This is a genomic window from Pseudonocardia sp. (assembly GCF_029263155.1).
Taxonomy (GTDB): domain Bacteria; phylum Actinomycetota; class Actinomycetes; order Mycobacteriales; family Pseudonocardiaceae; genus Pseudonocardia.
Map to the genome: position 1 here is coordinate 56,288 of NZ_JAJCYB010000044.1, position 111,833 is coordinate 168,120.

114 protein-coding genes, 1 pseudogene and 1 riboswitch (2 of these 116 running past the window's edge) are annotated in these 111,833 nt (G+C 74.6%); of the genes and pseudogenes, 41 read left to right on the forward strand and 74 right to left on the reverse strand.

The genetic code is table 11. The annotated features are described in order from the left end of the window. From Q1K26_RS07990 to Q1K26_RS08000, 3 genes are all read left to right on the forward strand, one after another. A protein-coding gene (locus tag Q1K26_RS07990; RefSeq protein WP_300008930.1) for a metalloregulator ArsR/SmtB family transcription factor crosses the window boundary here: on the forward strand, positions 1-140 show its 3' portion. The gene continues 286 nt to the left of window position 1, outside the view; the window shows 140 of its 426 coding nt (coding positions 287-426); its start codon lies beyond the left edge, outside the window; it ends in the stop codon at positions 138-140. Then, positions 140-568, forward strand: coding sequence for a transcriptional repressor (locus Q1K26_RS07995; RefSeq protein WP_300008931.1), 429 nt, complete (start codon positions 140-142; stop codon positions 566-568). The genes Q1K26_RS07990 and Q1K26_RS07995 overlap by 1 nt, the downstream gene beginning before the upstream one ends. A gap of 110 nt (positions 569-678) precedes the next feature. Continuing rightward, positions 679-1,326, forward strand: a complete 648-nt coding sequence (locus Q1K26_RS08000; protein WP_300008932.1) for a hypothetical protein — start codon at positions 679-681, stop codon at positions 1,324-1,326. A 19-nt stretch (positions 1,327-1,345) separates the two neighbouring features. Here Q1K26_RS08000 and Q1K26_RS08005 read toward each other — a convergent pair whose 3' ends face one another. Further along, positions 1,346-1,726: a hypothetical protein gene (locus Q1K26_RS08005; protein WP_300008933.1), complete on the reverse strand. Its 381-nt coding sequence runs from the start codon at positions 1,724-1,726 to the stop codon at positions 1,346-1,348. Then, positions 1,723-2,502, reverse strand: a complete 780-nt coding sequence (locus tag Q1K26_RS08010) for an isoprenyl transferase (protein WP_300008934.1) — start codon at positions 2,500-2,502, stop codon at positions 1,723-1,725. The genes Q1K26_RS08005 and Q1K26_RS08010 overlap by 4 nt, the downstream gene beginning before the upstream one ends. 32 nt (positions 2,503-2,534) lie before the next feature. On the opposite strand from Q1K26_RS08010, the gene Q1K26_RS08015 reads away from it, so the two are divergent. Both Q1K26_RS08015 and Q1K26_RS08020 read left to right on the forward strand, forming a co-directional pair. After that, positions 2,535-3,149 carry a methyltransferase gene (locus tag Q1K26_RS08015; RefSeq protein ID WP_300008935.1) on the forward strand — a complete coding sequence of 205 codons (615 nt, stop codon included), beginning with the start codon at positions 2,535-2,537 and terminating at the stop codon, positions 3,147-3,149. Continuing rightward, positions 3,116-3,664 carry a TrmH family RNA methyltransferase gene (locus tag Q1K26_RS08020; protein ID WP_300008936.1) on the forward strand — a complete coding sequence of 183 codons (549 nt, stop codon included), beginning with the start codon at positions 3,116-3,118 and terminating at the stop codon, positions 3,662-3,664. Before Q1K26_RS08015 ends, Q1K26_RS08020 begins: the two co-directional genes overlap by 34 nt. On the opposite strand, the gene recO is transcribed toward Q1K26_RS08020, so the two are convergent. Next, positions 3,619-4,419 carry a DNA repair protein RecO gene (recO, locus tag Q1K26_RS08025; RefSeq protein WP_300008937.1) on the reverse strand — a complete coding sequence of 267 codons (801 nt, stop codon included), beginning with the start codon at positions 4,417-4,419 and terminating at the stop codon, positions 3,619-3,621. The two genes, Q1K26_RS08020 and recO, sit on opposite strands and share 46 nt — an antisense overlap. Positions 4,420-4,438: 19 nt before the next feature. On the opposite strand from recO, the gene Q1K26_RS08030 reads away from it, so the two are divergent. Then, positions 4,439-5,155 (forward strand): DUF2470 domain-containing protein, encoded by a 717-nt coding sequence (locus Q1K26_RS08030; RefSeq protein ID WP_300008938.1) that lies wholly within the window; start codon positions 4,439-4,441, stop codon positions 5,153-5,155. Positions 5,156-5,159: 4 nt separating this feature from the next. Here Q1K26_RS08030 and era read toward each other — a convergent pair whose 3' ends face one another. From era to ybeY, 4 genes are read right to left on the reverse strand one after another with little or no spacing between them, the layout of a single operon-like run. After that, positions 5,160-6,086, reverse strand: a complete 927-nt coding sequence (gene era / locus Q1K26_RS08035) for a GTPase Era (RefSeq protein ID WP_300008939.1) — start codon at positions 6,084-6,086, stop codon at positions 5,160-5,162. Then, entirely contained in the window at positions 6,083-7,315 is a 1,233-nt protein-coding gene (gene lhgO, locus Q1K26_RS08040) for an L-2-hydroxyglutarate oxidase (RefSeq protein WP_300008940.1), read from the reverse strand. The genes era and lhgO overlap by 4 nt, the downstream gene beginning before the upstream one ends. Before the next feature lie 24 nt (positions 7,316-7,339). Beyond that, a complete protein-coding gene (locus Q1K26_RS08045; RefSeq protein ID WP_300008941.1) occupies positions 7,340-8,692 on the reverse strand; it encodes a hemolysin family protein in 1,353 nt (450 codons plus the stop codon). Between the two features lie 13 nt (positions 8,693-8,705). Continuing rightward, a complete protein-coding gene (gene ybeY / locus Q1K26_RS08050) occupies positions 8,706-9,242 on the reverse strand; it encodes an rRNA maturation RNase YbeY (protein ID WP_300008942.1) in 537 nt (178 codons plus the stop codon). Positions 9,243-9,283: 41 nt separating this feature from the next. Between ybeY and Q1K26_RS08055 the strand changes: the two genes are divergently transcribed. Beyond that, positions 9,284-10,537, forward strand: a complete 1,254-nt coding sequence (locus Q1K26_RS08055) for a D-arabinono-1,4-lactone oxidase (protein ID WP_300008943.1) — start codon at positions 9,284-9,286, stop codon at positions 10,535-10,537. Positions 10,538-10,540: 3 nt separating this feature from the next. Here Q1K26_RS08055 and Q1K26_RS08060 read toward each other — a convergent pair whose 3' ends face one another. After that, positions 10,541-12,103 carry an alpha/beta hydrolase gene (locus tag Q1K26_RS08060; protein WP_300008944.1) on the reverse strand — a complete coding sequence of 521 codons (1,563 nt, stop codon included), beginning with the start codon at positions 12,101-12,103 and terminating at the stop codon, positions 10,541-10,543. A 69-nt stretch (positions 12,104-12,172) separates the two neighbouring features. Further along, complete coding sequence (locus Q1K26_RS08065; protein WP_300008945.1) at positions 12,173-13,186, reverse strand: PhoH family protein; 1,014 nt, start codon at positions 13,184-13,186, stop codon at positions 12,173-12,175. 227 nt (positions 13,187-13,413) lie between these two features. Between Q1K26_RS08065 and Q1K26_RS08070 the strand changes: the two genes are divergently transcribed. Together Q1K26_RS08070 and Q1K26_RS08075 are read left to right on the forward strand one after the other, a co-directional pair. Next, complete coding sequence (locus tag Q1K26_RS08070) at positions 13,414-17,247, forward strand: Pls/PosA family non-ribosomal peptide synthetase (protein WP_300008946.1); 3,834 nt, start codon at positions 13,414-13,416, stop codon at positions 17,245-17,247. A gap of 13 nt (positions 17,248-17,260) precedes the next feature. Continuing rightward, positions 17,261-18,535 (forward strand): M1 family metallopeptidase, encoded by a 1,275-nt coding sequence (locus Q1K26_RS08075; protein WP_300008947.1) that lies wholly within the window; start codon positions 17,261-17,263, stop codon positions 18,533-18,535. Between the two features lies 1 nt (position 18,536). Here Q1K26_RS08075 and Q1K26_RS08080 read toward each other — a convergent pair whose 3' ends face one another. Continuing rightward, positions 18,537-19,793, reverse strand: coding sequence for an HNH endonuclease signature motif containing protein (locus tag Q1K26_RS08080; RefSeq protein WP_300008948.1), 1,257 nt, complete (start codon positions 19,791-19,793; stop codon positions 18,537-18,539). Positions 19,794-19,886: 93 nt separating this feature from the next. Here Q1K26_RS08080 and Q1K26_RS08085 point away from each other — a divergent pair, with 93 nt between their 5' ends. Then, positions 19,887-22,862 carry a glycoside hydrolase family 38 C-terminal domain-containing protein gene (locus tag Q1K26_RS08085; protein ID WP_300008949.1) on the forward strand — a complete coding sequence of 992 codons (2,976 nt, stop codon included), beginning with the start codon at positions 19,887-19,889 and terminating at the stop codon, positions 22,860-22,862. Here Q1K26_RS08085 and Q1K26_RS08090 read toward each other — a convergent pair. The 5 genes from Q1K26_RS08090 to hrcA form a co-directional block, all read right to left on the reverse strand. Beyond that, positions 22,855-23,388: an isochorismatase family protein gene (locus tag Q1K26_RS08090; RefSeq protein ID WP_300008950.1), complete on the reverse strand. Its 534-nt coding sequence runs from the start codon at positions 23,386-23,388 to the stop codon at positions 22,855-22,857. The two genes, Q1K26_RS08085 and Q1K26_RS08090, sit on opposite strands and share 8 nt — an antisense overlap. Positions 23,389-23,420: 32 nt before the next feature. Next, entirely contained in the window at positions 23,421-24,164 is a 744-nt protein-coding gene (locus tag Q1K26_RS08095; RefSeq protein ID WP_300008951.1) for an alpha/beta fold hydrolase, read from the reverse strand. 279 nt (positions 24,165-24,443) lie between these two features. Further along, complete coding sequence (locus tag Q1K26_RS08100; protein WP_300008952.1) at positions 24,444-25,199, reverse strand: 16S rRNA (uracil(1498)-N(3))-methyltransferase; 756 nt, start codon at positions 25,197-25,199, stop codon at positions 24,444-24,446. A gap of 28 nt (positions 25,200-25,227) precedes the next feature. Beyond that, positions 25,228-26,382 (reverse strand): molecular chaperone DnaJ, encoded by a 1,155-nt coding sequence (gene dnaJ / locus Q1K26_RS08105; RefSeq protein WP_300008953.1) that lies wholly within the window; start codon positions 26,380-26,382, stop codon positions 25,228-25,230. A 58-nt stretch (positions 26,383-26,440) separates the two neighbouring features. After that, a complete protein-coding gene (gene hrcA / locus Q1K26_RS08110) occupies positions 26,441-27,460 on the reverse strand; it encodes a heat-inducible transcriptional repressor HrcA (RefSeq protein WP_300008954.1) in 1,020 nt (339 codons plus the stop codon). 50 nt (positions 27,461-27,510) lie between these two features. Here hrcA and Q1K26_RS08115 point away from each other — a divergent pair, with 50 nt between their 5' ends. Further along, positions 27,511-28,086, forward strand: coding sequence for a hypothetical protein (locus Q1K26_RS08115; RefSeq protein ID WP_300008955.1), 576 nt, complete (start codon positions 27,511-27,513; stop codon positions 28,084-28,086). A 4-nt stretch (positions 28,087-28,090) separates the two neighbouring features. On the opposite strand, the gene Q1K26_RS08120 is transcribed toward Q1K26_RS08115, so the two are convergent. Next, complete coding sequence (locus tag Q1K26_RS08120) at positions 28,091-28,741, reverse strand: TetR/AcrR family transcriptional regulator (protein WP_300008956.1); 651 nt, start codon at positions 28,739-28,741, stop codon at positions 28,091-28,093. Between the two features lie 59 nt (positions 28,742-28,800). On the opposite strand from Q1K26_RS08120, the gene Q1K26_RS08125 reads away from it, so the two are divergent. Then, complete coding sequence (locus Q1K26_RS08125) at positions 28,801-29,106, forward strand: hypothetical protein (RefSeq protein ID WP_300008957.1); 306 nt, start codon at positions 28,801-28,803, stop codon at positions 29,104-29,106. A 16-nt stretch (positions 29,107-29,122) separates the two neighbouring features. Here the strand turns inward: Q1K26_RS08125 and hemW are convergent, their stop codons facing one another. The 3 genes from hemW to Q1K26_RS08140 all read right to left on the reverse strand — a co-directional run bounded on the left by hemW (position 29,123) and on the right by Q1K26_RS08140 (position 31,988). Continuing rightward, the gene (hemW, locus tag Q1K26_RS08130; protein ID WP_300008958.1) at positions 29,123-30,265 is read right to left on the reverse strand and encodes a radical SAM family heme chaperone HemW; all 1,143 of its coding nucleotides are present in this window, start codon (positions 30,263-30,265) and stop codon (positions 29,123-29,125) included. Between the two features lie 22 nt (positions 30,266-30,287). After that, complete coding sequence (locus Q1K26_RS08135; RefSeq protein WP_300008959.1) at positions 30,288-30,950, reverse strand: hypothetical protein; 663 nt, start codon at positions 30,948-30,950, stop codon at positions 30,288-30,290. Positions 30,951-31,037: 87 nt separating this feature from the next. Then, positions 31,038-31,988 carry a helix-turn-helix domain-containing protein gene (locus tag Q1K26_RS08140; RefSeq protein ID WP_300008960.1) on the reverse strand — a complete coding sequence of 317 codons (951 nt, stop codon included), beginning with the start codon at positions 31,986-31,988 and terminating at the stop codon, positions 31,038-31,040. 144 nt (positions 31,989-32,132) lie between these two features. Between Q1K26_RS08140 and Q1K26_RS08145 the strand changes: the two genes are divergently transcribed. The 11 genes from Q1K26_RS08145 (at position 32,133) to Q1K26_RS08190 (ending at position 46,166) form a co-directional block, all read left to right on the forward strand. After that, on the forward strand, positions 32,133-34,262 hold the full coding sequence (locus Q1K26_RS08145; protein WP_300008961.1) for a molybdopterin-dependent oxidoreductase: 2,130 nt from the start codon (positions 32,133-32,135) through the stop codon (positions 34,260-34,262). Continuing rightward, positions 34,262-35,506, forward strand: coding sequence for a molybdopterin-binding protein (locus tag Q1K26_RS08150; protein WP_300008962.1), 1,245 nt, complete (start codon positions 34,262-34,264; stop codon positions 35,504-35,506). Before Q1K26_RS08145 ends, Q1K26_RS08150 begins: the two co-directional genes overlap by 1 nt. 67 nt (positions 35,507-35,573) lie before the next feature. Further along, positions 35,574-35,663 (forward strand): putative leader peptide, encoded by a 90-nt coding sequence (locus tag Q1K26_RS28705; RefSeq protein ID WP_363320439.1) that lies wholly within the window; start codon positions 35,574-35,576, stop codon positions 35,661-35,663. Positions 35,664-35,770: 107 nt separating this feature from the next. Continuing rightward, entirely contained in the window at positions 35,771-37,450 is a 1,680-nt protein-coding gene (locus Q1K26_RS08155; RefSeq protein ID WP_300008963.1) for a nitrite/sulfite reductase, read from the forward strand. Between the two features lie 70 nt (positions 37,451-37,520). Then, positions 37,521-37,667: an Insertion element protein gene (locus tag Q1K26_RS08160; RefSeq protein ID WP_300008964.1), complete on the forward strand. Its 147-nt coding sequence runs from the start codon at positions 37,521-37,523 to the stop codon at positions 37,665-37,667. Then, positions 37,664-38,359 carry a phosphoadenylyl-sulfate reductase gene (locus Q1K26_RS08165; RefSeq protein ID WP_300008965.1) on the forward strand — a complete coding sequence of 232 codons (696 nt, stop codon included), beginning with the start codon at positions 37,664-37,666 and terminating at the stop codon, positions 38,357-38,359. Before Q1K26_RS08160 ends, Q1K26_RS08165 begins: the two co-directional genes overlap by 4 nt. Beyond that, positions 38,356-39,258, forward strand: coding sequence for a sulfate adenylyltransferase subunit CysD (gene cysD, locus Q1K26_RS08170; RefSeq protein ID WP_300008966.1), 903 nt, complete (start codon positions 38,356-38,358; stop codon positions 39,256-39,258). The genes Q1K26_RS08165 and cysD overlap by 4 nt, the downstream gene beginning before the upstream one ends. Continuing rightward, entirely contained in the window at positions 39,258-40,520 is a 1,263-nt protein-coding gene (locus Q1K26_RS08175) for a GTP-binding protein (protein WP_300008967.1), read from the forward strand. The genes cysD and Q1K26_RS08175 overlap by 1 nt, the downstream gene beginning before the upstream one ends. A gap of 20 nt (positions 40,521-40,540) precedes the next feature. Beyond that, positions 40,541-41,347 (forward strand): sirohydrochlorin chelatase, encoded by an 807-nt coding sequence (locus Q1K26_RS08180; protein WP_363320445.1) that lies wholly within the window; start codon positions 40,541-40,543, stop codon positions 41,345-41,347. A 290-nt stretch (positions 41,348-41,637) separates the two neighbouring features. Continuing rightward, entirely contained in the window at positions 41,638-42,540 is a 903-nt protein-coding gene (locus Q1K26_RS08185; RefSeq protein WP_300008968.1) for a sulfite exporter TauE/SafE family protein, read from the forward strand. A 311-nt stretch (positions 42,541-42,851) separates the two neighbouring features. Further along, the gene (locus Q1K26_RS08190; RefSeq protein ID WP_300008969.1) at positions 42,852-46,166 is read left to right on the forward strand and encodes an AAA family ATPase; all 3,315 of its coding nucleotides are present in this window, start codon (positions 42,852-42,854) and stop codon (positions 46,164-46,166) included. Between the two features lie 55 nt (positions 46,167-46,221). On the opposite strand, the gene Q1K26_RS08195 is transcribed toward Q1K26_RS08190, so the two are convergent. Then, entirely contained in the window at positions 46,222-48,330 is a 2,109-nt protein-coding gene (locus tag Q1K26_RS08195; RefSeq protein WP_300008970.1) for an alpha/beta hydrolase, read from the reverse strand. A 141-nt stretch (positions 48,331-48,471) separates the two neighbouring features. Between Q1K26_RS08195 and Q1K26_RS08200 the strand changes: the two genes are divergently transcribed. Next, a complete protein-coding gene (locus Q1K26_RS08200) occupies positions 48,472-49,212 on the forward strand; it encodes an alpha/beta hydrolase (RefSeq protein ID WP_300008971.1) in 741 nt (246 codons plus the stop codon). 61 nt (positions 49,213-49,273) lie between these two features. On the opposite strand, the gene Q1K26_RS08205 is transcribed toward Q1K26_RS08200, so the two are convergent. The 7 genes from Q1K26_RS08205 to Q1K26_RS08230 all read right to left on the reverse strand — a co-directional run bounded on the left by Q1K26_RS08205 (position 49,274) and on the right by Q1K26_RS08230 (position 54,496). Then, complete coding sequence (locus Q1K26_RS08205) at positions 49,274-50,077, reverse strand: class I SAM-dependent methyltransferase (protein ID WP_300008972.1); 804 nt, start codon at positions 50,075-50,077, stop codon at positions 49,274-49,276. Between the two features lie 48 nt (positions 50,078-50,125). Further along, on the reverse strand, positions 50,126-50,788 hold the full coding sequence (locus tag Q1K26_RS08210; protein WP_300008973.1) for a hypothetical protein: 663 nt from the start codon (positions 50,786-50,788) through the stop codon (positions 50,126-50,128). A gap of 45 nt (positions 50,789-50,833) precedes the next feature. Next, entirely contained in the window at positions 50,834-51,085 is a 252-nt protein-coding gene (locus tag Q1K26_RS08215; protein ID WP_300008974.1) for a hypothetical protein, read from the reverse strand. A 108-nt stretch (positions 51,086-51,193) separates the two neighbouring features. Then, positions 51,194-51,352 carry an FAD-dependent monooxygenase gene (locus Q1K26_RS28710; RefSeq protein ID WP_363320441.1) on the reverse strand — a complete coding sequence of 53 codons (159 nt, stop codon included), beginning with the start codon at positions 51,350-51,352 and terminating at the stop codon, positions 51,194-51,196. A 1-nt stretch (position 51,353) separates the two neighbouring features. Next, on the reverse strand, positions 51,354-51,500 hold the full coding sequence (locus Q1K26_RS08220) for a hypothetical protein (RefSeq protein WP_300008975.1): 147 nt from the start codon (positions 51,498-51,500) through the stop codon (positions 51,354-51,356). 252 nt (positions 51,501-51,752) lie between these two features. Continuing rightward, positions 51,753-53,612, reverse strand: coding sequence for an FAD/NAD(P)-binding protein (locus Q1K26_RS08225; RefSeq protein WP_300008976.1), 1,860 nt, complete (start codon positions 53,610-53,612; stop codon positions 51,753-51,755). Between the two features lie 152 nt (positions 53,613-53,764). Beyond that, positions 53,765-54,496 (reverse strand): N-formylglutamate amidohydrolase, encoded by a 732-nt coding sequence (locus tag Q1K26_RS08230; RefSeq protein ID WP_300008977.1) that lies wholly within the window; start codon positions 54,494-54,496, stop codon positions 53,765-53,767. Between the two features lie 151 nt (positions 54,497-54,647). Between Q1K26_RS08230 and Q1K26_RS08235 the strand changes: the two genes are divergently transcribed. Continuing rightward, on the forward strand, positions 54,648-55,103 hold the full coding sequence (locus tag Q1K26_RS08235; RefSeq protein ID WP_300008978.1) for an OsmC family protein: 456 nt from the start codon (positions 54,648-54,650) through the stop codon (positions 55,101-55,103). 163 nt (positions 55,104-55,266) lie between these two features. Then, a complete protein-coding gene (locus tag Q1K26_RS08240) occupies positions 55,267-56,034 on the forward strand; it encodes an enoyl-CoA hydratase-related protein (RefSeq protein ID WP_300008979.1) in 768 nt (255 codons plus the stop codon). Positions 56,035-56,184: 150 nt separating this feature from the next. On the opposite strand, the pseudogene Q1K26_RS28715 reads toward Q1K26_RS08240, so the two are convergent. Next, a pseudogene (locus Q1K26_RS28715) lies at positions 56,185-56,670 on the reverse strand (TIGR03086 family metal-binding protein); the annotation flags it as partial. Positions 56,671-56,777: 107 nt separating this feature from the next. On the opposite strand from Q1K26_RS28715, the gene Q1K26_RS08250 reads away from it, so the two are divergent. After that, on the forward strand, positions 56,778-57,869 hold the full coding sequence (locus Q1K26_RS08250; protein ID WP_300008981.1) for an NAD-dependent protein deacetylase: 1,092 nt from the start codon (positions 56,778-56,780) through the stop codon (positions 57,867-57,869). Here the strand turns inward: Q1K26_RS08250 and Q1K26_RS08255 are convergent. Then, a complete protein-coding gene (locus tag Q1K26_RS08255; RefSeq protein WP_300008982.1) occupies positions 57,850-58,020 on the reverse strand; it encodes a hypothetical protein in 171 nt (56 codons plus the stop codon). The two genes, Q1K26_RS08250 and Q1K26_RS08255, sit on opposite strands and share 20 nt — an antisense overlap. Positions 58,021-58,063: 43 nt before the next feature. Here Q1K26_RS08255 and Q1K26_RS08260 point away from each other — a divergent pair, with 43 nt between their 5' ends. Beyond that, the gene (locus Q1K26_RS08260) at positions 58,064-59,029 is read left to right on the forward strand and encodes a zinc-binding dehydrogenase (protein WP_300008983.1); all 966 of its coding nucleotides are present in this window, start codon (positions 58,064-58,066) and stop codon (positions 59,027-59,029) included. A 101-nt stretch (positions 59,030-59,130) separates the two neighbouring features. Next, positions 59,131-59,580, forward strand: a complete 450-nt coding sequence (locus tag Q1K26_RS08265; RefSeq protein WP_300008984.1) for a MarR family transcriptional regulator — start codon at positions 59,131-59,133, stop codon at positions 59,578-59,580. Positions 59,581-59,604: 24 nt separating this feature from the next. Here Q1K26_RS08265 and Q1K26_RS08270 read toward each other — a convergent pair whose 3' ends face one another. Genes Q1K26_RS08270 through lepA form a run of 4 tightly spaced genes read right to left on the reverse strand, consistent with a single transcriptional unit; the run spans position 59,605 to position 63,119 of the window. After that, positions 59,605-60,240 (reverse strand): MOSC domain-containing protein, encoded by a 636-nt coding sequence (locus tag Q1K26_RS08270; protein ID WP_300008985.1) that lies wholly within the window; start codon positions 60,238-60,240, stop codon positions 59,605-59,607. Continuing rightward, positions 60,237-60,614, reverse strand: coding sequence for a hypothetical protein (locus tag Q1K26_RS08275; protein WP_300008986.1), 378 nt, complete (start codon positions 60,612-60,614; stop codon positions 60,237-60,239). Before Q1K26_RS08275 ends, Q1K26_RS08270 begins: the two co-directional genes overlap by 4 nt. Then, complete coding sequence (locus tag Q1K26_RS08280) at positions 60,611-61,201, reverse strand: Uma2 family endonuclease (RefSeq protein ID WP_300008987.1); 591 nt, start codon at positions 61,199-61,201, stop codon at positions 60,611-60,613. Before Q1K26_RS08280 ends, Q1K26_RS08275 begins: the two co-directional genes overlap by 4 nt. Before the next feature lie 55 nt (positions 61,202-61,256). Then, entirely contained in the window at positions 61,257-63,119 is a 1,863-nt protein-coding gene (gene lepA / locus Q1K26_RS08285) for a translation elongation factor 4 (protein WP_300008988.1), read from the reverse strand. 147 nt (positions 63,120-63,266) lie between these two features. Here lepA and cynS point away from each other — a divergent pair, with 147 nt between their 5' ends. Further along, entirely contained in the window at positions 63,267-63,731 is a 465-nt protein-coding gene (gene cynS, locus Q1K26_RS08290; protein WP_300008989.1) for a cyanase, read from the forward strand. Between the two features lie 104 nt (positions 63,732-63,835). Then, entirely contained in the window at positions 63,836-64,519 is a 684-nt protein-coding gene (locus Q1K26_RS08295) for a dihydrofolate reductase family protein (protein ID WP_300008990.1), read from the forward strand. On the opposite strand, the gene Q1K26_RS08300 is transcribed toward Q1K26_RS08295, so the two are convergent. Genes Q1K26_RS08300 through Q1K26_RS08310 form a run of 3 tightly spaced genes read right to left on the reverse strand, consistent with a single transcriptional unit; the run spans position 64,491 to position 67,923 of the window. Continuing rightward, positions 64,491-65,333, reverse strand: a complete 843-nt coding sequence (locus tag Q1K26_RS08300; RefSeq protein WP_300008991.1) for a transglutaminase family protein — start codon at positions 65,331-65,333, stop codon at positions 64,491-64,493. The two genes, Q1K26_RS08295 and Q1K26_RS08300, sit on opposite strands and share 29 nt — an antisense overlap. Positions 65,334-65,335: 2 nt before the next feature. After that, positions 65,336-66,277, reverse strand: coding sequence for an alpha-E domain-containing protein (locus tag Q1K26_RS08305; protein WP_300008992.1), 942 nt, complete (start codon positions 66,275-66,277; stop codon positions 65,336-65,338). Then, positions 66,277-67,923, reverse strand: a complete 1,647-nt coding sequence (locus Q1K26_RS08310) for a circularly permuted type 2 ATP-grasp protein (RefSeq protein ID WP_300008993.1) — start codon at positions 67,921-67,923, stop codon at positions 66,277-66,279. The genes Q1K26_RS08305 and Q1K26_RS08310 overlap by 1 nt, the downstream gene beginning before the upstream one ends. A gap of 101 nt (positions 67,924-68,024) precedes the next feature. On the opposite strand from Q1K26_RS08310, the gene Q1K26_RS08315 reads away from it, so the two are divergent. Both Q1K26_RS08315 and rpsT read left to right on the forward strand, forming a co-directional pair. Continuing rightward, positions 68,025-69,200 carry an MFS transporter gene (locus tag Q1K26_RS08315; protein ID WP_300008994.1) on the forward strand — a complete coding sequence of 392 codons (1,176 nt, stop codon included), beginning with the start codon at positions 68,025-68,027 and terminating at the stop codon, positions 69,198-69,200. Between the two features lie 114 nt (positions 69,201-69,314). Further along, on the forward strand, positions 69,315-69,578 hold the full coding sequence (gene rpsT / locus Q1K26_RS08320) for a 30S ribosomal protein S20 (protein ID WP_300008995.1): 264 nt from the start codon (positions 69,315-69,317) through the stop codon (positions 69,576-69,578). 88 nt (positions 69,579-69,666) lie between these two features. Here the strand turns inward: rpsT and Q1K26_RS08325 are convergent, their stop codons facing one another. Together Q1K26_RS08325 and holA are read right to left on the reverse strand one after the other, a co-directional pair. Continuing rightward, positions 69,667-69,996, reverse strand: a complete 330-nt coding sequence (locus tag Q1K26_RS08325) for a VOC family protein (RefSeq protein WP_300008996.1) — start codon at positions 69,994-69,996, stop codon at positions 69,667-69,669. Positions 69,997-70,008: 12 nt separating this feature from the next. Next, positions 70,009-70,962: a DNA polymerase III subunit delta gene (gene holA / locus Q1K26_RS08330; protein ID WP_300008997.1), complete on the reverse strand. Its 954-nt coding sequence runs from the start codon at positions 70,960-70,962 to the stop codon at positions 70,009-70,011. Positions 70,963-71,089: 127 nt separating this feature from the next. Beyond that, a riboswitch (SAM riboswitch) is annotated at positions 71,090-71,226 on the forward strand. A gap of 8 nt (positions 71,227-71,234) precedes the next feature. On the opposite strand from holA, the gene thrC reads away from it, so the two are divergent. Further along, complete coding sequence (thrC, locus tag Q1K26_RS08335; RefSeq protein ID WP_300008998.1) at positions 71,235-72,512, forward strand: threonine synthase; 1,278 nt, start codon at positions 71,235-71,237, stop codon at positions 72,510-72,512. Here thrC and Q1K26_RS08340 read toward each other — a convergent pair. The 14 genes from Q1K26_RS08340 to Q1K26_RS08405 all read right to left on the reverse strand — a co-directional run bounded on the left by Q1K26_RS08340 (position 72,418) and on the right by Q1K26_RS08405 (position 84,729). Continuing rightward, on the reverse strand, positions 72,418-74,862 hold the full coding sequence (locus tag Q1K26_RS08340) for a ComEC/Rec2 family competence protein (RefSeq protein WP_300008999.1): 2,445 nt from the start codon (positions 74,860-74,862) through the stop codon (positions 72,418-72,420). The two genes, thrC and Q1K26_RS08340, sit on opposite strands and share 95 nt — an antisense overlap. Further along, complete coding sequence (locus Q1K26_RS08345; RefSeq protein ID WP_300009000.1) at positions 74,859-75,755, reverse strand: helix-hairpin-helix domain-containing protein; 897 nt, start codon at positions 75,753-75,755, stop codon at positions 74,859-74,861. Before Q1K26_RS08345 ends, Q1K26_RS08340 begins: the two co-directional genes overlap by 4 nt. A gap of 115 nt (positions 75,756-75,870) precedes the next feature. After that, positions 75,871-76,740, reverse strand: a complete 870-nt coding sequence (locus Q1K26_RS08350; protein ID WP_300009001.1) for a DegV family protein — start codon at positions 76,738-76,740, stop codon at positions 75,871-75,873. 11 nt (positions 76,741-76,751) lie between these two features. Then, positions 76,752-77,675 carry a hypothetical protein gene (locus tag Q1K26_RS08355; protein ID WP_300009002.1) on the reverse strand — a complete coding sequence of 308 codons (924 nt, stop codon included), beginning with the start codon at positions 77,673-77,675 and terminating at the stop codon, positions 76,752-76,754. Positions 77,676-77,719: 44 nt separating this feature from the next. Further along, on the reverse strand, positions 77,720-78,022 hold the full coding sequence (locus Q1K26_RS08360) for a hypothetical protein (RefSeq protein ID WP_300009003.1): 303 nt from the start codon (positions 78,020-78,022) through the stop codon (positions 77,720-77,722). Positions 78,023-78,175: 153 nt separating this feature from the next. Then, positions 78,176-78,916: a diglucosylglycerate octanoyltransferase gene (gene octT, locus Q1K26_RS08365; RefSeq protein ID WP_300009004.1), complete on the reverse strand. Its 741-nt coding sequence runs from the start codon at positions 78,914-78,916 to the stop codon at positions 78,176-78,178. A gap of 1 nt (position 78,917) precedes the next feature. Next, on the reverse strand, positions 78,918-79,544 hold the full coding sequence (locus Q1K26_RS08370; protein WP_300009005.1) for a histidine phosphatase family protein: 627 nt from the start codon (positions 79,542-79,544) through the stop codon (positions 78,918-78,920). Beyond that, positions 79,541-79,927, reverse strand: coding sequence for a ribosome silencing factor (rsfS, locus tag Q1K26_RS08375; RefSeq protein WP_300009006.1), 387 nt, complete (start codon positions 79,925-79,927; stop codon positions 79,541-79,543). The genes Q1K26_RS08370 and rsfS overlap by 4 nt, the downstream gene beginning before the upstream one ends. A 92-nt stretch (positions 79,928-80,019) precedes the next feature. After that, positions 80,020-80,838 (reverse strand): hypothetical protein, encoded by an 819-nt coding sequence (locus Q1K26_RS08380; protein WP_300009007.1) that lies wholly within the window; start codon positions 80,836-80,838, stop codon positions 80,020-80,022. Between the two features lie 9 nt (positions 80,839-80,847). Further along, positions 80,848-81,468: a nicotinate-nucleotide adenylyltransferase gene (gene nadD, locus Q1K26_RS08385; RefSeq protein WP_300009008.1), complete on the reverse strand. Its 621-nt coding sequence runs from the start codon at positions 81,466-81,468 to the stop codon at positions 80,848-80,850. Between the two features lie 16 nt (positions 81,469-81,484). Then, positions 81,485-82,090, reverse strand: a complete 606-nt coding sequence (locus tag Q1K26_RS08390; RefSeq protein WP_300009009.1) for an alpha-ketoglutarate-dependent dioxygenase AlkB — start codon at positions 82,088-82,090, stop codon at positions 81,485-81,487. Between the two features lie 106 nt (positions 82,091-82,196). Next, positions 82,197-83,573: a VWA domain-containing protein gene (locus Q1K26_RS08395; protein ID WP_300009088.1), complete on the reverse strand. Its 1,377-nt coding sequence runs from the start codon at positions 83,571-83,573 to the stop codon at positions 82,197-82,199. A gap of 165 nt (positions 83,574-83,738) precedes the next feature. Next, positions 83,739-84,302 (reverse strand): TetR/AcrR family transcriptional regulator, encoded by a 564-nt coding sequence (locus tag Q1K26_RS08400; protein ID WP_300009010.1) that lies wholly within the window; start codon positions 84,300-84,302, stop codon positions 83,739-83,741. Between the two features lie 64 nt (positions 84,303-84,366). Continuing rightward, positions 84,367-84,729, reverse strand: a complete 363-nt coding sequence (locus Q1K26_RS08405; RefSeq protein WP_300009011.1) for an SPW repeat protein — start codon at positions 84,727-84,729, stop codon at positions 84,367-84,369. A 111-nt stretch (positions 84,730-84,840) separates the two neighbouring features. On the opposite strand from Q1K26_RS08405, the gene Q1K26_RS08410 reads away from it, so the two are divergent. Beyond that, on the forward strand, positions 84,841-85,014 hold the full coding sequence (locus Q1K26_RS08410; RefSeq protein WP_300009012.1) for a hypothetical protein: 174 nt from the start codon (positions 84,841-84,843) through the stop codon (positions 85,012-85,014). Here Q1K26_RS08410 and Q1K26_RS08415 read toward each other — a convergent pair. The 3 genes from Q1K26_RS08415 to Q1K26_RS08425 form a co-directional block, all read right to left on the reverse strand. Further along, the gene (locus Q1K26_RS08415) at positions 85,003-85,152 is read right to left on the reverse strand and encodes a hypothetical protein (protein WP_300009013.1); all 150 of its coding nucleotides are present in this window, start codon (positions 85,150-85,152) and stop codon (positions 85,003-85,005) included. The two genes, Q1K26_RS08410 and Q1K26_RS08415, sit on opposite strands and share 12 nt — an antisense overlap. A 120-nt stretch (positions 85,153-85,272) precedes the next feature. Further along, positions 85,273-86,148 carry a MoxR family ATPase gene (locus Q1K26_RS08420; RefSeq protein WP_300009014.1) on the reverse strand — a complete coding sequence of 292 codons (876 nt, stop codon included), beginning with the start codon at positions 86,146-86,148 and terminating at the stop codon, positions 85,273-85,275. A 269-nt stretch (positions 86,149-86,417) separates the two neighbouring features. Next, entirely contained in the window at positions 86,418-87,332 is a 915-nt protein-coding gene (locus Q1K26_RS08425; RefSeq protein ID WP_300009015.1) for a hypothetical protein, read from the reverse strand. Between the two features lie 161 nt (positions 87,333-87,493). Here Q1K26_RS08425 and Q1K26_RS08430 point away from each other — a divergent pair, with 161 nt between their 5' ends. Then, positions 87,494-89,644, forward strand: coding sequence for a RecQ family ATP-dependent DNA helicase (locus Q1K26_RS08430; RefSeq protein WP_300009016.1), 2,151 nt, complete (start codon positions 87,494-87,496; stop codon positions 89,642-89,644). A gap of 13 nt (positions 89,645-89,657) precedes the next feature. Next, positions 89,658-90,089, forward strand: a complete 432-nt coding sequence (locus Q1K26_RS08435) for a nitroreductase/quinone reductase family protein (RefSeq protein ID WP_300009017.1) — start codon at positions 89,658-89,660, stop codon at positions 90,087-90,089. Between the two features lie 15 nt (positions 90,090-90,104). Here Q1K26_RS08435 and Q1K26_RS08440 read toward each other — a convergent pair whose 3' ends face one another. The 9 genes from Q1K26_RS08440 to Q1K26_RS08480 form a co-directional block, all read right to left on the reverse strand. After that, entirely contained in the window at positions 90,105-91,295 is a 1,191-nt protein-coding gene (locus Q1K26_RS08440) for a methyltransferase domain-containing protein (protein ID WP_300009018.1), read from the reverse strand. A gap of 37 nt (positions 91,296-91,332) precedes the next feature. Further along, positions 91,333-92,475: a glutamate 5-kinase gene (proB, locus tag Q1K26_RS08445; RefSeq protein ID WP_300009019.1), complete on the reverse strand. Its 1,143-nt coding sequence runs from the start codon at positions 92,473-92,475 to the stop codon at positions 91,333-91,335. A gap of 83 nt (positions 92,476-92,558) precedes the next feature. Next, a complete protein-coding gene (obgE, locus tag Q1K26_RS08450) occupies positions 92,559-94,133 on the reverse strand; it encodes a GTPase ObgE (RefSeq protein ID WP_300009089.1) in 1,575 nt (524 codons plus the stop codon). A gap of 81 nt (positions 94,134-94,214) precedes the next feature. Further along, on the reverse strand, positions 94,215-94,472 hold the full coding sequence (rpmA, locus tag Q1K26_RS08455) for a 50S ribosomal protein L27 (RefSeq protein ID WP_300009020.1): 258 nt from the start codon (positions 94,470-94,472) through the stop codon (positions 94,215-94,217). A gap of 13 nt (positions 94,473-94,485) precedes the next feature. Continuing rightward, positions 94,486-94,794 (reverse strand): 50S ribosomal protein L21, encoded by a 309-nt coding sequence (rplU, locus tag Q1K26_RS08460; RefSeq protein ID WP_300009021.1) that lies wholly within the window; start codon positions 94,792-94,794, stop codon positions 94,486-94,488. A gap of 143 nt (positions 94,795-94,937) precedes the next feature. Continuing rightward, a complete protein-coding gene (locus tag Q1K26_RS08465) occupies positions 94,938-98,198 on the reverse strand; it encodes a translation initiation factor IF-2 N-terminal domain-containing protein (protein ID WP_300009022.1) in 3,261 nt (1,086 codons plus the stop codon). Between the two features lie 132 nt (positions 98,199-98,330). After that, entirely contained in the window at positions 98,331-99,128 is a 798-nt protein-coding gene (locus Q1K26_RS08470; RefSeq protein WP_300009023.1) for a TIGR03936 family radical SAM-associated protein, read from the reverse strand. A gap of 166 nt (positions 99,129-99,294) precedes the next feature. Further along, on the reverse strand, positions 99,295-99,810 hold the full coding sequence (locus tag Q1K26_RS08475; RefSeq protein WP_300009024.1) for a GNAT family N-acetyltransferase: 516 nt from the start codon (positions 99,808-99,810) through the stop codon (positions 99,295-99,297). Continuing rightward, positions 99,803-101,761, reverse strand: a complete 1,959-nt coding sequence (locus tag Q1K26_RS08480; protein WP_300009025.1) for a TIGR03960 family B12-binding radical SAM protein — start codon at positions 101,759-101,761, stop codon at positions 99,803-99,805. Before Q1K26_RS08480 ends, Q1K26_RS08475 begins: the two co-directional genes overlap by 8 nt. Before the next feature lie 108 nt (positions 101,762-101,869). On the opposite strand from Q1K26_RS08480, the gene Q1K26_RS08485 reads away from it, so the two are divergent. Continuing rightward, complete coding sequence (locus tag Q1K26_RS08485) at positions 101,870-102,742, forward strand: alpha/beta hydrolase (protein WP_300009026.1); 873 nt, start codon at positions 101,870-101,872, stop codon at positions 102,740-102,742. Between the two features lie 93 nt (positions 102,743-102,835). Here the strand turns inward: Q1K26_RS08485 and dapA are convergent, their stop codons facing one another. From dapA to ndk, 7 genes are all read right to left on the reverse strand, one after another. Then, the gene (gene dapA, locus Q1K26_RS08490; RefSeq protein WP_300009027.1) at positions 102,836-103,711 is read right to left on the reverse strand and encodes a 4-hydroxy-tetrahydrodipicolinate synthase; all 876 of its coding nucleotides are present in this window, start codon (positions 103,709-103,711) and stop codon (positions 102,836-102,838) included. A gap of 104 nt (positions 103,712-103,815) precedes the next feature. Beyond that, a complete protein-coding gene (locus tag Q1K26_RS08495) occupies positions 103,816-104,607 on the reverse strand; it encodes a hypothetical protein (protein WP_300009028.1) in 792 nt (263 codons plus the stop codon). A 69-nt stretch (positions 104,608-104,676) separates the two neighbouring features. Next, entirely contained in the window at positions 104,677-105,513 is an 837-nt protein-coding gene (locus Q1K26_RS08500; protein WP_300009029.1) for an ABC transporter permease, read from the reverse strand. Beyond that, on the reverse strand, positions 105,510-106,337 hold the full coding sequence (locus tag Q1K26_RS08505; RefSeq protein WP_300009030.1) for an ABC transporter permease: 828 nt from the start codon (positions 106,335-106,337) through the stop codon (positions 105,510-105,512). The genes Q1K26_RS08500 and Q1K26_RS08505 overlap by 4 nt, the downstream gene beginning before the upstream one ends. Beyond that, positions 106,337-107,260 carry an ABC transporter ATP-binding protein gene (locus tag Q1K26_RS08510; protein WP_300009031.1) on the reverse strand — a complete coding sequence of 308 codons (924 nt, stop codon included), beginning with the start codon at positions 107,258-107,260 and terminating at the stop codon, positions 106,337-106,339. The genes Q1K26_RS08505 and Q1K26_RS08510 overlap by 1 nt, the downstream gene beginning before the upstream one ends. A gap of 55 nt (positions 107,261-107,315) precedes the next feature. Next, entirely contained in the window at positions 107,316-107,840 is a 525-nt protein-coding gene (locus tag Q1K26_RS08515; protein WP_300009032.1) for a GNAT family N-acetyltransferase, read from the reverse strand. Beyond that, a complete protein-coding gene (gene ndk, locus Q1K26_RS08520) occupies positions 107,837-108,247 on the reverse strand; it encodes a nucleoside-diphosphate kinase (RefSeq protein WP_300009033.1) in 411 nt (136 codons plus the stop codon). The genes Q1K26_RS08515 and ndk overlap by 4 nt, the downstream gene beginning before the upstream one ends. A gap of 74 nt (positions 108,248-108,321) precedes the next feature. On the opposite strand from ndk, the gene Q1K26_RS08525 reads away from it, so the two are divergent. The 3 genes from Q1K26_RS08525 to Q1K26_RS08535 are packed head-to-tail and all read left to right on the forward strand — an operon-like array spanning position 108,322 to position 109,661. Then, complete coding sequence (locus Q1K26_RS08525) at positions 108,322-108,510, forward strand: hypothetical protein (RefSeq protein ID WP_300009034.1); 189 nt, start codon at positions 108,322-108,324, stop codon at positions 108,508-108,510. 27 nt (positions 108,511-108,537) lie between these two features. Beyond that, a complete protein-coding gene (locus tag Q1K26_RS08530; RefSeq protein ID WP_300009035.1) occupies positions 108,538-108,825 on the forward strand; it encodes a hypothetical protein in 288 nt (95 codons plus the stop codon). A 2-nt stretch (positions 108,826-108,827) separates the two neighbouring features. Beyond that, on the forward strand, positions 108,828-109,661 hold the full coding sequence (locus tag Q1K26_RS08535; RefSeq protein ID WP_300009036.1) for a cytochrome c biogenesis protein CcdA: 834 nt from the start codon (positions 108,828-108,830) through the stop codon (positions 109,659-109,661). Positions 109,662-109,736: 75 nt separating this feature from the next. On the opposite strand, the gene Q1K26_RS08540 is transcribed toward Q1K26_RS08535, so the two are convergent. The 3 genes in view from Q1K26_RS08540 to Q1K26_RS08550 are tightly spaced (at most 36 nt apart) and all read right to left on the reverse strand, a layout consistent with a single transcriptional unit that may run on beyond the window. Further along, positions 109,737-110,309, reverse strand: a complete 573-nt coding sequence (locus Q1K26_RS08540) for a DM13 domain-containing protein (protein WP_300009037.1) — start codon at positions 110,307-110,309, stop codon at positions 109,737-109,739. 36 nt (positions 110,310-110,345) lie between these two features. After that, a complete protein-coding gene (locus tag Q1K26_RS08545; RefSeq protein ID WP_300009038.1) occupies positions 110,346-110,729 on the reverse strand; it encodes a DUF4233 domain-containing protein in 384 nt (127 codons plus the stop codon). Then, positions 110,726-111,833, reverse strand: the 3' portion of a protein-coding gene (locus Q1K26_RS08550) for a folylpolyglutamate synthase/dihydrofolate synthase family protein (RefSeq protein ID WP_300009039.1). Its footprint extends 368 nt past the window's final position; 1,108 of the gene's 1,476 nt are visible here — the last part of the coding sequence; its start codon lies beyond the right edge, outside the window — the gene reads right to left on this strand; the stop codon is at positions 110,726-110,728. Before Q1K26_RS08550 ends, Q1K26_RS08545 begins: the two co-directional genes overlap by 4 nt.

A 111,833-nucleotide genomic window follows, 5' to 3' on the forward strand; every position in this document is an offset into this window, starting at 1 on the left:
TCAGCCAGCACCTGCGGGTACTCAAGGCCGCGGGCGTGGTGCACGGCGACCGGCACGGACGCGAGGTCGTCTACTCCCTCGTCGACGACCACCTCGCGCACATCGTCGTGGACGCGGTCGCCCACGTGGAGGAGGACTGATGGCCCAGCAGATCGACGGGCACACCGATCATGGACCGGCAACCCGGGTCGTGCGGGCCACCCGGCAGCGGGCGGCCGTCTCCGCGCTGCTCGACCGCCTCGACGATTTCCGCTCCGCGCAGGAGATCCACGAGGAGCTGCGCCGCAGCGGCGACGGGATCGGCCTGACCACCGTCTACCGCACGCTGCAGACCCTCGCCGACGGCGGTGAGGTCGACGTGCTGCGCACCGCGTCCGGCGAGGCCGTCTACCGCCGCTGCGAGTCCGCACACCACCATCACCACCTGGTGTGCCGCCGCTGCGGCGCCACCGTGGAGATCGAGGGCCCGGCCGTCGAGAGCTGGGCGAAGGCGGTGGCCGAGCAGCACGGGTTCTCCGAGCTGAGCCACACCGCGGAGATCTTCGGGCTGTGCCGGGAGTGCGGCTGACACGCCGCCGCGACCGCGGGTGAGACCGGCGTCTCAGATCGAGTCATCCGGATCGGCGATCGGGCGTTAACGTGCGGCTTCTGACGCACCGCAGCGAGGGGAACGTACGTATGTCTGAGCCCGGTACCAACGGCGAGTCGGGGACGGACGGTGCGGCACCTGCCCCCAACGCCGTCCGCAAGCTCGACGCCCCCGAGACCACCGAGCTGGCCACGCTCGCCTCGGTGTTCGAGGACCTCCAGTACGTGCTGCGCTGCTGCGAACACCTCGTCACCGCGCTGAGCGGCCCGGACAGCGGTCCGGTGCAGGTCCAGACCGACGACGCGCTGGTCGAGGCCCTGTGGACCGGCGCCCTGATCGGCTACACCCGCTGCTTCTCCGGGCGGATCGGCATCCTCACCGACGAGGACGTCGCCGCCATCGAGCTGCCGGGCGAGCTGTCCTCGGCCGATCTGCACGCCATGCTCAAGAAGCTGCGCGACCACTACGCCTCGCGCCACGTCAACCCGCGTGAGGCGTTCACGATCGGCGCGGCGCAGTCCAACGACGGCGACCTGATGGGCGTCGCCGTGGTCTCCTCGCCGCGCCCGATCGTCGACGACACCACGGTGCGGCTGCTGGGCCGCGTCGCCTACTCGCTGTCCGGCCTGATCGACGGCCGCATGCAGGAGGCCCAGAACAAGGTGCTCGGGGTGGCCCGGGAGATGAGCAAGCTACAGCTCAACTCCCTGCCGCTGGTGCACCTCGCCGAGGTGTAGCCAGCGCCGTGTCGAGGAACTAGCCGGTCAGCTCCGCCCGCAGGCTGGACGCGCTGCTCACGACGAGCATGAGCAGCGTGCCCATCGCCTTCTCGTCGAGCCCGGAGGCCGGGAACGCGTAGCGCAGGGTGACGTCCCACCCGACCTCGCCGCGGATCACCTTCGGTGTGCCGAACAGGCCCTCGCCCGCGCCGAGCGCGATGCGCGTGGGGACGTCCTGCTCCAGCGGCAGGTCCCAGGCCACCACGCACATCAGGTTCAGCACCGGCAGGCCCTCCTCCAGGTCCATGCCCTGCACGACGCACAGCACGCCGCCGTGGGCGAAGGTGAGCGAGCCGTCGTCGTCGACGGTGACGTCGTGGTAGTTCTCCAGCGCCCGCTGCGCGACGGCGAGGCTCATGAGGCGGACTCCGGGGTGTCGAGCGCGCCGCCGAAGCGGCGGTCGCGCCGGGCGTAGATCTCCACGGCCTGCCACAGGTGGCGGCGGTCGAAGTCGGGGAACAGGGTGTCGAGGAAGACCATCTCCGCGTACGCCGACTGCCACAGCAGGAAGTTCGACGTGCGCTGCTCCCCCGAGCTCCGCACGAACAGGTCGACGTCGGGCATGTCCGGCTCGTCGAGGTGGCGGGCGATGGTGCGCTCGTCGATCTTCCCCGGCTTGAGGCGACCGTCGGCGACGAGCTGGGCGATCTGGCGGACCGAGTCGGTGATCTCGGCGCGGCCGCCGTAGTTGACGCACATCGTCAGGTTGAGCACGTCGTTGTCGCGGGTCTTCTCCTCCGCGACCTCCAGCTCCCTGATGACGCTGCGCCACAGCCGCGGCCGGCGCCCCGCCCAGCGCACGCGCACGCCCATCTCGTGCATCTCGTCGACCCGGCGGCGGATGACGTCGCGGTTGAAGCCCATCAGGAAGCGCACCTCGTCGGGGCTGCGCTTCCAGTTCTCCGTGGAGAACGCATACGCCGAGAGCCAGCGGACGCCGATGTCGATGCAGCCGCGCGCGACGTCCATCAGCGACGCCTCGCCGCGGCGGTGCCCCTCGATCCGCGGCAGGCCGCGCGCGTTGGCCCAGCGACCGTTGCCGTCCATCACGAGCGCGACATGGTGCGGCACGAGCTCGCGCGGGATCGCCGGGGGGCGGGCGCCCGACGGGTGGGGGGGCGGGGGGGAGACCACGCCCGGAACCCTACGAGGGGATACTGACCGGCGTGCAGGAGCACTACTTCTCGCCCGCCCCGTCGACGCCGAGCCGCCCGGACTCGGTGCGGCTGCACCTGCCCGATCTCGACCTCACGCTGGCCACCGACGCGGGCGTGTTCTCCGGGGGCCGCGTCGACCGTGGCACCCGGATCCTGCTGGAGCACGCCCCGATGCCGCCGCGCCGGGGCCCGCTGCTGGACCTGGGCTGCGGCTACGGCCCGATCGCGCTGGCACTGGCCACGCGCCGCAGGCGGCTGCCGGTGTGGGCGGTCGACGTCAACGACCGGGCGCTCGCCCTGACCCGCGAGAACGCGGCGGACCTGGGCAACGTCACCGTCGCCCGCCCCGAGGAGGTGCCCGACGACCTGGAGTTCGCCGGCATCTACTCCAACCCGCCGATCCGCTCGGGCAAGGCGGCGCTGCACGCGCTGATGCAGCGGTGGCTTCCGCGGCTCGCGCCGGAGGGACGGGCGTACCTGGTGGTGCACAAGCACCTGGGATCGGACTCGTTCGCCGACTGGCTCAGCGCGTCGGGCTGGCCCACGACGAGGTTGGTGTCGGTGCAGGGATACCGGGTGCTGGAGGTGTCGTGCAGCTCGGAGGTACCGCCCTCAAGCGGCTGAACCGCACGTGGCGGCGCCGCGCGACCATGCAGGTGGCGCTGATGCTGCAGGACGTGGAGAGCCCGTTCAACGTGGGCGCGATCGTGCGCTCGGCCGCGGTGCTGGGCGTCGACCACCTCTACCTGATCGGCCGGTCCGCGGACCCGACCACGCCCAAGGCGCAGAAACTCGCCATGGGCACCGACCGCTACCTGCAGGTGCGCGGCTGCGCCACGATCCGCGAGGCCGTCGACGCGGCCCATGCCGACGGCTACTTCGTGGTGGGCCTCGAGCTGACCGACACCTCCGCCCCGCTGCACGAGCTGGACCTGCACCGCGACGTGTGCGTGGCCGTCGGCAACGAGGCGCGGGGCATGTCGTCGGAGATGATCGCCGCCTGCGACGCGCTGGGCTACATCCCGCAGCTGGGCAAGGTCGGATCGTTCAACGTGGCCTCGGCGGTCACCATCGCGGCCTACGAGGTGCGGCGTCAGGAGTGGGCGCGGTCCCCGGGGGGCGATCCGTCGGAGGAGTAGACGGCGCGGGTGCGCTCCACCAGCGGCAGCGACCGCAGCTGGCGCTCCAGGTGCCACTGCAGGTGCGCGGCGACGAGCCCGCTGGTGTCGCGGCGGGTGGCCGGGCCCGCGGCGTCGGCGGTGTCCCAGTCGCCGTGCAGCAGGGCGTCGAGCAGGCGGTAGGTCTCCGGTGAGGGCCGCACCGACCCGGCCGGGCGGCAGCGGGGGCACACCGCTCCCCCGGCGGCGATGTTGAACGCCGCGTGCGGGCCGGGCTCGGCGCACCGCGCACACTCGGTGATCGCCACCGCCCAGCCGGCGTGGGTCATCGCCCGCAGGAAGAACGCGTCGAGCACGAGCGAGGAGTCCCGCTCCCGTGCCGACAGCGCCCGGATCGCGCCCACCACCAGCAGGTACATCCGCAGGGCCGGCTCGCCCTCCTCGGCCACGAGCCGGTCGGCCGTCTCCAGCACCGCACAGCCCGCCGTGTACCGGGAGTAGTCCTCGATGATCCCGGTGCCGAACGCGTCGACGGTCTGCGCCTGGGTGACGACGTCCAGGGAGCGGCCCGAGATCGCCCCGGACCTCGTGTAGCACTGCACGTCGACGTGGCTGAACGGCTCCAGCCGCGACCCCCATCGCGATCGCGTGCGCCGCACGCCCTTCGCGACCGCGCGGACCTTGCCGTGCCGGCGGGTGAGGATCGTGGCGATCCGGTCGGCCTCGCCGAGCTTGTGCACCCGCAGCACCACACCGGTGTCGCGGTAGAGGGCCACGGTGTTGGAGACTAGTACCGTGCAGACCCAGCCCACCGACGCCGAGCTCGGACGAACCCTCGCGGCGACGGTGCACACGGGGTCGCTGTCGACGATCGGGCGGGGCGGGTTCCCGTTCGGCTCGGTCGTCAGCCATGCCGTCGACGCGACCGGGCGGCCGCTGCTGCTGCTCAGCGACCTGGCCGAGCACACCGGCAACCTCACCGCGGACCCCCGCGCCTCGCTGCTGGTGGCGCAGCAGGACCCCGGTGATCCGCTGGCCCTGTCCCGCGTCACGCTGGTCGGGCCGGTGGCCCAGCCGCCGGAGGACGAGCGCGCGGCCGGGCTGGAGGCCTACCGGGCCGTGCACGGCAACGCCGTGCTGTCCACCGACCACGGCTTCCGGATCTACCGCATGGACGTCACCGCCGTGCGGTTCGTGGGCGGGTTCGCGCACATGAGCTGGGTGCGGGCGCAGGAGTACGCCGCCGCGGCCCCCGACCCGCTCGTCCCGCACGTGGCCCGGATCGTCGAGCACATGAACGACGACCACGCCGACGCCCTCGTCACGTTCTGCCACGTGTACGGCGAGCGGCCCGCCGCCACCGCGGCCGTGATGACCGGCGTCGACCGCTACGGCTTCACCGTCCGCACCGGCGGCGAGACCCTGCGCCTGGCCTTCCCCGCCCCCGCCGACACCCCCGACGCCGTGCGCGCCGCGATGGTCGACCTGGTGCGCGGCGCCCGGGCCACCTGAGCGTTCAGAAGCCGAGCCTGCGCAGCTGCCGCGGATCGCGCTGCCAGTCCTTGGCGATCTTCACGTGCAGGTCGAGGAACACCTTCGTGCCCAGCAACGCCTCGATCTGGCGGCGGGAGTCGGTGCCGACCTGCCGCAGCCGCTCCCCGCCCTTGCCGATCACGATGCCCTTCTGGCTGGAGCGCTCCACGTAGATGTGCGCCATCACGTTCAGCATCGGCTCGGCCTTGGGATGGCGGCCCTCGCGCGGCCCCATCTCCTCGATGACCACGGCGATCGAGTGCGGCAGCTCGTCGCGCACGCCCTCCAGCGCGGCCTCCCGGATCAGCTCGGCGACCAGCGTCTCCTCCGGCTCGTCGGTGAGGTCGCCGTCGGGGTACATCGGCATGCCCTCGGGCAGGCGGGCGACGAGCAGGTCGGCCACCAGCGAGGTCTGGAAGCTGTCGCGCGCGGAGCACGGCACGATCTCCGCGAAGTCCATCAACGCGGAGAGCTCGGTGAGCCGGGTGGCGATCTGCTCGGGCTCGGCCAGGTCGGTCTTGGTGACGACGCCGATCACCGGCGTGCGCTCGGCCACGTTGCGCAGCTCGTTGACGATGAACTCGTCGCCGCGGCCCACCGGCACGTCGGCCGGCACGCAGAAGCCGATCACGTCGACCTCCGACCAGGTCTCGCGGACGACGTCGTTGAGCCGGCTCCCCAGCAGCGTGCGCGGCTTGTGCAGGCCCGGGGTGTCGATGACGACCAGCTGCGCGTCCGGGCGGTGCAGGATGCCGCGGATGGCGTGGCGCGTGGTCTGCGGGCGGCTCGACGTGATCGCGATCTTCGAACCGATCAGCGCGTTCGTCAGCGTCGACTTGCCGGCGTTGGGCCGGCCGACGAAGCAGGCGAACCCGGACCGGAACCCGTCGGGCACGGTGGCGAACGTCATGCGGAGACCCCCAGCGGTGCGATGCGGTCGCCGGTGAGCCGTTCGAGGATCTCCCGACCGATCGGCAGGGCGGCGGTCGCGGCGGGGCTGGGTGCGTTGAGGACGTGCAGGACGCTCCCCTCGCCCGAACCCTGACCGACGAACAGGAAGTCGTCGACGAGCGTGCCGTCGGGTTTCACCGCCTGCGCCCGCACCCCGGCCCCGGCCGGGTGGAGGTCGGACGCCGCGACGTCGGGGAGCATCCGCTGGATCTGCTTCACCATGGCCTTCCGGGACAGGGAACGGCGCATCTCGCCGAACCCGTAGCGCCAGTGCCGCCGCGCGATCCGCAGCGTTCCCGGGTACGAGACGGTCGAGAGGAACTCCCCGGGGCTGATCGCGCCCCAGGAGTACCCCTCGCGGGCCAGCGCAAGCACCGCGTTCGGCCCGGCGTGCACGTGCCCGTCGATGCCGCGCGTGGCGTGCACCCCCAGGAACGGGAACGCCGGGTCCGGTACCGGGTAGATCAGGCCCCTGACCAGCGCCGCGGCCCGGTCGGAGAAGCCGGAGTACTCGCCCCGGAACGGGACGATGCGGATGCCGGGGTCGGCCCCGGACGCGATCGCCAGCTCGTCGCAGCGCAGCCCGCCGCAGACCACGACCTGGGTGCCCAGCAGGTCGCCCCGGGAGGTGCGCACGACGACGTCCGCGGCGCGGCGCACGATCCGGGTCACGGTGCGTCCGAGGTGCACCTCCCCACCCTCCTTGCCGACCAGCTCGCCGAGCTTCTCGGCGATCGCGCGGTAGTCGGTGACGCCGGTGGAGGGCACGTGCAGCGCGGCGATCCCGCGCACGTGCGGCTCGTGCCGGCGCATCCCGGCCCGGTCGAGCTCGTGCACCTCGACGCCGTTGGCCGCGCCGCGCCGCACCAGCTCAGCCATCCGCGGCAGCTCGTCGGCCTCGGTGGCGACCACCAGCTTGCCGCACACCTCGTGCGGGAGGTCGTGCTCGCGGCAGAACGCCACGGTCTCCGCGCAGCCGGCCACCGCCAGGCGCGCCTTGAGCCCGCCCGGCGCGTAGTACAGCCCGGAGTGGATCACATTGGAGTTGTGGCCGGTCTGGTGCTCGGCCAGGCGCGGCTCGCGCTCGACCACGGCCACCGAGCGTCCGGTGCGGGCCACCGCGTGCGCGGTGGCGAGGCCGACGATGCCCCCGCCGACCACCACGACGTCGTACGCGGGCGTGCTCACGACGACGGTTCCCGGAGCACCGCGTCAGTGTCGAGCTCGGACATCGTTCTCCTCCACGCCCTCGGCGTCCTCGTGGTCGCGCCCGATCTCCTCGCCGGGCCCGATCTCCTCGACCAGTACGGTGGTGATCCGGATGCGCCCCCGGGCGTCCTTGCCGCCCTCCGCGAGCAACCGCAGCCCCGCGACCTCCGCGACGGCACCGGGCAGCGGCACCCGCCCCAACCGCTGCGCGAGCAGCCCGCCGACCGTCTCGACGTCGGCGCTCTCCAGCGCCTCGCTGAGCTCGCCCGCCTCGCCGTCGACACCGGGGAACAGCTCGGCGAGGTCGTCGACGGGCAGCCGCGCGGCCACGCGCACCCGTCCCCCGTCGAGCGGTGCGACGTCGGGGACCTCCTCGGCGTCGTACTCGTCGGTGATCTCGCCGACGATCTCCTCGAGGATGTCCTCGATCGTGACGACGCCCGCGGTGCCGCCGTACTCGTCGACGACGATCGCCATGTGCCTGCGCTGCGCCTGCATCTCCTTGAGCAGCTCGTCCACCCGCTTGCTGTCGGGGACGAACGCGGGCGGGCGCATGACGGCGGTGAGGACCGCGTCCCCGGCCTGGTCCGCGGCCACCAGGTCCTTGAGGTACGCGACGCCGACGATGTCGTCGATGTTCTCGCCCAGCACGGGGATCCGCGAGTACCCGCTCTTGAGCGCCAGCCGCAGCACCTTCTCCACGGGGGTGTCCCGCTCGGTCCACACGACGTCCGGGCGCGGGACCATCACCTCGCGCACGAGCGTGTCGCCCAGCTCGAACACCGAGTGGATCATCTGCCGTTCGTCCTCGTCGACGACGCCGGTGGTGCTGGCCATGTCGACGAGCTCGCGCAGCTCGACCTCCGACGAGAACGGTCCCTGCCGGAAGCCCTGCCCCGGCGTGATCGCGTTGCCGACCAGGATCAGCAGCGAGGTGAGCGGGCCCAGCAGCGACGCGAGCGCCCGGATCGGGGCCGCGATCAGCATCCCCACGCGGTAGGGGTGCTGGCGGCCCAGCGTGCGCGGCCCGACGCCCACGAGCACGTAGGACACCACGAGCATGATCGCCCCGGCGGTCAGGCCGGCCAGCCACGGCGGCGAGATCGCCTGGTCGAGCGCGAGCGCGAGGATGACGGTGGCGGCGGTCTCCGCCGCCAGCCGGAGCAGGATCAGCAGGTTGACGTGCCGGGGCCGGTCGGCCACCACCGCGGCGAGCGCCCGCGCGCCCGGCCGCCCGGCGCGCACGAGTGCCTCGACCCGGGCCCGGGACACCGACAGCAGCGCGGCGTCGGCGGCGGCGAACAGTCCCGCCAGCGGCACCAGCACCACGGCGGCGATGATCAGCCCCAGGTTCACGGATCCCCGCTCTTCACGACTCTTCCAGGCCGGCCGCGCCGAGCACGGCGGAGTCCCCGCGGCGCCGGGCGGCCAGGGCCGCGGCCTCCTCGCGGGAGCTGCGCCAGGTGGCGAGCAGCCGGGACTGCAGGCCGAACATCTCCCGCTCCTCCTCCGGCTCGCCGTGGTCGTAGCCCAGCAGGTGCAGCACGCCGTGCACGGTGAGCAGGTGCAGCTCGTCGGAGAGCTGGTGTCCGGCGGTGCGGGCCTGGGCGCGGGCGAAGTCGGGGCACAGGACGATGTCGCCGAGCAGCTCCGGGCCGGTTTCCGGGGCGTCCGGGCGGCGCGAGGTCTCCATCAGCTCGTCCATCGGGAACGACATGACGTCGGTGGGCCCGGGCTCGTCCATCCAGCGCTCGTGCAGCTCGCTCATGACCTCCTCGGTCACGGCGATGATCGAGAGCTCGGCCGCCGGGTTGACGTGCAGCGCGTCGAGGGCGAACCGCGCGACGGACGCGATGAGGGCGGCGTCCACCGACACCCCGGACTCGTTGTTGACCTCGATGGACACGGCGGCCAGCGTAGTCGGTGGACGCGGGTAGCTTCCCCGCGGTGACCGACACGCGCAGCACGACGACCAGGAACTGGGCCGGGAACGTCGTCTTCTCGGCGGGCAGGCTGCACCGGCCGGGCACCGTCGAGCAGCTCCAGGACCTGGTGGCCGGCAGCGACCGGATCCGGGCGCTGGGCACCGGCCACTCGTTCTCGCCCGTCGCCGACACCACGGGCGACCTGGTCTCGGTGGCCGGGCTCCCGCCCCGGGTCGTCGTCGACGGGGCCCTCGCCACGGTGACCGCCGGGATGGCCTACGTCGCCGTCACCCGGGCGCTGCACGCCGCGGGACGCGCCCTGCCCAACCTCGGCTCGCTCCCGCACATCTCGGTGGCGGGCGCGTGCGCCACCGGCACCCACGGCTCCGGCGACGCCAACGGGGTGCTGGCCACCGCGGTGTCGGCCGTCGAGCTGGTCACCGCCGACGGCTCGCTGCGCACCGTGCGCCGCGGCGATCCCGACTTCCCGGGCGCGGCGGTGTCGGTGGGCGCGCTCGGCGTCGTCGCGGCGGTCACGCTGGACACCGTCGCGGCGTTCGACATCGCCCAGTGGGTGATGCTCGACATCCCGTTCCACGGCTTCGACGCCCTGCCCGAACTGCTCGCCGAGGGCTACAGCGTGAGCGCGTTCACCCACTGGGAGCGCGAGGTGTTCGACCAGGTCTGGCTCAAGCGGCGGATGCCGGCCGATCCACCCGAGCCGTTCTGGATGGGTGGCGTCCCGGCCACCGGTCCGCGGCACATGACGCGCGGCGAGCCCACCGGGCACTGCACCGACCAGTTGGGGCGCCCCGGGCCGTGGCACGAGCGGCTGCCGCACTTCCGGGCCGGGTTCACCCCGAGCAGCGGCGCGGAGCTGCAGTCGGAGTACCTGGTGCCGCGCGACCGGGCCGTCGCGGCCCTGCGCGCGGTGCGGGCGGTCGCCGCGCGGATCGCCCCGGTGCTGCTGGTCTCGGAGGTCCGCAGCGTCGCGGCCGACGACCTGTGGCTCAGCGCCGCGTACGGGCGCGACTCCGTGGCGGTCCACTTCACCTGGGTCCCGGACGCGGCGGCGGTGGCCCCGGCCGTGACCGCGGTGGAGGCCGCCCTGGACCCGTTCGACGCCCGCCCGCACTGGGGCAAGGTCTTCACGACCCCGCCGCAGCGGCTGCGTGAGCTGCTGCCCCGGCTGCCGGCGTTCGCCGAGCTGGCGCGCGCCGCGGACCCGACGGGCAAGTTCGGCAACGCGATGCTCGACCGCTGTCTCCCGGCGTGAGCACTACCTGGCAGGGACCTCCCGGGCGCAGGTCGGGTCGGTCTCCGGGAGCGTGCGGTCCACCAGGTAGCGCGTCGTCACCTCGTCGGCGCACGCGTTGATCCCCTGCAGCACCACGGTGTGGCTGTCGTTCTCCACGGTCAGCAGCCGGGCGCCCATCTGCTGCGCGAGCGAGACACCGTCCTCGTACGGGGTGGCCGGGTCCCCGGTCGACGAGGCGACGAGCACCGTCGGCAGTCCCGGTGCGTCGACGGGCCCGGGCTCGCTGGTGGGCGGCACCGGCCAGAACGAGCACAGCTCCAGCGCGGCGGACGGGCCGTAGCCGGCGTCGAGGAACGGGGCCAGCTCCAGGTTGGTGGCGCTGATCTCCCGCGCCACGGCCCGACCGGTGAGGCGGTCACCGTCGACGCAGTTGATGACGGGGAAGGCCTCCAGCAGGTTGCCGTAGCTGCCGTCGGGGGCCCGGTCGTAGTAGATGTCGGCGAGGATCAGCAGGGTCGTGCCGTCGCCCTCGGTCAGCTGCACGAGACCGTCGAGCAGCGGCGGCCAGAGCGACTCCGCGTAGAGCGCCTGCACCAGCCCGTTCACGCCGTCGTTGTAGCCCAGCACGCGGTCGGCGTCGCGGGTCGGGACCGGCTCCTCGATGAGGGGCTTGAGCAGTTCCTGGACCCGCGCCGAGGCGGCGGGCACGTCCTTCCCGAGCGGGCATCCGGGCTGGGCCGCGCAGAAGGCGGCGAAGTTGTCGAAGGCCCGCTGGAACCCGCGCGACTGGGTGGTGCGCGACTCCACCGGCCCCAGCGACGGGTCGACGGCCCCGTCGAGCACGAGCGCCCGTACCCGCTCGGGGAACTGCTCGGCGAACTCCGCCCCGATCGACGTGCCGTAGGAGTAGCCGAGGTAGGTCAACCGCTCGTCGCCGACGACCTCGTGGGCGAGCCGCAGGTCCCGCGCCACGTCCCGGGTGCCGACGTTGGCGAGCACCTCCAGGCCCATCCGGTCGGCGCACCGCTGCGCGAGGTCCCGGTGCTCCGCCTCGGTCTGCGCGACGCCCTCGGGAGAGGTGTCGAGGTCGAGATCGGCACGCTCGGCGTCGACCTCGGCGTCGGTGGAGCAGTCGATGGCCGGCTCGCTGACCCCCACCCCGCGCGGATCGAAGCCGATGAGATCGAACCGCTGCGCCACCTCGCCGTCACCGATCAGGCCGGCCAGGGCGGGGAGGAACGTGACGCCCGAACCACCCGGCCCACCCGGGTCCACGAACAGCGACCCGATCCGGGCCGCCGGGTCCAGAGCGCGCTGGCGCAGCATCGCGATCCGCGCGGACTGCCCGTCCGGGTCGCCGTAGTCCAGCGGCACCTCGAGGTAGGCGCAGTCGTAGCGCGGGTCGGCGAAGGTCTCCCGGTCCCGGTCGGTGCGGGCGAGGTCGCCACAGGGCCCCCACGCCAACTCCTGCGCGAGGTACGGGTTCAGACCGGTCAGTGGCCCGGCATGCGCCGGGGCCACCAGGGACAGCAGGAGCACGCCGGCCAGCACGACGGAACCGGTGACCCGGTGGAGGAACGTCACACCCGCCATCCTCCCGGCGAACGGGCATGGCATCAACGCATACGGAGCAGTGTTGCTGCCCCGAAAGGCTCAACGTCGCCGGGACCGGCGATCCTGCGGGGGGCCGTTGCGGGGCGCGGCGGAGCGCAGGTCCGGTCGCGAGGTCTCGGCGTCCCAGCGCGAGTAGGCGTCGACGATGTCGGCGACCAGCCGGTGGCGCACCACGTCGGTGCTGGTGAGCTGGGAGAAGTGGACGTCGTCGACGCCGTCGAGGATGTCGCGCACGACCCGCAGCCCCGATCGCGAGTTGCCCGGCAGGTCGACCTGCGTGATGTCCCCGGTGACCACGATCCGGGAGCCGAACCCGAGCCGCGTGAGGAACATCTTCATCTGCTCGGGCGTGGTGTTCTGCGCCTCGTCGAGGATGATGAACGCGTCGTTGAGCGTGCGGCCGCGCATGTAGGCCAGCGGCGCCACCTCGATCGTGCCGGCGGCCATCAGCTTGGGGATGGACTCCGGGTCGAGCATGTCGTGCAGGGCGTCGTAGAGCGGCCGCAGGTACGGGTCGATCTTCTCGAACAGGGTGCCGGGCAGGAAGCCCAGGTTCTCCCCCGCCTCGACCGCGGGGCGGGTCAGGATGATCCGGTTCACCATCTTGCTCTGCAGGGCCTGCACGGCCTTGGCCATCGCGAGGTAGGTCTTGCCGGTGCCCGCGGGGCCGATGCCGAAGACGATCGTGTGCGAGTCGATGGCGTCGACGTAGCGCTTCTGGTTGAGCGTCTTGGGCCGGATGGTCTTGCCGCGGCGCGAGAGGATGTCGAGGCTGAGCACCTCCGCGGGCGACTCCCCGAGCCGCTCCGAGCCGGCGCCGAGCATCTCGACGGTGCGGCGCACCGCGTCCGGGGACACCTGCTGCCCGCGCTCGGCGAGCGTGATCAGCTCGGTGAACACGCGCTCGGCGAACGCCACGTCGGACGGGGCGCCGGAGAAGGTGAGCTCGTTGCCGCGGACATGCACGTCGGCGTCGAGGAGGTCCTCCGCCGATCGCAGGCTCTCGTCGCGCCGGCCCAGCAGGGCGAGCAGCGCGGCATCGGGGACGGCCATGCGGGACTGGACGGGGCCGGCTTCGGTCAAGCGCGCCTACCTCATTCGCTGAGCCTGGTGTACTGAGCGGCGGACGCGACCATGCTAGCGCCGCACCCCGACACCGCGCCCGACTTTCCCCGGGGGTGAACTCCCGCACCTTCTCGTGACGCGGCGGACATCCCCCGTTTACCGTAGTCGTCTCAGCTGCGCTCCGAGCAGGACGTCGCACCCCGGAAGGCCATCCCGTGACGCTCGCGCTCGCCCCCGCACCCGCGCGCTACCCGTCGTCGGCGCCCCCACCCGCGCGCACGTTGGTCGACGTGCTGGCCGCGACCGCGCAGCGGCACCCGGGTGCCCCCGCGCTCGCCGCCGCCGGGCGCACCCTCACCTACCGTGACCTCGTCGCCGCGGTCGGTGCCGTCCGCGCCCGCCTCGCCGCCGCCGGCATCGGGCCCGGCGACCGGGTGGGTGTCCGGATCGCCTCGGGCACCGCGGAGCTCTACGTCGCGATCCTGGGTGTGCTCACGGCGGGCGCCGCGTACGTGCCGGTCGACGTGGACGACCCGGACGAGCGCGCCGAACTCGTCTTCGGCGAGGCCGCGATCTGCGCGGTGCTCGATCCGCAGCTGACGCTGTTGCGTGCGCCCGCGGGCCGCGGCCCCGGCACCCCCACCCCCGCCGACGACGCGTGGATCATCTTCACCTCCGGCTCCACCGGCACCCCGAAGGGCGTGGCGGTCAGCCACCGCGCCGCGGCCGCGTTCGTCGACGCCGAGGCCCGGCTGTTCTGCGTCGACGAGCCCATCGGGCCCGGCGACCGGGTGCTGGCCGGGCTGTCGGTGGCCTTCGACGCCTCCTGCGAGGAGATGTGGCTGGCCTGGCGGCACGGCGCCTGCCTGGTGGCGGCCCCGCGGGCGCTGGTGCGCACCGGCGTCGACCTCGGCCCGTGGCTGCGCGCGCAGCGGATCACCGTGGTCTCCACCGTGCCGACGCTGGCCGCCCTGTGGCACACCTCCCCGGGCCCCGCCGAGGCGCTCGAGGACGTCCGGCTGCTGATATTCGGGGGCGAGGCGTGCCCGCCCGAGCTGGCCGAGCGCGTGGCCGTCGAGGGCCGCGAGGTGTGGAACACCTACGGTCCCACCGAGGCCACCGTCGTGGCCTGCGCCGCGCCGCTGACCGGCGACGCGCCCGTCCGCATCGGGCTGCCGCTGGACGGGTGGGACCTGGCCGTCGTCGACGCGGCAGGCCAGCCGGTCGCGATGGGCGAACCCGGCGAGCTGGTCATCGGCGGTGTCGGGCTCGCGCGCTACCTCGACCCCGCGCGCGACGCCACGAGGTTCGCCCCGCTGCCCTCCCTGGGCTGGGAGCGCGCCTACCGCAGCGGTGACATGGTCCGTGCCGAGCCGGAGGGCCTGCTGTTCCTGGGCCGCGCCGACGAGCAGGTCAAGCTGGGCGGGCGCCGCATCGAGCTGGGCGAGGTGGACGCGGCGCTGCAGGCGCTGCCGGGCGTGCGCGGCGCGGCGGCCGCCGTGCGCCGCACGGCGGCGGGCAACCAGGTCCTGGTCGGCTACGTGGCCGCGCCCGACCTCGACGGCGATGCGGCGATGGGCCTGCTCCGCGAGCGGCTGCCGGCCGCGCTGGTCCCGCTGCTCGCCGTCGTCGACGACCTCCCCACCCGCACCTCGGGCAAGGTCGACCGAGACGCGCTCCCGTGGCCGCTGCCCGCCTCGCCCACCCGCCCCGACGGCCTCACCCCGACCGAGACCTGGCTCGCCGCGACCTGGGAGGAGATCCTGGGGGCCCGCGTCACCGACCCGCGCGCCGACTTCTTCACCCACGGCGGCGGCAGCCTGACCGCGGCGCAGCTGGTGGCGGTGATCCGGGCCCGGCACCCGCAGGCATCGGTCGCCGACGTGTACCTGCACCCGCGGCTGCGCGCGCTGGCCTCCCACCTCGACACCATGGCCGGCTCGAGCGCCACCCGCCGCGACGTCCCCCCGGTCCCCCGGCGCACCGGCGTGGTCCAGGCCCTGCTCCTGGTTCCGCTGCTGGCCCTGGTCGGGCTGCGCTGGACCGCGGTGGCCGCGGGCCTGTCGACGGCGGCCTCGGGGCTGCTCCCGTGGGCCCCGGCGGTCCCGTGGTGGACGCTCGCGCTCGCCTGGCTGGTGCTGTTCAGCCCACCGGGGCGGATCGGCGTCGCCGCGGGTGGGGCCCGGCTGCTGCTGCGCGGGGTCCGGCCCGGGACCTACCCGCGTGCCGGGTCCGTGCATCTGCGGATCTGGGCGGCCGAGCGGCTCGCGGAGCTCTCGGGGGCCACCGGGGTGGCCGCGGCGTCGTGGACGCTGCGCTACGCCCGGCTGCTCGGCGCCCGGATCGGCGAGGGCGTGGACCTGCACTCGGCGCCCCCCGTCACCGGGCTGCTCAAGCTGGGCCGCGGCGCGTCCGTCGAGCCCGAGGTGGACCTGGCCGGGCACTGGGTGGACGGCGACGTGGTGCACGTCGGCCGCATCCGGATCGGCGCGGGCGCCCGCGTCGGGTCCCGCAGCACCCTGCTGCCCGGCGCCCGGGTCGGCAAGGGAGCGGAGGTCGTCGCCGGGTCGACGGTGCACGGCGTGGTCCGGGCGGGCCAGCGCGTCGCCGGATCACCCGCCACCCGCACCGGCAAGGCCCGCCCGCTCGCCGATCCGGCCCCGCGTTCCCGGCTCTGGATCGCCGCGTACGGGCTGACCTCGACGCTGCTCGGCCTGCTCCCGGCCCTCGCCGCCGTCCCCGGCCTGCTGCTCGTCGGCTGGGCCGTCGCGGGTGCACCGACCCCGGCCGACGCGCTGCGGCGCGCGCTGCCGCTGATCCCCCCGGCGACCGTCGCCTACCTCGTCGGCTACGCCCTGCTCGTGCTGGTCGCGGTGCGGCTGCTCGGGATCGGCATGGTGGCGGGGCGGCACGCCGTGCACAGTCGGGCGGGCTGGCAGGTCTGGACGACCGAGCGTCTGATGGGCCTGGCCCGGTCGGGCCTGTACCCGCTCTACGCCAGCCGCGTGACCCCCACCTGGCTGCGCCTGCTCGGGGCCACCGTCGGCCGCGACACCGAGATCTCCACGGTGATCGCGCTGCCGCGGATGACCACCGTCGCGGACGGCGCGTTCCTGGCCGACGACACGATGGTCGGCACCTACGAGCTGGCCGGTGGCCGGCTGTCGGTGGCGCCGTCGCGGATCGGCGAGCAGGCGTTCCTCGGCAACTCCGGGATGATCGCACCGGGCCGCTCGGTGCCCGACCGCGGGCTGGTCGGCGTGCTGTCGGCCACGCCCCGGAAGGCCAAGAAGGGTTCGTCGTGGCTGGGCCTGCCACCGATGCCGCTGCGCCGGACCGTCACCGAGGCAGACACGAGCCGGACGTACGACCCGTCGCGCCGCCTGCGGACCGCCCGCGGGCTGGTCGAGCTGTTCCGGGTCCTGCCGCTGGTGATCTCCGCGATGCTGGGCGTGCTGGTGCTCGGCACGCTCGCCGCCGCGGCGTCCACCGCAGGCTGGGGGATCGCCGCGCTGGCGGCCGGACCGCTGCTGCTCGCGGCGGGCGTCGCCGCCGCCCTGGTCACGACGCTCGCCAAGTGGTCGCTGGTGGGGAGGCTGCGCCCGGTCGAGCACCCGCTGTGGAGCTCGTTCGTGTGGCGCGGCGAGCTGGCCGACATGTTCGTCGAGCTGCTGGCCGTGCCGTGGCTGGTCGGCCCGGCGGCGGGCACGCCGGTGCTGACGGCCTGGCTGCGCACGATGGGCGCGCGCATCGGCCGCGGCGTGTGGCTGGAGAGCTACTGGCTGCCGGAGTCGGATCTGGTCCATCTGGGCGACGGCGCGACCGTCAACCGCGGCTGCGTCGTGCAGACCCACCTCTTCCATGATCGGATCATGAGCATGGACACGGTGCGCCTCGACGCGGGAGCCACCCTCGGCCCGAACGGCATCGTGCTGCCCGGAGCCGGGATCGGCACGGGGACGACGGTGGGCCCGGGCTCGCTGGTCACCCGCGGTGACACCGTGCCCGCCCACACTCGGTGGCTGGGCAACCCGATCTCGTCCTGGTGAGCCCGGACCACCTGTGAGCTCGGACTACCTGCCTCGTCACGAGGGCTACCGGGTCTCCCACTACGACCTGGAGCTCGACTACCGGGTGCGGGCCAACCGCCTGTCCGCGCGCGCGACGCTGACCGCGGCGGCCGTGACCGAGCTGCGCCGCGTCGACCTCGATCTGGCCGCGCTGACCGTGGCCAAGGTGCAGGTCGACGGGCGCCCGGCCCGCTTCACCCACCGCGGCGGGGTGCTGCGGATCACCCCGGCCCGGGCCGTGGCGGCGGACACGCCGTTCACCGTGGAGGTCCGCTACTCCGGCAACCCGCGCCCGGTCACCGGCCGCTGGGGCGACATCGGATGGGACGAGCTGACCGACGGCGCGCTCGTGGCGAGCCAGCCGGTCGGCGCGCCGTCGTGGTTCCCCTGCAACGACCATCCCTCGGACAAGGCGGCCTACCGCATCACGGTCACGGCGGAGGCGCCGTACACGGTGCTCGCCACGGGGGTGCTCGTGACGCAGCGGCGCTCGGCCGGCACCCGCACCTGGGTCTACGAGCGGCCCGAGCCGACCGCGACCTACCTCGTGGGCGTGCAGATCGGCAGATACCGGGAGCTGGCGCTGGGGCCCCGGCAGGTGGCGTTCGTGCCGCCCCGGCTGCGCCGCGACGCCGCGCTGGACCTGGGCCGGCACGCCGCGATGGTGGAGGCGCTGACCGGCTGGTTCGGGCCCTACCCGTTCGCCGACCACCAGGTGGTCGTGGCCGATGACGACCTCGACGTGCCGATCGAGGCGCAGGGCATGTCGGTGTTCGGCGCCAACCACGTCGACGGCCGCCGCACCCACGAGCGCCTGGTGCTGCACGAGCTCGCGCACCAGTGGTTCGGCAACAGCCTCACCATCGCCGGGTGGCGCCACATCTGGCTCAACGAGGGTTTCGCGACCTACGCGGAGTGGCTGTGGTCGGAGGCGTCGGGTGGGCGCCCCGCCGCCGCGCACGCCCGCGAGTGGCATGCCGCGACGGCCGCACTCCCCGCCGACCTCGTGCTCGCCGATCCCGGCCTCGCCCGCCTGTTCGACCCGCGCGTCTACAAGCGCGGCGCCCTCACCCTGCACGCGCTGCGCCTGCGGATCGGGGACGAGCGGTTCTTCGGTCTGCTGCGCGCCTGGACCGCCGCGCACCGCCACGGCCACGTCGACACCGCGGCGTTCGTGGCCCTCGCCGGGGAGCACGCCGGCACGGACCTGTCCGCGCTGTTCGAGGCGTGGCTGTACCGGCCGGCCCTGCCCCCGCTGCCACGCTGAGTCACGCCGCGGCCCGGTCCTCCTCCCTGCGCCGGGCCGGGAGCAGCCAGGTGAGGAAGTGGTCGCGGTCGAGCCGCTCCCCGCCCCAGCGCGGTGTGATCGTCCGGTCGTCCACCCCCGGCGACACCAGTGACTCCACGTCTCCGCAGGTGGGCGCCCCGGCGACCGGGACCGGCGCGCCGTCCGGACGCGCGAACGCGAACCCGCCGCCCTCGACGGTCTCCATCCGGTACCCGTGATCGTGGACCAGCGCGTGGTGGAACCCGCAGACCAGTGCCAGATTGTCCAGGTCCGTGGCCCCGCCGTGGCGCCACCACCGCACGTGATGGGCCTGCAGCCGACGCGTGCTCGTGCACCCGGGGTACACGCAGCGCCCGCGGTCCCGCACCCGCAAGGCCCGCAGTTGACGCCGCGTGACCAGCCGCCGCTCCCTACCCAGGAACAACGGATTGCCCCGCCGATCCACCAGCAGGGCCTGCACCGACGCCGCACACCCCAGCCGCTCTGCCACCGGAACCGGGATCGGCGGGCCGCCGTCGATCCACGCCGCAGGTCGGTCGGCGACCGCCTCCGGCCCGTCGGCCCGCAGGTGCACCACCACGGTGGCCGGATTCTCGAGGGTGGCTCCCGCCGCCAGGTCCAGCAACGCGTCCAGCCGCCGCGCCGCCCGCGGATCCGCCACGTCACCGGGCGCCTGCTCCGGTCCCGACGGTTCAGCGGACCCGTCACGCCCAGCCTCCTGCGCGACCAGGGCCTCGATCGCCGACATCAGCTCCTCGCCCTGCTCGGCCGGGACCCGCAGCCGCACCAGCAACGACCCGTCGGCCGCCCGCGACGTCCACAGGCCCCGCCGGGCCCGCGCCGGCCTGGGATCCGTGGCCGCCCGCGCCGCCTGCACCAGGCCCTCCAGCTGCGAGGTGGTGCCGTGCAGCGCCACGCTCAGCAGCCCCTCCTCCGTGGCCGGAGTGGCGATCCGTGTCATCGCCCGCACCTTGGAGTACGACACCCGGCCCGCCGCGAATGCCGCCGTGATCAGCGGTAATCGACGCAGCGCGTGCGCCACCCGCAGGTGGTCGCGCGCGGTGCGCAGGCTCAGGCCGACCCGCCAGTTCAACCATTGCGCGCACGTGCGCAGGCCCGGACCCGCCCACCCCGCGCGCTCGTCGAACTCCGCCAGCAGCTGCAGGAACCGACACGTGCCCGCAGCCAGGTGACCGGCCATCTCCACCAGCTCGGACTCGACCCGGGACGTACTCATCGAGGTGAACATGCGTTCGACGCTAGCGGGCCCCTCCGACATTCTCCGGCGGTTCAGCTGAACCGCCCCGCCGACGGTGGGAGGCTGATCCCCGTGCACGACGACTCCGCCATGGTGGAAGGCCGCATCGCCCGCTTCGTCCGGGAACGGCTCGTCCCGGCGACCTACATGGAACGGGTGCCGCTCGACGTCACCGCGTGGACCGCACCCGGCGAGCCGGTGCCGTTCGACCACGCGCTCCGGCAGCGGTTCGGCCCGCTACCCGCCGGTACGGCGTGGGGGCGGCCGTGGGGCACCGTCTGGTTCCACCTCACCGGCCCCGTGCCGCCCGGGTGGGAACACGCCGAGGTGCTGGTGGACCTCGGGTTCTCCGGCGCGCAGCCCGGGTTCCAGGCCGAGGGGCTGGTGTACGCCTCCGACGGAACGGTGCTGTCGGGGATCGAGCCCTACCGGCGCCACGTGCCCGTCACCGGGCCGTCGGTGGACCTCTACGTCGAGGCGGCGGCCAACCCGGACCTGTCCGGCGGCTGGGAGTTCGCCCCCACGCCGCTCGGTGACCCCGCGACGGCCGGTGACGCCCCGCTCTACCGGCTCGGCGCCGTCGACGTCGCGCGACTCGACCCGCGAGTCTGGGAGCTGGTCCAGGACGTGTGGACGCTGCGCGGGCTGCTCGGCGAGCTGCCGCGCGACACCCCCCGCCGGGCCGAGGTGCTGCGGGCCCTGGAGCGGATGGTCGACGCGGTCGATCCGCACGACGTCTCCGGGACCGCGGCCGGCGGGCGCGCGCTGCTCGCCCCCGTGCTGGCCGCGCCGGCCCACGCGAGCGCGCACCGGGTGCACGCCGTCGGGCACGCGCACCTGGACTCCGCGTGGCTGTGGCCGGTGCGCGAGACCGTGCGGAAGGTCGCCAGGACGGTCGCCAACGTGCTCTCGCTGATGGACGCCGACGCCGGGTTCACGTTCGCCATGTCGTCGGCCCAGCAGTTCGCGTGGCTGGCGCAGGACCAGCCCGCGCTGTTCGCCCGGCTGCGCGAGCGGGTCGCCGAGGGGCGGTTCGTCCCGGTCGGCGGCATGTGGGTGGAGTCGGACACGAACCTGCCGGGCGGGGAGGCGCTCACACGGCAGTTCGTCACGGGCGGGCGGTGGTTCCGGGAGCACCTGGGGGTCGAGTGCGCCGAGGCGTGGTTGCCCGACTCGTTCGGCTACTCGGGCAACCTGCCCCAGATCATGGCCGCGGCCGGGGCGCGGTGGTTCCTCACGCAGAAGCTGTCGTGGAACGAGACCGACACGATGCCCCATCACAGCTTCGAGTGGGAGGGCATCGACGGCACCCGGGTGTTCACGCACTTCCCGCCGGTCGACACCTACGGCGCGGAGCTCTCGGGCGCCGAGCTGGCCCGCGCCTCGCGGCGGTTCGCCGAGAAGGGCCGGGCCAACACCTCGCTGGCGCCCTTCGGCTGGAGCGACGGCGGGGGCGGGCCGACCCGGGAGATGCTGGCCGCCGCGGCCCGGACCCGGGACCTGGAGGGCTCGCCCCGCGTGACACTGTCCACCCCGTCGGCGTTCCACTCCGCGGCGCGGGCGGAGTACCCGCGCCCGCCGGTGTGGTCCGGCGAGATGTACCTGGAGTTCCACCGCGGCACCTACACCTCCCAGGCCCGCACCAAGCGCGGCAACCGGCGGTCGGAGCACCTGCTGCGGGAGGCCGAGCTGTGGGCGGCGACGGCCACGGTCCGCACCGGCGTGCCCTACCCCGCCGACGCGCTGCGCCGGTGCTGGGAGACCGTGCTGCTCCAGCAGTTCCACGACATCCTGCCCGGCACCTCGATCGCGTGGGTGCACCAGGAGGCCGAGCGCCGCTACGCCGAGGTCGCGGCCACTCTCGAGTCCGTGATCGCCGAGGCGCTGGCCGCCCTCACCGGACCCGGCGACGACCCGATCACCGTCAACGCCGGGCCCTATCCCCGATCCGGGGTCCCGGCGCTCGGTTCCGCGCGGCTCCCACGACCCGGCCCGGCGAACCCCGCGACCCGCGATGACGGGTCGGTCGTCCTGGACGACGGGCAGGTGCGCGCCGTCGTCGACCGGCGCGGGTTGCTGGTCTCCCTCGTCGCCCGCGGGCGCGAGGTCATCCCGCCGGGCGCCGCGGCCAACCTGCTGCAGGTCCACCGCGACACCCCCACGAGCTGGGACGCCTGGGACCTCGACGAGCACCACCGGCGCACCGTGCACGACCTGGTGGACCTCGACTCGCTGACCGTGGACGGCGGCACCGTGCGGGTGGTGCGCTCGGTCGGGGCGTCCCGGATCACGCAGGCGATCACGCTGCACGATGGCGCCGTCGACGTCGTCACGGAGGTGGACTGGCACGAGCGGCAGAAGCTGCTCAAGCTCGCGTTCCCGCTCGACGTGCACGCCGAGCGGGCCGCGTCGGAGATCCAGTTCGGGCACGTGTTCCGGCCCACGCACGCCAACACGTCCTGGGACGCCGCGCGCTTCGAGACCTGCGCGCACCGCTGGGTGCACGTCGGCGAGCCCGGGTTCGGCGTGGCGATCGCCAACGACGCCACCTACGGCCACGACATCGGTCGCAGCACCCGGCCCGACGGGGGGACGACCACCACGGTGCGGCTGTCGCTGCTGCGCGCGCCGCTGTTCCCCGACCCCTCGGCCGACCAGGGCACCCACCGGTTCGCGGTCGGCATCCGGCCCGGCGCCTCCGTCCCCGACGCCGTGGCGGAGGGCTACCGGCTCAACCTCCCGCTGCGCACGGTGACCGGCGGTCGTGACGTGGAGCCGCTGGTGTCGGTGGACCACCCGGGCGTCGTCGTGGAGGCGGTGAAGCTCGCCGAGGACGGCAGCGGCGATGTCGTCGTGCGGCTCTACGAGGCGTTCGGTGGCCGGGCCACGGCCGTGGTCACCGCCGCCTTCCCGCATGCGCGGGTGGTCGAGACCGACCTGCACGAGCGCCCGGTGCCCGCACCGGTCGCCCAGGACGGCGACCGGCTGGAGCTGCGCCCGTTCCGGATCGCGACGCTGCGGTTCAGGTCACCGCGCTTCGTCACCTGATCAGCTTCTGCACGGCCCGGAACTGCGGGTGGTTGGAGTTGCGCAGCCACTCGAACAGCACCATCTCGGTGGTCACGACCTCGGCGCCGTGGCGCTGCATCCGGTCGATCGCCGCGGCCCTGTTCGCGGCCGTGCGCGAGCCGACCGCGTCGGCGACGAGCAGCACGCGGTGGCGCTTGGCGAGCAGGCCGAGCACGGTCTGCAGGACGCACACGTGCGCCTCGCACCCGGCGACCACGATCTCCTCGGTGCCCGGCGGGAGCAGCGTGTCGAATCCCGGCTCCGCGGCGGCGCCGAACGTGAACTTGGGCAGCACCAGCTGCGGGAACCCGGCCAGCGCGGCGACGGTGGGGCCCAGGCCGTCGGGGTTCTGCTCGGTGGCGCACACCGGCACCTCGAGCAGTCCGGCGCCCTCGGCGAGGCGGACGGTGTTCGCGACCACCGCGTCGCCGTCGTGGATGGCGGGCATGAGGCGCTGCTGCAGGTCGACCAGCAGCAGCGCGGAGGCGTCGGCGGAGAGCAGCACCCGGCCACCGTAGCGGCCGCGCCGGGATGTGTTCAGCCGCGGGCGAGCCGCTCGACGGCGTCGCGGCACGCGGCCCAGGCGGCGGTGGAGGGGTCGATCACGGCGAAGTGGTCGACGCCGGGCAGCGTCACCAGCTCGCCACCACCGGCCGCCACGAACCGCTCGCTCTGCCGGATCGGGACGTTGGCGTCGTCCGTGCCGTGCACGCACACCACCGGCACGCCGATCGGGACGCGGGCGACCGGGGAGGCCAGCGCGTAGCGGTCGGGGAACTCCGCGGGGGTGCCGCCGATCAGGTCGGGGACGGCCGCGCCGCCGACACGCCGCTGCGCGGCGTCCACGAGGTCCAGCACGCCGGCCTGGCTGACGGCGCCGCGGAGCACGACCGCGGGGTCCGCCCCGGGTGCCCCGGCGGGGAGGCCGGGGCGCGCGGCGAGCCAGGCGGCGAGGTGCCCACCCGCGGAGTGCCCGACGGCGACGACGCGATCCAGGTCGAGCCGACCCGGCGCCGCGTCGGCGAGCCGGTCCAGCGCGGCGGCGACGTCGTCGAAGGTGGCGGTCCAGCCGCCACCGCTGCCGACGCGGCGGTACTCGATGTTCCAGGCCGCGAAACCGCGGTCGGCCAGGTCGACCGCGAGCGGGCGGCCCAGCTCCAGCCCGTAGCCGCTGCGCCAGAACCCGCCGTGGACGATCACCGCGACGGGGGCCGGGCCGCCGGCCGCGGGCAGGGTCAGCTCCCCGAACTGGCTCGGGTCGGCACCGTAGTCCAGGCGCATGGGGTCGGCCCCCTCCGTGAGGTCGTCACTGCCCCCGGCGGGCGCGCACGCGGCCGGTAGGGCCACCAGAGCAGCGAGCCGGACGAGCGTACGACGGGCGATCACGCCCGGCTTTCGGAGAGCGCGCCGCCGGGGTTCAGGTTGCCACGCCGCGGTGGACGTGGGGGGACACCCACCGCGGCGTGGCTCCGCCGGATGAGGGGGGACTCCCCGGCGGCCCACGGGTGCGAACACCCGCGCCTGTGGACCGGTCCTCGCCTCGACCGGAACGCGCGCACCCTATCGCGGCGGATCGGGGCGGGACCAGCGCCGGGTCAGCGCGCCCAGTGCGCCCAGCGCCACGGCCGCCGCGGTGGACGCGCGCAGCACCTCCGCCCCGAGGCGGACCGGTCGGGCCCCGGCCGCGGCCAGCTCGTCGAGCTCCGCACCGGTGATGCCGCCCTCCGGGCCGACGACGAGCAGGAGGTCGCCGGCCGTGGGCAGGATCACCTCGGTGAGGGGCTCGGTGGCGGACTCGTGCAGCACGAGCGCGCCCGCCAGTCCGGTGATCCGGCGGGCGAGCGCCGGGGTGGAGACCGGCTCCTCGACGACCGGCAGCCACGGCCGCCGGGCCTGCTTCGCCGCCTCCCGGGCGGTGCTGCGCCAGCGCGCGAGCGCCTTGACGCCACGCGGGCCGTCGTCCCACCGGGCGACGCAGCGGGCCGCCCGCCACGGGAGCACCCCGTCGACGCCCGCCTCCGTGGCCAGCTCGACGGCCAGCTCGCCGCGATCGCCCTTGACCAGCGCCTGGGCCAGCAGCACGCGGGGCGCCGGCGGCGCGACCGTGCGGCGCGCGGTGATCGCCAGCTCGACGCGGTCCCGCCCGACCGACCCCACGACGGCGTCGGCGAGCCCGCCGCGCCCGTCGGCCAGCAGCACGGCCTCCCCCGCACGCAGCCGCCGCACGGTGGCGGCGTGGCGACCCTCGGGCCCGTCGAGCACGGCGGACGAACCCGGCGGCATGTGGTCCAGCAGGAACAGCGGAGCGGTCGTCACCGGACGGAGCTTGCCGGAGTGAGCACCGTCACCGGCCGAACGAGTCGCGCAGCCGCCCGAACAGGCCGTGGCCGTTGCGGCCCGCCCCGACACCGGGCTGCTCCTCCCCGCGCAGCGCGGCGAGCTGGCGCAGGAGCTCGGTCTGTTCCTTGGTCAGGCCGGTGGGCGTGGTGACCTCGACGTGCACCATGAGGTCGCCGTAGCCGTCGACGCGACCCGTGGACCGCAGCCGGGGCATGCCCTTGCCGCGCAGCGTGCGCACCGCGCCGGTCTGGGTGCCGGCCTCGATGGTGATGTCCTCGGTGCCGTCGAGGGTGGGCAGCGGCAGGGAGGTGCCGAGCGCGGCGGCCGTCATCGGGAGCTTGACCGTGCAGTGCAGGTCGGCGCCGTCACGGGTGAACAGCTCGTGCGGCTCCTCCTCGACCTCGACGTAGAGGTCGCCCGCCGGGCCGCCGCCGGAGCCGACCTCGCCCTGGTTGGCCAGCCGCACGCGCATGCCGTCGGCCACGCCGGGCGGGATCCGCACGCCGACGGTGCGCCGCGAGCGCACGCGCCCGTCGCCGCCGCACTGGTGGCAGGGGTCGGGGATGACCTCGCCGAACCCGCGGCAGTTGGGGCACACGCGCGAGGTGACGACCTGCCCGAGGAACGAGCGCTGCACGCTCTGCACCTCGCCGCGGCCCGCGCAGATGTCGCACATCGTGGGCGTGCTGCCCGGCGCGCAGCCCGAGCCGGTGCACTCGGTGCAGAGCACGGCGGTGTCGACGGCCAGGTCGCGGGTGATGCCGGTGGAGCACTCCTCCAGCGTGAGCCGCATCCGGATCAGCGCGTCGGCGCCGGGCTGCACGCGGCTGCGCGGCCCCCGCCCCCGGCCGCCGCCACCGGTGCCGCCGAAGAACGCGTCCATGATGTCGCCGAAGCCGAACGCGCCGAAGTCGCCCGCACCGCCGCCTCCCCCGCCGCCGTTGCCCAGCGGGTCTCCGCCGAGGTCGACGATCCGGCGCTTCTCGGGGTCGGAGAGGACCTCGTACGCCGCGGTCACCTCGGCGAAGCGTTCCTGCGCCGCCGGGTCGGGGTTGATGTCGGGGTGCAGCTCACGAGCGAGCCTGCGGTAGGCCCGCTTGATCTCGTCGGTGCCGGCGTCGCTCGCGACACCCAGGCTTCCGTAGTAGTCCCGTGCCACGGTTGGGGGCAGTCCTCACTCGATCGTCGAACTCGGGTTCCCGAGCTTCTGCGTTGACTCAGCGTCCGGCCAGGATCTCACCCACGTATCGGGCGACGGCATGCACCGCCGCGATGCTGCCCGGATAGTCCATCCGGGTGGGCCCGACCACACCCATTCCGCCCAGCACGGTGTCGGCGCCGTAGCCGATGGACAGCACCGAGGTGTCGCGCATCTCCTCGGCCTCGTTCTCCTCGCCGATGCGCACGGTGACGGTGCCCGGGTCCTGCGCCGCCGCCAGCAGCTTGAGCACGACGACCTGCTCCTCCAGCGCCTCCAGCACGGTGCGCAGCGATCCGGGGAAGTCGGCGACGTTGCGGGTGAGGTTGCCGGTGCCGCCGAGCACGAGCCGCTCCTCGGGATGCTCCACGAGGGTCTCGATGAGGACGGTGGCCACCACGGTGACGACCTCGCGCAGCTCCGCCGGTGCCGCACCGGGCAGTTCGGCGACCGCCGCCGACGCCGCGGCGAGCGGTCGCCCGGTCAGCGCCCCGCCGAGCAGGCCCCGCACCGCCGCCACGTCGTCGTCGTCGAGGACCTGGCCGAGGTCGACGACCCGCTGGTCGACCCGGCCGGAGTCGGTGATCAGCACGAGCATCAGCCGGGCCGGGGTGAGCGCCACGACCTCGCAGTGGCGCACCGTGGACCGGGTGAGGGTGGGGTACTGGACGATCGCCACCTGCCGGGTGAGCTGCGCGAGCAGCCGCACGCTGCGACGCATGACGTCGTCGAGGTCCACGGCGCCGTCGAGGAAGGCGGTGACGGCCCGCTTCTCGGCCGCCGACAGGGGTTTGACCTGCACCAATTGGTCGACGAACATCCGGTAGCCCTTGTCGGTGGGCACCCGGCCCGCGCTGGTGTGCGGCTGGGCGATCAGGCCGTCCTCCTCCAGCACGGCCATGTCGTTGCGGACCGTGGCGCTGGAGACGCCGAGGTTGTGCCGGTCCACGATCATCTTCGACCCGACGGGCTCGTGCGTGGACACGTAGTCGGCGACGATGGCCCGCAGGACGGCGAACCTCCGCTCGTCGGCATTCATGGCGCACCTCCCCGGAACTCCACGCCAGTCTACGGGGCAGGATGTCGGGCGTGCTGATCCGCAGACCGGTGCTGGAGGCGATCGCGGCGGGCGAGATCACGGCGCTGTTCCGCCGCTGGGACCGGCCGCGGGTGCGGGTGGGCGGCACCCGGCGGACCTCCGTCGGTGTGCTGGAGGTGCTCGCCGTGGAGCCGGTGGCCGCGTCCCGGCTCACCGCGGCCGACGCCCGTTCCGCCGGCTTCCCGACCGTCGCGGCGCTGCGCGCGGCGCAGACCGGCAGCGGGCGGCTCTACCGGATCACGGTGCGCCTCGCAGGCGAGGACCCGCGGATCGCGCTGCGCTCCCGCTCCGACCTGACCGCCGACGACCGGGCCGGCATCGCCGCCCGGCTGGCCCGGCTCGACGCGGCGTCGCGCACCGGGCCGTGGACGGGGACCGTGCTCGCCCTGATCGCGGCCAACGAGGGCGTCCGCGCCCCCGACCTCGCGCAGCGGCTGGGCCGGGAGACGCTTCCGTTCAAGCGCGACGTCCGCAAGCTCAAGGAGCTGGGCCTGACCGAGAGCCTGGAGGTGGGCTACCGGATCTCGCCGCGGGGCCGGGCCTGGCTGGCCGGCGTCCCGGGCTGAGGCGTCACGGGTCGAGCAGCACCCGCTTCCACGCGTCCGCGAGGAACGCGCCGTAGCGCTCGGGTGTCCAGCCGCGCTGGTGCACCAGCAGTGCGTAGAAGTCGGCGGCGTTCATGCTCCAGACGATGTCGGCGACGTCGGTGTCGGACAGGTCGGCGCGCAGCTCGCCGGTGGTCCGCAGGTCCTGCGCGAACAGACCCATGTTCGCGGCCCGCCGCTCGGTGATCTCGGCGTGCAGGGCGGCGCAGGCCGGGTCGCGGGCAGCGGCGTCGCGCAGGGCCAGGAACACCGGAGCCGTCCGAGGCCCCATCCCGGCCAGCGCGGCGGCGTAGAGATCGATCTTCTCGCCCGCCGAGGGCGCGGCCCGAAGCGCCCGTACGTAGTCGCGTTCCTCGGCGGGGACCGCCTGGTCGGTGCCGGAGATCGCGGTCTCCACCAGCTCGCGCAGCACCACCGGCTTGCGGCCGACCAGTGCGTAGACCGTGTCGACGGCGACCCCGGCGCGCTCGGCCAGCTGCGCCACCGTGGTGGCCGCATAGCCCCGGGTCGTGAAGAGCTCACGGGCGGCGTCGAGCACCGCGCGACGGGTGGCAGCGGTCTGCTCGGCGCGCCGCGGGGCGTGGTAGGGCCTGCGGGCCTTGACGTCGTCAGCCATCGGGTCCTACCTTAGCCTAATTCATCCGAAGCCAGTTCGGACCAAACTGGGGAGCCACCGTGGTGTACGCGTACACGCAGGACGTCCCGATCGACGCCGCCCTCTACCAGCGGATCCTCGACGAGCTCGGCCCGGAGCCGTTGGCGGGGTCGCTGCTGCACCTGTGCGTGCGCCGCCCGGACGGCGGCCTGCGCTACATCGACGTGTGGGAGTCCGAGCAGGCCTGTGCGCGAGCGTTCGACGAACGCATCCACCCGGCGGTGGACCGTGCGTTCGGTGGGGTCCGGCCCGACGGCGAGCCGGTCGTCGAGCATCTCGAGGTGCTCGACGCGAGCGGGGCACTCACCCTCGCCGGCCGCCGGTAGCGCCACGCTGCCGGAGTCAGACCGGGGCCGCGGCGAGCAGTGCGTGCACCACGCCGTCGGCCAGCAGGCGGCCACGCCGGGTGAGGACCGCGCGGTCCGCGTCGAGGCGCAGGAGCCCGTCTCCCGCGGCCCGCAGGGCGGCGGCGTGCCCGCCGGCGTCGAGCAGGCCGAGCGGGAGACCCTCGGCCAGGCGAAGGCGCAGCATCACCCGCTCGGTGTGCCGCTCGGCCTCGGTGAGCTGCTCGCGTCCCGCCTCCGGGGACCCCCCCGCGACCAGCGCGGCGGCGTAGCGGGCCGGGTGCTTGACGTTCCACCAGCGCGCCCCGGCCAGGTGCGAGTGGGCGCCGGGGCCCAGCCCCCACCAGTCCCCGTCGAGCCAGTAGCCCAGGTTGTGCCGGCACGTCGCCGCGGCGTCGAGCGCCCAGTTGGACACCTCGTACCAGCCCAGACCGGCCGCGGTGAGCCGGTCGTCGATCATCTCGTAGCGGGCGGCCGCGACGTCGTCGTCGGGGGCAGGGAGCTCCCCGCGAGCCACCCGGCGGGCCAGCGCCGTGCCGTCCTCGACGATCAGCGCGTAGGCCGACACGTGGTCCACCCCCGCGTCGAGGACCGCGTCGAGCGACGCGGCCAGGTCGGCGTCGGTCTCGCCGGGGGTCGCGTAGATCAGATCCAGGTTGACGTGCGTGAGCCCCGCGGCACGGGCCTCCCGGGCGGCGGCGACGGCGCGACCCGGGGTGTGCCGCCGGTCGAGCACCCGCAGCACGTGCGGCGCGGCCGACTGCATCCCCAGCGATACGCGCGTGAACCCCGCCGCCACCAGCCCGGCGAAGAACTCCGGCGAGGTCGACTCGGGGTTGGACTCCGTGGTCACCTCCGCGCCCGGGGCCAGCCCGAACGTCTCCCGCACCGCCCCGAGCACGACGCCGAGCCGCTCGGCGCCCAGCAACGACGGCGTGCCACCCCCGACGAACACCGTGTCGACCGGCCGCTCCCCCACCACGGCGACGGCGTGGTCCAGCTCGCGGCGGACGGCGTCGAGCCAGCCGTCGGGGCTCGCGCCCGAGCCGTCGAGCTCGGAGGCGGTGTAGGTGTTGAAGTCGCAGTAGCCGCACCGGGACGCACAGAACGGCACATGCACGTAGATCCCGAACGGTGGCACGCCGTCGAGTCTGCCAGGCCGGTCAGCGGGCCCGGTCGCGCCGCCGCGCCGACCCGGCAGCCGACGGGAACGGGAGCGCGGCCCGCGGTGTCGCCCCGTGCCGCAGGCCGCGCCACAGGTCCGGACGCCGCCGCTCGACCGCCGGACCGACCTCGGGCCGGCGCGTCCAGCCCTCGTTCAGCCGCACCATCCACCGGACGGGCCGACCGTCGCCCGCCGGCACCGGTACCCCCAGCTCGGGATGGCGGCGCACCGCCGCGTCGGACGCCGGCACCAGCTCCAGCCACGGCGGGACACGGTGCATCACCCTGCGGAACAGGGTGGGCTTGCCCAGCATCTCGCGCCGCGCCCGCGCCTCGTCGAGCAGCACGCCGATCTCGGCCAGGTCCTCCCAGCGCAGGGCGGTGTACTGTGCTCCGCTGCCCCGCAACAGGCGCAGGCCGCGGTCGTCGACCTCCAGCCACCGCAGCCGGGAGCGCGCGGTCGCGGGCAGCGCGATCCACGGGAAGGCGAACAGCGCCGCGACCAGCCCGGCCGCCACCCGCGTCCACCACGGCTGCGCCGGGTCGAGCACCGCCACCGTGAGGATGTAGACGCAGAACCAGCCGCTGAGCGCGACCCCGAGGCCGAGCAGCAGCCAGTGGGCGGGGCCGTTGGCGATCAGTCGCACGCGGGTCGGAGTCACGCCGGAGACGCTACGACGGCGGGTGGGTTCGGCGTGGCGGTTCCGCGGAATCCGCCGATCCGGGCAGCCGCCGGGTGCGCTGCGCCGTCAGCCGGGCCGGGTCGCCCGCCACTCCCGCGGCGACATCCCGTGGGCGGTACGGAACGCCCGGCTGAACGTCGCGGCGTCGGTGAACCCCCAGCGCCGCGAGATCTCGGTGATGGAGCGGCCGTCGGAGCGCGGGTCGCGCAGGTCGCGGCGGCAGCGGTCCAGGCGCATCCGCTGGATCTGCTGCGCCACGGAGCCGCCGCGGTGGGCGAACAGCCGGTGCAGGTGCCGGGTGGAGACGAAGTGCGCGGCGGCGATGCCGGTGGGACCGAGATCGGGGTCGCCCAGGTGCTCGGCGATGTGGGCGTCGATCCGGCGGAGCAGGTCGTCGGCGGCGCGGGTCGGCGCAGCCGGGCGCACCTGCTCGCCCGCGACGGTGGTGACGAGTTCGGCCACCTCGTCGGCCAGCCGCACCGCACCGCCCGCGGAGAGCTCCGGCGGGGCCGCGACCAGCTCGCGCAGCATCCGGCCGACGATCGCGCCGAGACCGTCGCGTCCGGACAGCGCGCGGGCCGTGAGCTGCTGCGACGCCGTGTCGGCCAGAGCGATGCCGGCCCGGGGCCAGGTGAACACCAGCAGCTCCCAGTCGCCGCGGAAGCCCCAGTGGAACGGCCGGTCGGTCTCGTAGACGGCGAAGTCGCCGGGCCGCAGCACCGCCTCGCGACCGTCCTGGGCGACCCGGGCCGCGCCGGAGGCGATCAGGCCGACCTGCAGGTAGGCGTCGTCGTCGCGGCGGGCCAGCCCCGGGGTGCGGCTGCAGCCCTGCGGGCCGGAGACGACCGACGCGACGTTGAGGTGCCCCAGCTCGCTGCACCGGACCGACCCGGCGAACGTGTCGCGCCGGTCGGCGTGGATGTCCAGCGCGACGAAGTGGTCGCGGATCAGGTCGCGCCAGACGTCCAGACGATCGGTGGTGGTGGGGCGATCGGTGGTGGTGGGTGGTGGGCCCATGTGCGCCTCGGAGGTTCGGGGTGTCCTTCGACACTAGGAAGGGTCCCCACGCCCGTCAACGGCCGGGCCGATGTGTCACGCAGCGACAACACGTCTGTCACGCAGCGCCAAGACGGCGGCTCCCGGCACCCGCAGGATGCAGCGATGACCGCGATCGAGGATCTCCCCCTCACCGACGTCACCACCACCGTGCGCGCCGCCTGCCCGCACGACTGCCCGGACACCTGCGCGATGCTGGTGACCGTGGCCGACGGGAAGGCCACCGGCGTACGCGGCGACCCCGACCACCCGTTCACCCGCGGCGGCCTGTGCGTCAAGGTCAACAACTACCCCGAGAAGACGTACAGCCCCGACCGGGTGCTGCACCCGCTGCGCCGCACCGGACCCAAGGGCAGCGGCCGGTTCGAGCAGATCACCTGGGACGAGGCGCTGTCCGAGATCGCCACGCGCTTCCGCGCGACGATCGACTCCCACGGCCCCGAGTCGGTCATGCCGGTGAGCTACCTGGGCACCCAGGGGATCCTCAACGGCCTGTCGGTCGGCGACCCGTTCTTCCACCGCCTCGGCGCCACGGTCACCGAGCGCACCTACTGCGACTCCGGCTCCTGCACCGCCTACTCGATGACGATCGGCGCCACCGCGGGGGTGGACCCGGAGAGCCTCGTGCACTCCCGCTACATCATCATCTGGGCCTGCAACATGATCTCCACGAACCTGCACCTGTGGCCGTTCGTGGCCGAGGCGCAGAAGCGCGGCGCGAAGGTCGTGGTGATCGACCCGATGCGCCACCGCACCGCCAAGGCCGCCGACTGGCACATCCCGATCCGCCCGGGCACCGACGGCGCGCTCGCGCTGGCGATGATGCACGTGATCATCACCGAGGGCCTGACCGACGAGGCGTACGTCCGCGACCACACCGTCGGCTACGACGAGCTCGTCGAGCGGGTGGCCGAGCACACGCCGGAGTGGGCGTCGGAGGAGACCGGGATCCCGGCCGAGGACATCCGCACGCTGGCGCGGGAGTACGCGGCCTCGTCGCCGTCGCTGATCCGGATCGGGGTCGCGATCGAGCGGCACGCCGGCGGCGGCCAGACCGTCCGCGCGATCTCCTGCCTGCCCTCGCTGGTCGGCGCCTGGCGGGAGGTCGGCGGCGGGCTGCTGCAGCTGCCGCTGTGGGCGCACCCGGTGAACTGGGGCGCGCTCATCCATCCCGAGCTGCAGCAGCCGGGCACCCGCGTGGTCAACCAGTTCCTGCTCGGCCGGGCGCTGACCGGGGAGATGGAGCTCGACCCGCCGGTCAACGCGCTGATGGTCTACAACTCCAACCCGCTCGTGGTCTGCCCCGAGCAGGACAAGATGGCCGCGGGGCTCGCGCGGGAGGACCTGTTCACCGTGGTCAGCGACCACGTGCTGACCGACACCGCGCGCTACGCCGACATCGTGCTGCCCGCGACGACCCAGCTCGAACAGCACGACATCATGTTCAGCTGGGGCCACTTCTACGTCACGCTCAACACCCCGGCGGTGGCGCCGGAGGGCGAGGCCGTCTCCAACACGGAGCTGTTCCGCCGGCTGTCGACGGCGATGGGGTTCACCGACGAGTGCCTGCACCGCACGGACGAGGAGATCCTCGCCGAGTCCTACGACTGGTCGGCCCCGGCCATGCAGGGCATCACGCTGGAGTCGCTGCGCGAGACGGGCTGGGCGCGGCTGAACCTCCCGTCGCCCGACGAGTACGCCCCGCACGCCGAGGGCAACTTCCCGACGCCGTCGGGAAAGACGGAGTTCCGGTCCTCGATCGAGAACAACTTCGTGGTGCCGCTGTTCCGGCAGTTGTCGAACGACCACCAGCCCGGCAACCCGATCGACCCGGTGCCGCACTACATCGCACCGCGGGAGACCGCCGACACCGGCTACCGGCTGAACCTGATCTCGCCCAAGTCGCACGCCTACGTCAACTCCAGCGCGGGCGACCAGGACAAGCAGAAGCGCGTGCAGGGCGAGCAGACGGTGATCCTGCACCCGGCGGACGCGCAGGAGCGGGGCATCGCACACGGGCAGTACGTGCGGGTGTTCAACGACCGCGGTCAGTTCGTCGCGCTCGCCGAGGTCAGCGAGGACATCGCGCCGGGCGTGGCGATGTCGCCGATGGGCACGTGGCGCAAGAACGCCAAGGACGACTCGACGGTCAACGCCGTCAACCCGTTCCGCTTCGCCGACCTGGGCAACGCGCCGACGTTCTCCGACACCCGCGTCGAGGTCGAGGTCGTCTGATGGCCCCGTCGCCGGGGGCGGCCGCGGCGGCGTGGCGGGCCGCCCTCGCCGCGGCGGGCTGCCCCGCCGAGGTGGGGAGCGAGCACGTCGGGGTGCCGGACGCGGCGGGTCGGGTGGCGGCCGGGCCGGTCCGCGCCCGGTGTTCGGTCCCGGCCGTGCCGTGCGCGGCCATGGACGGGATCGCCGTCCACGCGGCCGACACGGCGTCCGGCACCATCGCGGCAGGTGCCTTCGACGTGGTCGACACCGGCGACCCGCTGCCCCCGGGCCGCGACGCCGTGGTCATGCGCGAGCACGTGCTGCCGGAGAACGGGCGGCGCCGGACCGACGGGTCCGTCGCCCTCCCCGGGCCCGTCCCCGCCGGGCAGCACGTCCGGCCGGTCGGCGAGTCGGTCCGGGAGGGCGCGCAACTCGTCGCGGCCGGGCGGGTGCTGCGCCCGGCCGACCTGGCCGCCGCCGCCGCGGGCGGGCTGCGCACACTGGAGGTCCGGCGCCGACCGCGGGTCACCATCGTCCCGACCGGCGACGAGGTGCGCCCGCTGGGCACGGACCTCGCGCCCGGCGAGCTGCTGGACACCAACTCGCTCATGCTCGCCGCGACGCTGCGCACCCGCGACTGCGAGGTGACCGTGGCCCCGATCCGGCCGGACGACCCGGCGCTGATCGCCGCCGCCGTCCAGGACGCCGCTGCGGACCTCGTGCTCGTGCTCGCCGGGTCCAGCGCCGGCCGCGACGACCACACGGCCGCCGTGGTGCGCGGGCTGGGCACGGTCGTCGTGCACGGAGTCGCGGTGCGGCCGGGGCACCCGGTGCTGCTGGGCGTGGTGCGCCCGCCCGCAGCCCGCCCGTCCGCAGACCGCCCGGCCGTGCCGGTGATCGGCGTGCCGGGCTACCCCGTCGCGGCCGCGCTGGCCGTCGAACTGTTCGCGCTGCCGCTGCTCGCCGACCTGCAGCGGCGCCTCCCCGACACACCCCGCACCGTCGACGTCCGGGTGCGCGGCACCGTCCCGAGCCGGCGCGACGTCGAGGAGTACGTGCTGCTCGCCCTGCCCGGCGACGGCACGGCGGTGCCGCTCGCGCGCGGCGCAGGGGCGCAGACCGCGCTGGCCGCGGCCGACGCGGTGCTGCGGATCGACGCCGGGAGCGCCGGTCACGAGGCCGGCGACCTCGTCACCGCGCACCTCGTGGACACACCCGGCTGGGCCGCGCCCGCCCCGGCCGGGGAGCGGCGCGCGGCCGGCTGAATTGTCCGCCGCTCCCAGCATGCGGACGTTGTTGGCCCGGCAGCCGGGCAGGTGGCACTCTGAGGGCGTGACCAGGGCCCTCGCGATGCGTCTCGTGGCACGCCGCCACGTGGACCTGCAGCGCGTGAGCAGCGCGGTCTGTCACGGCGCGCGCTGAACCCGCCCCGTCCGTCCCGATCCTGACCCGCCGCGCCACCGTCCTGTCGCGCGGCGCCGTCACCAGCCCGGAGGCCCTGCCTCCGTCCCCAGCCCGGAGGCTGCGCCGTGCCCCCCACCTCCCCTGCCCAGAACAAGCCGGTCCGCCGCACGCGCGGGGAGGGCCAGTGGAAGCTGGGCCACCGCGAGCCGCTGAACCCCAACGAGCGCACGAAGCGCGACGACGACGGGCTCAACGTCCGCGCGCGGATCGAGAACGTCTACAGCAGGCTCGGGTTCGACTCGATCGACCCGGCCGACCTGCGGGGCCGGATGCGCTGGTGGGGGCTCTACACCCAGCGCCGCCCCGGCATCGACGGGGGGCGCACCGCGGCGCTGGAACCCGAGGATCTCGACGACCGCTACTTCATGCTGCGTGTCCGGCTCGACGGCGGCGCGCTGACCGGCGAGCAGCTCCGCGCGCTGGGGGAGATCTCGCAGACCCACGCCCGCGACACCGCCGACGTCACCGACCGGCAGAACATCCAGTTCCACTGGATCGACATCGTCGACATGCCCGCGATCTGGGAGCGGCTCGCGGGCCTGGGCATGCTCACCACGGAGGCCTGCGGCGACACCCCGCGCGTCGTGCTCGGGTCCCCGGTGGCCGGGATCAGCGCGGACGAGGTCCTCGACCCCACCCCGGCGATCCGCGCGATCGTCGACCGCTACGTCGGCGACCCGAAGTTCTCCAACCTGCCGCGCAAGTTCAAGAGCGCGATCTCCTGGCAGCAGGACGTGGCGCACGAGGTCAACGACGTCTCGTTCGTCGGGGCCGTCCACCCCGAGCACGGCCCCGGCTTCGACGTGTGGGTCGGCGGCGGCCTGTCCACCAACCCGAAGATCGCGCAGCGGCTCGGGGCGTGGGTGCCGCTGCACGAGGTGCCCGACGTGTGGGCCGGGATCCTCTCGGTGTTCCGCGACTACGGATACCGCAGGCTGCGGCACCGCGCGCGCATCAAGTTCCTCGTCGCCGACTGGGGCGTCGCGGAGTTCCGCCGGGTGCTGGAGGACGAGTACCTCGGCCGGGCGCTGCTCGACGGCCCCGCGCCGCCGACGCCGGAGCGCCCGATCGACCACATCGGCGTGCACCGACAGGTCGACGGCCGCAACTACGTCGGCGTCGCCCCGTCGAGCGGCCGGGTCTCGGGCACCACGCTCGTCGCTCTGGCCGAGGCCGTCGAGCGGGCCGGGTCCGCCCGGGTGCGGCTCACCCCGCAGCAGAAGATCGTGGTGCTCGACGTGGCCGACGACCGCGTCGACGCGCTGGTCGCCGAGCTCAACGGCCTGGGGCTGCAGGCCGACCCCTCACCGTGGCGGCGCGCGACGATGGCGTGCACCGGCATCGAGTTCTGCAAGCTCGCGATCGTCGAGACCAAGGAGCGGGCGATCCGCCTGGTCGAGGACCTGGAGAAGCGCCTCGCCGACGTCGTGCCCGAGCACCCGATCTCCATCCACCTCAACGGCTGCCCCAACTCGTGTGCCCGCACCCAGGTCGCCGACATCGGGCTCAAGGGCCAGATCGTCACCGACGCGGCGGGCGACCAGGTCGAGGGCTTCCAGGTGCACCTGGGCGGTGGCCTGGGTCTGGACGCCGGGTTCGGCCGCAAGCTGCGCGGGCTCAAGGTCACCAGCGCGGAGCTGGGCGACTACGTCGAGCGGGTGGTCCGCCGCTTCGCCGAGCAACGCGCGGAGAACGAGCGCTTCGCCCAATGGGTCCTCCGCGCCGACGAGGACGACCTCCGATGACCGCACCTCGGAGCCGTAGTGCTGTTCAGGGCACCCCGCACGCGCGTCCTGGCTCCGAAGTGCGGCCGGGATGAGCGAGCGCGCGGTGCCGTTCTACTGCCCCTACTGCGGGGACGAGGACCTGCGGCCGGCCGAGGCGGCGCACGGCGCCTGGTACTGCGGGTCGTGCCTGCGCACGTTCACCCTCACGATGATCGGGATCGGAGTACCGGGATGACCGTCACCACCGGGCGGGAGATCGCCGAGCGCGGCGCCGCCGTGCTCGGGCCGGACGCGAGCGCCGAGCAGGTGCTCGCGTGGGCCGCCGCGACGTTCGGCGACAAGCTGATCGTCGCCTCGAACATGCAGGACGCCGTGCTCGTCGACCTGGCGGCGAAGGCCGCGCCCGGCGTCGACGTGCTGTTCCTGGAGACCGGGTACCACTTCGCCGAGACCATCGGCACCCGCGACGCCGTGGAGCACAGCTACGACGTGCGCATCGTCGACGCGCGGGCCCGGCGCAGCGTCGCCGAGCAGGACACGGAGTTCGGGACGGACCTGTTCGCCCGCGACCCCGGGGCCTGCTGCGCGATGCGCAAGGTCGAGCCGCTGCAGGACACGCTGGCCGGCTACGACGCCTGGGTCACGGGCGTGCGCCGCGTCGAGGCCCCCACCCGCGCGAACACCCCGCTGATCCAGTTCGACGAGAGGTTCGGGCTGGTCAAGATCAACCCGATCGCGGCGTGGAGCGACGAGGACATGGACGCCTACATCGTGGCCCACGGGATCCTGGTCAACCCGCTGGTCGCCGAGGGCTACCCCAGCATCGGCTGCGCGCCGTGCACCGCCAAGCCGGCTCCCGGCGCCGACCCCCGGTCCGGCCGCTGGGCCGGCACCGCCAAGATCGAATGTGGGTTGCACCCGTCATGAGCGCACCGACGATGGACGCCCTGGACGCGCTGGAGTCCGAGGCGATCCACATCTTCCGCGAGGTGGCCGGCGAGTTCGACCGCCCGGTGATCCTGTTCTCCGGCGGCAAGGACTCCACACTGCTGGTGCACCTGGCCGTCAAGGCGTTCGCGCCCGCGCCGGTGCCGTTCCCGCTCCTGCACGTCGACACCGGGCACAACTACGCCGAGGTCATCGAGTTCCGCGACCGGATCGCCGCGGAGAAGGGCCTGCGGCTGGAGGTGGCGCACGTCCAGGACTGGATCGACGACGGGCGGCTGGCCGAGCGCCCCGACGGCACCCGCAACCCGCTGCAGACCGTCCCGCTGCTCGACTCGATCACCGAGCACCGGTACGACGCGGTGTTCGGCGGGGGACGCCGCGACGAGGAGCGCGCCCGGGCCAAGGAGCGGATCATGTCCCTGCGCGACGGCTTCGGCCGCTGGGACCCCCGCAGCCAGCGCCCCGAGCTGTGGAACCTCTACAACGGACGGCACGCCCCCGGTGAGCACGTGCGCGTGTTCCCGATCAGCAACTGGACCGAGCTCGACGTCTGGCGCTACATCCGGCGCGAGGGCATCGAGCTGCCGTCGATCTACTACTCCCACCGGCGCGCGGTGTTCCGCCGCGACGGGATGTGGCTGGCCGAGGGGCCGTGGGGCGGGCCGCGCGGTGCCGAGACGCTGGAGGAGCGCACCGTCCGCTACCGGACGGTCGGCGACGGCTCCTGCACCGGCGCGGTGGAGAGCACGGCGTCCACACTGGACGAGATCATCGCCGAGGTCACGGCGTCGCGGCTCACCGAGCGCGGGGCCACCCGCGCCGACGACCGGCTCTCCGAGGCCGCCATGGAGGACCGCAAACGCGAGGGGTACTTCTGATGCGAGATCTGCTGCGGTTCGCGACAGCGGGTTCGGTCGACGACGGCAAGTCCACACTGGTGGGACGGCTGCTCTACGACACCAAGTCGGTGCTGGCCGACCAGATCGAGGCCGTACACCGGGCCTCGGTCGACAGGGGACTGTCCACACCGGACCTGTCGTTGCTGGTCGACGGCCTGCGCGCCGAACGCGAGCAGGGCATCACCATCGACGTGGCCTACCGCTACTTCTCCACGCCCACGCGCGAGTTCGTGCTGGCCGACACCCCCGGCCACGTCCAGTACACCCGCAACACCGTCACCGGCGCGTCCACCGCCGAGCTGGCCGTGCTGCTCGTCGACGCCCGGCACGGCGTGGTGGAACAGACCCGCCGGCACGCCGCGGTGCTCGCGCTGCTGCACGTGCCGCGGCTGGTCCTGGCCATCAACAAGATCGACCTCGTCGACCACGACGAGGGCGTACTGACCGCGATCGGCAAGGACTTCGCCGAGCTCGCGCTCTCGCTGGGCTTCGACGAGGACGCGGTGGTGACGATCCCGGTGTCCGCGCTGGTCGGCGACAACGTGGTGGACCGCTCCGCCCGCACGCCCTGGTACGAGGGGCCGACACTGCTCGGGCACCTCGAGGCGGTGCCCGTCACGCCGCCGGAGGCCGACGCGCCGTTCCGGATGCCGGTGCAGTGCGTGCTCCGCGAGCCACGCACCGACTACCGGGGCTACGCGGGCCAGGTCGCGTCGGGCACCGTCCGACCCGGCGACGAGGTCGTGGTCCTGCCGGGCGGCACCCGGACCACGGTCGTCGGGGTGGACACCGCCGACGGCCCGCTCGACGGCGCCTGCGCCGGGCGCAGCGTCACCGTCCGGCTGGCCGACGACATCGACCTGTCCCGCGGCGACGTCCTCGCCACCGCCGACGTGCCTCCCCGCGTCACGAACGAGCTGGACGCCACGCTGTGCTGGCTGTCGGACAAGCCGCTGCGACCCGGCGCCCGGCTGCTGCTCAAGCACGGCGCGCGTACCACGCAGGTGATCGTCGGAGCGCTGGGCGAACGGCTCGACACCGACACCGTGTCCTATGTGGACGCGCCAGAGACGTTGAGGATCAACGACATCGCCCGCGTCTCCCTGCGCACCGCCGACCCGCTCCCCGTCGACGACTACGCCGACATCCGGGCCACCGGCAGCTTCCTGCTGATCGACCCCCCGACCGGCAACACCCTGGCGGCGGGCCTGGTGGGAACGCCGCTGTCCCTGCCGAGCTGACGGTGCCCCCCGCCGAGGGTTTGCGATGCGGCATCACTGACGTTCAACGTCAGCAGTGCCGCATCGCAAACCCTTCCGCACCACCGGCGCTCGTCGCCGTCGCGCACGGGAGCCGGGATCCGCGGTCCGCCGCCACCGTTGCCCGGCTCATGGACGAGGTCGCCCGGCAGCGGCGGGGTCTCGACGTGCGGCTGGGCTTCCTCGACCTCTCCGCACCCCGGCTGCCCCACGCGCTGGCCGCCGTCGCCGGCACGCACGACCGGGCGGTCGTCGTCCCGCTGCTGCTCGGGCACGCCTTCCACGCCCGCGTGGACGTGCCGGAAGAGGTGGCCCGCGCGTCCCGCGCCCATCCTGGGCTCGACCTCGCCGTTGCGCCCGTTCTGGGCGGGGACCCGCGGCTGGAGACGGCGGCGCTGCGACGGCTCGCCGCGGTGGCCGGGCCGCTGGAGGACCCCGGGCTCGGGGTCGTGTTGGCGGCCATCGGGTCCTCGCACGGTCCGGCTAACGTGGCCGTGGCGGCGATCGTCGCGCGCTGGGCGAGGCGGTTCGGCTGGGCGGGCGGCGGTGCCGCGTTCGCGACGGCCGCGTCGCCCACCGTCACCGATGCCGTGGCGCGGCTGCGGGCCGCGGGAGCACAGCGGGTCGCCGTCGCCCCGTGGATCCTGGCCCCCGGCCTGCTTCCCGACCGGATCGCCCGGGACGCGCATGCCGCGGGCGCCCTCGTCGCCGACCCGCTCGGCCCGCACCCGGACGTGGCCGCCACCGTCCTGGGCCGCTACGACGCCGCCACCGGGGACCTGGACCATGCCGTCCGCCGACCGGCATGACCACGGCGGACCGGACATTTGCCTGCGGTCCCGCAACGCGGACACCCCTGTTGTCCCGGACCGCCCGACCACGCACGATGGCGTGGTGACCACGACCGCGCACCCGCCGGAGCCAGGCTGCTCCGGGACCGGGACGCGCGATCTCGAGGAGTTCTGGCCCTCGCGCCGCGGCCACGCCTACGACGAGTTCTGTCGCTGATCGCGCTCCCTCGCTGATCCCGCGGCCGGCCGGCCCACCGCTCACCGGTGGAACCCGACCGGTGCGCCCGCGCCTGCTCCTGGAGTCCGTCGTGACCACGCTCGTCCTGCTCGCCCTCGCCGGTTTCGGCGCCCAGCTCGTCGACGGCGCCCTCGGCATGGGCTACGGCGTCACGTCCACCACGCTGCTGCTGCTGGCCGGGCTCTCCCCGGCCGCGGCCAGCGCGTCGGTGCACCTCGCCAAGATCGGCACGGCGCTGGCGTCCGGCTACGCGCACTGGCGGTTCGACAACATCGACCCGAAGCTCGTGCTGCGCCTGGGCGTGCCCGGCGCGGCCGGGGCGCTGGCCGGGGCGCTGCTGCTCTCGTGGCTGTCCACCGAAGCCTCGGCCCCGCTGATGGCCGCGCTGCTGATCGGGATCGGCATCTTCATCCTCGTCCGCTACTCGGTCCGCCCGCCGCGCGAGTCGGTCGCCCGGATCTCGCCGCACGGCCGCCGGTTCCTCGTCCCGGTCGGGCTCGTCGGCGGCTTCGTCGACGCCACCGGCGGCGGCGGGTGGGGCCCGGTCGCCACGTCCACGCTGCTGACGGCCGGGCGCACCGCCCCCCGCACGGTGATCGGCTCGGTGAGCGCGTCGGAGTTCCTGGTGACGGTCGCGGCCAGCGCCGGGTTCGTCATCGGCCTCGGCCACGCCGGCATCGACTGGCTCGCCGTCGCCGGGCTGCTCGCCGGGGGTGTCGTGGCGGCGCCGCTCGCGGCCTGGCTGGTCACCCGGCTGCCCGCGACCGTGCTCGGCGTCGCCGTCGGCGGCCTGATCGTGCTGTCCAACCTGCGGATCGTGCTCGGATCCGCCGGTGTCGACGGCCCGGCGGCCCCGGCGGCGCACCTCGGGGTCGCGGTCGTGTCCGTGGCGCTGGTCGCCGTCGCGGCGCGGCGGCTGCGTGCGGCCCGCACCCCCGGCGTCGACCCGGTCGACGTCCACCTGCACGTCTGATCCCCTCCCATCCCGGAGACCTCCCGTCACGGGCACCCTCGTCGTCCTCGCCATGGTCGGATTCGGGCGCCCAACTCGTGGACGGCGCCCTCGGAACGGCCTACGGCATCCCGTCCACCTCGCTGCTGTGGGGCCGCTCCCGCGTCTTCGACCGCCGGGCCGACAGGACAGGACCCTGCAGCGGCACGCACGCCTGTCGATCGACGAGGCGGTGTGAGGCTGATCGGAGACTGCCCTCCGGCCGCGGCGGCACCTGCCCGCAGCCGCGCACATGGGACACACTGCAGGTCTGGGCTCGGACGGGAGGGACCGTGGGCGGGGTCGGCATCTGGCTGAGCGGGAGCTTCGCGGTGTCCGAGGGCGCCGATCTGGAGCGTCCCGGCCCGGCCGTGGCCACCGGCAGCCGCAAGGCGCGCCGGCTGCTCGCCCTGCTCGCCGTGGTGCGCGGCCGTTCGGTGTCGGCCTCGACGATCACCGCCGCGCTCTGGGGCGGCGCCGCGCCGCAGGATCCTGAGGGCAACGTCGCGACCCTGGTCAGCAGGCTGCGCGCAACCCTGGGGCCGGGCGTGGTGCTCGGTGACCGGTCCGGCTACCGTCTGGGCGGTCCACCGGCGGTGCGGGTCGACCTGGACGCCGCCGCCGGGCTCGCCGCCGAGGCGCGTCGCCGGTGGGACGCGGGCGAGGCGGCCCTGGCCGCCGTCGCGGCGCACCGCGGGCTGGAACTGGCCGGCAGCGGCGAGGCGCTCGCCGGCGAGCCGGACGCGGGCTGGGTCGACGATCTGCGCCGCGAGGTCGAGACGTTGCGCCGGGACCTGCGCCAGGTGCTCGCCGAGGCGGCACTGGCGGCCGGGGATCCGCAGGCCGCGATCGACGCCGCGCGGACCGCGGCCGACGCGGACCCGCTCGACGACCGGGCGCACCGCGCGCTGATCGCCGCCCACCACGCGGCGGGTGAGCCGGACCGGGCACTGGCCGCCTACGAGCGGCTGCGGGTCGCGCTCGCCGAGGGGCTCGGCGCCGACCCCGCTCCGCAGACCCGTGCCCTGCATGCGGCGGTGCTGCGCGGCGAGCCTGCCGTGCCGACGGCTCCCCGCGGCCCGCACGCGCGGCGCCGGGTGGCCGGGCTGGTGGGCCGCAGCGACGAGCTCGCCACGCTGGGTGCGGCCTGGGCCGCCGCCGTGGCGGGCGACCGGGGACTGTGGCTGGTCGCTGGCGAGCCCGGGATCGGGAAGACCGCGCTGGCCGAGGCACTCGCCGGCGAGGTCGAGGAGTCCGGCGGGCTGGTGCTGCGCGCCCGCTGCTACGCCGCGGAGCGCTCGCTGTTCCTGCAACCCGTGCTCGACGCCGTCGGGCCCTACCTGCGTGCGCAACCCGCGGCGACGCTGCACCGGCTCGCCGGACCGGGCGCGGGGGTGCTCGCCGGGCTGCTCCCGGACCTGTCCCCGGCGCTCGGCGAGGCGTCGCCGTCGGATGGCGCGGGTGCCGAGTTGCAGCGTCGCCGGGCCTTCGACGCGGTGCGCGACCTGGTCGCCCGGATCGCCGGCGAGCGTCCGGTGTTGCTGCTGCTCGACGACCTGCACAGCGCCGGGATGGCGACCGTCGAGCTGCTGCACTACCTCGCGCGGCACCTGGCGGACGCGCGGCTGCTGATCCTCGCGACGGTGCGCAGCGAGGAGGGCGCCGACGCGCTCGACGCACTCGCCCGCCGGGTGCGGCTCGGGCCACTGCCCGCGGACGCGGTCACGCTGCTCGCGGCCCGTTCGGGGAGCCCCCGGTTGGCCGAGGACATCCTGCGCCGCACCCGTGGGCACACGCTGTTCGTGGTCGAGACGCTGCGCGCCCTCGCCGCCGGGGAGCGGGGCGTGCCGGAGTCGCTGCAGGCGGCGGTGACCACCCGGCTCCGCCACGTCGGCGAGGATGTCGAGCGGGTGCTGCGGGCCGCGGCGGTGCTCGGCGAGGCGGTGCCGGTGGAGATCGTCGCCGCGATGCTCGGGCGGCCCGCCCCCGAGATCGCCGGGCTCTGCGAGCGCGCAGCACGGGCCCGGCTGCTCGTCCCGGCCGGATCGGACTACGAGTTCGCCAACGACCTCGTGCAGGAGGTGGTGCGCGCGACCACCCCCGAGCCGGTCCGTGGCGCGTATCACCGCCGCGCGGCCGACCTGCTCGCCGACCGCCCCGAGGAGCTGGCCCGGCACGCTGAGGAGATCGGTGACTGGGCGCGCGCGGCGAGGTCATGGCTGGTGGCCGGCCAGCGGGCGATCGCGCGGTCCGCCGCCGCCGACGCCGGCTGGCTGCTGGACCGGGCCGTGCACGCGGCCGAGCGCGTCGGCGACCCGATCCTGACCGGGCGGGTCCGCGTCGTCCGTGCCAGGGGGCACGAGGTCCGCGGGGACTTCGCGGCGGCGGAGGCCGACATGCGCGTGGCCCTCGACGCCGCGCGGTCCGGAGGTGACCGGCGTCTGGAGATGACCGCGCTGCGCCGCTACACCGGTGAGGTCTACGCCGCACTCGGCCTCCCCGAGCAGGAACGCCGCCTGGACGGGGCGCTGCGGATCGCCGAGGAGCTGGTGGACCGGGCGGCCGAGGCCGACCTCTGCAGCTGGCAGGCCGTGGTCGCGGCGAACCGGCTGCGGTTCGACGACGCCGTCTCGCTCGGCCGCCGGGCGGTGGCCGCCGCCCGGGCCGCCGACGACGACGACGCCCGGGCTGCGGGCCTGGACGGGGTCAAGACCGCCTACGCCTACCTCGGCGACGTCGCGGCGCTGGTGCCCGTGCTGGCCGAGCTCGAGCCGCTGGCCCGCCGCCGGGGGAGCCTGCAGGTGCTCTACTGGACACTGTTCGAGTCGGCGCTGCCCGCTGTCGCCGCGGCCGACTGGGACACCGCGCTGCGCCGTATCGACCAGGCGCTCGCGGTCAACCGGCGCAGCGCCATGGCGAGCGTCGAGCCGTGGTTCCTCGCCCACCAGGGTTGGGTGCAGCGGCTGCGGGGACGCACCGATGAGGCGGTGACGGTCGGGCGGCAGGCGGTGGAGCTGGCCAGTGCCGAGCACCCGTGGTGGTGCTGCACCGCTGCGGCGATGCTCGCGGCGACACTGCTCGAACAGGGCGACCCGGCCCAGACGTCCGGGCTGGTGCCGCTGTTGACGCAGGCGCACACCCTCGCGCGCGCCGGCGGCACCGAGGCCTACGTCCTGCGCTGCCTGGCCCCGCTGGCCGAGGCCACGGGCGACACCGACACGATCGTCGCGGCCGACGCGCTGCTCGGGACCGTCCGCACCCCGCCGGGCGGCGCCTGGCTGGCCGGCGGGGACGCCTACCTGTCGGTGGCGCGGGCCTGGTTGGGGCACGGGGACCCGGCCCGGGCACGGGCCGTGCTCGCGCCCTTCCTGGTGGCGGCGGGCCACCACGGCTGGATCCCGTGGCAGGCGGCGGGCGCGCTGGTCGACGGCGCGGCGCTGGCCGCGCTCGGCGAGGTCGGTGGTGCGCGGGCCGCCGCGGACGTGGTCCGCGGGCTGGCCGGGCGGCACGGCATGTCACACCTCGCCGAGCGGGCCGACGAGCTCGCCGCCTCCGTGGCGGGCCGCAGCGGGGCCGCCCGACGCGGGATCGGACCGCCCGGCCCCTGAGCGCGGTGTCCCAGGGCACGGTGTCCCAGGGCACGGTGTCGCCGGGCGGAGCGGCCTACAGCAGCTCGGCCAGCCGCACCGCCGCCCGGACCGCACCCCCCGGGTCGACCGGCCGGTAGTCGACCTCGCGGCCGATCTCCGCGGCGATCGCGGCCGCCAACCGCTCCGGGGTCAGCTCGTCGAAGTCCATCCGCCGCCCGGCCCGGTACCGGTCGAGCCGGTGCGGGACGTGGATGCACTGCTCGAAGTGCCGGCGCAGCGGGACGTAGAGGAACGGGCGCCGGTTGGCGGTCAGCTCCATGGTCGTGGTCAGCCCGGCGTGGGTGATCCCCAGGTCGCAGGCCGCGAGCCGACGGTAGAGATCGGGCACCCATCCGTGCACCTCCAGCCCGGGGGCGGGCGGCACCGTCTCCGGGTCGATCCGCGGTCCGGTGACGACGACCATCCGTAGCTCCGGGACCAGCCTGCGGGCCGCCGGCAGCGCCGCCGCCACCCGCCGCAGCAGCGGCAGCCCTACCCCGGTGCCGCCCGCGGTGACCAGGCACACCCGCTCGTCGGAGCGCCAGCCCAGCTCCTCGCGGATCCCCGCGCGGTCGGCCGGGTCGATCGGGGTGAACCCGGTGACGTAGCCGGGGAACTCGTAGTGCTCGCGGGTCCAGTCCCGGATCGCCGGCAGGCCGGGACCGAACAGCTCGGGCACCACGTCGTCGGGCTCACCGACGAACAGCGCCCGGTCGCGCAGCCGGGGAAAGCGGGCGACGTGCTCGAGCATCTCGGCGTTGTAGTCCGCGGTGAGCAGCGCCTCCGCCTCGCCGCCCCCGGGCATCGGCAGGAACCCGACGAAGTCGGTCAGCCAGGCGTAGGGGGTGTTCTTGAGCTCGGGGTTCTCGTGCAGGAAGTGGTCCAGCTCCCAGGCCTCGTCGCCGACCCACAGGTCGTGGTGCTCGGACCCGGCCACCTCGGCGAGCACGTGGAAGTTGGCCACCATGATCTCGTCCATGCTGCGCAGCGCCTGGAAGGCGGGCAGGTCGTGCTCACCGGACTCGGACTCGATGTGCCCGGCCTCGCTGGCCAGCCACCGCGATGCGGGGTGCACCTGCTCGCCGCGGGCGGCGAGCAGCTCGGTGACCGGGTGCTGGGCCAGCCAGGAGATCTCCAGGTCGGGGTGGAGCTTGCGGAGCTCGTCGGCGATCGCCAGGTCACGGCGCGCGTGCCCGAGCCCGATCGGCGAGCACAGGAACAGCGCCCGCCGGGGCCGGCGGCGGGCGGGTGTCCAGCTCGGCGGGGTCGGCGCCCGCCCCGTCACCGAGCGGGCGAACTCGCACAACAGCAGATTGATCCGCACCGGCTCGCGCGCCGTGAGCATGTGCCCGCTGCCGTGCAGCGTGACCAGGTCGCCACCGGTCCACTCCGCCACCGCCGCCCCCAGCTCGTGGGGTGCCATCCGGTCCTCCGTACCGTGCACGACCAGCACGGGGCAGCGGACCGCGACGTAGCGGGCCCGGGCCTGGTCCGGCGCGGTCGGCATCTGCGAACCGGCGAAGTAGTCGACGAGCACCTGCCCGGTGGTGCCGGTCGACCAGCTCAGCGCGTCCTCCAGCGGCTTGGTCGAGTGCGGGTCCGAGTGGCACATGGAGAAGAACCACCCGACGAAGCCGGCGAAGTCGGCGACGACGTGGTGGCGGTTGAACCGTTCGAATCCGTCGTAGCGATCGCGGACGACCTCGAACCCGGGGTCCGGGACCATCACGGTGGGAGCGATCGCCACCACCCCGGCGACCCGGTCCGGATGCACGGCGGCGAGCTCCAGGGCCAGTCGCGCGCCCGAGGAGAGCCCGGCGGTGACGACCCGTCCGGTGCCGGTGGCGTCCAGCACCGCGACCAGGTCCGCGACCTCCTGCTCGATGCCGTAGGCCGCCGGGCCGACGGGGCGATCGCTGCGGCCGTTGCCGCGCATGTCCACCGCGATCACCCGGAAGTGCCGAGCCAGGATCGGGATCTGCGCCTTCCACTGCCGCGAATGCGCCAGCGGCATCGGGGAGGGCAGCAGGATCGTCGGCTCGTCCCCACGGGTCAGCGGTCCGGCCGGCTCGTAGACCTCGTATCCGATCCGCACCCCCTCACGCACGACCACGTCCTCGACATCGGGGTACCTCGCGCGCATCCCGGCCTCCTTCCCCCGCATCGGGGCTCCAACCTGGCCGACGCCATTGCAGCCGCACTGCAACGGTGTCGCAACGGACTTCGGCACCGTCGCGGCACGCGTCCGCCACAGACGGTGCGGAAACGACGAGGAGGCCGGGAGATGACGACGTACGTGCTGGTACACGGGGGGTTCACCGACAGCTGGTACTGGGGCGAGACCGCAGCGCTGCTGGAGCGCGACGGGCACCGGGTGCTGCTCGTCGAGCTGCCCAGCACCGGGACCGACCCGGCGACGCTGGGCGGGCTCGTCGAGGACGCCGCCGAGACCCGGCGGGTGATCGACTCCGCCGGGGAGCCGGTGGTGCTCGTCGGGCACTCCTCCGGCGGCATGGTGATCACCGAGGTGGCCGACCATCCCGGTATCGCGCACACGGTGTACGTGAGCGCCATGTGGCCGCAGCGCGGTGCCGCCGTCGGCGACGTGCTGGCCCAGATGCCGCCGATGGAGTGGACCGTGCCGAACAGTGACGGCACGGCCGTGGCGGTGACGTCGGACGTCGAGGTCGCCCACCGGTACCTGTGCGCCGACCTCGACCCCGCCCGGGTTCCGGAATGGCACGCCGGCCTGATGTTCTCCGGAACCAGGGGCATGGCGACGCCCAGCAGCGCACCCGACCGCGCGCACCCGACCACCTACGTCGTGCTGGAACAGGACCGGGCGATCCCCGTGCAGGCGCAGGAGGCGATGGCCACCGGGGCCGACCGGATCGAGCGGCTCGGGACCGGGCACGTCCCGCAGCTCACCGACCCCGACGGTCTGGCCGCGGTGCTCGCCCGGGTGCCGGTCCCGGCGCGGCCGAGCATCCCCGTGAACGCCGCCGCCGGCAACGCGGGCGGGTAGGACCGTCGGACGGCCGGCCCGGTGGATCCACGACCCGCCGGGCCGGTCCGCGGCAGTCGAGTCAGTCCCGGCCCTTGCGGGCGAGGTAGCCGGTCACCGCGATCTCGGCGCGCAGCGGGAGACCGGCGCGGATCCGCTCGTCGGCCACACCCACCGCCGCGTCGTGGAAGGCCTGCTCACCGACGGCCGCGATCGCCTCATAGGCCGGCCCGGTCGAGGCCAGCGCGCGCGCGTAGGTGTGCGGGTCAGCGAACTCCCACGCGAAGGGCACGTCGATGCGGCGGACCTCGACGTAGCCCGCCCGGCCCAGCAACTCCTCGCCGGCACCGGGCCGGCCCAGTGCGACCATCGCCGCCTGGTTCGCGACGGCGGGTGGGTCGGCCAGCCGGAACAGGCTCAGCGCCCACGCACCGGGCGAGGCCTTGATGTGCCCCCACACGGTGAGGCCGAGGCGACCGCCGGGCGCGAGCACGCGGCTGATCTCCGAGACCACGTCCGGCGTCGTGCCCCACACGCCGCGGAAGCTGGTGACGACGTCGAAGGACTCCGCATCCCAGGGCAGCGCGTGCATGTCCCCGACCCGGATGTCGGCGCCCGGGCTGCGGTCCCGCGCGACGGCCACGAGCCGCGCGGACGCGTCGATGCCGGCGCAGGCCGCTCCCCGTAACCTCGCGAGCTCGATGGCCAGCCCGCCACCGCAGGCGACGTCGAGCAGCCGGTCCCCGTCGTCCACCCGCAACCGGTGGTGGACGGCGACGTACTCGCGGCAGTTGGCGGGCTCGGCCAGCGTCGCGAAGTCGACCGCCTCCCGGCCCCACCCCTCGTCGACACCGCGCCAGGCCTGTGCGTCGTCGCGGACGGTCATGCGGATCTCCTCGTCGGTTCGTCGGGCGGGCGGGCTCGCCCTGCGATCTCAGGCAGCCTGGGGCGGACTGCGGAGATGCCCCATCAGGTGGGCACACAGCAGCCCCGCGTCGGGCCCGACACCGGCCAGCAGGTTGGATCCGCGGCGGCGGGTGAAGGGCAGCCCGAGCACGTACATCCCCGGTACCGCCAGCATCCCACCGTCGTGGCGCAGTGCGCCACGGTGGTCGAGCAACGCCGGGTCGAGCCATGGATAGCGGGGACGGTGGCCGGTGGCCCAGACGACGGCGGAGAACCGGGCCAGGTCGAGCTCGGTCACCACCGGCGGCATCGGTGTCGGGGCCGGCCGGTCGACGGGACCGACCCGGTCGGCAATGCCGTGCTCGGCCACGTGCGCGTCGACCCGCTCCAGCAGGCGGGCCTGCTTGAGGTCGGTGGCCTTGATCAGGTTGGCCGGCGACCCGGAGATCTGGGCGCGCCGCCCGGACACACCGACGAGGCGACCGCAGATCTCGACGCCCGCCGCGGACAGCGCGGCCAGGTCCAGGGCGCGCCGCTGCGGGGTGCCCACCGGCTGCAGCGACGGCTGCCGACAGGCCCGGGTGAGGTCAGGCACCTCGTCGTAGCTCTCGTGCAGGATGCCCAGGTCGTTCATCCACCGGTAGATGTCGCGGCCGCGGTAGGTGCACGGCACCAGGACGTGGTCGCCCACGGCCACCGTGGCCGGTCGCCCGGCCCGGCGCAGCTCGTCGGCGATCTACACCCCCGACGCGGCGGCCCCGACGACCAGCACCGCCTCCGGCGCCAACTGCCCGGGGCCGCGGTAGCCCGACGCGGCGACCTGCTGGAGGTGGCCGGGCAGCTCCGGGGCGAGGGCGGGCAACCGCGGCTCGCCCTCCATCCCGGTCGCCACGACGACGGCCCGGCAGCGCCGCGGGCTGTCGTCGGTGTCCACCTGGAACCCCGACCCCGTGGGCGCCACTCCCACGATCGTCGTGTGCGGGCGCACCGGCGCACCTGAAGCCGCCGGCGTAGGCGTCGAGCAGGGCGACGACCTCGCCGGCCCGCTGGAAGCCGTCGGGGTCCTCGCCGTCGTAGCCGTGGCCCGGCAACCGGCTCATCCAGTTCGGGGGTGAGCAGCCGCAGCGAGCGAGCGCCAGGACTGCGCGACCGCGCCCCGCTCCAGGACCACGTGGCCGACACCGCATACGGCGAGGTGCCGACTCATCGCCAGGCCCGCATACCCGCCGCCGATCACGACGACGGTGGTGCGCACCTCAGCCGACCTCCACCGTCGCCGCGGGCGGGTTGGTCAGGATGTCGTAGACCGCCGACAGCTTCTGCGACTGCACCACGACGGCCTCGATGTCCGCGCGCGAGGCGTCGGGTGAAGCAGCGCCCGTTGCACTCCGATTGCATTCCACCTGCAGGAGCGGGACGGGCGCGCGGCTGCTAACGACCTCCGCGGCCCGGCGGCGTCACCGGGAAGCGATCTGGGGCCTTCCCTCCCCGCCGCGGACCACCAGCGGCTGCGGTGGCTGGCGAGGCTCACCGAACGGCCACCGGCCGGGAGCTTGCCGAGGCGATGCTCGGGCCGGGCCGCGGCCCGGAGGCCGTCGGCGACCCGGAGGCGCTTGGTCGCGCGGGGCGAGCACCGCCGAGCGATCTCCGCCGGGTCAGGCGGCAGCGGCACGCGCCGCCGCCGGGAGGCTGCGCAGGACGGCGCGGGCGACCGCGTCGTTGTAGCGCAGGCTCTGGGCGTTCATGCCGGGCCGGGTGAAGGCGCCCGCGACCTTCACCGTGGTGTGCGGGCCCACCGCGAACCGCTGCGGGTGCACCTCGCCTGCGGCGTCGATCAGCGCGCCGTCCTCCGCGCGGACGCGGATCAGGCCGGTGTTGCGCAGAACGGTGCCGTCGGGGTCGATCAGGACGTCCTCGCTGACGGCGCCGCGCGCCATCAGGTCGGCGAGCAGCGGGTCGACGGTGCGGGCCGCGCTGGGGTCCGGGAGGCGGGCGTCGACCAGCGCGGCGGCCCGGACCGGCTCGGCGTCGGCGAGCGTGGTGCTGCCGGCCCGGAAGCCGTCGGCATCCACCTCGACCCACATCCCCGCACCGAGGAAGTCGACGAACCCGGCCCGGGACAGCTCGAGCAGCTCGCGCACCCGGAACCCCGGCGGGCCGCTCGCGACGCCGTTGAAGAACCCCTGCCACCAGGCCATGTCCGTGGCCCGGGAGCGCGCCGAGAGCGACCCGGACAGCCGCGTGGTCTCCCCGTAGACCGACAGCATCGCGACGAACGCGCCCAGGTGCGCGGTGTGCCGGTCGTCGACGTGCTGGCGCAGGTCCTCGGCGATGCGCTCGCGCACCAGCGGTTGCAGGGCGGCGAGATCGGGCGCGGTGAGGCCGTCGAGGGGGCGATCGAGTGCGGCGAAGTCGATGCGGTCGACCGGGTCGGGCACGGCCGAGTCGATCAGCGCGAGCATCCCGGGCGAGTCCCAGTCGAGTGCGGCGTAGGCACCGGCGAACTCCGCCCACGGCAGGGCGACGGCGTCGGGGTGCCCGACGAACAGCTCGTGGTACCACCCCCAGGCGATCTCCTTGGCCATCAGGGGCCAGGCCTGCGCGCGCAGGTCCACCTCGCCCGCAGCGATCAGCGGGTCGACGGCGTCGGGCCCGAAGAAGCGCGGCAGCGGCGGGCGCGGCGCCCGGAGCGCGTAGTGGGTCTTCGAGTGGTAGGTCGAGCCGCGCGGGGAGCCGACGACCAGCCGCGGCTCGCGCCCGGACGCCACGTAGCCCGCTTCGGTGAACCGCCCGCCCCGGCCCTCGAACAGCAGCACCACGAGATCGACGAACGCCAGTCCCATGCCGCGCACCAGCACCGTCTCCTCCGGCGCCAGCACCGAAAGGTCCGAGTCGGTGGTCTGCTCGGGCGGCAGGTAGCGCAGGCCCCGCTCGGCCGCGCGGGCGGCGAGCGCGTGCTCGTCGTCGGTGGGGGTGGCGTCGAGGTGGCCCGACGCCAGCACCACGGCATCGACGCGCAGCGGCGGGGCGCCCTCGAGGTGCACGACCTGCGTCCCGCCGTCCTCGGTCAGGCCCGTCGCGCGGGTGCGGTGGACGTGCGCGCGCATCCCGGCGGGCAGGTCGTCGATGACGTGGCGCAGCACCCAGGCCAGGTACTCGCTCTGCAGACGACGGCTGGGGAACGTCGACGCGGTGACGGTGGCCAGCTCACCGCGCAGCTCCGGGGCCACCTCCGGCGACGCGCGCGCCCAGTCCCAGAACGACGGGCCGGGCACGATCGGGCCGTCGCAGACCACCGTGTCGTCGGTGAACATGGTGACGTCGGCGGCCATCGAGTTCATCGCCAGCAGCGGCGACTGTGCGTGCCGCCAGATCCGGCCGGGTCCCGCGGGGTAGGGGTCGATCAGGTGGACGTCGATGCCACCGGGATGCAGCTCGGGGGCGCTCGCGGCCAGGCGTTCCAGGATGCCCGCGCCGCGGGGTCCGGCGCCGACGATCGCGATCTGGGAGGTCATGGGGTCCTCTCGGGAGCGGCCAGGGCGGTCCGTACCCCTACAGCGCGGCGCTGGTGCGGCACAGGTCCACGTGCCACCGGCGCACGAGCGAGCAACCCATGGCGTCGACGGTACGGCGGGCCGCGCGGTCCGACCAGCGGATCGGGCGCGCGTCACGCCGCGTCGATCAACTCTGTCAGTGCGCCGGTCACGGCGGCGGGATCGGTGCCGCGGCGGATCTCCACCATCAGCGCGCTCACCCGGGGGTCCGTGCCGTGGCGCGACAGCGGCACGTACGCACCCGAGAAGGGCGTGTCGAGCGCGACCCCGGCGCCGAACGCCGCGCGGGCGGCCGCGACGAGCCACGCGGGCGTGTGCACCGGGTCGGTGCCCAGGCAGACCGGGGGGCGCGGCCCGCCGCCGTGCCGCTCGTAGGGCAGCGGGTCCGGCGCGTAGGAGTGGACGTCGATCAGCACGCATCCCCCGGTGGCCGCGATCCGCTGTGCCACCAGGGTCTCCACCGCCTCGGCCCAGGGTGCGTAGAAGGCGGCCAGCAGGGCGTCGCGGTGGGCCGGGTCGTCGTCGCGGATGCGCTGACCGCGCGTGCCGTGGGTGTAGACCGCGCCCATCCCGACCGCCGCCATCTCCTCGCGCTCGTCGGGGAAGCGCTCGACGTCGACGACGAACCGCGACACCGGGTTGACCAGGAGCCACGGCCTGGTCCGGGCGGCACGGGCCGCGGCCGCCGCGATCTCGCCGGTGCCGTGGTCGGTGAGCGCGGCGACCTCCGCGGCCAGCGTGGCGTCGTCGAGGAGCAGGTGGGGGCGGGTCCACGCCGGGATGTCGACGCCGGCGTGCGGGACGTGCAGGACCACCCGGCTGTGTGCGGCACCGGATGGCGTCACGCCCGGCAATGTAGTTCACTACACAATCGTGACGATCGACCCGGGTCTGGTGCGCCGCCTGCACATCGACCTGCTGCGCATCTGCGCCACCAGCTGTCGCTGACCGGTCCCTTCCCGTCCCGTTCCCCGTTCCACCCCCAGGAGTAGAGCCATGCCTCTCGTCAACTTCGCCGTCAGCGGCGCCGGGACCGGGGTCGCGCAGACCGTCGCCGTCTCCGGCGCCGACCACGTGATCCGGACCGACGCGTACCCCGCCTTCGGCGGCCAGGACGCCCACCCCAGCCCGCTGGCCTACACGCTGGCCTCGCTGAGCTCGTGCAACCAGGTGACCGCCCAGGTCGTCGCCAAGGAGCTCGGCATCACCATCGAGTCCGTCCGCTTCGACGTGTCCGCCGACCTCGACCCGACCACGATGACGACCGGCCGCGAGAGCGCCGACGCCACGTTCCAGAACCTGGTGATCGCCGCGGAGATCACCACCGACGCGCCGGCCGACCGGTTCGACACGCTGCGCGACGAGGTGGCGCGGCGCTGCCCGGTCAGCGTGCTATTCACCCGCGCCGGGGTGCGGATCACCAACGACTGGACGCAGGTCAAGCCCGCCTGACCGGCGCGGCCCGGCGTCGGACGGCCCGGGATCGGGTCGCCCCGCCCCGGCCGTCCGGCGCCGTCGCGCACAAGTCCTTCCTCCCCGGCGACGAGTCGACCGCGGGCCACCTGCGCGACCGGTTCGACTGGGAACCCGCCGGGGCCACCGATACCGTGCCGACATGACCGAGCTCGTGCACCTCGACATCGCCGCCGGCGTCGCGACGATCACGCTGGACTCCCCCGCCAACCGCAACGCCCTGTCTGCGCAGCTGCGTCACGAGCTGCGCGCGCACCTCGACACCGCGCTGGCCGACGACGCCGCCCGCGTGGTCGTCCTGACCCACACCGGACGGGTGTTCTGCGCCGGGATGGACCTGAAGGAGGCGCGCGCGGCGGGCGACGAGCAGCAGGGGGTGCGCGAGTTCCCGGAGATCCTGGAGCTGGTCTGGAACTCGCCCACACCGGTCGTCGCGCGGGTGGCCGGACCGGCCCGGGCGGGCGGGGTGGGGCTGGTCGCCGCCTGCGACATCGCCGTGGCCGCGCACGAGGCCACGTTCGCGTTCAGCGAGGTCCGCATCGGCGTCGTCCCGGCGATCATCTCGGTGACGGTGCTGCCCCGGCTGCTGCCGCGGGCCGCGCACGAGCTGTTCCTCACCGGCGAGACCTTCGACGCCGGCCGCGCCGCCGCCGTGGGCCTGGTCAACTCCGCGGTGCCCGGCGACGGGCTGGACGCCGAGGTGGCCCGCTACGTGGAGATGCTGCGCCTGGGGGCCCCCGGCGCCCTCGCCGCGACCAAGGAGATGCTGCGCGCACCGCGGGGCACCATGGGCGAGCAGTTCGACGCGATGCTGGAGCTCTCCGCCGGGTTCTTCGCAGGCGACGAGGGCCAGGAGGGCATGCGGGCGTTCGCGGAGAAGCGCAAGCCGGCCTGGGCGGCGACGCCGTAGGCGACCGACGGCGCTGTCGCACAGGCTGCGGCTTCCTCGCACAGGACGCACCCCGTGCGACCGGCCGCAGGGTGTGCGACACGCTCCGGTCAGGGCCCTGTCGAACGTGCTCGCCGTGACCGGCACCGGGACCTCCGCGCCGTACCAGCCGCCGTCGCGGCCCATCTGCGCGACGGCCGACACCCCGTCGAGCACGGCCCGGGCGAGCGGCTCGGGCACGACGAGGCGCTGCCCCGTGGCGACGGAGAGGTCCCAGGCGTGCACGGCGAACTCCGCGGTCATCAGCGAGCCGATCGCGGCGGCCGGCATCGGGGCCCCCGCCATGTGGCTCTCGCCCTCCCAGGTGGCCGGGTCGGCCCACGCGGCGGCGACGGCCGCACCCTCCCGGGCGCAGGCGTCGGCCCAGTCCGCCTCGGTGAGCCCGGCCAGCACCGGGGACGGGCCGTCCACCCATTCCAGCGGTTCGCGCGTGCCGGCGTGATGCGCGAGCCGCAGTGCAGACGCGACGTGGTCGATCAGCAGGCGGACGGTGTACTCGGTGCACGGCGTGGGGTCGTCGAAGCGGGCCGGGTCGATGCCGCGGACGGCGGCGACGGCGAGGTCGACGGTGCGGGCCAGGTGGTCGGCGTGATCCATGGCGCCGAGCCTGCCGCAGCCCGTCGCGGGCGGTCTTGGACGAACGCGACACCACGGATCTCCCCGTTCGGGCCCGCGGAGTCGACCGGATCCGTACCGTCCCGCGCATGTCGCCCGACGGCCTGGCACTGGCCGACGGAGAGATCGGCTGGGCCGGGCTGGCTCGGGTGCCCGCCTACCGCGAGGTGCTCGACCGTGGCCGGCGGCGCTGGGGTCGATCGACCTCGGCGAGGTGGCCGCCGGCCTGGACGCGGAGCGGGACGCGGGCCGGCCCGGCCGTCGGGCCGGAGCGGCCGGCTGAGCGCCTCGGCGCCGGCGCCGATCCGGCTACCCTGGACCTCGTGCCGGTCCTCGACGTCCCCGCGCTCGAGCTGCTGGCCGGGCGCCCGCTGGTCGCACTGACCGGAGCGGGGCTGTCCACCGACTCCGGCATCCCCGACTACCGCGGCCCCGGCTCCCCGCGCCGCACCCCGATGACCTTCCAGGAGTTCCTCACCGGGGAGCCCGCGCAGCGCCGGTACTGGGCCCGCAGCTGTGTCGGCTGGGCCCGGATGGCGCACGCCGCACCGAACGCCGGACACCGTGCGATCGCCGAGCTGGAACGCGCGGGCGTGCTGCGCGGGCTGATCACGCAGAACGTCGACGGGCTGCACTCTGCCGCCGGGAGCCGCGAGCTGATCGACCTGCACGGCCGCATCGACACCGTCGCGTGCCTGCGGTGCGAGCGGCGCAGCCCGCGGGCGGAGCTGCAGGAACGGTTCACCGCGCTCAATCCCGGTTTCGTCGAGGCCGCGCTCGGGGCGGCCGCTCCCGACGGGGACGCCGAACTGGAGGACACCGACGGCTTCCGGCTCGCCGCGTGCGCCGGCTGCGGCGGTGTGCTCAAGCCCGATGTCGTGTTCTTCGGGGAGAACGTGCCCAGGGACCGGGTGGCTCGGGCCTACGCGATGGTCGACGCGCTGGCGGCACCGACCGGGCGGGTCGGGGGCGCGCTGCTCGTCGCCGGGTCGTCGTTGACGGTGATGTCCGGGCTGCGGTTCGTCCGCCACGCCCACCGGCTCGACGTGCCCGTGGTGATCGTCAACCGCGGCACCACCCGGGGTGACGCCCTGGCCACCGTGCGCGTGGACGCCGGGTGCTCGGAGTTCCTGCCCGCACTGGCCGCCGCCGCGGACCCGGTCAGCGCCGCGCCCGGCTGACGATGCGTTCGGACACCCGGTCCATCACCACGGCCACCCCGAAGCACAGGGGCAGCACGACGAGCACCGCGAGCAGCACCTGCAGCGGGAAGGCGAGCTGGGTGACCCACAGCTCCACCGCGTCGTACCAGTCCGCCAGCGCGCGTGCCACGCCCCATACGGTACTCAGCCGCGCCCGGCAGTAGATTCGCACCATGTTCGCCGTCTACGCAGCCGAGCCCAATGCCGACGCTCCGCTCTCCTCGCTCACCGTGGGTGAGCGCCCGGAGCCCGTGGCCCCCGAGGGATGGGTGGCCGTGAAGGTCGCCGCCGCCAGCCTCAACATGCACGACATCTGGACCCTGCGCGGCGTCGGGATCAAACCCGAGCAGTTCCCGATGATCCTGGGCTGCGACGGCGCAGGCACGCTGCCCGACGGCTCCGAGGTCGTGATCCACTCGGTGATCGGCGACCCGTCCTGGAGCGGCGACGAGACGCTGGACCCCAGGCGCACGCTGCTCACCGAGAAGCACCAGGGCAGCTTCGCCGACACCGTGGTCGTCCCGGCCCGCAACGCGATCCCCAAGCCGGCCGGGCTGTCCACGGTGCAGGCCGCCTGCATGGGCACCGCGTGGCTCACCGCCTACCGCATGATCTTCACCAAGTCCGGCCTCCGTCCCGGCCAGCGCATGCTCGTGCAGGGAGCCTCGGGCGGCGTCGCCACCGCGCTGATCCAGCTGGGCCGCGCGGCCGGAATGGAGGTCTGGGCCACCGGGCGCTCCGACGACAAGCGGGCCGTCGCGCAGCGCCTGGGCGCGCACGCCACCTTCGCCTCGGGGGAGCGGCTGCCCGGCAAGGTCGACGGCGTGTTCGAGACCGTCGGTGACGCCACGTGGTCGCACTCGATGCGGGCGCTCAAGCCCGGCGGCATCATCGTGATCTCCGGCTCGACGAGCGGCCCCAACCCGCCCGCCGACCTGCAGCGGCTGTTCTTCCTGCAGCTGCGCGTCGTCGGCTCCACGATGGGTACCCGCGACGAGCTGGCCGACATGCTGACCTTCATCGCCAACGCCGGGATCACCCCCGAGGTCGGTCTGGAGCTGCCGATGGAGAAGGCAGAGGAGGGCTTCCGGGCGATGCTCGACGGCACCGCCACCGGCAAGATCGTGTTCACGCGCTGAGACGGACAGATAGGGCCGTAAGGATTCTTTCTGCACGAACAGCCGCACGTGCATCCGGCGACCGCGTACAGTCTGTCACCGTGTCTGAGCCACGAAGTCGAATGGCGCCGGGGACGGTGTACGCCCCGGCGCCACCTGTGACAGGTCTGGTCGAGCTGCTGGACCGGTTGGACCGCGCGCTGGCCACCGCGCTGTCCCCGGCCACCTCGGCGGAGGGCGTCAGCCGGGACGGCTGGCGGGTGCTGCTGATGCTCGCCAAGGGCGGCGGCCGGAGCATGGGCGAGATCGCCGCCCACACGGCCCTCCCGGCTCCCACGGCGACCCGGGTGGTGGATCGGCTGGTCGCCGCGGGCATGGCGGTCCGGCGCACCGACCCCGTGGACCGGCGTCGCGTCCTCGTCCACCTGGCCGGAGACGGCCGGGCCGTCGTGGAACGGGTCTGCGGGCGGGTGGAACGCCGCGCGGGCGAGGCTCTCGGCGCCTCGCACACCCCCGAACGCGCCCAGCTCGCCGAGCTGCTCGAGACCCTCGCCACCCGACGCAGGAACTGACTCCCCGCCCCGCGACGCGACGACTCAGCCCCCGGTCCGCGCGTCGAGCCAGCGCCTCCCCCGCACTCCCAGATCCCCACGGGCCGCGACGATCCGCGGCAGCAGGTCCGGCCGTCCGGCCTGCGCCGCCATCACCTCGGCGACGGTCACACCGTGATCCGGCCGGTCCAGCACCGTCACCGGGTCGCCGCGCGTGACGGCAGCGGGGCTCTCCACCGAGAGGTAGGCGCCGGGGCGCCCGGCGCGCATGAAGCGCTTCACCAGGTCGGGGGTGGCCCGGAACCCGGCGAACACGCGGCACGGGATGCGCGGCAGCCGCACCACGAGCACCGCGTCACCCACCTGCCAGCGCTCGCCCACGACCGCTCCCGAGCAGTCGACGTCGCGCAGCGTGAGGTTCTCGCCCACCCCGCCGGGTGGCACCGGAGCGTCGAGCTCCGCGCTCCAGAAGTCCAGGTCGGCCGTCGAGTAGGCGTACACGGCCTGGTCCGGCCCGCCGTGGTGGCGCAGGTCGCAGACGGTGTCGCCGGCCAGCCCCTCGGACCCGATCCGCACCGGGCCCTCGACGGGGCGCTTGTCGATCGCGGTGCGCTCCTTGTCGCCGGTCCACGCGCCGGTGCGGACCACGCCGACGTTGACGGACTCGACCCTCCCCCTCATGCCACCCATCCTGCCGTGGCCTCCGCGGCCGCCGCGTACGGGAACGCGGCCAGCAGCAGGATGCCCACGCCGACGACCAGCGCGCGCTTGAACCACGTGCCGCGGGCGGCGAGCCAGCCCGCGACGAACGCGATCGCCGGCGGCACCACCACCTCGTAGACGGCGCCGAGCCGCTGCGCGACGACCTCCCGCGGGCCCTGCAGGTCCAGACCCCCGGTGCCCCCGACCACCAGGCCGACGACGACGACGGCCACCAGCCCGGCCAGCAGCAGCACCCACCGCTGCTTCGCCCACCCGGCCAGCAGCCCGAGGACGAGCACGACCACCAGCACCGCCCCGCCTGCGGCGATGCCCGCGTCCCCCGGCAACGTCACGGGCGGGTGCCGTCCAGCAGCCGGGCGGGCACCACCGTCACCGGGAACGGGCGCCGGGCCGCGTACTCCTCGTCGCCGACGACGTGCGCCACCTGCTCGTAGCCGCCGCCCCCGATCTCCATGGCACGGTGCTCGAACACGGTGAGCGAGCCGGGCTCGGTGGGGTCGAGGAGCCAGTAGACCGGCACGCCCATCCGCTCGTAGTGCGCCTTCTTGGTGTTGCGGTCGTGCAGCTGGGTGCTGCGGGAGAGCACCTCGGCCACCATCACCGGCGGCGTCGGCAGGTTCTTCGATCGCAGGTCCGTGAACCGAGCGACGAGGACGTCGGGCTGCACCTCGTTGTCGAACGCCGTCTGCACGGCGAACGGCGCAATCAGCACTCGCAACTCCCGCGGGCATGCGGCTCTCAGCCGAATGCCTGCAGCGAAGCCCATCTCCTGGTGCTCCCAGCTCGGTGCCGGGCTCACGATGAGCGTCCCGTCGATGATCTCGTACCGGTTGCCGTCATCGGGCATGCCCTCCAGGTCGTCGACCGTGAACGGGCGACCTGTCGGGATCGATGCCTGCTGGCTCGTCATGGCCCTCATGGTCCCCTCCTTCCGTCTCCGGGCATAGACGGAATCGGGGGCCCCGCGGTTCCGCCTACTTCTTCGCCTTGCCGGCGTCCCCGTCGGAGTCGGTGGACAGCGCCGCGACGAAGGCCTCCTGCGGCACCTCGACCCGGCCGATGGTCTTCATGCGCTTCTTGCCCTCCTTCTGCTTCTCCAGCAGCTTGCGCTTGCGGGTGATGTCCCCGCCGTAGCACTTGGCGAGCACGTCCTTGCGGATCGCGCGGATGTTCTCCCGCGCGATGATCCGCGACCCGATCGCGGCCTGGATCGGCACCTCGAACTGCTGGCGCGGGATCAGCTCGCGCAGCTTGGAGGTCATCGCGGTGCCGTAGGCGTAGGCGTGGTCCTTGTGCCGGATCGCCGAGAACGCGTCGACGGCCTCGCCCTGCAGCATGATGTCGACCTTCACCAGGTCGGCGGCCTGCTCGCCGGACTCCTCGTAGTCCAGGGAGGCGTAGCCGCGGGTGCGGGACTTCAACGCGTCGAAGAAGTCGAAGATGATCTCGGCGAGGGGCAGCGTGTAGCGCAGCTCGACGCGGCTCTCCGACAGGTAGTCCATGCCCCCGAGCTGGCCGCGCCGGCTCTGGCACAGCTCCATGACCGTGCCGATGTACTCCGAGGGCACCAGCACCGTCACCTTGACGACGGGCTCGTGCACCTCGGCGATCTTGCCGGTCGGCCAGTCCGAGGGGTTGGTGACGGTGAGCTCGGTGCCGTCGTCGGTCACCACCCGGTAGACGACGTTGGGCGCGGTGGAGATGAGGTCGAGCCCGGCCTCGCGCTCCAGGCGGTCGCGGGTGATCTCCAGGTGCAGCAGGCCGAGGTAGCCGCAGCGGAACCCGAAGCCCAGTGCGGCGGAGGTCTCCGGCTCGTAGGTGAGCGCGGCGTCGTTGAGCTGCAGCTTGTCCAGGGCGTCGCGCAGCTCCGGGTAGTCCGAGCCGTCCACGGGGTACAGGCCGGAGTAGACCATCGGGCGCGGCTCGCGGTAGCCCGTCAGCGGCTCGGTGGCGCCGTGGCGCAGCGTCGTGATCGTGTCGCCGACCTTGCTCTGCCGCACGTCCTTCACACCGGTGATCAGGTAGCCCACCTCGCCGACGCCGAGCCCGATGCTCGCCTTCGGCTCCGGCGAGACGATCCCGATCTCCAGGATCTCGTGGGTGGCCCCGGTGGACATCATCCTGATCCGCTCGCGCGGGGTGATCTTCCCGTCGACGACGCGGACGTAGGTGATGACGCCGCGGTAGGTGTCGTACACCGAGTCGAAGATCATCGCGCGGGGCGGCGCGTCGGAGACACCGACCGGGGGCGGGGTGAGCCGGACGACCTCGTCGAGCAGTTCACCGACGCCGAGCCCGGACTTCGCGGAGACCCGCAGCACCTCGTCCGGGTCGCAGCCGACGATGTGCGCGATCTCCCTGGCGTAGCGGTCCGGGTCGGCCGCCGGGAGGTCGATCTTGTTGAGCACCGGGATGATCGTGAGGTCCTTCTCCATGGCCAGGTACAGGTTGGCCAGGGTCTGCGCCTCGATCCCCTGGGCGGCGTCGACCAGCAGGATCGCGCCCTCGCACGCCTCCAGCGCCCGGCTCACCTCGTAGGTGAAGTCGACGTGGCCCGGGGTGTCGATCATGTGCAGGACGTGCTCGACACTCGTGCCGTCGGCGTTGGCGACCTTCCACGGCAGCCGCACGTTCTGCGCCTTGATCGTGATGCCGCGCTCGCGCTCGATGTCCATGCGGTCGAGGTACTGGGCGCGCATCGCGCGCTCCTCGACCACGCCGGTGATCTGCAGCATGCGGTCGGCCAGCGTCGACTTGCCGTGGTCGATGTGGGCGATGATGCAGAAGTTCCGGATCAGCTCCGGCGGGGTGAACGTCTTGTCGGCGTACGAGGCCACTCACGGTTCCATTCAGCTGCGGGGACCGGTCCATCGTCCCACGTCACCCGCGGACACCCGCTCACGCGGGTCCGGGTGTGATCCGCGCCCCGGGACCGGTGCGGGCCGGGCTTGCCGATCCACACCGCGCACCAGCAGGATCCCGGCATGAGCAGCACGCCACCCCCGCCCCTTGACCGCATGCAGGCCGCCACGGCCGTGCTTGCCGCGAAGCGCCGCGCCGCGCTGAGGTGGGCCGACCTCGGCAGGGCGATCGGGCGCTCCACCGAGTGGACCACGGCCGCCCTGCTCGGCCAGCACCCGCTCACCGCCGAGCAGGCCGCGGCCCTCGGATCCGCGCTGGAGCTCGACCCGGTCGTCGTCGAGGCGCTGGAGCTGCCCCCGGTCCGCGGCGCGCACGTCGTCGACACCTCGGAGCCGGTCGTCTACCGGCTCCAGGAGATGGTGCAGGTCTACGGGCACACCATCAGCGAGCTGGTGCGCGAGGAGTTCGGCGACGGGATCGTCAGCGCGATCGACTTCGAGATGGACCTCCGGCGCGTCGCCGACCCCAGGGGTGACCGCGTCGTCATCACGTTCAACGGGAAGTTCCTGCCCTACCGCAGCTGGTGACCCCCGGCCGACGGCGCAGGCGGGCCCGCGCCCGCACCGCCCGCCGCCCGCCGCGGCGGCCGGGCCGGCGGGTGCTGTCCGGGGCGCATCGGTAGCGTCGGTCCATGGCCCGCCCGTACGTGCTGCTGTCGGTCGCCACCTCCCTCGACGGCCACATCGACGACGCGGGCCCCGACCGGTTGATGATCTCCGGCGCGGAGGACCTCGACCGGGTCGACGAGGTCCGCGCCGGGGTGGACGCGATCCTGGTGGGAGCGGGCACGATCCGCGCGGACGACCCGCGGCTGGCCGTGCGGTCGGCGACCCGCCGGGCCGAGCGGGTCCGCCGCGGCCTGACCCCGTCGCCGGCCAAGGTGACGATCACCCGCGGGGGCGGTCTCGACCCGACCGCGCGGTTCTTCACCGACGGCGAGGCCGACAAGCTGGTCTACTCCGCCTCCGGGGAGCACCCGGAGCTGGCCGGGCTCGCGACCGTCGTCGACGCGGGGGATCCGCTGCGCCTCGACCTCGTGCTGGCCGATCTCGCCGCCCGCGGCGTGGGGCGTCTCATGGTCGAGGGCGGCGGCGCGGTGCACACCCTGTTCCTGGCGGCGGGCGTGGTGGACGAGCTGCACGTCGCCGTCGCGCCGTTCCTCGTCGGCGACGACGCGGCCCCCCGGTTCGTGCACCCGGCCCGGTTCCCGCAGGACGCCGCGCACCGCATGGAGCTGGTCGACCTGCGCCGCGTCGGCGATGTCGCGCTGCTGGTGTACCGGCCCGTCACGCCAGGCGGGTCATGTCCACCGTGACGTCGAGGGCGGCGGCCTTGCCACCGGAGAAGATCCCCTTGAGCGGGGGCACGTCGGCGTAGTCGCGACCGACGGCGACCCAGACGTGCCGGTGGCCGATCTCGATGTCGTTGGTGGGGTCGTAGCCCCACCAGCCCCCGGTCCAGGCCTCGATCCAGGCGTGGCTCTCTCCGGTGACGGTCTGGCGGACCTCGGTCTCCGCGCGGGGCAGCAGGTACCCCGAGACGTAGCGCGCGGGCACGCCCATCTCGCGCAGCAGCAGCAGCGTGAGGTGCGCGAAGTCCTGGCAGACGCCCTGGCGGGTCTCCCACGCCTCCACCGCGTTGGTGTGCACCCCGGTGGTGCCGGGCCGGTAGGCGAGGTGCTCGCGCACCCAGCGGCAGGCGGCGAGCACGGCGTCGGCGGGGTCCTTGCCGCGCTTGAGCGCCCTGGCCGCCCGGCCGAGGTCGCGGTTGCGCACGACGTAGTCGGTGAACTCCAGGGTCTCGGTGAACCGGTCGCGCACCGGCTCGCTCGCCAGCTCCTCCCAGGTGGCCGAGCGGGCGGGGGCGAGCGCGTCCGCGGTCTCGACCACCGAGGTGGCGGTGACGGCCAGTTCGGTGTGCGGGGCGTGCAGGTCGAACGCCGTGACCGTGGTGCCCCAGTAGTCGGCGTAGCGGTAGGACCGCGTCGGCGGCACCGTCTCGACCCGGCTGACGATCACGTTCTGCCGGTTGTCGCTGCGCGGGGTGAGCCGCACCTCGTTGTAGGACTCGTGCACCGGCGCGGAGTAGCGGTACCCCGTCTCGTGCACGACCCTGATGCGCCAGCCCATGTCTAGGAGACCTCCGGTGCGGTCCAGGCGACCCAGGGGGCGGCGTGGAAGTACTGCAGCGACACGGCCTCGCCGACGTCGCGGATGGTGCCCTGCAGACCCATGAGCTGGGTGGGCAGGTCGTCGAGCAACTCCTCGGGCCGCAGGAACTCCAGCTCGGAGCGGGCCCGGCCGAGCAGCCGCAGCGCCTCGGCCTTGGCCCCGATGCGGGCGGTGGGACGGTTGTCCAGCTCGGCCAGGCACGTCTCGGCCTGGCGCAGGGCGTGGAACACCGAGCGCGGGAACAGCTTGTCCATCAGCAGGAACTGCACGACGCGGGTGGCGTCCAGCGCCCCGCGGTAGGTCCGCAGGTAGGTGTCGGCGGCCCCGGCGCTGCGCAGCACGGTGAGCCAGCCCGGCGACGACATGCGGTCCGAGACCCGGGAGAGCAGCAGCCGCACCACCATGTCGACCCGCTCGACCGAGCGGCCGAGCAGGTAGAACCGCCAGCTGTCGTCGCGGCTCATCGTCGACGCCGCCATGCCGGAGAACATGGCCGCGCGGTCCTCGACGTAGGAGAAGAACGCGTGCGGGCCGACCCACCGGGCGTAGCGCTGCCGCTCGGGCAGGGCGTTCCAGGTGGCGTTGAGGCACTCCCACATCTCCGAGGACACCACCTCGCGGGCGCCGCGGGCGTTCTCCCGCGCGCTGGACACCGAGGACACGATCGATCCGGCCTGGTCGGAGTAGCCGACCAGCTCGGTGAGCGACCACGCGTCGAGCGGGTCGCCCTCCGGCGCTTCCACCCCGAGCACGGCGAGCAGGGTGCGGGCGGTGGTGTCGGCGTCGACGGTGGCGTCCTCGAGCAGCTGGTGCACCGACACGTCGAGGATGCGCGCGGTGTCGTCGGCGCGCTCGACGTAGCGGCCGATCCAGTACAGCGACTCCGCGTTGCGGGCGAGCACTAGTCGTCCTCCCCCTGCTGTTGCTGCTGTTGCTGCTGTTGCTGCTGTTGCTGCTGCTGGCTCATCGTCAGCTCCGGGCCGTGCTCGGCCGCGGGCGATCCGGCCGGGGCCGACACCGCGAGCCCGCGCTCCCCCAGCTCGCGCTCGGCCTCGGGCGAGCGCTGCGCGGCGAGCACCCAGGTGTCCTTGCTGCCCCCGCCCTGGCTGGAGTTGACGACCAGGCTGCCCTTGGGCAGTGCCACCCGGGTCAGCCCGCCGGGGAGCACGAACACCCCGTCGCCGTCGTTCACCGCGAACGGCCGGAGGTCGACGTGGCGGGGCACCAGCCGGTCGTCGACCTTCGTCGGCACGGTCGACAGCTGCACCACGGGCTGCGCGATCCAGCCACGCGGGTCCGCCTTGATCGTCTTGCGGGCGTCGGCGAGCTCGCGGGCCGTGGCGTTGGGCCCGAACAGGATGCCGTAGCCACCGGACCCCTCGACCGGCTTGAGCACCAGCTCGTCGAGCCGGTCCAGGACGTGCGCCTTCTCGTCGTCGAGCCAGCAGCGGAACGTGTCCACGTTGGGCAGCAGCGGCTTCTCGCCCAGGTAGTAGTCGATCATCTTCGGGACGTAGCAGTAGACGAGCTTGTCGTCGCCGATGCCGTTGCCGACGGCGTTGGCGATCACGACGTTGCCGGCGCGCGCGGCGTTGAGCACCCCGGCGACGCCGAGCACGGAGGACGGGTTGAACTGCAGCGGGTCGAGGAACTCGTCGTCGATGCGGCGGTAGATCACGTCGACCTGCTGCTCGCCCTCGGTGGTGCGCATGTAGACGATGTTGTCGCGGCAGAACAGGTCGCGGCCCTCGACCAGCTCCACCCCCATCTGCCGCGCGAGCAGCGAGTGCTCGAAGTAGGCGGAGTTGAACACGCCCGGGGTGAGCACGACCACGGTCGGGTCGGCCTCGTTCGCGGCGGCGGCGGCCCGCAGTGCGCGCAGCAGGTGGGTGGAGTAGTCCCCGACCGCGCGGACACGCTGCTTGCCGAACAGGTCCGGGAACACCCGCGCCATCGTGCGGCGGTTCTCCATCACGTAGGACACGCCCGACGGGTTGCGCAGGTTGTCCTCGAGCACCCGGAAGGTGCCCTCCTCGTCGCGGACGAGGTCGATGCCGGCGACGTGGATGCGGACGCCGTTGGGCGGGTTGAGCCCCTGGGCGGCGCGGTGGTAGTGCTCACAGCTGGTGATCAGCCGGCGCGGCAGGATCCCGTCGCGGACGATCTCGGCGTCGCCGTAGATGTCGGCGAGGAACGCCTCCAGCGCCCGCACCCGCTGGACGATGCCCTTCTGCAGCCGGCTCCACTCCCCGGAGCTGATCACCCGCGGCACGATGTCGAGCGGGAAGGGCCGCTCCTGGCCCGACAGCGAGAACGTGATGCCCTGGTCGACGTAGGCGCGGTCGAGTGCCTCGGAGCGGACGGCGAGGTCCGCCGCGGCCGTCGGCGCGATCGCGTCGTGCAGCGCGCGGTAGTGCGAGCGCACGCGGCCGTCGGCGTGGAACATCTCGTCGAAGGCACCCGAGTAGGGGCGGTCCGGTTCCAGGTAGCCGTCGAAGAGGGCGGACCCCTCGACCTCGGTCGGGCGGCGCTCGGGTGCTCTCGTCACGGTCCTCCTCGTCCTGATCCGGGGCCATCCTCGCTCAGCGGACCCGGCCGGGGCCACCTCGGCGTGCTACGGGCGTGTAACGCGGCACGTAGGGTCGGCCGGTGGACGCGCGCAGCGGGTGGATCACGGTCGGGGCGGCGTTCACGTCGATGGCCGTCGTGTTCGGGGTGGCCTACAGCTTCGGGGCGTTCTTCGCACCGATGGCCGCCGAGTTCGGCACCGGCAGCGGCGCGACGTCGGTCGTGTTCGGGGTCACGGCGTTCTGCTGGTTCGTGCTCGGCTCGGTCAGCGGGCGCGCCGTGGACCGGTTCGGGCCCCGTCCGGTGCTGCTGGTGGCCGCCGCGGCCCTGGCCGCGGGGCTGCTCGTCACCGCAGCGGTGCAGCAGCTGTGGATCGGCTACCTGTCCTACGGGCTCGGGGTGGGCGTGGCGGTGGCCTGCGGGTACGTGCCGATGGTGGCCGTCGTCGGCGCCTGGTTCGACGCGCGGCGGGCGATCGCGCTGGCCGTGGCGGTGTCCGGGATCGGGGTCGGGACGCTGGTCGGGGCGCCGCTGGCCGCCTCGTTGATCGGCACGGTGGGCTGGCGGCAGACCCACGTGATCTTCGCAGTCGTGGGGGCCGCGCTGCTGGTCGTGTGCGCGCTCGTCGTGCGCCGCCCTCCCGCACCGACCGGCGCCCTGTCGTTGCCGGTCGGGCAGCTCGTGCGGAGCCTGGCGTTCCGGTCGATGTACGGGGCCACGCTGCTGTCCTCGCTGGCCCTGTTCGTGCCCTTCGTGTTCCTCCCGGCCTCCGCCGTCGCGCTCGGGACGCCGCCCGTCGCGGCCGCGGCGCTCGTCGGCGTCATCGGGGTGGCGAGCGTGGTCGGACGCCTCGCCATGGGCGCGGTGGCCGAGCGGCTCGGGCGGATCCGCACGTTCCAGGCGTGCTTCGCGGTGCTCGGCGCGAGCTTCGGGATCTGGTTCGCCGCCGGGTCGTACCCGGTGCTGGTGGTGTTCGCCGTCGTGCTGGGCATCGGGTACGGCGGGTGGATCGCGCTGCAGCCCGCCGTCATCGCCGAGCTGTTCGGCCTGCGCGGGCTCGGCGGCGTCGTCGGGCTGGTCTACACCTCCGGCGGGATCGGGGCGCTGCTCGGCGCCCCGCTGGCCGGGGTGCTGGTCGACGCGACCGGCGGGTACGCGCTCGCCATCGGCTTCGCCGGGATCTGCGGGCTCGCCTCGTTCGTCGCGCTGCTGCCGCTGGGCCGGGGTGATGTCGTCGTCGCCGCACCCGCGCTGTAGCATTGTCGGTCGAGCGCCCGGCGTGTTCGTCCGTAGTCCTTGTCGCCGCCTGGGCCTTCCGGACACACAGACAGCGCCAAGACCGTCAGCGGCAGAGAAACCCGAGGCATACGCGTGGCCAACATCAAGTCCCAGATCAAGCGGGTCAAGACCAACGAGAAGGCGCGCCAGCGCAACAAGTCGGTCAAGTCCGCCGTCCGCACCGCGGTGCGCAAGTTCCGCGAGGCCGCCGAGGCCGGCGACACCGAGCAGGCCACCGCACTGCAGCGCGCCGCGGCCAAGGCGCTGGACAAGGCGGCCAGCAAGGGTGTCATCCACCCCAACCAGGCCGCCAACCGCAAGTCGTCGATGGCCAAGCGCCTCAACGCCGCGGCCTGACGCACCGGCCGGCCACAACAACGGCGCTGTCCGTCCGAGAACGGCGCCGCCCCCGGAGGGCGGCGCCGTTCTCGCGCGTCGGGCCGGGTCAGTGCTGGTCCACGAGCACCGGGTTGCCGTCGGGATCGCGAACGACGAAGTGCGCGGGGCCGTCACCGGCCGCGGTGGCCTGGTCGGGCACGTAGCCGGCGGCGACGACGGCCTGCTCGACCGCCCGCGCGTCGGGCGGGTTGAACGTCACGATGTTGGTGTCGAACATGCCCTGGAACAGCCCGATCTTGGTCGAACCGTTGGCGAGCATCACCCAGGACTGCTCGACGGCGCCGTCGACCACCGTGAAGCCCAGCGCCTGGTAGAAGTGCAACGACCGGCCCAGGTCCGCGACCGCGAGGCTGACCGAGAACTCTCCGAGATCCATCCGCGCATCCTCTCATCGTCCGCGTGCCGCGCAGAGCAGCAGCACCGCACGCTCCAGCGCATAGTCCGGATCGGGCGAGGCGCCCTTGACGTCGGCGTTGAGCTGCGCGGTGAGCGCCACGGCGGCCGCGACGGCCTCCGGCCGCCACGACCGCACCTGCCCCTGTGCCTTGCGCACCTTCCACGGCGGCATCCCCAGCGGGCCCGCCAGCCGGTTCGGGTCGCCCCGCCCGGCCGACCCGACCTTGGCCAGCGTGCGGATCGCGTCGGCCAGCGCGTCGGCCACCAGCACGGCCGGCACACCGAGCAGCTGCGCCCAGCGCAGCGACTCCAGTGCGCCCGCGCGGTCGCCCGCCACGACCTTGTCGGCGACGGCGAACCCGGTGGTCTCGGCACGGCCGCGGTGGTACCGGCGGACCGCCTTCTCGTCGATCACCCCTCCGGTGTCGGCCACCAGCTGGCTCGTCGCCGCCGCGAGCTCCCGCAGCTCCGACCCGACGGCCTCGATGAGCACCCCGACCGCGTCCGGGGCGATCTTCCCGCCGGCGCGCCGGACCTCGGCGCGGACGAAGTCGGCCCGCTCCTCGAAGCGGGTGAGCCGGTCGCAGCGGGTGACGGCGGCGCCCCTGGCCTTCAACGTGTCTGCGAGGGCCTTGTTGCGCGCCCCGCCGGAGTGCGCGACCACCAGGACGATGCCGTCGGCGGTGTCTGCGGCCTGGTCCAGGATCGCCGCGGCCAGGTCCTTGCCCGCCTCCTGGGCCGACCCCACGACCACGACACGTCCCTCGGCGAACAGCGACGGGCTCAGCGCGTCGGCCAGGTCGACCGGGGTGAGTTCGGAGGCCCGGTAGCGGCGCAGTTCGGCGTCGGGCTCGTGCTCGCGCACCTGCACGACGACGTCCTGCACGGCGCGTTCGACCAGCAGCTCCTCCTCACCGAGGACCAGGCGCACGGGGGGCGGCGGCACCGGCCCATCGTCGCGCACGGCCCCGACATTCCGTGACCCGGCTCCCACATGGCGGACAGGTGCTTGGGATGTGCCTGCCCCGTGTCGTACCGTGCCGGGTGTAGCTGCTCAGCCCACAACTGCACATGGCTCATCCAGAGGGGCAGAGGGAACGGCCCGTTGAAGCCCCGGCAACCGGCGAGACACGTCAGACAGTCCCAGTTCTTGGGCGCGTGCTCGATCACGGTGCCAATTCCGACCCGCACGGTGCGGGGAAGATGAGGAGATCTTCAATGTCGCTGCTTGCCGACGTCTCGGCGTCCGCCGCCACGTCCACCCCCTTCGACCTGGGGCCCGCGCGCGCCCTGTCCTGCCGGGAGTGCGGCCACCAGGTCCCGCTCGCCGCCGAGTTCGCGTGCCCCCAGTGCTTCGGTCCCCTCGAGGTCGCCTACGACTTCGGCGACGTCACCCGGGCCTCCATCGAGGCCGGCCCGCGGTCCATCTGGCGCTACCGCGGGCTGCTCCCGGTGCCCTCGGACGTGCGCTCCCACCCGAACACCGAGCCCGGGATGACCCGGCTGATCAGGGCCGACCGCCTCGGTGCCGCGCTGGGTCTGCGCAACCTGTGGATCAAGGACGACACCGGCAACCCCACGCACTCGTTCAAGGACCGCGTGGTCGCCGTGGCGCTGGCCGCCGCCCGCCAGCTGGGTTTCACCGTGCTGTGCTGCCCGTCCACCGGGAACCTCGCCAACGCCGTGGCCGCCGCCGCCGCCCGCGCGGGCTGGGACTCCGTGGTGTTGATCCCGAAGTCGTTGGAGCAGGCGAAGGTGCTCACCACCGCGGTCTACGACGGCACCCTGCTCGCCGTGGACGGCAACTACGACGACGTGAACCGGCTGGCCACCGAGCTGGCCGCCGAGCACGAGGACTGGGCGTTCGTCAACGTCAACGTCCGGCCCTACTACGCCGAGGGCTCCAAGACCCTGGGCTACGAGGTGGCCGAGCAGCTGGGCTGGCGGCTGCCCGAGCAGATCGTGGTGCCGGTCGCGTCGGGGTCGCAGCTGACCAAGGTGGACAAGGGCTTCCAGGAGTTCGGCCGGCTCGGCCTGGTGGAGCCCACCCCGTACGCGGTGTTCGGCGCGCAGGCCACCGGTTGCTCCCCCGTCGCGAAGGCCTACGACGAGGGCCACGACTGGATCCAGCCGGTGCGGCCCGACACGATCGCCCGCTCGCTCGCCATCGGCAACCCCGCCGACGGGCCCTACGTCCTCGACGCGGTACGCCGCACCGGGGGCGCGATCGGGCACGTCTCCGACGCCGAGGTCGTCGACGGCATCCGGCTGCTCGCCCGCACCGAGGGCGTGTTCGCCGAGACCGCGGGCGGGGTCACGGTGGCCACCACCAAGAAGCTGATCGAGGCCGGGAAGATCGACCCGGACGCCGAGACCGTGCTGCTGATCACCGGCGACGGGCTCAAGACCCTCGACGCCGTGGCCGGGCAGGTCGGCCCGACCGCCACGGTGCCCTCCACGAGCGCGGCGGTGCGGGAGGCGCTCGCGAACCGCTGACGGGTGCCCGGCGGCGACGGGCCGGGAGCGGGTCGCCCCGGGTGACCAGCTCGATGCCGCCGCCGCCGGCGACCACCGCCGAGTCGCCGGCCAGGTCGGTGCGCCGCACGTCGATCCCGGCGCGTTCCAGTCCGCCGATCAGGCCCGGGTCGGGATGCCGGTAGGTGTTGCCCGCGCCGACGCTGACCAGCACCGCGCGCGGCGCCACCGCGTTGAGGAACTCGACGCTGGTGTAGCGGCTGCCGTGGTGGGGCATCTTGAGGATCTCGGCGTGCAGGTCTGCGCCCGCGGCGACGAGATCGGCCTGCGCGGCCAGTTCCACGTCGCCGGTGAGCAGCACGGTGCCCGCGGCGGTGGCGGCGCGCAGCACCAGCGAGCCGTCGTTGACGGCGGTGCCGTCGTCCGGGTCGAGGTACGGGTCGGGATGGCGGGGGCCGAGGACCTCGAGGACCAGACCGGGCCACTCCAGGCGCTGCCCGACCGTCAGCGCGACCAGCGGGGCACCCGCGTCGGTCGCGGAGTGCGCGACCGCGGCCAGCGCCCGGTGCGGGGCGCGGACCGGGCCGACCGCGATCCCGCCGACCGCGCGGCCGCGCAGGGCGCCGTCGAGCCCGCCGATGTGGTCGGCGTGCAGGTGGCTGAGCACCACGAGCGCCAGGCTGCGGATGCCGAGCCGGTCGAGGCAGGCGTCGACGGGCCCGGTGTCGGGCCCGGCGTCGACGAGCACGCCCCGGCCGGGCTCACCGGTGGCGAGCACGACCGCGTCACCCTGCCCGACGTCGCAGGCCACCACGGCCCAGCCCGGCGGGGGCCAGCCGGGCGGGGCGAGCCGGGTCGGCACCAGCACCAGGGCGAGCCCCAGCAGCACCGCGACGAGCACCGCCCGGCCCCGCGGCAGGCGCCAGAACAGCACGAGCACGGCCAGCACCGCGGCGAGCAGGAGCATGCCGGCGACGCCGTCGGGCCACGGCAGCGCGGCGCGCGGGATCGCGGCGGCCCGGTCGGCCACCTCGACCAGCCAGCCGACGGCCGGGCCGGCCAGCCACGCGCAGGCCTGCGCCGCCTGCGGGCTGAGCGGGGACACCACCGCGGCCAGGACGCCGAGCACGGTGGCCGGCGCGACCGCGGGTACCGCGAGCAGGTTGGCCAGCACCGCGACCGGGGCCACCTGCCCGCTCAGCCCGGCGACCACCGGCGCGGTGGCCAGGAACGCCGCCGCCGGCACGACCAGCACCTCGGCCACCCACCGGGGCACCCCGCGGCGCACCAGCGCCGCGGCCCAGCCCGGGGCGAGCAGCACCAGCGCGGCCGTGGCCAGCACGGACAGGGCGAAGCCGGGGTCGACGGCCAGCGCGGGGTCGGCGAGCAGCAGCACCAGCACCGCGGCGGCCAGCGCGGGCACCGCGGAGCGCCCCCGACCCAGCGCCAGCGCCAGCAGCACCACCGCCCCCATCGCCGCGGCGCGCACCACGCTCGGGGACGGCCGGGCCAGCACGACGAACCCGAGCACCGCGGCCGCGCTCAGCCCGGCGGCCCATCGCGGGTCGGCCCGCAGCAGCCGCAGCAGGGCCAGCACCGCGCCCGCGACGATCGCCAGGTTGGCGCCGGACACGGCGGTCAGGTGGGTGAGCCCGGCCGCGCGGAAGTCGTCCTCCACCTCGGCGGTCATGGCCCCGGTGTCACCGACGGCGAGCCCGGGCAGCAGCCCGGCCGGAGCCTGCGGGAGCACGGTGGCCGCGTCGCGCAGGCCGGTGCGCAGCGCGCCGGCGCCGGTCTGCCACCACGGTGGCGCGGCGACCTCGCGGGGCGGCCCGCGGACCCGCAGGACCGCGACGGTGAGGTCGCTGCGACCCGCCGGGGCCAGCAGACCGTCGGCCGTGACGGCCTGCCCGGGGAGCAGGCCCGCCCAGCCCGGCGCCGGTGCGATCAGCAGGACGCGCCCGCCGGTGTCCCAGGTGGAGTCGCGCGCCTGCGCCCGCTCCAGGACGGCGTCGACCAGCACCTGCGCCTGCTCCCCGGCCACGGCGTTGCGGATCGGGCGGGGGTCGTCACCCAGCACGACGCGCACCGTGGCCGCCGCCCCGGCCTCCGCGGCGGCGCGCAGCGGGTGCTGGGCGACGAGGATGCCGTGGGCGGTGACGACGAGCCCGGCGGCGGCGGCGCAGGCCGCCGCGGCGAGCCAGCGCGGACGGGACCGGCGATTCCATGCCGCCCCGGCGGACAGGGCCGTGACCACCGCCCCGGCGAGCGGTCCGAGCCCCAACCCGGCCAGCACGGCGGCCCACGCGGCCAACGCCGCGGGCACCAGGCGCAGATCCGGCGGGCGACGCGGCTCGTCCGGCGCCGTCACGCCACCACCACCAGCTCCCGGAGCTGCGCGAACCGGCGCTCCCCGATGCCCTCGACCTCCCGCAGCTGCTCGACACGGCTGAACCGCCCGTTGCGCTCGCGCCACTCGAGGATCCGTCGGGCGGTGACCGGTCCGACGCCGGGCAGGGCATCGAGCTGGGCCTCGGTGGCCGCGTTGAGGTCGACAGGGCCCTGCGGCGTCGCCCCGGACCCCGGCGCCGACCGGTCCGGGGCCGGGCCCGCGGCGTCCGGGGCGGGCGGCACCCCGACGGCGATCTGCTCCCCGTCGACGACGCGGCGGGCCAGGTTGACCCCGGACAGGTCGGTGCCGGGCAGCGCACCCCCGGCGGCGGCCAGCGCGTCGGCGACGCGGGAGCCGTCGGGCCCCTCGACCAGCCCGGGCCGGGCGACCTTCCCCGAGACCGCGACGACCAGCGGGCCCGCGGGGACGGGCGCGGCCTCCGACGACGGCACCGCCGACGCCTCCGACGGCGCCTCCGTGGTGACGACGACGCCGGGCAGCGCGGCGACCGGCTCGGCCCGCGGTCGCTCGGTCCACACCCCCACCGCGGCCACCACCGCCGCGAGCGCGGCGACCAGGGCCAGCGCGGTGGCCCCGGGCCGCCCGGGATCGACGCGTGCGCCCCGCCAGCCGGCCGGGACGACCGCACCGAGCAGCCGCGCCACCCGGCCGGGCGGCGCCGCACCGGCCGGCGGGGTGCGCGCGTCCGGCAACCGCGTCCGGTCGACGGCCCCCGAGGTCGCGTCGGCGGCCGGGCGCCGCGGCGCCGTGAACAGCAGTGGCACCGTGGGCGGATCCGCGCCGGGCGGCGTCAGCCGCGGGCCGACGGCGGCCGCGAGCCGCGCACCGGCGGAGGGGTCGGGTCGGGCCACACCGCGACGCTAGGACGCCGGGACGGTCCCTCCCGGACGAGTCCCGCAGCTGTGGACGGCCGGACGCCGATGTGGACAGGTGCCCGGGCGGCCGCGGCGCAGGCGTCCCGGGGACTCAGCGGGTCGGCGCCTGCGAGCCGCCACGCGGCACCACGACCACCCCGAGCACGCCGAGGCCCACGTGCGCACCGATCACCGCGCCGACCTCCGACACCAGCAGCCGCGCGATCGCCGGCACCCGCTCCCGCAGCCGGGCGGCCACCTCCTCGGCCCGCTGCGCCGCGCCGAGATGGTGCACGGCGAGGTCGACGGGGCCGTCACCGGCGGCGCGCACCGCGAGGTCGACGAGCCGCTGCGCGGCCTTCGCGGTGGTCCGCACCTTCTCCAGCGGCACGATCCGGCCCTGCACCACGTGCAGCAGCGGCTTCACGGCCAGTGCCGTGCCGAGCAGGGCGGCCGCGGCCCCGATCCGCCCGCCGCGGCGCAGCCGGTCCAGCGTGTCGACGGAGAAGAACACCCGGCACCGGGCCGCCACCTCCGTCGCGGCCGCCTCCACGGCGGCCACGTCCGCGCCGCTGTCGGCCGCGTCCGATGCGGCGAGCACCGCGTACCCGAGGCCCATGCAGGCCGCGCGGGAGTCGACCACGCGCACGCGGTCGGCCCCCACCTCGTCGGCGGCCATCCGCGCGGCCTCCCACGTGCCCGACAGCTCCCGCGACAGGTGCACCGACACCACGGCGCGCGCCCCGGCGTCGAGCGCCTCGCGGTAGCAGGCCGCGAACTGCGCGGGCGTCGGACGGGAGGTCTGGACGTCCACCCGGTTGTCGGCGAGCGCCGCGGAGAGCGCCGCGGTGTCGATGTCGAGGCCCTCGCGGCCCGAGCGCGACCCGAGCCGCACCTCCAGCGGCACGACGCGCACGCCACGCTGTTCGGCCACCCCGGCGGGCAGGTAGGCGGTGGAGTCGGTGACGACGGCGACGGACACGTCGCGGGACACTAGTCGGCTCCGACGAGATCGCCCAGGCCGTCCGCGGTCCACGGGCTCCCGTGGTGCAGGAGGTCGGTCAGGGCGTCCGACACCGGCGTGGCGCCGGTCCACCGCTGGATACCGGCGAACATCGGCGACGGATTGCACTCCAGCACCGCGAAGCCACCGTCGGGCCGTCGCCGCAGATCGATGCCCGTGAAGGCCATCCCGCACGCCGCGGCGGCCCGGACACACGCCGCACCCTCGCCCGCGTCGAGCGTGGTGACGAGGACGGCGCGTTCCGCACCGCGGTAGTCCAGCCGGTCGGAGACGATCTCGTACGCCGCCGCCACCTGCCCGCCCACCACGTAGACGCGGATGTTGCGGCCTGGGACCTCGGCCTGGAACAGCACCGGCGCCCGCGCCAGCAGCCGGAGCCGCTCGGGATCGAGATCGGCCGGGGCGATCCGCCGGCACCGGCCACCGCCGGCGAGGGGCTTGTAGACCAGCGGGCCCCCGGCCTCCTCGGCGAAGAGCCGCACGGCGTCCGGGTCGTTGGTCGCGAGCGTCACCGGGACGGGAACCCCCGCCCGGCGGAGCGTGTCGAGCTGGTCGAGCTTGCGGAAGTGCTGGTCCATGGTGGCGGGCGGGTTGACGAGGACGGCGCCGGCCGTCTGCATCGCAGCGACGAAGCCGGCCACGAACGACCGCCGCTCGCGCCCCGCCGCGTACCGCAGCCGGGAGCTGCGCTCGGCGGCCGGCCCGGCACGGTGGTGCACCCGGAAGGGCAGCGGCAACGGGAGGGTGCGGACGTACCAGGTGCGCACCGCGGCGATGTCCAGGTCCCGCGCGGTCGCCACCCCGTCCCGCACGCTCAGCTGCAGGTCGCGGGGGAACCGTGCCAGGTCGAGGACGACCGGTTCCGTGCCCCGGCTCCGGATGCGGTCCGTCACCGCCGCGACCTGGGGGTCGTCCCGGGGGCCGATGACTCCCGGCATCAGTACGGTTCCGGCGAGTCGTCGGGCTCCTCGGGCTCCTCGTCCTCCAGCCAGCTCTCCTCCTCATCGAGGGGGGCGTCCACCGGCTCCGGCTCCCCGCCCTCCTCACCCAGCGCGAACGTCGTCGCCTCGCCCTCGGGCAGCTCCTCGCCCTCCTCACCGACCATATGAGTCGTCACCTCGACCGGCTCCGGCTCCTCACCCTCCTCACCGACCGCGTGGGTGGTGACGGGCACGTCGAGCGGCGGGTCGCCGGCGACGGTGTCGGGCAGGTCGGTGATGAACAGCTTGTCGAGATCCATGGTCGGCCTCCGCCTCGGGAAGACGACGGTCCGTCCGGCGTCGAGTCCGACGCTACGGACCGACGGGCAGCGCGTGACCCGGGCAACGACCGGGGCCCCCTGGGCCGGCCCGGGGGGCCACGACGTCGGGCGGCCCGCGCTACGGGATTTTCCCTATCCCGTGCCGAGCACCGGCCGCAGCGCATCGGCGCAGGCCCGGCCGACGGCGGCGTGACCGTCCCAGCCCCAGTGCATGCCGTCGGGGTTGCCGTGCCCGCCGAGCACGTGGCCGCCGATCAGCGCGGGCAGATCCAGCAGGCGCACGTCCGTGCGGTCCGCCCAGGAACGGGTCGCCCGCTCGGCGGGGACCCGGCCCGGGTGCACCGGCCCGTACCCGGCAGCCCGGTGCACCGCAGGCAGCGTGGCGACGACCGGTATCCCGGGGCGGATCGTCAGCACCGCCTCGCGCAGCCGGTCCAGGTGGGCGACGGTCAGGTGCGGTGGCAGCGCCACCGGCCCGCCGCCGGGCAGCCGGGCGAACGCCCGGGCCAGCCGTGGCTGGGCCCGCAGGTACCCGCCGCGGACCGCGCGGCGCAGCCGTTCCGGGCGCAGCGCCGGGATCAGCTCGCGCAGCGCCGTCGGCAGCGGGGAGGGCAGCGTGTCCATGCCGCCGACGCCCAGCACGAGCGCGTCGACGCGCGGCAGCAGCGCCCACACCCGCGGGTCGTGGGTCAGCGCGTGCCAGGCGTGCCGGGCCGTCCACCCGATCCCGGCGACCAGCTCCGCCCGTCCGCCCAGTGCGGCGGCGGCGAGGTTGGGCCACAGCCGCGGATCGTCGGCGGGCTCGGCGCGCTGCGGCCCGTGGAAGCACTGCGAGTCGCCGAACACGAGCAGCAGCGGCCCGCGGGCCGTCATCTCAGCCCTCGGTGCCGACGTTGTAGCCGACCAGCCGCCATCGGGCGTGGTCGGGACGGCGGGCCAGCGCCGCCCAGCGGCAGTTGCCGACGCCACCGATCGCGGGCCAGGCCTCGATGGGCATGGCCAGCAGCCCGCACACCAGCCCGGCGATCATGCCGCCGTGCGCCACGAGCACCGCGGTGGCCGATCCGTCGCCGCCGGCGAGCTCGTCGTCGAGCTCCTCGACCACGGGCGTGCAGCGCCGCACGACCTCCAGCCGCGACTCCCCGCCGGGCGGCGCCCAGGCGGGGTCCTGCCGCCAGGTGGCGATCGCACCGGGCCACTGGACCTCGATGTCGGCGACGGTGCGGCCCTGCCAGTCGCCGAGGTGGGTCTCGCGCAGCCGCGGGTCGACCTCGACGCCGACCCCGCAGACCGCGGCCACGACGGCGGCGGTGTCGGCGGCCCGGCGCAGGTCGGAGCTGATCAGCCGCTCGGGCTTGAGCCGCGCGACCTCGGGTGCCACCACCTCGGCCTGCGCCACCCCCGCGGGGGTGAGCACCGAGTCGAGGTGGCCCTGCATGCGCCCGTCGGCGTTGTAGTCGGTCTGCCCGTGGCGCAGCAGGATCAGGTACCGCAGCGTCATGACCGATCCTCGGCCGGGCCGGCCGTCGCCTCGGGGAACTCGATGGGCGGGCAGTCCTTCCACAGGCGGTCCAGCCCGTAGAACCCGCGCTCCTCGTTGCGGAACACGTGCACGACGACGTCGTCGAAGTCCAGCAGCCGCCAACCGCCCTCCCGGCCGCCCTCGCGGCGGGTGGGCTTGGCCCCGTGCAGCCGCAGCTTCTCCTCGACCTCGTCGACGATCGACTGCACCTGCCGGTCGTTGGGCGCCGACGCGATCACGAAGCAGTCGGTGATCACCAGCTGCTCGGAGACGTCGAGCACGATGATGTCCTGCGCCAGCTTGTCCGCGGCCGCGACCACGGCGACCCGGGCCATCTCCAGCGCCTGCTCGGTGGCGGTCACCCGTACCCCTCTCCCGCGGGTGATCCCACCCGGCTACCGGCCCAGTGTCCCAGCCGGGGTCGGGGGCGGGGCCGGACGGGTGGCCGAGCGGGTCAGACGTGCCCGACGAGGGCGGAGATCCTCGTGCGGAACGCCCGCAGCATCTCGTCGCGCTCGGCGGGGGGCAGCGCGGTGGGACGCACCTCGTCGCCCCACGAGTAGTCCTCCAGCCAGGCGGCGACCGGCAGCGACTCCCACCGCAGACCACCGGTGCCGACGAACTCGCGCAGGGCGTCGATGCTGCGGGCCGCGTCGGAGGACCCGCCGGGCCCGTGGGTCGACCGCAGCGTGGGGAGGTCGGCGGCGTAGAGGTCGGCCTTGGACAGGGCCAGCACGAACCAGCGCGGGCGGCGGTGCGCGGCGATCGCCATCTTGAGGTGCGTGAGCGTCTCGTCGAGCTCGGCCTGCTCCTGCGCGCGGTGCTGGGCCAGCAGCTCGTCGAGCGACAGCGCGGCCGTGGCCGGCTCGGCGCCGTCCTCGCGGCGGCTGCGGAACCCGTTCGCGACGACGTGGACCACCCCGACGACGGGCTCGGTGTGCAGCAGCCGCGCCAGCGACGCGTACCGGACACCGCCCTCGCCGTGGCCGGGCACCACCCGGAACCGCACACCCCGGCCGCGCCACAGCGGCTGGTCGATGTGCTCCTCCTGCTCCGAGCGCGCCACCGACGGGGTGTAGCTGCGCAGCCGGGCCCGCTGCAGGTGCTGGGCGAGCACCGTCTTGCCCGAGCCCGCCGCGCCCGTCACCACCACCAGCGGGAACCGCTTGCCCCGCGCCTCCGTGACGGCCTCGACCGCCTCTCGTCCGGCCTCGGCGGCGAGCCGGGCGAGCCCGGCCGCCGCCCCGATGACGGCACCCCCTGGTCTGGTCACGCGTCAACCTTAGGTGCCGCGCCCGGGGTGCGCGTCGGACGGCTCGGCGGCGCGGTACAGGCCGCGCTTGGCGATGTACTGCACCACGCCGTCGGGCACGAGGTACCAGACCGGGTGACCCTCCTCGACGCGCCGGCGGCAGTCGGTGGACGAGATCGCCATGGCCGGCACCTCGACCAGGCTCACGGCGCCGTCGGGCAGGTGGTCGTCGTCGAGGGCGTAGCCGGGGCGGGTGACGCCGACGAAGTGCGCGAGCGCGAACAGGTCCTCCACGTCGCGCCAGGACAGGATCGCCCCCAGCGCGTCGGCGCCGGTGATGAAGAACAGCGCGGCGTCGGGGAACGCGGCGTGCAGGTCGGTCAGCGTGTCCTTGGTGTACGTCGGTCCGTCGCGGTCGATGTCGACCCGGCTCACCGAGAACCGCGGGTTGGACGCCGTGGCCACCACCGTCATCAGGTAGCGCTCCTCGGCCGGGCTGACCGCGCGACCGCCCTTCTGCCAGGGCTGCCCGGTCGGGACGAAGACGACCTCGTCCAGGCCGAAGCGGTCGGCGACCTCGCTGGCGGCCACGAGGTGGCCGTGATGGATCGGGTCGAACGTCCCGCCCATCACTCCGATCTTGCGCTGCACCCGCGGAGCGTACCGATCACCGCTGGTAGGCGTGCCGGAACTGGACGCTGATCCGCGCACCTGCCCGCGCGCACTTGGGAACCGAGTGCTGCCAGGTGCGCTGGCACGACCCGCCCATCACCAGCAGGTCCCCCGGACCGGGAAGGAACCCGACCGACCCGCCGCCCCCGGCCGGGCCCCCGGGGGTCGGGCGCAGCCGGAACGGGCGGGCCGCGCCCAGCGACACCAGCGCGACGACGGCCTCGGGCAGCTCACGGGCCACGCGGTCGCCGTGCCAGGCGACGCCGTCGGCGCCGTCGCGGTACAGGTTCGCGCCCACCTGCGTGAAGGCGACGCCGTACCGATCACCCAGGGTGGCGGCCATCGCGGCCAGCCGCGCCGGGGCGTCGGCCAGGGTCCAGCGGTGGGTGAGGCGGGGCTCGGGCAGCACCCGGTCGTACATCCGCACCTCGCGCCCGGCCCACGGGGTGTGGTCCAGCAGCTCGGCGAACAGATCGTCGGCGCCGGGGCACCAGGCCGGGCCGTGGTCGACCCAGGCGCCACCGCCCAGCTCGGTGCGCCGCACGCCGGACACCCCGGCGATCTCCAGCAACGACGGCTGCCAGACGAGGTCGGCTCCCATCCCGCCGACGATACCCCGAAATCGAACGAAAGTTCGACTCCGGCGCCGTGCGGCACCGGGTTCCCGGTGGACCTCACGGCCAGGTCGAGTGCGGTCGACACGGGTGTCAGACGGGGAGCAGTGCCTCCACGACGTCGGCGAGCTGGGCCGCGGTGCGGCACTCGTGCATGGGGATGACGTCGGCGTAGCGCAGCGCGGCGGAGTCGCCGCTGCCCCACTGGCGGCGCGGTTCGGGGTTGAGCCAGTGCGCGTGGCGGGCCGCGCCGACCAGGCGCCTGAGCACCGTCAGGTTCGGGTCGCGGTAGTTGGTGCGGGCGTCGCCGAGCACCAGCAGCGAGGTCTTCGACGTGATCGCCTCGCCCCAGTGCTCGGCGAACCCACCCAGCGCGCTGCCGTAGTCGCTGTGGCCGTCGAACGCGACGAGCTCGGCCTCGCGCAGCACCCGCTGCATCACCCCGGACAGCTCCGCCCCGGGGGAGAACAGGTGGGTGACCTCGTCGGCGCGCTCCACGAACGCGAACACCCGCACCTTGCTGAACTGCTCGCGCAGGGCCTGCACCAGCAGCAGCGTGAAGTGGCTGAACCCGGCGACGGAGCCGGAGACGTCGCACAGCACCACCAGCTCGGGGCGGCCGGGCCGGCGCGTGCGGTAGGCCGGGCGCATCGGTACGCCTCCGGTGGACATGGAGCGGCGCAGGGTGCGGCGCATGTCGAGGGTGCCGCGCTTGGCGTGCTTGCGCCGCACGGCCAGCCGCGAGGCCAGCCGGCGCGCGAGCGGGTGCACCGTGCGGCGCAGCGCGGTGAGCTGCTCGGCGTGGGCGGAGAGGAACTCCACCTGCTCGGCCTGCTTGGGCACCGCGGTCCGCGCCACCTGCTCGCGACCGCGGGCCTCGGCGGTGCGGCGCCGCACCTCGTCGGTGATCATCTTGCGGAACGCGGCGATCCGGTCGCGGATCTCGCGGCGGCGCACCTCGTCGGCGAACGGGTTGCCCTCCTCCTCGCCGGTGCGCAGGTCGTCCATGATCCGGGCGAGCAACGTCTCCGGCGAGAGCATCCGCAGCGCCTGGTAGGCCGACCAGCTCGGCTGCCCACCCGCCCCCCGGACGGCGGTGCCCGCGGCCCCGGAGGTGCCCAGCGCGTCGACGACGGCACGCGCGAGCTCGGCCAGCGCGTCGGTGTCGCCGTCGCGGAGCAGGTCGGCCAGCACGTCGCGCAGCGCGTCGATGTCGACGGGGCCGTCGGGGGCGTCCCCGTCCTCGTCGCCGACGCGCGGCACCTCCACCTCGCCGACACCGGCCCCCAGCGCGGCCGGGAAGTACAGCTCGAACAGCGTGTCGAATACCTGCCGCTGGCCCGACCGGCGCAGCAGCGCGGCGGCGAGCCCCTCGCGCAGGTGCTCGCGGTGCAGCAGGTCCAGCGCGCCGAGCACGCGGGCGGCGTCGACGGTCTCCCCCGGTCCCACGGCCACCCCGTGGCGGCGCATGGCGGCCACGAAGTCGACCAGGTGCCCCGGCAACCCGTGATCGGAGGCGATCCGAGCGGTGTCCACGCCCCCATCATGCCGCCCCGAGGCGCACTTCGGAGCCACAGTGCAGGTTCCGGCCCGCCCGAGCAGCGTTGTGGCTCCGACGTGCCGGGGTTCCGCGGGCTACGCGCCGGCGCCCGCGGCCAGCGCGTCGGCGAGGAAGCGCAGCTCGCGGTGCATGGCCTGCTGATCGTCGGTGTGGCGCGACACCGAGTGCCGGTAGCTCACGGCCGAGGCGAGCAGGTGGGCGGCGCTGTCGACGTCGGCGGCCGGGCCGTCCGGCCGGGCGGCCTCGATCACCGCGCGGATCGAGGCGGCGAGGCGCTCGAAGCGGGCCTGCAGCTCGTCGAGCACGGCGGGGTGGGTGTCGGCCTCGCGCCACAGCAGGTGCGAGAGCACGGCCGAGGCGTCGAGGTCGCGGTCCAGCACGTCGACCAGCCGGTGCAGGCTCGCCGCGACGTCGCCCGGGACGACCACACTCGCCGGGTCGACGTGGTCGGCGGGCAGGCGCTCCACGAGCGCGGCGAGCAGGTCGCGCTTGCGGGTGAAGTAGTAGTGCACCAGTCCCTTCGGCACGCCGGCCCGCTCGGCGATGCGGGAGGTGGGGGTGGCGTCGAAGCCTGCCGCGGCGAACAGCTCCTCGGCCGCACCGAGGATCCGTTCACGGGCACCGGGTTCGACGGTCACCGGAGCATCCTGACGTGCGGCACGGCCGCGGCCAACCCGGGCCGCGGCCGTGTCGCCCGAGCTGTCAGTGCTGCCCGATCGGCCCCCGGTGCGCGGCGTTGGCCGCGGGCAGTGCCGCCAGCCCGACCACCACGATCAGCACGCCGGCGACCCAGGACGTCCAGGCCGCCCCGGCGAGGTCGGCGTAGGAGAACACCCACGGCGAGACGAACAGCAGCACGCCCAGCACGACGTGGACGTACTCGCTGACCGCCGAGCCCGGCTGCGCCAGCGACCACAGTGCCGTGGCGGCGAAGAGCACGCCGAACACGACCAGCGTCCAGAGCGCGGCGGTGTCGGTCGCCGCCACGATCGGTGTCAGGGCCGTCAGCACGCCGATCACCAGCGCCGCCCAGTCCTGCCACCGCTGCCATGACCTCGGGGTCATCGCGATCACCTTCCCTCATGAGGAGATGCCTCCGTTCTACGCTTGACTGGCCAGCCGGTCAAGACAGTCGACACGGGTCTCCACATCGGCTCCGGGCCGCTCCACAGTTCCGTGCCCCTCGCCCGGTGCCCGCGCGCCGTGATCACCCGCGACGCGCTGCTCGCGCGGGGTGGGGGCGGCGCGCACCCGATCACCTCACGGCCGGGGCCGGACGGCGACCGGCGCTCCGCGAACGCCGCCCGCCCGGCCGCGCGCGACCTGCTCCGCGCCGCGCTACGCCCGTAGGGCGTGGCCGCGCTCCCATGCGGAGCGGCGCTCGGCGGCCACCTCCCGCCACTGCGCGGCACGGACGACGTCCAGGGTCCGGACGACGACCGCGAGCACCAGCAACGACGCGACCCCCGCGAGCACCAGCGTGATCATCGAATGTCCCTCTCGCTCCGACCTCTTCCGACGGGTGTGATCCTGCTCTCGGACGAGCAACCGACGGAGGGCCGCTGATACGCCCGGACGTGCACTTCTGCACGGAGGGCGGTGGAGAGATCAGTTGAGGCGCAGCTCCGCGGCCGCCTTGACGGTGTCGGACTGGTGCTTGAGCACCACGCCCAGCGTGGCGCGTACGGCGTCGTCGTCGAGGGTGTCCATACCCAGCGCCAGCAGCGTGCGGCCCCAGTCGATGGTCTCGGCCACGCTCGGGGACTTGCGCAGCTCCAGCGTGCGCAGCACGCGCACCGTGCGCACCAGCGCGTCGACCATGGCCTCGGTCAGCTCCGGCACGCGGGACGCGACGATGCGCCGTTCCAGGTCGGCGTCGGGGAAGTCCAGGTGCAGGAACAGGCAGCGGCGCTTGAGCGCCTCGGACAGCTCGCGTGTGGAGTTCGACGTCAGCAGCGCGAAGGGCCGCCGGGTGGCGCTGATCGTGCCCATCTCCGGCACCGTGACCTGGAAGTCGGAGAGCACCTCCAGCAGCAGGCCCTCCACCTCGACGTCGGCCTTGTCCATCTCGTCGATCAGCAGGACGGTCGGGTCGCTGCGCCGGATCGCGGTGAGCAGCGGGCGGGGCAGCAGGAACTCCTCGGAGAACACGTCGTCGCGGGTCTCGTCCCAGGACTCCCGGCCCTGCCCGGCGGTGATCCGCAGCAGCTGCTTGGCGTGGTTCCACTCGTAGAGCGCCCGGGCCTCGTCGATGCCCTCGTAGCACTGCAGGCGCACCAGCCCGGAGCCCGTGGCCTGGGCGACGGCCTTGGCCAGCTCCGTCTTCCCGACGCCCGCCGGGCCCTCCACGAGCAGCGGCTTGCCGAGCCGGTCGGCGAGGTAGACGGTGGTGGCCACGGCGGTCGAGGCGAGGTACCCGACGCCGGCCAGCCGCTCGGTCACATCCGCGACCGAACCGAACAGCGGGGACTGGGAGGCACTCACGCGCCTCATCCTGCCCTGCGCCGAGACGAACCGCCCAGGGTGTGCCGCACACCGCAGTCGTCGCACCGGGGTTGTGGCCGCCGCACCAGTGTTGTGGCCGCCGCACCGGCGTCCCGGCGCCGGTGCGGCGCACACTGTGCCTGTGCGGTCACCGGGCGCAGCCCCCAGCAGCGGCCACGGGCCCCGCCAGCACGGCGGCTGCCGCACGAGCGCTGCTGCCACCGCACCGGCGGCCCGGCGCCGGTGCGGTGCACACCGTGCCTGTGCGGTCAGCGAGGGAACAGCTTCCTGGCCACGTCCGTGAAAGTGTCGATCTCCGGCCAGGTCCAGCGGGTCATCCCCAACTCCTCCGCCCGGATGGCGTCCTCGCGGCGCTTCTCCGAGAAGACCACGTCGGCGGGTACCTGGCCGGGGCGCAGCAGCCGCCCGTACTTGACGTACCCGTCGAACTCGCCGACACGGCCGTGCTCGGGCCACGCGAAGTCGACCCGTCCGAGCGTGACGCCGTCGGCGCGGACCACCTCCCACTGCAGCACCGGTACCGGGAGGCCGAGCCGCGCCATCGCGACCCGGCTGCGCGACTCACCCGGGCTCTCCGGGCGCGGGTCCGCGAAGGTGATGACCCGCCGCGCCGCCGGCACACCCGGCCAACGCGACATGCGATCGAGCGCCGCCACGAGCTCGTCGCGCGTGACGAGGTGCCGGTGCAGCGCCGCGTCCACGATGACGACGGCCTGCTCGAAGCGCTCCGTGCGGGCGACATCGGCAAGCGTGCGCGCCGGGCCGGTGACCGCGACGCCGCCGATCCACCTGATCTCGTCGGGGTCCAGCGGTGCGGTGTGCCCGTGCAGGCGGCCCGTGCGCACCCCGCCCGAGCGGCGCGGTCGGGTGGTGTGCACCCGGTCGAGCCGGGTGTTCCAGATCGGCAGGCCCCACATCACCGCCGCGGACACGTGGCTGACCACGGCGTCGGCCGCCACCCTCGGCACCGCCGCGGCGACCAGCAGGGCATGGCGCGACTCGGGGCTGCGCAGCCGCGGGTCGTCCGGGACGACGTAGGCGCCGGCCGCGAGCGGGGCCAGCTCCCGGAGGCGCCGCAGGCGGCGCAGCTCCCCGTCGGTGACACCCGCGGCGAGCAGGCCCGATCTCAGCAGTGGCCCGGGCCCGGCGCTCGGCAGATCCATGGCGGCAGGATCCCGACTCGCGCGGCATTCCGGGCGGCTTCGGGAAAACCCGCTCACCGCACCGGCGTCGCTGTCGCCGCACCGGCGTCCCGGCGCCGGTGCGGTGCACACGACGGCGGTGCGGTGCCGGGACTGTCGGACCCCTCGTGGACCATCGACCCATGACCACCACCGAGACCGACCTCCGCGCCCGCGCCGAAGAGGTGCTCGTCACGCTCGCGGGTCCGGACGCGCGGTTGCGCGAGGACCAGTGGACGGCCGTCCACGCGCTGGTCGCGCTGCGCAAGCGGGCACTGGTGGTGCAGCGCACCGGGTGGGGCAAGTCGGCGGTGTACTTCGTCGCCACGGCGCTGCTGCGGGAGGCGGGTGCGGGCGCGACGGTGATCGTGTCGCCGCTGCTCGCCCTGATGCGCAACCAGATCGACGCCGCCGCCCGCGCCGGGATCCGCGCGGCGACCGTCAACTCCGCGAACACGGCCGACTGGGAGCGCACCTACGACGCCGTCGCGGCCGGGGAGGTCGACGTGCTGCTGGTCAGCCCGGAGAGGCTCAACAACCCCGACTTCCGCGACCGCGTGCTGCCCCGGCTCACCGCGTCCGCCGGGATGCTGGTCGTCGACGAGGCGCACTGCGTGTCCGACTGGGGGCACGACTTCCGGCCCGACTACCGCCGGCTGCGCGCGCTGATCGCCGACCTGCCCGACGGCATCCCGGTGCTCGCCACCACGGCCACGGCCAACGACCGCGTGGTCGTCGACGTCACCGAGCAGCTCGGGTTGTCCGCGGGAGAGCCGTTGGTGCTGCGCGGCTCACTCGATCGGGAGAGCCTGCGTCTGTCGGTCGTGAAGCTGCGCACGGCGGCCGACCGGTTGGGCTGGCTCGCCGCGCAGATGGACGCGCTGCCGGGCGCGGGCATCGTCTACACGCTCACGGTCCAGGCGGCCGAGGAGGTCGCGGAGTTCCTGCGCGAGCGCGGGCACCCGGTGGCCTCCTACACGGGCAAGACACCGCCCGAGGAGCGGCTGGCGGCGGAGGGCGACCTGCTGGCCAACCGGGTCAAGGCGCTGGTCGCCACGTCCGCGCTGGGGATGGGGTTCGACAAGCCCGACCTGGGGTTCGTCGTGCACCTCGGCGCGCCCGCCTCCCCGGTGGCGTACTACCAGCAGATCGGCCGCGCCGGGCGTGCGGTCGACCGGGCCGAGGTCGTGCTGCTGCCCGGCCACGAGGACCAGGACATCTGGCGCTACTTCGCCTCGCTGGCGTTCCCGCCGGAGCCGGTGGTGCGCCAGACGCTGCAGGTGCTCGGTCCCGAACCCCTGAGCACCGCCGCGATCGAGACGCGCGTCGACCTCTCGCGCACCCGCCTGGAGATGCTGCTCAAGGTCCTCGACTCCGACGGTGCCGCGAAGCGCGTCAAGGGCGGGTGGGTGGCCACCGGCGAGGACTGGGTCTACGACTCCGAGCGCCACCGCCGCATCGCCGACGCCCGCAAGGCCGAGCAGCAGGCCATGCTCGGCTACCTCGACACCGACCGGTGCCGGCTGGTGTTCCTGCGCGAGCAGCTCGACGACGCGGGCGCGCAGCCGTGCGGGCGCTGCGACGTGTGCGCGGGCACCGCCTGGAGCACCGACGTCGACGCCGGGGCGGCGGAGGCGGCGGCGGAGCGGATCGCGCGCCCGGGGGTCGAGGTGGCGCCGCGCAAGCAGTGGCCCTCGGGGATGGCCGAGCTCGACGTGCCGGCGTCGGGGAAGATCCCGGCGGGCGAGCTGGCCGAGCCGGGCCGGGTCATCGGGCGGCTGTCCGACATCGGCTGGGGCACCCGGCTGCGGGCGCTCCTCGACCCCGACGCGGTCCCCGACGACGAGTTCGGCCCCGACATCGACCCGGAGACCGGCGAGCCGGTGAGCAGCACCGACCGGCCGGTTCCCAAGGACGTGCTCGACGCCGTGGTGCGCGTGCTGGCCGGCTGGGGCTGGGAGGAGCGGCCGGTGGGCGTGGTCGGGATCGGCTCGCGCACCCGCCCGCACCAGCTCGACCACCTGGCCCGACGCATCTCCGACATCGGCCGCATCCCGCTGCTGGGCACGCTCGTGCCGGCCGGTCCACGGCCGGCGGCGCACGCCAACTCCGCCCAGCGCCTCGCCGCGGTGTGGGAGGCGTTCGAGGAGCCGTCGTTCGCGCTGCCCGACGGCCCGGTGCTGCTGGTCGACGACGTGATCGACTCCGGCTGGACGATGACGGTCGCCGCGCGGTTGCTGCGCCGGGCCGGGGCGGGTTCGGTGCTGCCGTTCGCACTCGCCCAGGCCGGATGACAGGATCCGGTCCATGCCCGCCGACTTCGTGCTGAAGGCCATGAACACCGCCCACCGCGCGCTGCTGAAGATCACCGGCGGCCGCGTCGGGTACGACGCGATGGGCATGCCGGTGCTCGAGCTCACCACCATCGGGCGCCGGAGCGGCGAACCGCGCTCGGTCATGCTCACCGCGCCGCTGGAGGAGAACGGGCACCCGGTGATCGTGGCGTCGCGCGGCGGCGACGACCGCCACCCCGCCTGGTTCCTCAACCTGCGTGACGAGCCGAAGGTGGAGGTCTCGGTCAAGGGCGGTCCGCGCACCCCGATGGTCGCCCGGATCGTCACCGCCGACGAGCGGGCACGGATGTGGCCGCAGATCGCCGGGAAGTACTCCAACTACGCCGGATACCAGAGGCGTACCGAGCGGGAGATCCCGCTGGTCGTGCTGGAGCCGCCGCGCTGAGTCGGCGCGAGCCGGTCAGGGCAGCCGGGCGAGCAGGTGGCAGTGCGCCATCCGCACGGTGGACACGCCGGACGGCGGGGCAGCGGGAGGCGGGGGTCCGGAGACGATCGTGAACCGCCACTCGGGCGCGGCGGGCGCGCCGACCTCGGCCCAGGCCTCCAGCGCCGCCAGCATCCGCCGGGCCTGCGCCGGACCACCGGGACCGTAGGCACGCACCGCGGCCGGCCCGTCACGGACCACCACGACCGCGATGCCGGAGTCCTCGCCCGCCGGTGCGGCACACGCCACGGCCCCGGCCGGGCCGAGCGGGTCGGGCAGCCCGCTGTCCGGACCGCCGGCGACCAGCCGCAGCGCGCCCGGATCCGTGAGCGCCAGCCAGAGCCCGAAGCCGTCCCAGGTGTCGGCCGGGCCCACCACCACCGGCGAGTCGACCAGCGGCCCCGGGTCGGCGAGCGCGGCGGCCACCGCGGCCCGGTCCGGCGCCGGCCCGTCGTCGGGGCCGTGCAGCGCCACGCCGCCGGGCAGGGCGACCGCGGGCCGGGCCGACGCGCCCATCCCCCGCAGCCGGATGAACCCGCAGGTGCGCTGCGAGTGGCTGTGCAGCGTCCCGTCCGGGGCCAGGTCCAGCGCCATCGACAGCTGGCTCCCGCGCAGGGCGAGCGGCAGCAGCAACCGGCCGCCGGGGGCGAGCTGCGCGACCCACGCCGGCCACACGTCGTCGCTGCCGACGGTGAGCACGATCCGGTCGTAGGGCGCCGCCGCCGGATGGCCGAGCGCGCCGTCGCCGCACACGACCTCCACACCGGACACGTCCGCGGCGGCGAGGTGCCCGAGGGTGCCCGCGACCAGGTCGGCGTCGATGTCGACGGTGGTGACGTGCCCGGCCGCACCCACGATCCGCGCCATCAGTGCCGCGTTCCACCCGGTACCGGCGCCGATCTCCAGCACGCGGTGCCCCGGACGCAGGTCCAGCTGCTCCAGCATGATCGCGACCATCGACGGCTGGGACGCGGAACTGGTCGCCGCGCCGTCGACGTGCTGCACCGCGACCGCCCCGTCGGCGTAGGCCGCGGCCACCGATGCCCCCGGCAGGAACAGGTGGCGGGGCACCGCCCGCAGGGCCTGCTCGACGGCCGGGCTGCGGACGCGACCGGCCGTGCACAGCGCGTCGACCATCGCGGCGCGAGCCCGGTCGGCAGCGGACATCGGCCGAGTCTGGCCCCCCGGGCCCTGGTCGGACAAGCTAGAGCGGCACCAGGTCGTCGGCGTGGACGACCTCGCGGCGCAGCTCGGGCGCGAGGTCGCGGGTGCGGCGGCCGATGAGGGCGGGCAGCTCGGCGGCGTCGAACCCGACCACCCCGCGGGCGACGACGACGCCGTGCGGCCCCCGCAGGTCGACGACGTCGCCGGCCACGAAGTCCCCGGAGATGCCGTGGATGCCGGCCGCGAGCAGCGAGCGGCGTCGGTCGATCACCGCCGCGACGGCTCCGGCGTCCAGGTCGAGCGCCCCCCGCACGTCGGCCGCGTGCAGCAGCCAGAAGCGTCGGGCCGAGAGCCGCCTCCCCGATGCCCGGAAGGCGGTGCCGACCTTCGGGCCGTCCACGGCCGTGTCCAGCGCGTCGGCGACGTCCGCGGCCGCCGCGAGCAGCACCGGGATGCCCGAGGCCGACGCCATCGCCGCCGCCATGATCTTGGTGGCCATCCCGCCGCGGCCCAGACCGCCCTGGCCCGGCCGGGCGACCTGTACCGAGGCGAGGTCCGCGGGTGACTCGACCTCGCGGACCAGCCGGGAGCCGGGGCGGTGCGGGTCCCCGTCGTGGAGGCCGTCGACGTCGGAGAGCAGCACCAGCGCGTCGGCGCCGATCAGGTGCGCGACCAGCGCCGCGAGCCGGTCGTTGTCGCCCACCCGGATCTCGTCGGTGGCGACGGTGTCGTTCTCGTTGACGACCGGGAGCACGTCGAGCCCGAGCAGCCGCTCCAGCGTGCGCTGGGCGTTGCGGTAGTGCGCGCGGCGGATCATGTCGTCGGCGGTGAGCAGCACCTGACCGATCGCCCGGCCGTGCCGCGCGAACGACGCGCCGTAGGCCTGCGCGAGCAGCAGCTGCCCGACGGCCGCGGCGGCCTGCTGGGTGGCGAGGTCGCGGGGCCGCCTGGTGAGCCGCAACGGGGCGAGCCCCGCGGCGATGGCGCCCGAGGACACGAGCACGACCTGGCTCCCGGCCGCGCGCCGGGCGGCGAGGGCGTCGACGAGCGCGTCGAGCCGGGCGGGGTCGAGCCCTCCGGCCAGCGAGGTGAGCGACGACGACCCCACCTTGACGACGACCCGCCGAGCAGCGGCGAGCTGCCCGCGCGTCACCTGCGCGGCCTGCGCGGCCCCCGCCGTCACAGCGGGGTGGCTTTGCTCCGACCGGACCGGAGTAGAGCCACCCTGCTGTGATCCGGGTGGGCCCAACCCCCCGGAGGCGTCGGTCATCGGGCCGCGGGTGGGGCCGCCGGGTCCGCGTCGGCGGGCACGGGGTCGATCCAGACGTCCTCGTCCCACGCATCGCCGACCGCGTCCGCGGCGGCCCGCGCGTCGGCGGCCTCGGTTCGTTCCTCGGCCAGGTCGGCGTCGGTGCGGGGGATGCGCCGGGCGTTGCGGGCGACCTTGCGCTCCGCCGCGCCGATCCGGTCGTCGGCGTCGAGCCGGCGGTCGGTGCCGCGCCCGGACATGAGCACGGCGACACCCGCCGGGGTGGAGGGCTCCCAGTCGAACGTGACGTCGCCGATCGTGACCGGGCAGCCCGGCCGCGCACCGGCTCTGGCCAGCGCCTCCTCGACGCCGAGCCGGGCGAGCCGGTCGGCCAGATAGCCCACGGCCTCGTCGTTGTCGAACGCGGTCTGCCGGATCCAGCGCTCGGGCCGGGCACCGAGCACGACGAACCCGCCCTCGAGCTCCGGGTCCTCCTCGATCGTGAAGCCCGAGTCGTCCACGGCGGTGGGCCGCAGCACGATCCGCGTGGCCTCCGCGACGGGCTGCGCAGCCCGGAACGCGGCCACCTGCTCGGCCATGGCGAAGGTCAGCTCCCGCAGGCCCGCGTGGCTGGCCGTGGAGATCGCGAACACCGGCCAGCCGAAACGCTCAGTGAGCTCGGCGGCCACGATGTCGGCCATGTCCCGGGCGTCCGGCACGTCGATCTTGTTCAACGCGATCAGCCGCGGCCGGCCCGCCAGCTCGCCACCCAGCGCGGGTGTGTACTGCGCGAGCTCGTCCTCCAGTGCGAGCACGTCGGCGACCGGGTCGCGGCCGGGCTCGAACGTGGCGCAGTCGACGACGTGCACGAGCACCGAGCAGCGCTCGATGTGGCGCAGGAAGTCCAGGCCCAGGCCGCGCCCCTGCGAGGCGCCCGGGATGAGGCCGGGCACGTCGGCCACGGTGAACACCTCGGCACCCGCGGTGACGACGCCGAGCTGCGGCACGAGCGTGGTGAACGGGTAGTCGGCGATCTTCGGCCGCGCCGCGGACAGGGCCGCCACGAGCGAGGACTTGCCCGCCGACGGGAACCCGACCAGCCCGACGTCGGCCATCGAGCGCAGCTCCAGCACGAGGTCGCGCTGCTCGCCGGGCTCGCCGAGCAGCGCGAACCCGGGTGCCTTGCGCGACGCCGAGGCCAGAGCCGCGTTGCCCAGCCCGCCGCGCCCGCCCTCGGCCGCGACGAACCGGGTGCCGGCCCCGGTGAGGTCGGCGACGATCTCACCGTCGGCCGAGAACACCACGGTGCCGTCGGGCACCAGCAGCTCGACGTCCTCGGCGTTGGCGCCCATCTTGAACCCGCCCTGCCCCTGCTTGCCGTTGCGGCCCAGGGCGTGGGGTCGGTGGTGGAAGTCGAGCAGGGTGTGTACCCCGGGATCGACGACGAGCACGACCGAGCCGCCCCGGCCGCCGTTGCCGCCGTCGGGCCCGCCGAGCGGCTTGAACTTCTCGCGATGCACCGAGGCACAGCCGTTGCCGCCCGCCCCCGCCGTGGCGTGCACGACCACGCGGTCCACGAACCTCGACATCAGCTGATTCTCCTCACACGACGAACGGCGGGCCACCCCTCAAGGGCGGCCCGCCGTCGTCGAGTAAACCTGGTGGTGCGGGCCTCAGACCGAGGCCGGCACGATGTTGATGACCTTGCGGCCGCGGCGGTAGCCGAACTCGACGGCCCCCTCGGCGAGCGCGAACAGCGTGTCGTCGCCACCCCGGCCGACGTTGACGCCGGGGTGGAACTTGGTGCCGCGCTGGCGGATCAGGATCTCGCCGGACTTGACGACCTGGCCGCCGAAGCGCTTGACGCCCAGGTACTGGGCGTTCGAGTCGCGACCGTTGCGGGAGCTGGACGCACCCTTCTTGTGTGCCATGGCTGCGTCTCCCCTACTTGGAAATGCCGGTGATCTGGACCTGCGTCAGGGGCTGACGGTGCCCCTGACGCTTGTGGTACCCGGTCTTGTTCTTGAACTTGTGGATGCGGATCTTCGGACCCTTGGTGTGCTCGACGACCTTCGCGGTCACCGACACGCTCGCCAGGGCGTCCGCCGCGCTGGTGACGTCGTCGCCGTCCACGAGCAGCAGCGCCGGGAGGGTCAGCTCGGCGCCGGGCTTGTCGTTGATCTTCTCAACGGTCAGCACGTCGTCGACGGCCACCTTGTACTGCTTGCCACCGGTCTTGACGATCGCGTACATCGACGCACTGCTCCTAGCTCGAGGGACGAAGCGTGGGTGTCCGGTCCCTGGTCACTGGTACCGGTCACTTCCGCGGGCCGCGACTCGAGGTTCGCAGAGTGCGGCGCAGGGTTCCCAGGGTACTTCAACCCGGTGCGGGGTCGTCACTCCGGGTCGGGTACCGGTGCCTCGTCACCGGCGGGCGGGGGACCGGCCGGGCGGGACGCCGTGCGGCGGGCCCGCCGGGGGCGGCTGGTGGCCGGCGCCGGCTCGGGCTGCGGTGGCACGGCGGCGATGGTGGCTGCCGCTTCCGGCGCTACGGCCTGCTCGGGTGTCGGCGCCGCCTCGGCCGGCAGGGTGACGACCACCGCGGCCGGGGTGTCGCCCGCGACCGCCGTGGGCGCACCCGCGGTGCGGGTGACCCGGCCGCGCCGGCGGGCCGGGCGGGCCTGGTGGCCGTTGCCGTCCTCCAGGTCGGTGTCGACGTCGGTCAGCGCCGCAGCGGGCGGGGCGGCGAGCGTGCGCTCGACCACGGCCTCCTCCACCGCGTCCTCGACACCACCGGTGACGGCCACGTCCGGCTCGACGGCGACGGCGGGCGCACCGACGTCGACCGAGGCGTCCGGCCGGGACGGGGCGTCCGGCCGGGACGGGGCGGAGTGCCCGTTGCGGGACGCCGAGTCGTCGACGGGCGCGTCGGCGCCCCCGTCGCGGTCGGCCCCGCTGCGGTCGGCCCCGTCGCGGTCGGCCCCGTTGCGATCGGCCTCGTTGCGGTCGGCCTCGTTGCGATCGGTCCCGTTGCGGTCGGCCCCGTTGCGGTCGGCCCCGTCCCCGTCGTTGCGACGGCCGCGTCCCCCGCGTGAGCGCCGCCCCGATCCCTCGGCCCGATCGGTCCGCCCGGAGCCGCCGCCGTCGGTGGCGGGCGGCGCGGGGTCGGCCTCGACGAGCACGCCACGACCGCGGCAGTGCTCACAGGGCGTGGAGAAGTGCTCCAGCAGCCCGCCGCCGACGCGCTTGCGCGTCATCTGGACCAGGCCGAGCGAGGTGACCTCGGCGACCTGGTGACGGGTGCGGTCGCGGGAGAGGCACTCGGTGAGCCGACGAAGCACGAGGTCGCGGTTGGCCTCGAGCACCATGTCGATGAAGTCGACGACGATGATGCCGCCGATGTCGCGCAGCCGCAGCTGGCGCACGACCTCCTCGGCCGCCTCCAGGTTGTTGCGTGTGACCGTCTCCTCGAGGTTGCCCCCCGAGCCGGTGTACTTGCCGGTGTTGACGTCGATGACGGTCATGGCCTCGGTGCGGTCGATCACCAGCGTGCCGCCCGATGGCAGCCAGACCTTGCGGTCGAGCGCCTTGAGCAGCTGCTCGTCGATGCGGTACTCGGTGAACACGTCGGTGGTACCGACGTGGCGGTGCAGCCGGTCGACCAGCTCGGGCGCCACGTGCCCGATGTAGTTGTGCAGCGTGTCCCAGGCGTCGTCGCCGGAGACGACGAGCCTGGAGAAGTCCTCGTTGAACTGGTCGCGGACGACCTTGATCAGGAGGTCGGGCTCCTCGTAGAGCAGCGCCGGGGCCTTGGGCTTGTTCGGCCCGGTCTTCTCGGAGCGCTCCTTGACGATCTCCCACTGGGCCTGGAGCCTGCGGACGTCGCGCTCCAGCGCCTCGTGGCTGACGCCCTCCGACGCCGTGCGGATGATCACCCCGGCCTCGCTCGGCACGATCTCCTTGAGCATGTCCTTGAGCCGCTTGCGCTCGACGTCGGGCAGCTTGCGGCTGATCCCGGCGGCGCCGCCGCTGGGCACGTAGACCAGGAACCGGCCGGCCAGGCTGATCTGCGTGGTCAGGCGCGCACCCTTGTGGCCGATCGGGTCCTTCGTGACCTGCACGAGGACCGCGTCGCCGCTGCTCAGGGCCTGCTCGATGCGGCGGGCCTTGCCGCCGAGGCCCGCGGCGTCCCAGTCGACCTCACCGGCGTAGAGCACGGCGTTGCGGCCCCGCCCGATGTCGACGAACGCGGCCTCCATCGACGGCAGCACGTTCTGCACGCGGCCCAGGTAGATGTTGCCGACCATGGACTTGCCGGTGCCGCCGTCACGCCCGGACCCGCCCGCGATGAAGTGCTCCACGAGGACGTCGTCCTCCAGCACCCCGATCTCGACGCGGCCGCCGCGCTCGCGGGCCACCATCACCCGGTCGACGGCCTCCCGGCGCGCCAGGAACTCGGCCTCGGACAGGATCGGGACCCGGCGGCGGCCGGCGTCGCGGCCGTCGCGGCGGCGCTGGCGCTTGGCCTCCAGGCGGGTCGATCCGCGGACACCCTGCACTCCGTCGCCCTCGACGTCGTCGGAGCGTTCACGGGGGGCGCGGACCCGCACGACGGTGTTGGGCGGGTCCGTGTCGCCTCCCGCGTCGGAGTCCTCGCCCGATCCGCGGCGCCTGCGCCGCCTGCGGCGACGCGAGCCGGAGGGCCGGTCGTCGTCGGAGTCGCCGTCGTCGTCCTGCTGGTCCGCGCCAGAGGCGTCCTCGGGCGTCCCGGTGCCCGCGGACCCGGCGGCCCGGGCGCCGGTGTCGCCGGCGCCGTCGGTGCTGTCGTCGTCGGCGCCGTCCTCGTCGGAGCCGTCCTCGTCGGAGCTGTCGCCGTCGGCCCCGCGGCCGCGGCCACGACCACGACGACCCCGCCTGCGGCGCCTGCGGCTGTCGCCGTTCTCGTCGTCGTCGGTGTCGTCGCGGGCCTCGGCGGGCCCGGTCTCGGTATCGTCGGCCGCCTCGTCCGGCCCGGCCGGGGGCTCGGCGGCCTCCTCGGCGACGGGGGGCTCCGCAGCCGCGTCGTCGGCGCCGGACGTGGCGCGGCGACGGCTGCGGGAGGGGCGGCCGGGCTCGGGCCGGGTCGGCGCCTGGAACAGCGGAGCGGGCGGGGCGAACAGCGGGGCCAGTGCCGCATCCGGGGCGGGCTCGCCCGCGGGCTCCGCGGCGACGGCCGCCGTCGCCTCGGTCGGCGGTGGGGCGTCCTGCGTGACGGACGTCTCATCGACCGCGTCGGCCACCGGGGCGTCGGCCGGCACCTCGGCCGCCGGCGCGACCGCCCGGGTGGCACGGCGCCGCCGGGTTCGGGGGGCGGGCGTGTCGGCGGCGTCAGGGGCAGGCGCGTGGGCGGCGGGGGCGTCGGCGGTGGGCGTGGCAGGGGCGTCGGCGGTGGGCGCGGCGGCGGGGAGCTCCGCGGCGGGGCCGTCGGGGGTCGGGACCAGTGCGGACGCGACCAGCTCTGCGGCCTTGCGGTCGACGCTCGACTGTGGGCTCCGGGCGGGGATGTCGAGTCCGGCCAGCGCGGCGAGGACCTCCTTGCTGGTCACTCCCAGCAGCTTGGCGAGCGCGTGCACCCGCATCTTGTCCGGCAGGTCAGCGGGCATATCGGTGTTGGACATCGAGCTCCTCCGCCCCCGGGCGCCCTCCGGGGAAGGCCGCCGCGCAGGGGCTCGTGCGTTCTCTCTCCGCACGGTGCGCGGCGAGCAATCCTGGGACGATCTGCTCGACGACGTGCCCGGGATCCGAACCGCTCAGGTCCGGGTGGTGACCCGAAGTGCTCCGAGCGGATCGGCGAGGTCACCCCGGTCGTCGAGCAGTCCCTGAGCGGTCCGGGTCGCCTTCGCGGGCACCGGTTGCTTGAGGCCTGCGACAACGTCGAGTGCACCCAACACGTCATCGGGTCGAACGGCGGGTGTCGTCTGCCGTACGACCGCCGTCAGTATCGCACAGACTCCCGCGCCCGCCGTGTCGCTCGGACGTGAGTCATCCGACGTGGCGCTCACCTCGGCCCCGCTCACCTCGGCCCGGGCCAGCGCCGCGCGCACGTCGATCTGGCGCCGCCCGGAGGGCGTCACCCGCTCGACGACCAGCGTGTCCAGCCCGAGCAGCGCATCGACGGCCACCCGCAGCACCGAGGGTGCCACGCCGGGCATCTCGACGACCCAGCGCGCGGCGTCGATCCGCTCGGCGAGCGCGGGCGGTTCGGCGGGCGCGGCGTCGAGGACGTCCAGCCCGTCGGGCAGGGCGGCGTCCAGCGCCCTGACCAGCGCGGCCGGGTCGATCTCACGGGTCAGGCCGATCTCGAGGTACTCGGCCTCGCTGGCTGTGCCCGTGGGCGCCGCCCCGACCCACGACAGCCGCGGGTGCGGGCTGAAGCCGTGCGAGTGCGACACCGGCACCCCCGCTCGTCGCACCGCGCGCTCGAAGCTGCGCGCCACGTCGCGGTGTGACAGGAATCGCAGCCTGCCCCGCTTGGCGAACCGGATCCGGATCCGCTGCACCGTCGGCGGTGCCGGGTTGGCCGCCGCACCCGCCTTCACACGCGCCATGGGCCCAGCCTAGGCCGCACCCGACGAGCGGCTCGCATGCCGGCCCGCCCGGATTGCAGCAAGGCCACCTTCACGCAACGAGATTGCGGCAAGGTGGCCTTCCTGCAATCCGGATGGGCCTCGTCGCGGGTCCCGGCCCGGGGGGACGTTCCTGCCGAGGCGGGTGTCAGGTGGGAGGCGGCGGTGCGACCGGGTCGAGGACGAGGAGGGACTCCCCTGCCTCCACGAACCCGGCGCGGCGGTAGAACGCCGTGCTCCCGGGCGTGGGCGCCAGCACCAGGCGCCGGTAGCGGCGGGTGCGGGCGTGTTCGACGGCGTGGGTGAGCAGCGCTCGCGGCACGCCGCGGTCGGCCCAGGAGGCGAGCACGAACGCGTTGCCGACGTGCCCGATCGCTCCTCCGCGTGCCCCCGGCCGCGGCATGTGGGCCATCTCGACGACGTTCAGCGAGCCCACCGCCGTGAACCCGGCCCGGTCCGAGCCCACCTCGGCCAGCCAGAACGTGCGCCGGGGCAGCTCGAAGCGCCACCACTGCGCGAACGTCGCCTCGAAGCCCGGGTCGAGGCGTTCCTCCCCACCCGCCCGCCCGCTGCGCTCCTCCAGCCAGGCCCGTCGCAGCCGGGCCAGCGCGTCGACGTCCCGCTCGTCGGCGACGCGGATGGTGAACGGCGGGGCGTCAGCCACCTTCGGCCAGGGAGTCGGCCCCGGTGGGATTCAGGACCGTCAGCGGCAGCAACGTCGTGCCGCTCGGGCCCACCTCGATGTCGGTGCCGGTGGACGGGCACACGCCGCAGTCGAAGCACGGCGTCCAGCGGCAGTCGTCCTGCTCCCGACCGGCGAGCGCCTCCTGCCAGTCGTCCCAGAGCCACTCGCGCTCCAGGCCGGAGTCGAGGTGGTCCCACGGCAGGATCTCGGCCTGCCCCCGCTCGCGGGTGGTGAACCACTCCAGGGAGACGCCCATCGGCCCCAGCTCGGCCGCGGCCGCCTCGACCCACCGCTCGTAGGAGAAGTGCTCGCTCCAGCCGTCGAACCGTCCGCCCTCGCGCCACACCCGCTCGATGACCGCCCCGACGCGCCGGTCGCCGCGCGCGAGCAGGCCCTCGATCAGCGACGGCTTGCCGTCGTGGTAGCGCATGCCGATGTTGCGGCCGATCTTGCGGTCGACGTTGACCGCGGCGCGCAGCTGCCGCAGCCGGTCGTCGACGACGTCGGGGTGGCACTGGGCGGCCCACTGGAACGGGGTGTGCGGCTTGGGCACGAACCCGCCGATCGAGATGGTGCAGCGCACGTCGTTGCGCCCCGACGCGGCGCGCCCGGCCTTGATCACGCGGTGCGCCATGCCCGCGATCTCCAGGACGTCGGCGTCCTCCTCGGTGGGCAGCCCGCACATGAAGTACAGCTTCACCTGCCGCCAGCCCTGCGCGAACGCCTCGCTGACGGTGCGGATCAGGTCCTCCTCCGACACCATCTTGTTGATCACCCGCCGGATCCGCTCGGACCCGCCCTCGGGGGCGAAGGTGAGCCCGGACCGCCGGCCGTTGCGGCTGATCTCGTTCGCGAGGTCGATGTTGAACGCGTCGACGCGGGTCGAGGGCAGGCTCAGCGAGGTGTTGGTGCCCTCGTAGCGGTCGGCCAGGCCCTTGGTGATCTCGGCGATCTCCGAGTGGTCGGCGCTGGACAGCGACAGCAGCCCGACCTCGTCGAACCCCGAGGCGCGCACGGACGCGTCCACCATCGAGCCGATGCCCTCCAGCGACCGCTCCCGCACCGGCCGGGTGATCATCCCGGCCTGGCAGAACCGGCAGCCGCGGGTGCAGCCGCGGAAGATCTCGACCGACGCGCGCTCGTGCACGGTCTCGGCCAGCGGCACCAGCGGCGCCTTCGGGTAGGGCCACTCGTCGAGCTCGGTGGTGGTGCGTTTGGTGACCGTCGCCGGCACGCGCTCGTCGATCGGGGTGACCGCGGCGATGCCCCCGTCCGCGCCGTAGGTGACGTCGTAGAGCGACGGGACGTAGCAGCCGTCGGTGGCCGCGAGGCGCAGCAGCAGCTCGGCGCGGCCCCCGGGCCGGCCCTGCGCCTTCCACTCGCGCACGACGTCGGTGATGTCGCCGACGATCTCCTCGCCGTCGCCCAGCGCCGCGACGTCGACGAAGCGCGCGACCGGCTCGGGATTGAACGCGGCGTGCCCGCCGGCCACGACGACCGGATGGTCGGCGGACCGGTCGACGGCGTGCAGCGGGATGCCCGCCAGGTCGAGCGCGGTGAGCAGGTTGGTGTAGCCGAGCTCGGTGGAGAAACTCACCCCGAGCAGGTCGAACGCCCCGAGCGGGCGGTGGCCGTCGACGGTGAACGCGGGCACGCCGTGCTCGCGCATCAGCGCCTCCAGGTCCGGCCACACCGAGTAGCAGCGCTCGGCCAGCGCGTCGACGCGCTCGTTGAGCACCTCGTAGAGGATCTGGACACCCTGGTTGGGCAGGCCCACCTCGTAGGCGTCGGGGTACATGAGCGCCCACCGGACGTCCGCGACGTCCCAGTCCTTGAGCTGCGCGTTCAGCTCCCCGCCCACGTACTGCACCGGCTTGGACACGCGCGGGAGCAGGGCTTCGAGATCGGCGAACACGCTGGGGGCAGTCACGCTGTACCAGGGTAGCCCCCGGGCCGGGGGACGGCGCGGTCACCGGGAGGTGCCCGGCGGCGCGGGCCCGCCCGAACCGCGGCGCGGCCGACGGCGAAGGCCGAGCCGATGAACGAGCGATTCTGCCGGGTCGGGGACGTCGAGCTCTGCTACGAGTCCCTCGGCGATCCCGCGCACCCCACCGTCGCGCTGGTCATGGGCCTGAACCTGTCGCTGGACTGGTGGCGCGACGACTTCTGCGCCGCCCTCGTCGCCCGGGATCTGCACGTGGTGCGTTTCGACAACCGGGACGTCGGCCGCTCCACCCACGTCCACGGGGCCGGGATCACGGCGTGGCAGTTCCTGCGCCGCCGCGCGAACCCGGTCTACTCCCTCGCCGACATGGCCGACGACGCCGCGGGCCTGATCGCACACGTCGACCCGCGCGGGGCGCACGTCGTCGGGGCGTCGCTCGGCGCGATGGTGGCGCAGGAGGTGGCGATCCGGCACCCCCGGCTCACCCGGTCCCTCGTCTCGATCATGGGGCGGCCCGGGGACGGGCGGACCGGCAGGGTCCACTGGACCCGCATCCCCGACTTCCTGCGCCCGCCGTCGACCGATCCGGTGGAGGGCATGGTGGCGGCGTTCCGGCGGATCGGCTCCGACGGGCGCACCGCCCGGGACGACGAGGACGTGCGCGTGACCGTGCGCCGCGCGATGAGCCGCGAGACCGGGGACGGCGGCGGCCGCCAGCTCGCGGCGTGCGTCGGCGAACGCGACCGCACCGCCGACCTCGGCCGGCTGACGATGCCCGCTCTGGTGGTGCACGGCGAACGGGACCGGGTGATCGTCCCCTCCGGCGGGCGCGCGACGGCCGCGGCGATCCCCGGCGCGGAGCTGCTGGAGGTGCCGGGGATGGGCCACGACCTGGCCCGCTGGGTGTGGCCGACCGTGATCGACGGGATCGCCCGCACCGCCCGCCGGGCAGACGCAAGGGAGTGACCGACCGCCGTCGCACACCCCTCGGCCGATCGCACAGGGTGCGACGTCTGCGACCGTCCGGGGCGTCTGCGCGAGCGAGGCGGCAGCCGGGGGTCAGATCAGCCCGGCCGAGCGCAGGGCGGCGCGGACGTCCTCGTGGTGCATCTCGTCCAGCGGCACCAGCGGCAGCCGGATCCCCGGCGGGATCAGGCCCATCTCGGCGAGCGCCCACTTCACCGGGATCGGGTTGGGCTCGGCGAACAGCGAGCGGTGCAGGCCGGCGAGGTCGGCGTCGATCTCCGCGGCCAGCTCGGCGTCGCCGTCCAGCGCGGCGGCGCACATCCGGGCCATCGCCTCGGGCGCGACGTTGGCCGTGACCGAGATGTCACCGTGGAACCCGGCGAGGATGCTCGCCCGCGCGGTGGCGTCGTCGCCGGAGTAGAGGGCGAAGCCGGGCAGCTGCAGCGCCACGAGGTCGCGGACCCGGTCGAGGTCGCCCAGCGCCTCCTTGAGCCCGACGATGTTGGGCACCGCGGCGAGGCGCTCCACGGTGGAGGGGAGCATGTCGACGGCCGTGCGACCGGGCACGTTGTAGAGGTACTGCGGGATGTCGACGGCCTCGGCGACCGCCCGGAAGTGCTGGTACAGGCCCTCCTGTGGGGGCTTGTTGTAGTACGGCGTGACCAGCAGGGCCCCGTCGGCGCCCGCCGCCCTCGCCGCCGCCGTGAGGTGGATCGCCTCGGCGGTGGAGTTGGCGCCGGTGCCCGCGATCACCGGCACCCGCCCGGCCGCCACCTCGATGGTGCGGCGGATCACGTCGGTGTGCTCGGCGACGTCCAGGGTGGCCGACTCGCCGGTGGTGCCGACCGACACGATGGCCGCGGTTCCGGCCTCGATCGTGCGGTCGACGACCTTCGCCAGCGCCTCGTGGTCGACCGCACCGTCCTCCCGCATGGGGGTGACCAGCGCGACCAGGCTTCCGGTGATCATCGACATCTCCTCCGACGCGGGGCGGACCGGACGCTACCCGTTCGTGACCGGCGTCCGGTAGCACGATCCGGCGGCGCTGCGGCGGATCAGCCGAAGGCGCCGGATCAGCCGAAGGCGGCGCGCACCGGGTTGGCCGCGGCGGTGACGCGGCGGGCGGCGGCACCCACCACCGCGACGATCGCCACCATGCCGGTGCCCGCGACGATCGGGGTCGCGTCGTTGAGCACGATCCCGGCCAGCGCCCACACCGCGGCCGCCGCATAGCCGACGACCGCCGTGCCGGACAGCACCACCCACATCAGGATCCCGGCCGCGGCGAGCAGCACGACGACCGCCGCCACCGCCGGGAGCGCCCCGGTGCCCGGCAACCCGGCCCACACACCGGTGGCGGCCGTGCCCAGCACGGTGGCCAGCGACACCCATCCGGCGTAGAGCGCGATCGAGCCGCGGAACACGACCCGCTCCAGCACGCCCGTCGCGGGTTCACGGCTCAGCCGTCCGAACACCGTCGCCAGGCACACCAGCAACGCGATGATCAGCAGCTCGGCCAGCGGGATCAGGCGCAGCGAGAACGCGAGGATCCAGGCCGGGTTGAGCACCGCGGACGCCACCAGCCACCAGCCCGTGCGGCGGTGCACCTCGCGGCCGCGCTGCGTGGGCAACAGCTGGTAGACGGCGTACGCGAGGAACCCGACGTAGATCGGACCCCAGATCGCGAACGCCCAGCCCGCGGCCAGCAGCGGCGTGGCGTAGTCGTTCGCGACGACCCCGACCGGTTCCCCGATCGCCCCGCCCCCGCCCAGCGCGGAGACCACGATCTGCACCACGGCGAGCACCGCCACGGCGGTGCCCCGGACGAGATCGGCGGTGGCGGAGCGGCGGGACGTGACGGTCATCCGCACATCATCGGCCCCCCGCCCGGCCCGGGCCAGCCGAGTCGCCCGACGGGCGCAACGGCCCGGCGACTACCGCAGCAGCAGCGCGTCGAGGCGGCGCGAGGCCACCGCCACCCCGAGCACGATCATCACCGCGAAGTAGGCCAGGTTGCCCAGCATCCCGGCGTGCACCGCCCCGGTGGTGAGACCACGCATGAGCTCGACGGCGTGGTACAGCGGCAGGCACTGCACCACGGTCTGCAGCGGCGGCGGGTAGACCGACAGGGGGAAGAACGTGGTGGAGAACAGGAACATCGGCAGCACCACGAGCGTGACCAGGTCGAAGTCCTGCCAGGACCGCATGAACGAGGTGGCCGCCATCCCGACGGCGGCGAACGCGAACGCCACCACCAGCGCCGCAGGCAGGGCGAGCAGCGCCCACGGCGAGGTGAGCAGCCCGAACCCCGCCATCACCGACAGGAACCCGAGCGCGTAGAGCCCGCCGCGGACCAGGGCCCAGCCGATCTCGCCGAGCGCGATGTCGACCGGGCCGAGCGGCGTGGCCAGCATCGCGTCGTAGAGCTTGGCGTAGCGGAGCTTGAAGAAGACGTTGAACGTGGAGTCGAACACCGCCCCGTTCATCGCCGACGCCGCCAGCAGGCCCGGTGCGATGAACGCGGCGTAGCTGATCGGGGCACCGTCCGGGCCGGGCAGCGTGCCGACCAGCGAGCCGAGGCCCTGCCCCATCGCGACGAGGTAGAACACCGGCTCGAAGAAGCCCGACACGAACGTGAGCCAGGTGCGGCGCGACACGATGGCCGAGCGCTCCAGCAGCATCCGGGACCGGCCCGCGTACCCGCCGGCCGGCAGCAGCCGCAGCCACGGGGCGGGCGGGGGCGGGGCCGCCGTCGTCGGCTCGGCCGTCATCGGGTCAGCCTCCGCCGGTAGAGCCGGGTGGACAGCGCGACACCCACGGCGAGCAGCGCGAGCAGGTACGCGACGTGCCCCAGCGCGGCGAGCGGACGCCAGAGGCCCAGCGCGGCGCCGCGGGCGAGCTCGGTGCCGTGCCACAGCGGCGAGATCCACGCGACCGGCTGGACCCAGTCGGGCAGCCGGCCGACGGGGAAGAACGTGCCGGAGAACAGCGTCATCGGGATGACGACGAAACGGAACAGCGCGCTGAACGGCCCACCCTCGTTCTCCACGGTGGCGGCGAACGCCATGACCAGCGACGCGAACGCGGTGCCGGTGAGTACCGCCGCCAGCAGCGACACCACGATGCCCGGGCTCGCGACGCCGCCGAACACGGCGATGACGACCACGTAGATCCCGCCGGTGCCGGTCAGCTTGGCGGTGGTCCAGCCCAGGTGCCCGAGCGCCACCTGCGCGGGGGTGAGCGGCCCGGCGCTCATCGCGTGGTAGGTGCGCTGCCACTTGAACGCCGAGAGCACCGGGTAGGTGGAGTCGAACGCCGCGGTCTGCACGGCCGACACCGCGAGCAGCGCGGGTGCGAGCCACACGAGGTACCCGAACCCGCCCGTGGCGGCCGCGACCTGGCCGGTGCCGGCCACCAGCGACCCGAACCCGACGCCGAAGGCCAGCAGGAACAGCAGCGGCTGGAGCACCGAGGACACGACCGTGGCCCGCCAGTTGCGCCGGTACCAGGTCCAGAAGCTCTCGACGACGAGCAGCACACCCCGCAGGTACGCGGGGACGGCGACGGTGGCGGTGGCGGTGGCGGTGGCGGGCATCAGTCCACCAGCGTCCGGCCGGTGAGCCGCAGGAACACGTCCTCCAGCGACGAGCGCCGCACCAGCGCCGAGAGCGGCCGGTGCCCGGCCCGCGCGACCTCGCCCTGCGCGTGCTCGCCGTCGGCGGTGTAGAGCAGCAGCCGGTCGGGCAGCTCCTCGACCCGGTCGACGTACGGGGCGAGCGCCTCGGCCGCCGGGCGGTGCTCGGGGGCGAAGCGCAGCTCCAGCACCTCGCGGGTGGCGTGGCGCTCGATCAGCTCGGCCGGCGACCCCTCGGCCACGATGACCCCGCCGTCCATCACGACGAGCCGGTCGCAGAGCTGCTCGGCCTCGTCCATGTAGTGCGTGGTGATGATCTGCGTGACGCCCTCGCGCTTGAGCCGGTAGAGACGCTCCCACAGCAGGTGCCGGGCCTGCGGGTCGAGCCCGGTGGTGGGCTCGTCGAGCAGCAGCAGCTCGGGGGTGTTGACCAGCGCGCGGGCGATCGTGAGGCGCCGCTTCATCCCGCCCGACAGCGGTTCGACCGGCTCGTCGGCCCGCTCGGTGAGCTGCGCGAACTCCATCAGTTCGACGGCCTTGGACCGGACGTGCGCCCTGGACAGCCCGAAGTAGCGGCCGTAGACCTGCAGGTTCTGGCGCACGGTGAGCTCGGCGTCGAGGTTGTCGAGCTGGGGCACCACCCCGAGGCGGGCCCGGATCCGCGGGCCGTCGACGTCGGGGTCCATGCCGAGCACCTGCAGCGTGCCCGCGCTGCGCGGCGACACGCACGCGATCATCCGCATCGTGGACGACTTGCCCGCGCCGTTGGGCCCGAGGAACCCGAACACCTCCCCCGGCGCGACGTCGACGTCGATGCCGGCCACGGCCTCGAACCCCCCGAACCGCTTGCGCAGCCCGCCCGCCTGGACCAGCCCGTCCCCCATGGCGAGCACGGTAACCGGCACCCCCGACAGAGTGCGTGGACGTTTCGGACGCCGCTCAGCGCAGCCGCAGGTGGAACCAGTGCGCGTCGCGCAGGCCGTCCGGGCCGGGGCCCAGGCGCAGGGTGCCCGGCCACACCCCGACCGGCGTCCACCCCCGCGCCGCGTAGTACCGGGGCAGGTCGGTGCCCCCGCGCGCCGTGAGCATCAGGAACTCCCGGCCCAGCGTCGTGGCGTGGGCGACGGCGGCGTCGAGCAGGGCCGTGCCGTGGCCGCGGCCCTGCTGGTCGGGACGGACCATCAGGCGCACGACCTCGGCCCCGTGCTCGGTCCGCGGGCCGGCCCCGCGGCGCAGGAACACCGTGCCCACCGGGGCGGCGGGCGGGCCGAGCACGAGCAGCTGCTCGCGACCGGCCGCCACCTCGGCCGCGGCGAGCTGTGCGGCCGCCCGGATCTCGGCTCCGGGGGTGTCCTCGACGAACCCGACCGCGCCGCCGACGCGCGTGACGGCGGTCCAGAGCCGGGCCAGCGCGTCCGCGTCGATCCGGTCGACGAGCTGCGGGCCCGCGGGCCCGCACGTCACAGGTGCGGGAACCAGAGCTTGATCTCCCGGGCCGCGCTTTCGGGCGAGTCGGAACCGTGGACGAGGTTGGACTGGGTCTCCAGGCCGAAGTCGCCGCGGATCGTGCCCGGCGTGGCCTTCTCGACCGGGTCGGTGCCGCCGGCGAGCTGGCGCCACGCCGCGATCGCGCGGGGGCCCTCGACCACGGCGGAGAGCACCTGGCCGGAGGTGATGAACTCCAGGAGGGAGTCGAAGAAGGGCTTGCCGTCGTGCTCGGCGTAGTGCTGGGCGGCCAGCTCGCGGTCGACGGTGCGCAGTTCGAGGGCGACGATGTCGAGGCCCTTGCGCTCGATTCGGGCGAGGACCTCCCCGATCAGCTTGCGCGAGACGCCGTCGGGCTTGACGAGGACGAGGGTGCGTTCGGTCACGCCGACGAGGGTATCGGCGAGCCGTTCGCGGTCCGTAATGCGGCCCGGCGGGCGGCGGCTGCGAGGATGTGCCCGTGACCCGACGGCTGCTGTTCACCTGCGTGGCCCTGCTGCTGGCGCTCACGGGCTGCGCCGCCGCCCCGACCGCCGCGCCCGGCGGCGCCGCTCTGGACTTCACCGCCACCACCGTCGACGGGGCGCCGTTCGACGCGGGTGAGCTGGCCGGCGCCCCGGTCGTGCTGTGGTTCTGGGCGCCGTTTTGATCCACGTGCCGGGCCGAGGGGCCCGGCGTGGCGGCGGTCGCCGCCGAGTACGAGGGACGGGTGCGGTTCGTGGGCGTCCCCGGGCGGGGTGAGCTCGCCGACATGCGCGGGTTCGTCGCCGACACCGGCACCGGGGCGCTGACCCACGTCGTCGACGAGGACGGGGCCCTGTGGCAGGGCTTCGGCGTGGTCGCCCAGCCCGCGTTCGCCGACATCGCCGCCGACGGCACGGTCACGGTCTCGCGCGGTGGCCGCGACGTCGACGAGCTGCGGGCGGCCGCCGACGCGCTGCTGCAGACCCCCTCGGCCGGCTGAGCATGGACCCCGCCGCGCTCGCGTTCGCACTGGTCGCGGGCGCGGTGGCGGCGTTCAACCCGTGCGGTTTCGCGTTGCTGCCGGCCTACCTCGGGCTGCTCGTCGCAGGCGGCGGGCGCACCGGGGCGGTGCTGCGGGCGCTGCGCTTCTCCGCGGGCATGACGGTCGGCTTCGTGGCCGTGTTCGGGCTGGTGGGGGTGGTGCTTGCGCCGCTGGCCCTGTCGCTGGAGCGCTACCTGCCGGTCGTCACCGTGCTCGTCGGGGTCGTGCTCGTGGTGCTGGGCGCGTGGCTGCTGGCCGGTCGGACGCTCGCGATCCCCGGGCTGGCCGGGCACGGATCCGCCCCGACCCGGCGCTGGTGGTCGCAGATCGGCTACGGCGTCTCGTTCGCGCTGGCGTCGCTGTCGTGCACGATCGCGCCGTTCCTGGCCGTCGTGGCCGGGTCGCTGCGCGTCGGCGGCCCGCTGGGCGTCGGGGCGGCGTTCGTCGCCTACGCGCTCGGGATGGGGGTCGTCGTGCTCGCCGTGGCGCTGGCCGTCGCCCTGGCGAGCGCGCGGGCGGTCGGCACGCTGCGGCACGCGGGTGCGGTGATCAGCCGGGCCGGGGGTGCGCTGCTGGTCGTCGCGGGGGCCTACGTCGCCTGGTACGGCTGGATCGAGATCCGGTCGCTCGCCGGCGGGGACCCGGCCGACCCCGTCGTCGCCGCCGCGATCGACGTCCAGGCGGCGGTCGCCGACCTGATCGCCGGGCTCGGGGCGGGCGGGCTGCTGGCGGTGGCCGCGGTACTGGCCACGGGCATCGCGGCCCTGACCCTGCGCCGGGTGCGGGCGCAGTGACGGGCCACCGCACCGGCGTCGTGGTGGCCGCACCGGCGTCCGGATGCCGGTGTCGTGCACACGACGCCGGTGCGGTCAGACCGGCCGCAGCTCCGCCGCCGCGAACGACACGCTGAACCGCTCGCACCAGATGCTCACGCTGGTGAGCGCGTCGAGGTCCACGTCGGCGGGGATCTCGTAGTTCGAGCTGCCGATGTTGCCCTTCAGCTCGCCCAGGTCGACGTACGCGCCGTCGTCGAAGACGTACCAGCCGTCCGTGCCCTCGATCACGGGTGCATCGGTGAGCCACACCTTGAGCAGGGGGCCGTCGCTGGTGTCGAGGTCCTCCAGGCGCAGCACCCGCGACCCGTCGGCCAGCTCCAGGATCACCACCGATCCGCTGCTGGCGTGCTCGTGGGAGATGAACTCGCCCCGCACCAGCTCCACGGGCCCGGTGGCCACGGGTTCGGGTTCGGGTTCGGGTTCGGCCACGACCGCAGGCGGGTCGACCGGCGCGGCCGCGACCGGTGCTGCGGCGACGGGCGGCGCCTCGTCCACCGTGCGGTCGACGAACAGTTTCCAGGGCTGGAACACCGCCAGCGCGACGACGAGCAGCGCGGCGGCGACGGCGAGACCGGCGAGCACCGGGGGGCGACGGAGGATGTGCACGGCGCCGATCCTGCCCGGGAACGGTGGAGGTGTCCCTTACGAGTCGGAGACCTGTTGGCCGGGCAGCTCGCCACGTTCCATGCGCAGCGCCACGTCGCGGCGCAGGAACAGCAGCCCGGCCCACACCAGCACGAAGACCAGGCCCATGATCGCCAGGGCCGGGACGAGGAACCCGCACAGCAGCACCGCGACCTGCAGCGCGAGCGCGAGCGCGAGCCCCCACGGCCGCCGCTGCAAGCCCGCGGCGACGATCATCGCGACGGCCACCGCCGCGATCACCGCGACGCCCAGCGGTGTGGCACCGTCGCCGAACTTCGGCAGCACCAGCAGCGCCAGCGCGACGACGATCGACTCCAGGACGAGGGTGGCCGCGAAGACCCCCCGGATGCCCTTCATCGGGTCGGGCGCGGGGGCACTCACGTGGGTTCCTTACCGAACAGCGTGCGCGTCTCGCCCACCGTGACGACCGACCCGGTGACGACGACGCCGACGCCGGACTCGCCGCCCTCCTCGGCCAGCTCCCCCGCCTGCTCCACAGCGGCGGCGAGCACGGGCTCCACGCTGACCCGTTCCGACCCGAAGATCTCGGTGGCCAGCGCGCCCAGCTCGTCGGCGTCCATCGCCCGGGGCGAGGAGTTGGCCGTGACGACGACCTCGGCCAGCACCGGCTCCAGCTCGGTGAGGATGCCGCGGGCGTCCTTGTCGGCCATCACGCCGACCACACCCACGAGCCGGGTGAACCGGAACTCGCCGAGCAGCGCGGCCGCCAACGCCCGGGCGCCGTGCGGGTTGTGCGCGGCGTCGGCGAGCACCGTGGGCACGCCCGGCCCGGCCGCGAGCCGCTCCAGCCGCCCCGGCGACGCCACCCGGGCGAACGCGGCCCGCACCGCGTCGGGGTCGATCGGCTGCTTCGGGCCCGCCCCGATCAGGGCCTCCACCGCCGCGAGGGCCAGCGCCGCATTGGCCGCCTGGTGCTCGCCGTGCAGCGGCAGGACGATGTCGTCGTACATACCCGAGAGCCCGCGCAGCGCGATCCGCTGCCCGCCCACGGCGACCTCGCGCTGCGCCACCCCGAACTCCGCGCCGTCGCGCGCGACCTGCGCGTCGACCTCCACGCATCGCTCCAGCAGCACCTCGGCCACCTCGCGGTCCTGGGTGGCGAGCACCGCCACCGAACCGGGCTTGATGATCCCGGCCTTCTCGCGGGCGATGCCGAGGACGTCGGTGCCCAGGTACTCGGCGTGGTCGAGCCCGATCGGCGTGATCACGGCGACCGTCGCGTCGGCGACGTTCGTGGCGTCCCAGCGCCCGCCCAGCCCGACCTCGACGATCCCGGCCTCCACCGGCGCGTCGGCGAAGGCCGCGAACCCCATCGCGGTGAGCACCTCGAACTTGGAGAGCCTGCCCAGCTCGGCGTCGACGATGTCGAGGAACGGCTCGACGTCGCGGTAGACGGCCACGTACCGCTCCGGGGTGATCGGCCGGTTGTCGATGTTGATCCGCTCGGTGGCCCGCTGCAGGTGC

Excerpts from the sequence above, each read along its gene's own strand:
- Q1K26_RS08265 (WP_300008984.1), top strand. The coding sequence starts at position 59,131 with ATGGCGCCGGGGACGGTGTACGCCCCGGCGCCACCTGTGACAGGTCTG.
- Q1K26_RS08425 (WP_300009015.1), bottom strand. The coding sequence starts at position 87,332 with ATGGATCTGCCGAGCGCCGGGCCCGGGCCACTGCTGAGATCGGGCCTG.
- era (WP_300008939.1), bottom strand. The coding sequence starts at position 6,086 with ATGACGTTCGCCACCGTGCCCGACGGGTTCCGGTCCGGGTTCGCCTGC.
- hrcA (WP_300008954.1), bottom strand. The coding sequence starts at position 27,460 with ATGAATGCCGACGAGCGGAGGTTCGCCGTCCTGCGGGCCATCGTCGCC.
- Q1K26_RS08195 (WP_300008970.1), bottom strand. The coding sequence starts at position 48,330 with ATGCGCGCGAGGTACCCCGATGTCGAGGACGTGGTCGTGCGTGAGGGG.
- Q1K26_RS08150 (WP_300008962.1), top strand. The coding sequence starts at position 34,262 with ATGGCCCCGTCGCCGGGGGCGGCCGCGGCGGCGTGGCGGGCCGCCCTC.
- Q1K26_RS08260 (WP_300008983.1), top strand. The coding sequence starts at position 58,064 with ATGTTCGCCGTCTACGCAGCCGAGCCCAATGCCGACGCTCCGCTCTCC.
- Q1K26_RS08095 (WP_300008951.1), bottom strand. The coding sequence starts at position 24,164 with ATGCGCCTGGACTACGGTGCCGACCCGAGCCAGTTCGGGGAGCTGACC.
- rpmA (WP_300009020.1), bottom strand. The coding sequence starts at position 94,472 with ATGGCACACAAGAAGGGTGCGTCCAGCTCCCGCAACGGTCGCGACTCG.
- Q1K26_RS08250 (WP_300008981.1), top strand. The coding sequence starts at position 56,778 with ATGTCGCCCGACGGCCTGGCACTGGCCGACGGAGAGATCGGCTGGGCC.
- Q1K26_RS08430 (WP_300009016.1), top strand. The coding sequence starts at position 87,494 with ATGACCACCACCGAGACCGACCTCCGCGCCCGCGCCGAAGAGGTGCTC.
- Q1K26_RS08510 (WP_300009031.1), bottom strand. The coding sequence starts at position 107,260 with ATGGGGGACGGGCTGGTCCAGGCGGGCGGGCTGCGCAAGCGGTTCGGG.
- Q1K26_RS08280 (WP_300008987.1), bottom strand. The coding sequence starts at position 61,201 with ATGAGGGCCATGACGAGCCAGCAGGCATCGATCCCGACAGGTCGCCCG.
- octT (WP_300009004.1), bottom strand. The coding sequence starts at position 78,916 with ATGACGGCCCGCGGGCCGCTGCTGCTCGTGTTCGGCGACTCGCAGTGC.
- Q1K26_RS08270 (WP_300008985.1), bottom strand. The coding sequence starts at position 60,240 with ATGAGGGGGAGGGTCGAGTCCGTCAACGTCGGCGTGGTCCGCACCGGC.
- Q1K26_RS08235 (WP_300008978.1), top strand. The coding sequence starts at position 54,648 with ATGCCTCTCGTCAACTTCGCCGTCAGCGGCGCCGGGACCGGGGTCGCG.
- Q1K26_RS08440 (WP_300009018.1), bottom strand. The coding sequence starts at position 91,295 with ATGTCCGCTGCCGACCGGGCTCGCGCCGCGATGGTCGACGCGCTGTGC.
- Q1K26_RS08080 (WP_300008948.1), bottom strand. The coding sequence starts at position 19,793 with ATGAGTACGTCCCGGGTCGAGTCCGAGCTGGTGGAGATGGCCGGTCAC.
- Q1K26_RS08160 (WP_300008964.1), top strand. The coding sequence starts at position 37,521 with ATGAGCGAGCGCGCGGTGCCGTTCTACTGCCCCTACTGCGGGGACGAG.
- cysD (WP_300008966.1), top strand. The coding sequence starts at position 38,356 with ATGAGCGCACCGACGATGGACGCCCTGGACGCGCTGGAGTCCGAGGCG.
- Q1K26_RS08395 (WP_300009088.1), bottom strand. The coding sequence starts at position 83,573 with ATGCGCCGCCACGGGGTGGCCGTGGGACCGGGGGAGACCGTCGACGCC.
- Q1K26_RS08225 (WP_300008976.1), bottom strand. The coding sequence starts at position 53,612 with ATGACCTCCCAGATCGCGATCGTCGGCGCCGGACCCCGCGGCGCGGGC.
- Q1K26_RS08325 (WP_300008996.1), bottom strand. The coding sequence starts at position 69,996 with ATGGATCTCGGAGAGTTCTCGGTCAGCCTCGCGGTCGCGGACCTGGGC.
- Q1K26_RS08240 (WP_300008979.1), top strand. The coding sequence starts at position 55,267 with ATGACCGAGCTCGTGCACCTCGACATCGCCGCCGGCGTCGCGACGATC.
- Q1K26_RS08165 (WP_300008965.1), top strand. The coding sequence starts at position 37,664 with ATGACCGTCACCACCGGGCGGGAGATCGCCGAGCGCGGCGCCGCCGTG.
- Q1K26_RS08505 (WP_300009030.1), bottom strand. The coding sequence starts at position 106,337 with ATGCCCGCCACCGCCACCGCCACCGCCACCGTCGCCGTCCCCGCGTAC.
- Q1K26_RS08485 (WP_300009026.1), top strand. The coding sequence starts at position 101,870 with ATGAACGAGCGATTCTGCCGGGTCGGGGACGTCGAGCTCTGCTACGAG.
- Q1K26_RS08065 (WP_300008945.1), bottom strand. The coding sequence starts at position 13,186 with ATGGCCGTCCCCGATGCCGCGCTGCTCGCCCTGCTGGGCCGGCGCGAC.
- Q1K26_RS08390 (WP_300009009.1), bottom strand. The coding sequence starts at position 82,090 with ATGGGAGCCGACCTCGTCTGGCAGCCGTCGTTGCTGGAGATCGCCGGG.
- dapA (WP_300009027.1), bottom strand. The coding sequence starts at position 103,711 with ATGATCACCGGAAGCCTGGTCGCGCTGGTCACCCCCATGCGGGAGGAC.
- Q1K26_RS08360 (WP_300009003.1), bottom strand. The coding sequence starts at position 78,022 with ATGGATCTCGACAAGCTGTTCATCACCGACCTGCCCGACACCGTCGCC.
- Q1K26_RS08500 (WP_300009029.1), bottom strand. The coding sequence starts at position 105,513 with ATGACGGCCGAGCCGACGACGGCGGCCCCGCCCCCGCCCGCCCCGTGG.
- Q1K26_RS08205 (WP_300008972.1), bottom strand. The coding sequence starts at position 50,077 with ATGACCGTCCGCGACGACGCACAGGCCTGGCGCGGTGTCGACGAGGGG.
- Q1K26_RS08145 (WP_300008961.1), top strand. The coding sequence starts at position 32,133 with ATGACCGCGATCGAGGATCTCCCCCTCACCGACGTCACCACCACCGTG.
- Q1K26_RS08495 (WP_300009028.1), bottom strand. The coding sequence starts at position 104,607 with ATGACCGTCACGTCCCGCCGCTCCGCCACCGCCGATCTCGTCCGGGGC.
- Q1K26_RS08175 (WP_300008967.1), top strand. The coding sequence starts at position 39,258 with ATGCGAGATCTGCTGCGGTTCGCGACAGCGGGTTCGGTCGACGACGGC.
- Q1K26_RS08415 (WP_300009013.1), bottom strand. The coding sequence starts at position 85,152 with ATGATCACGCTGGTGCTCGCGGGGGTCGCGTCGTTGCTGGTGCTCGCG.
- Q1K26_RS08470 (WP_300009023.1), bottom strand. The coding sequence starts at position 99,128 with ATGGCGCGTGTGAAGGCGGGTGCGGCGGCCAACCCGGCACCGCCGACG.
- Q1K26_RS08465 (WP_300009022.1), bottom strand. The coding sequence starts at position 98,198 with ATGTCCAACACCGATATGCCCGCTGACCTGCCGGACAAGATGCGGGTG.
- Q1K26_RS08405 (WP_300009011.1), bottom strand. The coding sequence starts at position 84,729 with ATGACCCCGAGGTCATGGCAGCGGTGGCAGGACTGGGCGGCGCTGGTG.
- Q1K26_RS08140 (WP_300008960.1), bottom strand. The coding sequence starts at position 31,988 with ATGGGCCCACCACCCACCACCACCGATCGCCCCACCACCACCGATCGT.
- Q1K26_RS08200 (WP_300008971.1), top strand. The coding sequence starts at position 48,472 with ATGACGACGTACGTGCTGGTACACGGGGGGTTCACCGACAGCTGGTAC.
- Q1K26_RS08005 (WP_300008933.1), bottom strand. The coding sequence starts at position 1,726 with ATGAGCCTCGCCGTCGCGCAGCGGGCGCTGGAGAACTACCACGACGTC.
- Q1K26_RS08435 (WP_300009017.1), top strand. The coding sequence starts at position 89,658 with ATGCCCGCCGACTTCGTGCTGAAGGCCATGAACACCGCCCACCGCGCG.
- Q1K26_RS08120 (WP_300008956.1), bottom strand. The coding sequence starts at position 28,741 with ATGGCTGACGACGTCAAGGCCCGCAGGCCCTACCACGCCCCGCGGCGC.
- thrC (WP_300008998.1), top strand. The coding sequence starts at position 71,235 with ATGTCGCTGCTTGCCGACGTCTCGGCGTCCGCCGCCACGTCCACCCCC.
- Q1K26_RS08370 (WP_300009005.1), bottom strand. The coding sequence starts at position 79,544 with ATGACGCTGCGGTACCTGATCCTGCTGCGCCACGGGCAGACCGACTAC.
- Q1K26_RS08535 (WP_300009036.1), top strand. The coding sequence starts at position 108,828 with ATGGACCCCGCCGCGCTCGCGTTCGCACTGGTCGCGGGCGCGGTGGCG.
- Q1K26_RS08295 (WP_300008990.1), top strand. The coding sequence starts at position 63,836 with ATGGCCCGCCCGTACGTGCTGCTGTCGGTCGCCACCTCCCTCGACGGC.
- rplU (WP_300009021.1), bottom strand. The coding sequence starts at position 94,794 with ATGTACGCGATCGTCAAGACCGGTGGCAAGCAGTACAAGGTGGCCGTC.
- Q1K26_RS08300 (WP_300008991.1), bottom strand. The coding sequence starts at position 65,333 with ATGGGCTGGCGCATCAGGGTCGTGCACGAGACGGGGTACCGCTACTCC.
- Q1K26_RS08000 (WP_300008932.1), top strand. The coding sequence starts at position 679 with ATGTCTGAGCCCGGTACCAACGGCGAGTCGGGGACGGACGGTGCGGCA.
- Q1K26_RS07995 (WP_300008931.1), top strand. The coding sequence starts at position 140 with ATGGCCCAGCAGATCGACGGGCACACCGATCATGGACCGGCAACCCGG.
- cynS (WP_300008989.1), top strand. The coding sequence starts at position 63,267 with ATGAGCAGCACGCCACCCCCGCCCCTTGACCGCATGCAGGCCGCCACG.